At 71.5% G+C, this 115,343-nt stretch carries 92 protein-coding genes, 2 tRNA genes and 1 riboswitch (2 of these 95 only partly in view); of the genes, 54 read left to right on the top strand and 40 right to left on the bottom strand.

The genetic code is table 11. The features are described 5' to 3' along the window. The 4 genes from JJJ15_RS07665 to JJJ15_RS07680 form a co-directional block, all read left to right on the top strand. Window positions 1-65, top strand: partial view of a murein hydrolase transporter LrgB gene (locus tag JJJ15_RS07665; protein WP_129591556.1) — the final stretch only. Its footprint begins 715 nt before the window's first position; only the last 65 of its 780 coding nucleotides appear in the window; the start codon falls outside the window, past its left edge; the stop codon is at window positions 63-65. A 206-nt stretch (window positions 66-271) separates the two neighbouring features. After that, window positions 272-1,144, top strand: a complete 873-nt coding sequence (locus JJJ15_RS07670) for an ATP-binding cassette domain-containing protein (protein WP_106110134.1) — start codon at window positions 272-274, stop codon at window positions 1,142-1,144. After that, window positions 1,141-1,527 (top strand): superoxide dismutase, encoded by a 387-nt coding sequence (locus tag JJJ15_RS07675; protein ID WP_200510344.1) that lies wholly within the window; start codon window positions 1,141-1,143, stop codon window positions 1,525-1,527. The genes JJJ15_RS07670 and JJJ15_RS07675 overlap by 4 nt, the downstream gene beginning before the upstream one ends. 647 nt (window positions 1,528-2,174) lie before the next feature. Beyond that, window positions 2,175-3,614: a GuaB1 family IMP dehydrogenase-related protein gene (locus JJJ15_RS07680; protein ID WP_200510345.1), complete on the top strand. Its 1,440-nt coding sequence runs from the start codon at window positions 2,175-2,177 to the stop codon at window positions 3,612-3,614. Between the two features lie 113 nt (window positions 3,615-3,727). Here the strand turns inward: JJJ15_RS07680 and JJJ15_RS07685 are convergent, their stop codons facing one another. Then, the gene (locus tag JJJ15_RS07685; RefSeq protein ID WP_129591557.1) at window positions 3,728-4,417 is read right to left on the bottom strand and encodes a hypothetical protein; all 690 of its coding nucleotides are present in this window, start codon (window positions 4,415-4,417) and stop codon (window positions 3,728-3,730) included. A gap of 1,001 nt (window positions 4,418-5,418) precedes the next feature. Here JJJ15_RS07685 and JJJ15_RS07690 point away from each other — a divergent pair. Both JJJ15_RS07690 and JJJ15_RS07695 read left to right on the top strand, forming a co-directional pair. Continuing rightward, window positions 5,419-6,240: a shikimate 5-dehydrogenase gene (locus JJJ15_RS07690; protein ID WP_106110136.1), complete on the top strand. Its 822-nt coding sequence runs from the start codon at window positions 5,419-5,421 to the stop codon at window positions 6,238-6,240. Window positions 6,241-6,332: 92 nt separating this feature from the next. Next, the gene (locus JJJ15_RS07695; RefSeq protein ID WP_200510346.1) at window positions 6,333-7,205 is read left to right on the top strand and encodes a hypothetical protein; all 873 of its coding nucleotides are present in this window, start codon (window positions 6,333-6,335) and stop codon (window positions 7,203-7,205) included. A 139-nt stretch (window positions 7,206-7,344) separates the two neighbouring features. Here the strand turns inward: JJJ15_RS07695 and JJJ15_RS07700 are convergent, their stop codons facing one another. The 12 genes from JJJ15_RS07700 to JJJ15_RS07755 all read right to left on the bottom strand — a co-directional run bounded on the left by JJJ15_RS07700 (window position 7,345) and on the right by JJJ15_RS07755 (window position 21,873). Next, on the bottom strand, window positions 7,345-7,713 hold the full coding sequence (locus JJJ15_RS07700) for a hypothetical protein (RefSeq protein WP_200510347.1): 369 nt from the start codon (window positions 7,711-7,713) through the stop codon (window positions 7,345-7,347). A gap of 468 nt (window positions 7,714-8,181) precedes the next feature. Next, window positions 8,182-9,435, bottom strand: coding sequence for a phosphatase PAP2 family protein (locus JJJ15_RS07705; RefSeq protein ID WP_200510348.1), 1,254 nt, complete (start codon window positions 9,433-9,435; stop codon window positions 8,182-8,184). Between the two features lie 113 nt (window positions 9,436-9,548). Then, window positions 9,549-10,961 (bottom strand): sugar transferase, encoded by a 1,413-nt coding sequence (locus JJJ15_RS07710; protein ID WP_106110140.1) that lies wholly within the window; start codon window positions 10,959-10,961, stop codon window positions 9,549-9,551. After that, on the bottom strand, window positions 10,962-12,095 hold the full coding sequence (locus JJJ15_RS07715) for a glycosyltransferase (RefSeq protein WP_106110141.1): 1,134 nt from the start codon (window positions 12,093-12,095) through the stop codon (window positions 10,962-10,964). Continuing rightward, window positions 12,092-13,141 carry a glycosyltransferase family 4 protein gene (locus tag JJJ15_RS07720; protein ID WP_200510349.1) on the bottom strand — a complete coding sequence of 350 codons (1,050 nt, stop codon included), beginning with the start codon at window positions 13,139-13,141 and terminating at the stop codon, window positions 12,092-12,094. The genes JJJ15_RS07715 and JJJ15_RS07720 overlap by 4 nt, the downstream gene beginning before the upstream one ends. Next, entirely contained in the window at window positions 13,138-14,361 is a 1,224-nt protein-coding gene (locus JJJ15_RS07725; protein WP_200510350.1) for an O-antigen ligase family protein, read from the bottom strand. Before JJJ15_RS07725 ends, JJJ15_RS07720 begins: the two co-directional genes overlap by 4 nt. Beyond that, the gene (locus JJJ15_RS07730; protein ID WP_246742257.1) at window positions 14,358-15,479 is read right to left on the bottom strand and encodes a glycosyltransferase family 4 protein; all 1,122 of its coding nucleotides are present in this window, start codon (window positions 15,477-15,479) and stop codon (window positions 14,358-14,360) included. The genes JJJ15_RS07725 and JJJ15_RS07730 overlap by 4 nt, the downstream gene beginning before the upstream one ends. A 5-nt stretch (window positions 15,480-15,484) precedes the next feature. Then, on the bottom strand, window positions 15,485-17,743 hold the full coding sequence (locus JJJ15_RS07735) for an N-acetylneuraminate synthase family protein (protein WP_200510352.1): 2,259 nt from the start codon (window positions 17,741-17,743) through the stop codon (window positions 15,485-15,487). Window positions 17,744-17,749: 6 nt separating this feature from the next. After that, window positions 17,750-18,445 carry an acylneuraminate cytidylyltransferase family protein gene (locus tag JJJ15_RS13475; protein WP_200510353.1) on the bottom strand — a complete coding sequence of 232 codons (696 nt, stop codon included), beginning with the start codon at window positions 18,443-18,445 and terminating at the stop codon, window positions 17,750-17,752. A 25-nt stretch (window positions 18,446-18,470) separates the two neighbouring features. Then, window positions 18,471-19,613, bottom strand: coding sequence for a hypothetical protein (locus JJJ15_RS07745; protein ID WP_200510354.1), 1,143 nt, complete (start codon window positions 19,611-19,613; stop codon window positions 18,471-18,473). Then, window positions 19,610-20,620, bottom strand: a complete 1,011-nt coding sequence (locus JJJ15_RS07750; RefSeq protein ID WP_200510355.1) for a glycosyltransferase — start codon at window positions 20,618-20,620, stop codon at window positions 19,610-19,612. Before JJJ15_RS07750 ends, JJJ15_RS07745 begins: the two co-directional genes overlap by 4 nt. 290 nt (window positions 20,621-20,910) lie before the next feature. Continuing rightward, the gene (locus JJJ15_RS07755) at window positions 20,911-21,873 is read right to left on the bottom strand and encodes a glycosyltransferase (RefSeq protein WP_200510356.1); all 963 of its coding nucleotides are present in this window, start codon (window positions 21,871-21,873) and stop codon (window positions 20,911-20,913) included. 105 nt (window positions 21,874-21,978) lie between these two features. On the opposite strand from JJJ15_RS07755, the gene JJJ15_RS07760 reads away from it, so the two are divergent. Next, window positions 21,979-22,947: a glycosyltransferase family 2 protein gene (locus tag JJJ15_RS07760; RefSeq protein ID WP_200510357.1), complete on the top strand. Its 969-nt coding sequence runs from the start codon at window positions 21,979-21,981 to the stop codon at window positions 22,945-22,947. Between the two features lie 81 nt (window positions 22,948-23,028). Here the strand turns inward: JJJ15_RS07760 and JJJ15_RS07765 are convergent, their stop codons facing one another. Beyond that, window positions 23,029-23,892, bottom strand: coding sequence for an alpha-1,2-fucosyltransferase (locus tag JJJ15_RS07765; protein ID WP_200510358.1), 864 nt, complete (start codon window positions 23,890-23,892; stop codon window positions 23,029-23,031). 316 nt (window positions 23,893-24,208) lie between these two features. Between JJJ15_RS07765 and JJJ15_RS07770 the strand changes: the two genes are divergently transcribed. Both JJJ15_RS07770 and JJJ15_RS07775 read left to right on the top strand, forming a co-directional pair. After that, window positions 24,209-26,209: an ABC transporter ATP-binding protein gene (locus tag JJJ15_RS07770; protein ID WP_200510359.1), complete on the top strand. Its 2,001-nt coding sequence runs from the start codon at window positions 24,209-24,211 to the stop codon at window positions 26,207-26,209. Window positions 26,210-26,232: 23 nt separating this feature from the next. Then, window positions 26,233-27,216 (top strand): glycosyltransferase family 2 protein, encoded by a 984-nt coding sequence (locus JJJ15_RS07775; protein ID WP_106110153.1) that lies wholly within the window; start codon window positions 26,233-26,235, stop codon window positions 27,214-27,216. Between the two features lie 366 nt (window positions 27,217-27,582). On the opposite strand, the gene JJJ15_RS07780 is transcribed toward JJJ15_RS07775, so the two are convergent. Next, on the bottom strand, window positions 27,583-28,182 hold the full coding sequence (locus tag JJJ15_RS07780) for a hypothetical protein (RefSeq protein ID WP_200510360.1): 600 nt from the start codon (window positions 28,180-28,182) through the stop codon (window positions 27,583-27,585). Window positions 28,183-28,533: 351 nt separating this feature from the next. Between JJJ15_RS07780 and JJJ15_RS07785 the strand changes: the two genes are divergently transcribed. Next, window positions 28,534-29,259, top strand: coding sequence for a glutamine amidotransferase (locus tag JJJ15_RS07785; RefSeq protein WP_200510361.1), 726 nt, complete (start codon window positions 28,534-28,536; stop codon window positions 29,257-29,259). A 174-nt stretch (window positions 29,260-29,433) separates the two neighbouring features. After that, a complete protein-coding gene (gene topA, locus JJJ15_RS07790) occupies window positions 29,434-32,508 on the top strand; it encodes a type I DNA topoisomerase (protein WP_200510362.1) in 3,075 nt (1,024 codons plus the stop codon). A 282-nt stretch (window positions 32,509-32,790) separates the two neighbouring features. Here the strand turns inward: topA and JJJ15_RS07795 are convergent, their stop codons facing one another. Then, window positions 32,791-33,561 (bottom strand): DUF364 domain-containing protein, encoded by a 771-nt coding sequence (locus tag JJJ15_RS07795; RefSeq protein WP_200510363.1) that lies wholly within the window; start codon window positions 33,559-33,561, stop codon window positions 32,791-32,793. Between the two features lie 1,118 nt (window positions 33,562-34,679). Here JJJ15_RS07795 and JJJ15_RS07800 point away from each other — a divergent pair. The 3 genes from JJJ15_RS07800 to JJJ15_RS07815 all read left to right on the top strand — a co-directional run bounded on the left by JJJ15_RS07800 (window position 34,680) and on the right by JJJ15_RS07815 (window position 38,056). Beyond that, window positions 34,680-36,209: a hypothetical protein gene (locus tag JJJ15_RS07800; protein ID WP_200510364.1), complete on the top strand. Its 1,530-nt coding sequence runs from the start codon at window positions 34,680-34,682 to the stop codon at window positions 36,207-36,209. 742 nt (window positions 36,210-36,951) lie between these two features. Next, window positions 36,952-37,413, top strand: coding sequence for a hypothetical protein (locus JJJ15_RS07810; RefSeq protein ID WP_200510366.1), 462 nt, complete (start codon window positions 36,952-36,954; stop codon window positions 37,411-37,413). A gap of 94 nt (window positions 37,414-37,507) precedes the next feature. Further along, window positions 37,508-38,056, top strand: a complete 549-nt coding sequence (locus JJJ15_RS07815) for a hypothetical protein (protein WP_200510367.1) — start codon at window positions 37,508-37,510, stop codon at window positions 38,054-38,056. 73 nt (window positions 38,057-38,129) lie between these two features. Here the strand turns inward: JJJ15_RS07815 and JJJ15_RS07820 are convergent, their stop codons facing one another. From JJJ15_RS07820 to JJJ15_RS07840, 5 genes are all read right to left on the bottom strand, one after another. Further along, entirely contained in the window at window positions 38,130-38,609 is a 480-nt protein-coding gene (locus JJJ15_RS07820) for a hypothetical protein (protein WP_200510368.1), read from the bottom strand. A 168-nt stretch (window positions 38,610-38,777) separates the two neighbouring features. Continuing rightward, on the bottom strand, window positions 38,778-39,212 hold the full coding sequence (locus JJJ15_RS07825) for a hypothetical protein (protein ID WP_200510369.1): 435 nt from the start codon (window positions 39,210-39,212) through the stop codon (window positions 38,778-38,780). A 205-nt stretch (window positions 39,213-39,417) separates the two neighbouring features. Beyond that, a complete protein-coding gene (locus JJJ15_RS07830; RefSeq protein WP_200510370.1) occupies window positions 39,418-39,885 on the bottom strand; it encodes a hypothetical protein in 468 nt (155 codons plus the stop codon). Window positions 39,886-39,970: 85 nt separating this feature from the next. Then, on the bottom strand, window positions 39,971-41,296 hold the full coding sequence (locus JJJ15_RS07835; RefSeq protein ID WP_200510371.1) for a C2 family cysteine protease: 1,326 nt from the start codon (window positions 41,294-41,296) through the stop codon (window positions 39,971-39,973). Continuing rightward, the gene (locus JJJ15_RS07840; RefSeq protein WP_200510372.1) at window positions 41,293-41,739 is read right to left on the bottom strand and encodes a hypothetical protein; all 447 of its coding nucleotides are present in this window, start codon (window positions 41,737-41,739) and stop codon (window positions 41,293-41,295) included. Before JJJ15_RS07840 ends, JJJ15_RS07835 begins: the two co-directional genes overlap by 4 nt. Before the next feature lie 473 nt (window positions 41,740-42,212). On the opposite strand from JJJ15_RS07840, the gene JJJ15_RS07845 reads away from it, so the two are divergent. Continuing rightward, on the top strand, window positions 42,213-46,817 hold the full coding sequence (locus JJJ15_RS07845) for a DNA helicase (protein WP_200510373.1): 4,605 nt from the start codon (window positions 42,213-42,215) through the stop codon (window positions 46,815-46,817). Window positions 46,818-47,058: 241 nt separating this feature from the next. After that, entirely contained in the window at window positions 47,059-47,370 is a 312-nt protein-coding gene (locus JJJ15_RS13115) for a hypothetical protein (RefSeq protein WP_246741970.1), read from the top strand. Window positions 47,371-48,165: 795 nt separating this feature from the next. Here the strand turns inward: JJJ15_RS13115 and mscL are convergent. The 3 genes from mscL to JJJ15_RS07865 all read right to left on the bottom strand — a co-directional run bounded on the left by mscL (window position 48,166) and on the right by JJJ15_RS07865 (window position 50,484). Further along, complete coding sequence (gene mscL / locus JJJ15_RS07855; protein ID WP_200510374.1) at window positions 48,166-48,552, bottom strand: large conductance mechanosensitive channel protein MscL; 387 nt, start codon at window positions 48,550-48,552, stop codon at window positions 48,166-48,168. 106 nt (window positions 48,553-48,658) lie between these two features. Further along, complete coding sequence (cpaB, locus tag JJJ15_RS07860) at window positions 48,659-49,414, bottom strand: Flp pilus assembly protein CpaB (RefSeq protein WP_246741971.1); 756 nt, start codon at window positions 49,412-49,414, stop codon at window positions 48,659-48,661. A 422-nt stretch (window positions 49,415-49,836) separates the two neighbouring features. Next, window positions 49,837-50,484, bottom strand: coding sequence for a 5-formyltetrahydrofolate cyclo-ligase (locus JJJ15_RS07865; protein ID WP_106110170.1), 648 nt, complete (start codon window positions 50,482-50,484; stop codon window positions 49,837-49,839). 195 nt (window positions 50,485-50,679) lie between these two features. On the opposite strand from JJJ15_RS07865, the gene glp reads away from it, so the two are divergent. From glp to JJJ15_RS07880, 3 genes are all read left to right on the top strand, one after another. Further along, window positions 50,680-51,891: a gephyrin-like molybdotransferase Glp gene (gene glp, locus JJJ15_RS07870; protein WP_106110171.1), complete on the top strand. Its 1,212-nt coding sequence runs from the start codon at window positions 50,680-50,682 to the stop codon at window positions 51,889-51,891. Between the two features lie 256 nt (window positions 51,892-52,147). Further along, a complete protein-coding gene (locus JJJ15_RS07875; protein ID WP_200510375.1) occupies window positions 52,148-53,749 on the top strand; it encodes a hypothetical protein in 1,602 nt (533 codons plus the stop codon). Window positions 53,750-53,929: 180 nt separating this feature from the next. Further along, window positions 53,930-54,002: transfer RNA gene (locus tag JJJ15_RS07880), tRNA-Ala, on the top strand. Window positions 54,003-54,362: 360 nt separating this feature from the next. Here JJJ15_RS07880 and JJJ15_RS07885 read toward each other — a convergent pair. From JJJ15_RS07885 to JJJ15_RS07905, 5 genes are all read right to left on the bottom strand, one after another. Next, entirely contained in the window at window positions 54,363-55,961 is a 1,599-nt protein-coding gene (locus tag JJJ15_RS07885) for a HAMP domain-containing sensor histidine kinase (RefSeq protein ID WP_200511993.1), read from the bottom strand. Between the two features lie 251 nt (window positions 55,962-56,212). Continuing rightward, window positions 56,213-56,947 carry a response regulator transcription factor gene (locus JJJ15_RS07890; protein ID WP_106110805.1) on the bottom strand — a complete coding sequence of 245 codons (735 nt, stop codon included), beginning with the start codon at window positions 56,945-56,947 and terminating at the stop codon, window positions 56,213-56,215. 44 nt (window positions 56,948-56,991) lie between these two features. Further along, window positions 56,992-57,729, bottom strand: a complete 738-nt coding sequence (locus tag JJJ15_RS07895; protein ID WP_106110173.1) for a hypothetical protein — start codon at window positions 57,727-57,729, stop codon at window positions 56,992-56,994. A 50-nt stretch (window positions 57,730-57,779) separates the two neighbouring features. Further along, entirely contained in the window at window positions 57,780-58,118 is a 339-nt protein-coding gene (locus tag JJJ15_RS07900) for a DUF4190 domain-containing protein (protein ID WP_200510376.1), read from the bottom strand. Beyond that, entirely contained in the window at window positions 58,115-58,792 is a 678-nt protein-coding gene (locus JJJ15_RS07905) for a uracil-DNA glycosylase (RefSeq protein ID WP_106110175.1), read from the bottom strand. The genes JJJ15_RS07900 and JJJ15_RS07905 overlap by 4 nt, the downstream gene beginning before the upstream one ends. A 60-nt stretch (window positions 58,793-58,852) precedes the next feature. Here JJJ15_RS07905 and JJJ15_RS07910 point away from each other — a divergent pair, with 60 nt between their 5' ends. The 3 genes from JJJ15_RS07910 (at window position 58,853) to groL (ending at window position 63,158) form a co-directional block, all read left to right on the top strand. Next, on the top strand, window positions 58,853-59,485 hold the full coding sequence (locus tag JJJ15_RS07910; RefSeq protein WP_106110176.1) for a LytR C-terminal domain-containing protein: 633 nt from the start codon (window positions 58,853-58,855) through the stop codon (window positions 59,483-59,485). Between the two features lie 176 nt (window positions 59,486-59,661). After that, on the top strand, window positions 59,662-61,110 hold the full coding sequence (locus tag JJJ15_RS07915) for a glycoside hydrolase family 15 (protein WP_200510377.1): 1,449 nt from the start codon (window positions 59,662-59,664) through the stop codon (window positions 61,108-61,110). A gap of 425 nt (window positions 61,111-61,535) precedes the next feature. Continuing rightward, a complete protein-coding gene (groL, locus tag JJJ15_RS07920) occupies window positions 61,536-63,158 on the top strand; it encodes a chaperonin GroEL (protein ID WP_106110178.1) in 1,623 nt (540 codons plus the stop codon). A gap of 322 nt (window positions 63,159-63,480) precedes the next feature. Here the strand turns inward: groL and JJJ15_RS07925 are convergent, their stop codons facing one another. From JJJ15_RS07925 to JJJ15_RS13480, 6 genes are all read right to left on the bottom strand, one after another. Beyond that, window positions 63,481-63,774 carry a WXG100 family type VII secretion target gene (locus tag JJJ15_RS07925; RefSeq protein WP_106110179.1) on the bottom strand — a complete coding sequence of 98 codons (294 nt, stop codon included), beginning with the start codon at window positions 63,772-63,774 and terminating at the stop codon, window positions 63,481-63,483. Between the two features lie 167 nt (window positions 63,775-63,941). Beyond that, window positions 63,942-65,195, bottom strand: a complete 1,254-nt coding sequence (locus JJJ15_RS07930; protein WP_200510378.1) for a hypothetical protein — start codon at window positions 65,193-65,195, stop codon at window positions 63,942-63,944. 270 nt (window positions 65,196-65,465) lie between these two features. Continuing rightward, window positions 65,466-67,289 (bottom strand): HAMP domain-containing sensor histidine kinase, encoded by a 1,824-nt coding sequence (locus JJJ15_RS07935; RefSeq protein WP_200510379.1) that lies wholly within the window; start codon window positions 67,287-67,289, stop codon window positions 65,466-65,468. Continuing rightward, entirely contained in the window at window positions 67,289-68,029 is a 741-nt protein-coding gene (locus JJJ15_RS07940; protein ID WP_106110806.1) for a response regulator transcription factor, read from the bottom strand. Before JJJ15_RS07940 ends, JJJ15_RS07935 begins: the two co-directional genes overlap by 1 nt. 303 nt (window positions 68,030-68,332) lie before the next feature. After that, window positions 68,333-68,932, bottom strand: coding sequence for an NYN domain-containing protein (locus JJJ15_RS07945; protein WP_106110182.1), 600 nt, complete (start codon window positions 68,930-68,932; stop codon window positions 68,333-68,335). 49 nt (window positions 68,933-68,981) lie between these two features. Then, a complete protein-coding gene (locus tag JJJ15_RS13480; protein ID WP_106110183.1) occupies window positions 68,982-69,950 on the bottom strand; it encodes a type 1 glutamine amidotransferase in 969 nt (322 codons plus the stop codon). Window positions 69,951-70,304: 354 nt separating this feature from the next. Here JJJ15_RS13480 and JJJ15_RS07955 point away from each other — a divergent pair, with 354 nt between their 5' ends. From JJJ15_RS07955 to JJJ15_RS07985, 7 genes are all read left to right on the top strand, one after another. After that, the gene (locus tag JJJ15_RS07955; RefSeq protein ID WP_200510380.1) at window positions 70,305-71,663 is read left to right on the top strand and encodes a hypothetical protein; all 1,359 of its coding nucleotides are present in this window, start codon (window positions 70,305-70,307) and stop codon (window positions 71,661-71,663) included. A 151-nt stretch (window positions 71,664-71,814) separates the two neighbouring features. Next, window positions 71,815-74,028, top strand: a complete 2,214-nt coding sequence (locus JJJ15_RS07960; protein WP_246741972.1) for a TPM domain-containing protein — start codon at window positions 71,815-71,817, stop codon at window positions 74,026-74,028. 142 nt (window positions 74,029-74,170) lie between these two features. Further along, window positions 74,171-75,010, top strand: a complete 840-nt coding sequence (locus JJJ15_RS07965) for a PspA/IM30 family protein (RefSeq protein ID WP_200510381.1) — start codon at window positions 74,171-74,173, stop codon at window positions 75,008-75,010. A 403-nt stretch (window positions 75,011-75,413) separates the two neighbouring features. Beyond that, window positions 75,414-76,367, top strand: coding sequence for a hypothetical protein (locus JJJ15_RS07970; RefSeq protein WP_129591570.1), 954 nt, complete (start codon window positions 75,414-75,416; stop codon window positions 76,365-76,367). A gap of 408 nt (window positions 76,368-76,775) precedes the next feature. Next, the gene (locus JJJ15_RS07975) at window positions 76,776-77,036 is read left to right on the top strand and encodes a hypothetical protein (RefSeq protein WP_200510382.1); all 261 of its coding nucleotides are present in this window, start codon (window positions 76,776-76,778) and stop codon (window positions 77,034-77,036) included. 215 nt (window positions 77,037-77,251) lie between these two features. Beyond that, a complete protein-coding gene (locus JJJ15_RS07980; protein ID WP_106110187.1) occupies window positions 77,252-77,725 on the top strand; it encodes a hypothetical protein in 474 nt (157 codons plus the stop codon). Continuing rightward, window positions 77,722-78,483: a hypothetical protein gene (locus JJJ15_RS07985; RefSeq protein WP_106110188.1), complete on the top strand. Its 762-nt coding sequence runs from the start codon at window positions 77,722-77,724 to the stop codon at window positions 78,481-78,483. Before JJJ15_RS07980 ends, JJJ15_RS07985 begins: the two co-directional genes overlap by 4 nt. Window positions 78,484-79,032: 549 nt before the next feature. Here the strand turns inward: JJJ15_RS07985 and JJJ15_RS07990 are convergent. Continuing rightward, the gene (locus JJJ15_RS07990; RefSeq protein ID WP_200510383.1) at window positions 79,033-80,739 is read right to left on the bottom strand and encodes a DNA repair helicase XPB; all 1,707 of its coding nucleotides are present in this window, start codon (window positions 80,737-80,739) and stop codon (window positions 79,033-79,035) included. Between the two features lie 631 nt (window positions 80,740-81,370). Between JJJ15_RS07990 and JJJ15_RS07995 the strand changes: the two genes are divergently transcribed. The 22 genes from JJJ15_RS07995 (at window position 81,371) to JJJ15_RS08100 (ending at window position 106,467) form a co-directional block, all read left to right on the top strand. Further along, on the top strand, window positions 81,371-83,635 hold the full coding sequence (locus JJJ15_RS07995) for a helicase-associated domain-containing protein (protein ID WP_246741973.1): 2,265 nt from the start codon (window positions 81,371-81,373) through the stop codon (window positions 83,633-83,635). A gap of 196 nt (window positions 83,636-83,831) precedes the next feature. Next, window positions 83,832-85,604: a DUF3027 domain-containing protein gene (locus JJJ15_RS08000; RefSeq protein ID WP_200511996.1), complete on the top strand. Its 1,773-nt coding sequence runs from the start codon at window positions 83,832-83,834 to the stop codon at window positions 85,602-85,604. A gap of 286 nt (window positions 85,605-85,890) precedes the next feature. Beyond that, the gene (locus JJJ15_RS08005) at window positions 85,891-87,363 is read left to right on the top strand and encodes an NCS2 family permease (protein ID WP_246742258.1); all 1,473 of its coding nucleotides are present in this window, start codon (window positions 85,891-85,893) and stop codon (window positions 87,361-87,363) included. 450 nt (window positions 87,364-87,813) lie between these two features. Next, window positions 87,814-89,121, top strand: a complete 1,308-nt coding sequence (locus JJJ15_RS08010; protein WP_106110192.1) for an MFS transporter — start codon at window positions 87,814-87,816, stop codon at window positions 89,119-89,121. Further along, complete coding sequence (locus tag JJJ15_RS08015; protein WP_106110193.1) at window positions 89,118-89,795, top strand: metal-dependent transcriptional regulator; 678 nt, start codon at window positions 89,118-89,120, stop codon at window positions 89,793-89,795. The genes JJJ15_RS08010 and JJJ15_RS08015 overlap by 4 nt, the downstream gene beginning before the upstream one ends. Window positions 89,796-89,988: 193 nt before the next feature. Further along, window positions 89,989-90,154, top strand: a riboswitch (cyclic di-AMP (ydaO/yuaA leader). Then, complete coding sequence (locus JJJ15_RS08020) at window positions 90,153-90,947, top strand: C40 family peptidase (protein WP_106110194.1); 795 nt, start codon at window positions 90,153-90,155, stop codon at window positions 90,945-90,947. (Overlaps the previous riboswitch by 2 nt.) A 173-nt stretch (window positions 90,948-91,120) precedes the next feature. After that, entirely contained in the window at window positions 91,121-92,056 is a 936-nt protein-coding gene (locus tag JJJ15_RS08025; RefSeq protein ID WP_200510385.1) for a universal stress protein, read from the top strand. A gap of 45 nt (window positions 92,057-92,101) precedes the next feature. Next, window positions 92,102-92,174 (top strand) — tRNA-Arg (locus JJJ15_RS08030). 87 nt (window positions 92,175-92,261) lie between these two features. Next, complete coding sequence (locus tag JJJ15_RS08035) at window positions 92,262-92,999, top strand: phosphoglyceromutase (protein WP_200510386.1); 738 nt, start codon at window positions 92,262-92,264, stop codon at window positions 92,997-92,999. A 319-nt stretch (window positions 93,000-93,318) separates the two neighbouring features. Further along, the gene (gene eno / locus JJJ15_RS08040) at window positions 93,319-94,605 is read left to right on the top strand and encodes a phosphopyruvate hydratase (RefSeq protein ID WP_200510387.1); all 1,287 of its coding nucleotides are present in this window, start codon (window positions 93,319-93,321) and stop codon (window positions 94,603-94,605) included. A 430-nt stretch (window positions 94,606-95,035) separates the two neighbouring features. Continuing rightward, entirely contained in the window at window positions 95,036-96,001 is a 966-nt protein-coding gene (locus JJJ15_RS08045; RefSeq protein ID WP_200510388.1) for a glycosyltransferase, read from the top strand. A gap of 39 nt (window positions 96,002-96,040) precedes the next feature. Next, a complete protein-coding gene (locus JJJ15_RS08050) occupies window positions 96,041-96,661 on the top strand; it encodes a PIG-L family deacetylase (protein ID WP_106110199.1) in 621 nt (206 codons plus the stop codon). Next, window positions 96,658-97,305, top strand: coding sequence for a WbqC family protein (locus tag JJJ15_RS08055; RefSeq protein ID WP_106110200.1), 648 nt, complete (start codon window positions 96,658-96,660; stop codon window positions 97,303-97,305). Before JJJ15_RS08050 ends, JJJ15_RS08055 begins: the two co-directional genes overlap by 4 nt. 3 nt (window positions 97,306-97,308) lie before the next feature. After that, window positions 97,309-98,799, top strand: a complete 1,491-nt coding sequence (locus JJJ15_RS08060) for a hypothetical protein (protein WP_200510389.1) — start codon at window positions 97,309-97,311, stop codon at window positions 98,797-98,799. A 108-nt stretch (window positions 98,800-98,907) separates the two neighbouring features. Next, complete coding sequence (locus JJJ15_RS08065) at window positions 98,908-99,744, top strand: septum formation initiator family protein (protein ID WP_200510390.1); 837 nt, start codon at window positions 98,908-98,910, stop codon at window positions 99,742-99,744. Next, a complete protein-coding gene (locus JJJ15_RS08070) occupies window positions 99,741-100,277 on the top strand; it encodes a DUF501 domain-containing protein (RefSeq protein ID WP_200510391.1) in 537 nt (178 codons plus the stop codon). The genes JJJ15_RS08065 and JJJ15_RS08070 overlap by 4 nt, the downstream gene beginning before the upstream one ends. A gap of 79 nt (window positions 100,278-100,356) precedes the next feature. Next, a complete protein-coding gene (locus tag JJJ15_RS08075) occupies window positions 100,357-101,310 on the top strand; it encodes an exopolyphosphatase (protein ID WP_200510392.1) in 954 nt (317 codons plus the stop codon). A gap of 16 nt (window positions 101,311-101,326) precedes the next feature. Further along, on the top strand, window positions 101,327-102,640 hold the full coding sequence (locus tag JJJ15_RS08080; RefSeq protein WP_246741974.1) for a type I 3-dehydroquinate dehydratase: 1,314 nt from the start codon (window positions 101,327-101,329) through the stop codon (window positions 102,638-102,640). Beyond that, window positions 102,637-103,533: a nucleotidyltransferase family protein gene (locus JJJ15_RS08085; protein WP_200510393.1), complete on the top strand. Its 897-nt coding sequence runs from the start codon at window positions 102,637-102,639 to the stop codon at window positions 103,531-103,533. The genes JJJ15_RS08080 and JJJ15_RS08085 overlap by 4 nt, the downstream gene beginning before the upstream one ends. After that, window positions 103,530-103,808: a PqqD family protein gene (locus tag JJJ15_RS08090; RefSeq protein WP_200510394.1), complete on the top strand. Its 279-nt coding sequence runs from the start codon at window positions 103,530-103,532 to the stop codon at window positions 103,806-103,808. Before JJJ15_RS08085 ends, JJJ15_RS08090 begins: the two co-directional genes overlap by 4 nt. Further along, entirely contained in the window at window positions 103,805-104,539 is a 735-nt protein-coding gene (locus JJJ15_RS08095) for a hypothetical protein (RefSeq protein WP_200510395.1), read from the top strand. Before JJJ15_RS08090 ends, JJJ15_RS08095 begins: the two co-directional genes overlap by 4 nt. A gap of 113 nt (window positions 104,540-104,652) precedes the next feature. Next, a complete protein-coding gene (locus tag JJJ15_RS08100) occupies window positions 104,653-106,467 on the top strand; it encodes a polysaccharide biosynthesis tyrosine autokinase (protein WP_200510396.1) in 1,815 nt (604 codons plus the stop codon). Window positions 106,468-107,144: 677 nt separating this feature from the next. Here the strand turns inward: JJJ15_RS08100 and JJJ15_RS08105 are convergent. Beyond that, entirely contained in the window at window positions 107,145-108,320 is a 1,176-nt protein-coding gene (locus JJJ15_RS08105; protein WP_246741975.1) for an LCP family protein, read from the bottom strand. Between the two features lie 294 nt (window positions 108,321-108,614). Between JJJ15_RS08105 and JJJ15_RS08110 the strand changes: the two genes are divergently transcribed. From JJJ15_RS08110 to pth, 3 genes are all read left to right on the top strand, one after another. Next, complete coding sequence (locus JJJ15_RS08110; protein WP_200510397.1) at window positions 108,615-109,736, top strand: hypothetical protein; 1,122 nt, start codon at window positions 108,615-108,617, stop codon at window positions 109,734-109,736. 908 nt (window positions 109,737-110,644) lie between these two features. Next, window positions 110,645-111,238 (top strand): 50S ribosomal protein L25/general stress protein Ctc, encoded by a 594-nt coding sequence (locus JJJ15_RS08115; RefSeq protein ID WP_200510398.1) that lies wholly within the window; start codon window positions 110,645-110,647, stop codon window positions 111,236-111,238. A gap of 193 nt (window positions 111,239-111,431) precedes the next feature. Further along, window positions 111,432-112,025, top strand: coding sequence for an aminoacyl-tRNA hydrolase (gene pth / locus JJJ15_RS08120; protein WP_200510399.1), 594 nt, complete (start codon window positions 111,432-111,434; stop codon window positions 112,023-112,025). 323 nt (window positions 112,026-112,348) lie between these two features. On the opposite strand, the gene JJJ15_RS08125 is transcribed toward pth, so the two are convergent. The 3 genes from JJJ15_RS08125 to JJJ15_RS08135 form a co-directional block, all read right to left on the bottom strand. Further along, window positions 112,349-113,068, bottom strand: coding sequence for a response regulator transcription factor (locus JJJ15_RS08125; protein WP_281433016.1), 720 nt, complete (start codon window positions 113,066-113,068; stop codon window positions 112,349-112,351). Next, window positions 113,050-114,888: a histidine kinase gene (locus JJJ15_RS13485; RefSeq protein WP_281433017.1), complete on the bottom strand. Its 1,839-nt coding sequence runs from the start codon at window positions 114,886-114,888 to the stop codon at window positions 113,050-113,052. Before JJJ15_RS13485 ends, JJJ15_RS08125 begins: the two co-directional genes overlap by 19 nt. Window positions 114,889-115,281: 393 nt before the next feature. Then, on the bottom strand, window positions 115,282-115,343 hold the final stretch of the coding sequence (locus JJJ15_RS08135; protein WP_200510400.1) for an ABC transporter permease subunit. It continues 760 nt past the right edge of the window; the window shows 62 of its 822 coding nt (coding positions 761-822); its start codon lies off the right edge, out of view; the stop codon is at window positions 115,282-115,284.

The raw sequence follows: 115,343 nt of genomic DNA on the forward strand, positions 1-115,343 counted from the left end.
AGCTCGCCCTGGTCCTTACCTGCCTGGTGGTCGGCTCGCGGCTGGCCGGGCGCTCACGCCGCTGAGGGACCCGGGGCCAGGGGTCCGAGGGCCAGGGTCCGGACGGCCCTGACCTCCTCCACCAGACGCGGCCGGAGGGCCCCGGAGCCAGGGGCCCGGCCCGGTCCACTACCACCATCTTGTCTGAGAGCGACCCGGGTGAGGGCCCAGGCCCGGCTGGGGCTCCGGACCCGCCCACCAGACCACACGAGCAACTGAGAGGAAGCCTTTCGTGTACATCTCCATCAGCCACGTCACCAAGGACTTCCGGGGGAGGCCGGCAGCCCTGGACGACGTCACCATTGACCTGCCCACCGGGATGATCGGGCTGCTCGGATCCAACGGCGCCGGCAAGACCACGCTTATGCGCATTCTGTGCGGCATTATCCAGCCCACCCGCGGCTCAGTGCACATTGACGGCCAGGACCTGGCCGACCCCGCGGGTCGCCGGGCGGTCAAGCGGGTGCTCGGCTACCTCCCGCAGCATATTGAGCCCTACCCCAGCCTCACGCCCCTGGAGTTCCTCGACTACGTGGGCGTCCTCAAGGGGCTGGACAGCCGGGCCGAGCGCCGTCGGCAGGCCGGCGAGCTGGTGGCCCGGGTGGGCCTGGCCGAGGTCAGGGACCGGCGCATTGGCGGGTTCTCGGGCGGGATGCGCCGTCGGGTGGGGATAGCCCAGGCCCTCATGGGCGATCCCCGGCTGGTGGTCGTCGATGAGCCCACGGCCGGCCTCGACCCGGAGGAGCGCATGCGATTCCGCTCCCTCCTGGCGGGGCTGGGCGCGGACCGCACCGTGGTCCTGTCCACGCACATCCTCGACGACGTGGCCCAGACCTGTCCCTACGTCTTCGTGCTGGGGCACGGGCGCACCCGGTACGACGGGCCGACCAGCGGCCTCATTGACGTCGCCCGGGGACGGACCTGGCTGACCGGCCCGCTGGGCACCATGCCGTCGGGCGACCTGGTGGTGGTCAACGCGACATCCACCCCCGAGGGCACCCGCTACCGGCTCGTCTCCGACGTCCCGCCCGACGGCGCGCAGCCGGTCGAGCCCAGCCTCGAGGACGGCTACATGGCCCTGACAGTCAACAAGGAGAGATCATGATCAGCAGACCAGCACGAACCCGGATCGCCCTCGGCGTCGGGGGGATCGTCATTGTCAGCGGCGTACTGGGGTGCATGCACATGCGCTCCCAGCAGTACCCCGCCAGCGGACCCACCTTCAGCGTCACCCCGACCTCCAACCCCGCCCCGGTCACGGCCGCCGACTTCGGCCACACCTGGACCCTGAACGTGGACCGCGGCACCATTGGCTGCACCAAGGACGCCGACGGTGACCCCACCCTGTTCTTTACCGCCCCGGACGGGACCGAGTACGCGCTCAACGGCGTCACCGGGAACAAGGACCGCCCGGACATTGAGGACATTGCCAACGGCTCCGTGGGGCCGCTGCGCTCCTTCGCCTTCGGCGTCTGCGACGTCCCGTAACAGGCGTCTCGTAATGGGTGTCCTGTGACGGGACGCCTGCGAGTGGTGGACGGGCTGGGGCCGCGGCGTCCCGGACGGTCGGCGTCCGAAACGCCGCGGCGGCCGCCTCCTGGGTGCCGGTGAGTCAGTGTGAGGGCGGGTGCGAGTCGGTGTGAACCGCTGGTGAGCTGGCGTAGGGCGGGCGTGAGCGTGAGGTAGGTATGACGGAGCCCGTGGCTCGGTCTCTGCACCGAGCCACGGGCTCTGCGTCCATGAGGTCCTCGACCCTGGTTCCCATGTCAGGGGAGGGGTCCTCCTTCGCCAGAGCGACTGCTTGGGCTCCCTGGGACCCTCGCACGTCTCGGTCCTGGCCGGTCAGCGGGTTCCCCAACCCTCACGACCAGTTCCGTCCGGTGGTGATTCATATGTAACTCCCCTCTCCTGAAAGGAGACCCCGTAATCATCTGTGAACTTGCTGGGAAATACGAAAGCAGCTGGCGGCGGTACGCGGACACACTGAATTGTGACGTAGAGCACTCTACATGACCCTGGGGCGGAGCCGTCGCAGCACCCGCCCGTGCCCCTGACGGGCGTGCCACGGGGCAGCAGGGCCCAGGTGGTCGGTGAGCATGCCCCCTGGCGGGCGCTGCCGCGGGTACCCTGCCATGGTGCAGTTTCTCAACGAGCCCACCTTCGACCTCACCTACGACGACGTGTTCATGGTGCCTTCCCGCTCCGGCGTGGGCTCACGCATGGACGTGGACCTGACCACGGACGACGCCACCGGCACCACCATCCCCGTGGTCGTGGCCAATATGACCGCCGTGGCCGGCAAGCGCATGGCCGAGACCGTGGCGCGCCGCGGCGGCCTGGCCGTCATCCCCCAGGACATCCCGGTCGACGTCGTCATTGACACCGTGGCCCAGGTCAAGGCCTCCCACCTGGTCTACGACACCCCTGTGACCGTCAAGCCCCACCACACCTGCGGCTACGCCATGGGGCTGATCCCCAAGCGGTCCCACGGCGCCGCCATCGTGGTGGACCCCGACTCCGGGCGGCCGGTGGGCGTGGTGGACCTGGGTGACGTCTCCGGCGTTGATCGCTTCACCCAGGTCCGCTCGGTCATGTCCACCGAGCTCCTGACCCTCCCCGAGGGCGTTGACGCCCGTGAGGCCTTCAACCGGCTCAGGGCCGCCCGTCGTCGCCTGGCCCCTGTCGTGGACGCCGAGGGCCGGCTCGTGGGTCTGCTGACCCGTGCCGGGGCGGTGCGCGCCACGATCTACCACCCCGCTCTGGACGCCTCGGGCCGCCTGCGTGTGGGGGCCGCCGTCGGCATGAACGGTGACCCCGCCGCGCGGGCCGCCGACCTCGTGACCGCGGGCGTGGACGTCATTGTGGTGGACACCGCCCACGGTCACCAGGACCGCATGATGCGCGCGGTCTCGGCCGTGCGCGCCGCCCTGGGGCCGGACGTGCCGGTGGTCGCCGGGAACGTGGTCACGGCCGCGGGGGTGCGCGACCTGGTCGAGGCGGGCGCCTCGATCGTGAAGGTGGGGGTGGGGCCGGGCGCCATGTGCACCACCCGCATGGCCACCGGCGTGGGGCGGCCCCAGTTCTCCGCCGTCCTGGAGTGCGCCACCGAGGCGGCCAGGCTGGGGGCGCACGTGTGGGCCGACGGCGGGGTGCGCCACCCGCGCGACGTCGCCCTGGCCCTGGCCGCGGGGGCCTCCAACGTCATGATCGGCTCCTGGTTCGCCGGCACCCACGAGTCCCCCGGGGACCTGCAGACCGACGCCGACGGCCGCCCCTACAAGGAGTCCTTCGGGATGGCCTCCACCCGGGCGGTCATGGGGCGCACGGAGGGTGAGCAGGCCTTTGACCGCGCCCGCAAGGCCCTGTTCGAGGAGGGGATCAGCGGGGGGCGCATGTACCTGGACCCGCGGCGTCCGGGCGTGGAGGACCTCATTGACCAGATTGTCGCGGGGGTGCGCTCCTCCTTCACCTACGCGGGGGCCGACTCCATCCCGGTCTTCCGCCAGCGGGCGGTGGTGGGGGTGCAGTCGGCCTCGGGCTACCGCGAGGGCGCGCCGGTGCCGGTGAGCTGGTAGGAGCCCCTGGGGCTGGTGGGGCCAGCTGGTAGGGCTGGTGAGCTGGTAGGAGCCCCTGAGGCCGGGGCGGGCGGCTTGGGGCTGGCCGGAGCCGGGGTTGCCTGGGGCCGGCCTTAGGCGGCCCAGACAATGCCCTTGAGGAAGTCCTTGAACTCGTCCTCGCTCAGGGTCGGCTGGGCGGTCTTGCCCATGGCCAGGGCGGCCACGAGGAAGGTCTGCCCGTTGTGGGTGACGACGGCGCCCCGCTCGGCAATGTACCCGCTGCCGTCAGGTAGGGCAGATGCGCCCGCGTAGGTCTGCGCGGTCTCACCGTCAATGGTCGCCTCTCCCGTGGTGGTGAAGACGTCGGTGCTCAGCTCGTACCTGGCCGCCTCCTGCGCGATGGCTTCCGCGGCGGTGGTGATCGTGCTCTCCAGGAGGATGGTGTACCCGGTGACGGACTCGACGGAATCGAAGGCCTCACGGTCGGTAACGGTCGCAAATGACAGGCGGTCGGTCTTTGTGTTCGATGCGTAGGAGCAGCCTGCGGGGATGTGGGTGACTGTGAGGAGCTGGGCGACCTGGTTGTCCGCCGGGGCGTCGTAGGCCGCGGTAGGGGGAGCTGCGGGGGTGGTCGGGGGCGCGCTCGTCGTGGTGGCGCCGGGGCCCGTGGTCTCGGAGGTCGTGGTCTCGGAGGCTGTGGTCTCGGAGGCCGTGGTCGCGCCTGAGGGCGTGCTCGTGGTCGTGTCCGAGGAGCAGGCGAGAAGGGAGGTGGCAAGCAGTAGTGCCGAGCCGGCAGTGGCAATGAGACGACGGGTATTCATAAGGGGACCTTTCTGGTGGGTGGGTTGTCCAAGGACCTGTGGAACACGGTGTCTGCGCAGGTCAGGATTGGTTGATGTGGCTCATGGTTCTAGGGTGCACCTCACATCCTAGCGAATGGCGGGGTCGCTATCCATGGTTTGCCTGGGGCCTTCCTGACTGGTGTCTTGCGGTGCTGCTGGGGCTGGCGCCGCGCGGTGCTGCTGGGGGGCTGGTCGCGTGGACGAGAGCCAGGCAGAGTGACCCTCTCCCTGCCCGGGGCCCAGTCGCCGCGACCGCGTTGCTGGTGTTTGTGGCGGAGTGACTCTCTCCCTGCCCGGGGTCCAGGCTGACAGGGCGGCGGCTACCGTGGGAGCGTTGTGTGGCCCTCTCCCTGCCCGGGGCCCAGGACTCCTGGCCGTGCGGGCGAGGGGGTGTACGGGAACGTTTTGTGCAGGGCGGAACATTTTGTGCACAGGGTGACGTTTTGCGCAGAAGGTAACCAATCCAGGTCGCTTTCTGTGCAATCGGTTACCCTGTGCACAAAATGTTTCCCTAGATACCTTTCCGGTGCCGGCTTTGGACGAGACCATGCGGGAAAGTGGCGGTCAGACGGGGTGTCCCGCACCACGGCGGTGGTGACGAAGTCATGAACTCGGCTGGCTTCAAGCCCGCGGGCACCCGGCCGACGCCTGCCCGGCTAGCCGGGCGCTCTCCGGTCCCGGCAGGGCCCCGCACGCTGGCTAATGTGCGCTGTTGAGTTCGTGGCGGACGTCCCCCGCACGCCCCTACCTGGTCGGGGTGTTGCGACTCCGGTCCCGGCTGCCCCCGGTCGTTCCGGTACGGCGACGGCCGGTGTCCTGGGGTCCTTCGGGCCGGTCCCGGGCCCTGCCCAAGGCCTCGTCCGTCCCTGCCGACCCGCCGTCGTCCGAGGCCGTGGGCGCCGCCTGCCCGGAACCTGTAGCGCTGGCCCGCCCGGGATCTCTGGCCCACCCGGGCAGCGTGCCTGTGAGAGAATAGTGTCATGCGTGATATCTCCAAGGACACTCGCCTGTGTATCTCCCTCTCGGCCCGCCCCACCAATATCGGTACCCGTTTCCACAACCACCTCTATGAGGTCCTGGGGCTCGACTTCGTCTACAAGGCGTTCACCACGACTGACATTGTCGCGGCCATCGGGGGCGTGCGTGCCCTGGGTATTCGTGGCTGCGGCGTGTCCATGCCCTGGAAGGAGGACGTTATTGCGCTCGTGGACGAGATGACGCCGTCGGCCAGCGCCATTAGCTCGGTGAATACGATCGTCAATGACGACGGGCGCCTCGTGGCCTACAACACCGACTTTATTGCCATCCGCACCCTGCTGGACACCCACCAGGTGGCACGCACCTCCTGCGCGGTGCTCGGTGCGGGCGGTATGGCCAAGGCCTGCGTGGCGGCCCTGACCGACGCCGGGTTCGGCCCGGGGACGGTGGTGGCCCGCAACCCGGTCACCGGCCCGGCCCTGGCTGAGCGGTACGGATGGTCCTGGACGGCCTCACCTGCGGATCTGTCTGACGACGAGGTGGGGCTTGTGCTCAACGCCACCCCGGTGGGGATGGCCGGGGGTCCGGCTGAGCACGACCTGCCTGTGGGGGAGGAGCTGGTGGAGGCTGCCGGGACGGTGTTCGACGTCGTGGCCTTCCCGGCGTGCACGCCCCTGATCAGGGCTGCCCAGGCGGCCGGGAAGCCGGTGGTGCGCGGTTCGGAGGTCATTGCCCTCCAGGCCGCCGAGCAGTTCGCCCTCTACACCGGTATCCGTCCCACCCCTGAGCAGGTGGAGGAGGCCTCCCGCGTCTCACGCGCCTAGGATGTCGCTGTCGTCCTGCCGACGCCGTTCCCCATATTCTGTGTGGGAAGATAAGACGGATAGTCTTTGCTCAACCAGAACCAGGAGGGGCCGTGGCATCGTTTGAGGACGTACTCGGCAGTGACAACAAGCTGGCCAAACGGCTGGCGTCGACGAGCTGGCCCGACAGCCGCGCCAAGGCGGACCGGCTGCTGCCACTGGTCACGGCGGCGAACACGGACCTGGTCCGTGACGCGGTGCAGGCGGCGCGGGATGAGGAGATATCCTGGCGGGGGTGGCACCTGGGAAACCCCCTGGCGAACGCCCTGGTAATGCTGGTGTACGCGGCCGGTGACGGCGACAAGGAGGCCGCTGCGACCCTGCTCCAGGTGGCGAAGCGGCTACGCGATAAGCCGGTGCTGCTCGAGCATCGCTCGGCCTTCTGGGAGCTATTCGGCATGTTCCGGGATATTCCTGCCGGAGACGATGCCTTTGAGACTCTTGACGCGGTCTACCGGGGCCTGCCCCCTACCCCGGCCGCTCAGTGGGCTGCCGAGATCGGGTTGGCGGCGCCTACCGACTGTCGCTGGTACCTTCAGGTCGTCGTCACCTCGCGTGAGGCCCCGACCGTGGACGTCGACGTCAGGGTGCGCTGGTCGCCGGACCTGGTCTCTGAGTTCCACGAGGCGCGGATGGCGAAGGAGTTCTGGTCAGGAGGTGACGAGGTCCGGCTCTACGGGCCGCGGGTCCCGGTTGCCGGGCCGCTTTCGTACCAGCTCCCCCTCAGCGATGAGGGTGTCAACCGCACCCTGACCGGTGCCATTGACCCGGCCCCGGCTGATATCCGTGACCTGCCCCGGATCCTGAGGACGGTAGAGGAGCAGAACGGGATCACCTTTGACCGGGCCAAGGCCCAGGTGTCCGGGGCGAAGCGCCCAATGCGCCCGATCAAGCCGGTACGGGCCTGGCTGCGGGCGAACGCCTAGCTGCTGAGCCGGTACCGTTATCGTGGTCTTACCACCACTTGACTTCCTTGTCGTAATCAATGAGAACGCCTGTTATTATCGCTACCGCGGCGACCTGGTCGTCTTCCCGGAGAACCATCTGACGCCCCTTGTGTCTGCGCTATTCTCGCCTGGGATCCCTGACCTTGGTGACGAGGACGTCGGTGATCATCGCGACAGCGACGATATAGTGACCTTCTCGGAGGACCAGCTGCCGTCCCTTCCACAGACAGGGCAGGACGGCCTCCCGTGCGATGTAGTCCACCTTGACCTTCCAGACGGTGATTGAGATGAGCTCGATCGGCTCGATCAATATGGACACCGTGAACTCAGGAAACTCCTTGTGGCCGGGATGGCGGGTCATGTTCTCCTCAGGGAATTCGCAGATCGTGGCGTAGGGCCACGAGGGAGGGCCGTTAGGCCGTCCCCCAGCCGGAGGAGAAATCCATTCTACCATCGCCAAGGCCATGGGGCTGTCGATCGGCATCATCGGCCGGACTCCTTAACTTGTGGTTATGGTCCCCGGATTCTTGTTCCGCCCATTACTTGATTCAGTAGGTCAGGCCGCTCTCCTTCTTCTGCGTAGTAGGCGGGTCCTACTCCGTCAAATTTAGTTCTACTTTCCCTGAACAGCCTGCTTATCATTGACGAAGGTGCGGTTGTCTCGCGAGTAAGTCCTTCTCCGTGACTCAACAGAACCCCCCAGGATTCTGCGTCCTCGACAATAGTGGCAAATCATTTTCCTCCCAGGCTGTTGCCGCCTACGGGCCACACGCCGGTCTCGGCAATGATATCAAATTCGGTACCATTGACGTTCCTGAACGATGAGATTCGAGGCCCGGGGACTGGTGGCGCGGGTGGTAAGGGTACAGCGGGAGCTCCGGCAAAGTGCTGGCACGGCGGTGAGATGGCGACGTTGTCGACCTCCTGCGGCGTTAAAGAAGCCCGCTCAGGACGCTCAGGAGGCGTCGCGCGGGTTGGGCGGCCTCGGGGCGGGCACCCCCAGGCCAGGCAGATCCAGGACCAGCAGGGCACTGACCACCACCAGACCCGCCCCCGCGCACCCCAGGCTCACCAGGGGGCCGGGCGCTGGCACGGACAGCAGGCTGGTGGACAGCAGCGGCGCCCCCAGGGCCAGGACGGCCACCGCGTACGCCCAGGCCCGCAGCCTCCCCAGGGCGGCGGGACGCCAGGGGAGCCTTACGGGTCGGGGCGGGGTCTGGTTGCCGGAGAGCCGAGGGAGTCCGGGTCGGGGCGGGGCCGCCTGGTTGCGGGGCTGCCGGGTCTCCTGGGACCCCGTGCTGGCAGCAGCCTGAGATTCCCGGGGCCCCGTGCTGGCAGCAGCCCTGGTCCGGGGCCCTGCAGCGGCCTGGGATGCCAGGGCCCCCGCTTGACCCGGCTGGCCTGGCTGGCCCAGCCCCGCCCCGTCCGGCCGCTCCGCCCGGCCCGCCCGGCCCGGCCCCGCTTGACCCGCCCGCACCGCCCAGCCCAGGAGCGTCTCGAGCAGGCCGCACACGCACAGGGCGGCCACGACGTCGGGCAGGACGTGGGCGCGCGAGACCACCACCGCGCCCGCCGCGCCCGCCAGGACCGCCGTCTCCGCCACGCGCAGCCACCTCCAGCGGGGCAGCACCAGCGCCCAGGCCAGTACCAGCGACGCCGCCACCGTGGCGTGGCCCGAGGGCATGGAGTTGCTCGGCGGGTAGACCCCGTAGGCAGGTCGGGGCAGGATGTGGACCAGGACCTCGGTGACGGCAATGGGTGCGCACAGGAGCACGACCACGCCCAGCAGCACCGACCACCGTCTCCGCACGGCCGCCACCACCACCCCGACCAGCAGGCAGCCTGCCGCGCAGGCCACCACCGGTGCCGGGACCAGGACCTCCATGACCCGCGCGGCCGCCGCGCCCAGCCAGCCGGGGGCGCTCAGCGTGGCCCCCATGACCAGGCCGCCAGCCAGCTGCCCGGGGCGGGTCAGGACGAACACCACCCAGGTCGCCAGCAGGGCGAGCCCCCACCCCCGGGCGCGTCCCGCCCACGTCGTCCGCCCGACGCGCCAGCCCCCGGCGACCTGCTCGTCGCTCCGATCCGCAGCGGGTGCCCCGTTAAGGGCCGGGCCGGGCGTTCCTGCCGCATCGTGGGCCCTGCCCGTCCCGTCCCGCTCGGCCTGCCCGGGGCCGAGCTGACCGTGGGAGCCAGACCGGCCGGGCAAGCCGGGGCGTCCGGGCAGGTCCGGCGCGCCCGCTCCAGCCGCCCCGACAGCCTCAGCCGCCCCAGTCGCCCCGACTGCCCCGTGCGCCCCGTCCGTGTCCTGCGGGACCACGCTCAGTACGCCCCCCGGGAGGCCACGACGGCGTGGATGGTGCGGGCCAGGATGGCCAGGTCCTGGAGCGGGGACCAGTTGTCGATGTAGTACAGGTCCAGGCGCACCGTCTCCTCCCAGGACAGGTTGGAGCGCCCCGAGACCTGCCACAGGCCCGTGAGCCCGGGTCGGACCCGCAGCCGGCGCATCTCCTCCTCGGAGTAGCGCTCCACCTCCCGGGGCAGGGGCGGGCGCGGCCCGATCAGGCTCATGTCCCCCTTGATAATGTTGATCAGCTGGGGGAGCTCGTCAATGGAGTAGCGGCGGATGAGGCCGCCTACCCGCGTGACCCGGGGATCCTTCTTGAGCTTGAACATGACGGTGTTGGTGGTGTTACCGCCCTGGAGCTCCTTGAGGCGGCTCTCGGCGTCGAGCACCATGGAGCGGAACTTCAGCATGGTGAACGTCCTGCCGTCGCGTCCCACCCGGGTCTGGCGGAACAGGACCGGGCCGCGGTCGGTCAGGTACACCGCCACCGCGGTGATCAGCAGCACGGGTGAGGTGGCCACCAGCCCTATGACGGAGGCCAGGACGTCGAACACCCGCTTGCTGCTGGACAGGGCCCGCCCGGTGTGCGGCTCCTCCACGTAGACAATGGGCAGGCCGGCCACCGGGCGGGTGCGTATCCGGTCGGCCGCGACGTCGGCCAGGGAGGGCACGACGGCGAGCTGGGTGTGGTGCCCCTCGAACTGCCACACGTAGCGGCGGAAGTCCGTGGAGGAGGGCACCGCCCCGGCGGCGAACAGGACCAGGTCCACCCGGTTGTCGCGGGCCACGGAGAAGAGCCTGTCGGTGTGGTCCAGGGGCCCGGTGTGGGCCTGGCCCGGGCTGGGCTGGGGCAGCATGACCGTGGCCACCGGGTGCAGCCCCAGCCACGTCACCCGTCCCAGCAGGACCCGCAGCTCGGCCACCTGCTCGGGGGAGCCCACCAGCAGGACCCGGTAGAGGCCGTGCCCGTGGCGGTAGAACAGGTGCAGCAGGCGGCGTACCACCAGGCGCTCCGCCAGCAGCAGGGGGACGCCTATGACGAACAGCAGGATGAAGAAGGCCCGCGACAGGGGCGTGCGGGTCAGGAACAGGGTGGCCGCCATCCCCGCCAGCACCATGAGCGAGGCGTTGAGGACCCGACGGTAGGGCACCGTGCCCGCGCCGTACTCCCGGCTGTCGTAGCCGCCCCGGGCCGCGATCGCCGCCACCCACAGCGCCGTGGCCAGGGGCATGATCTGGAGCAGCAGCTGGTTGAGGGTGGCCGGGTCGTTCAGGCGCCCCAGGGACGCCCGCAGGTGGTAGGCCAGCAGGAAGGTCTGCATAATGACGCAGCTGTCCAGCACGAAGACGGCCAGCCGCAGCAAGCGGTCGAAGCGCCTCCTGCTCATCTAGGCCTCCGGGGAGGCAGGACGCAGCAGGGAGATCTCGTCACGGAGCGCCTGGGCGAAGCGGGACTCGCTGAAGGCGGCCCCGTGGGTGGTAATCGCCTCCCGGTCCCAGGACACGCGCTGGCCGCGGTGGACGGCGTCGGCAATGGCCGACGGCGTGGGCTCGGAGAAGAACAGGCCGGTGTCCCCGTCGCGCACCGTGTCCAGGTAGCCGCCCCCGCGCAGGGCCAGGACCGGCTTGCCGAAGGAGTAGGCCTCCAGGGGGGTCAGCCCGAAGTCCTCGAAGGAGGGCGCCAGCAGGGCCGTGGCGTGGGCGTAGGCCCACCGCATCTGGGAGTCCTCCAGCCCCTCCAGGAACCGGACGTTGGGCGGGGCCGTGCCCACCAGGTGGTCCTTGAGGGGGCCGCGCCCGATGACCACGAGCCGCTCGTCCTCCAGGGCCGCGAAGGCCCCCAGGGCGGCGTCAATGTTCTTGTAGGGCATGAGCCGGGAGACCAGGAGGTGGTAGCCGGACGCGGCCCAGTCCTCGACCTGGGGTACCGCCTGCTGCCCGGCCAGGGGGTCCATCCCCCCGGGCGGGAAGAGGATGCGCGCCTCGATGCCGTAGGCCCGGGCGATCCGCTCGGCCACGATGGTGGAGTTGGCCAGGTAGCGGTCAGCCCTCCGGGCCGCCCGGCGGTCCCAGCGCAGCAGCCCCGGACGCAGGGCGCCCAGGACCAGGGCCTGGGGGCTCAGGCGTGAGCCCTGTCCCAGGTACTGGCGGCGCAGGTAGAGGAACCGGGCCGGGGAGTGGCAGTACACCAGGGTCCGTCCCGTGGTGCGGAAGCCGTGCGCCCACCCCGTGGAGGACACCAGGGTGACCTCGGCGTCCACGCGCATGGCGCTGGCGGCGGGCGCCAGCAGGGGCAGGGCCGCCCGGTGGTTGCGACGCAGGGGGCCCACGTGGTTGAGGGGGCTGACGCGCACGTCGGCGTCGACGAACTCCGGGAAGGTCCCCTCAGGGTGGTAGAGGGTGGTGTAGATCGGGGCCTGTGGGAAGGCCCGGTGCATGGCCAGGACGACGCGCTCGGCCCCGCCGCGCACTGTGAGGTAGTCGTGGGCGATCGCCAGGGGGACCCGTGACGGCGTGCTCATGCCTGCTCCTTGAGGGCCACAGGGAGGATGTCGGTCAGGAGGAAGCGCAGGTGGCGCCGTCCGGCCTGCGCGGAGAAGTGCTGCTCCCAGCGTCGGCGGGACTCGGCCGCGACGGCGCGGCGGGTCTGCTCGGGGGCGGCCAGGGCCGCGGAGACCACCTGGGCCAGGTGGGAGGCCGAGCCCGACCGGGCGGTCCACGGGTAGCGCTCCCCGGCGACCTCGGGCAGGGCACCGGCGTCGGAGACCACGAAGGGCACGCCCGCGCTCATGGCCTCGGCGGCCGTCAGCCCGAAGGACTCGGCCCGCACCGAGGGCAGGACCGCCAGGTCGACGGCGGAGAAGAAGTCCTCCCGCCTGGCCCAGCCCACCCGGTCCACCAGGTGGGACACCGGGGCCAGGGCCGCCTCGACGACCTGCTGCTCGCGGTCGCCCACGAAGCGGGGCTCACCGGCCAGCAGCAGGCGGAAGCGCCCGGGGTCCGCGGCGTCGAGCTCGGCCAGGGCCCGGGCCAGGACCACGACGCCCTTGTCCGGGCTGGGCCGTCCCAGGAAGCCCAGGACCACGTGCTCCGGGTCCAGGACGTGGGGCTCCACCCGGATGTCGTCGGTCCAGTTGGGCAGGATCTGGGCGTCGGGGAAACGGGTCTGGGTGGAGCGCGAGGGCACCAGCGTCACCAGGGCCCCGTAGCCGGCCAGGCGCCCGGCCACCACGTGCGCCACCGAGGGCGCCTGGTGGAGGTGGACCACCCGGTCACGGTGCCCGGCGGTGGCCAGGGCGGGGACGTGCCCGTTGCACCACAGGACGCCCTGGCGCCGGCTGGCGTCCCAGCGCCGCAGCCCGCGCATGTACTCCCGTCGCCCCGAGGCCAGGATGGCGGTGGTGGGGAAGCCCTGGCGGGCGGCCTCGGCGCCCACGCCGTCCTCCGCGGCCGGGGCCACCACGCTGACCGTATGCCCCAGGTCACGTAGGGCGTGGCCGATAGCCAGGAGCATGACCTCACCCCCGCCGGTCTGGGCGTTGTTGGCGGCCATGGTGAAGTGGGTCATACGGCTGCCCTCCTTCCCTGGGAGACGGGGACCAGGCTGGTCGGTGCGGGGATCTGGCGCGTGCGGCCCGGCGGGTCGTCTGCCTGCCCGTCCCGGGGCGCCCCGGCCCACCACAGGGCCGCCCCCAGGGCCACGGCCACCGGGAAGTCCAGGAACACGTTGCCCAGGTTGAGGGCGCAGATGAGAGGCACCAGCAGGGCGGCCTCCAGCACCTTGTTGCGTATCCCCGAGGCCGGCCGGGCGAGCCTGAGGGCGACGACGAGCATGGTGGCCAGCATGAGGGTGAACAGGATCCAGCCCCCCTCGGCCCGCAGCAGCAGGTAGCTGGAGTGGAAGAAGAAGCTCTGCTGCTCCAGCTGGATGGTCAGCGTGCCCGGGCCGTGGCCGGTGAGGGGGTTGGAGGACACGATCTGCTGCTCCAGGGGGTAGATGAGCTCCCGCAGGTTGTCCGAGCCCTGCCGGTCGGCGAAGACGCCCTGGTTCTTCATGGACTCCGCGACCGTGGTGACCTGGGTGAACAGGACCGCCGTGATGGAGCCCTTGACGGCCACGGGCACGCGCGGGGGCATGAGGATCCACAGGGCGGCCATCCCGGCGGCCAGGAAGGTCGTGCGCGAGAAGGTGCCGACGATCCCCACGGCGGTGGCCAGGCCCACCACCAGGCGCCTGCCCCGGCGGGTCTCCAGGCCCAGGTAGACCAGGCCCAGGGTGATGAGCACGTACCCCGCCCCGTTGGGGTCCCCCAGGCTGCCCGTCATGCGCCCGGGGTAGTCCGAGCCGAAGGTGGCGTAGCCGTAGACGGTGCCGATCACCAGGCCCACGCCAATGCCCGAGGCCGCGGCCACGACGTCGATGCGCCCGCAGGCCATGAACAGGATGACCGCGCAGTACAGGACCATGTGGCCGATACGGAACGGGGGGATCTGGTGGTTGATGACGCCCGACAGCAGGAACCACCCGCCCAGGGCCGTCACCAGCAGCGCCGGTGCGCCAATGCGCGACCAGCCGCGCTCGGCCCGGCGGGCCAGGGACAGCAGCACCAGCGGGATCGCCGCGACCTCCCCGATGGTGGTCCCCAGCCCCGGGAACTCGAAGTCGTTGTTGGTGATACAGACGAACAGCAGGAAGTCGGGGATCCGCCCCGAGCGGCTCAGGCGCGCGGGCAGGCCGACCACCGGCTCGGTCAGGTCGGCCCAGGCGGCGCTCGTGGCCCCCCTCACGCCTGCCACCTCCCGCTCCAGGCGTCCCGGTAGACGTCCACCACGGCGGCGGCCGTCTCGGCCCGGCTCGGCCAGCCCGCGGGCAGGTGGGGGCGCTCGTCCAGGCTCGTGCCCTGGGTGTGCAGGGCGGCGGCGACCCGCCGGACGTCGTCGGCCTCCACCAGGCAGCGAACGGGCAGGATCTCGGGGTTGCCGCCCACCGGGGTGGCCACCACCCCCAGCCCGGCGGCCAGGGCGTCCAGCAGGGCGTAGGAGCAGTTCTCCCACACCGAGAGCTGGGCCAGGACGTCGTGGCCGGCCAGGGCGGTGGCGGCGTCCAGGTAGCCGGGGAAGGTCACGGCCTCCTCCAGGCCCAGGGAGCGCGCCGCCCGGCGCAGGGCCGCCTCCTGGGGGCCGGTGCCGGCCACGGTGAGCGTGGCCCGCGGGTGGTCACGGTGCAGCACGGAGAAGCCGGCCAGCAGCTCGGTGACCCGCTTCTCGGGGGCCAGGCGGGCCAGGGACAGGACGCGCAGGCCCGGTACGCGCCCCGGTACGCGCGCGTCGGGCCCCGGGGCGTCCACCCCGTTGGGGACCACCACCACGGGACGGCGGGGGTGCCAGGTGTCCCGCACGGCCTGGGCGGTGGCCCGGGAGACCGCGATGAGGGCGTCGTAGCGTCGGCACCGCGCGGCGTGCGCGGCCGCCATGAGACGGCTGACCGCCCGCCCCCGCGCTCCCGTGCCGTGGTAGACGGCGTCGTGGCCCGGGGCGGCGATACCGTGCTCGGTGGACACCAGGCGCACCGGCCAGGTGGGTGGCACCGCCAGGGCCGCCACCAGGTCGGCGTAGGCCAGGTGGGTGTGGACCACCGCCGGGCGCAGGGTCGCCACCGCGTGGCGCAGGGCGGCCACGGAGGCCGCCAGACCGTGCTCCGGGCCGAGGTCCTCCACCAGGACCCCCGCCCCCGCCCGGCGCAGGCGCTCGGCCAGCGGCCCGGGGGGGCAGAGCACCACCAGGCGGGTGCGGGGCAGCCCGACGGCGGCCACGTCCAGCACGTGGCGGGCCACCCCGCCCAGGTCCGCCACGGGTACCACCCACAGGGCCGTAGGCGCCCCCCCGGGCACGCCCCGGTAGGACATCCCCCTCACAGGTACGCCTCCAGACGGTCCAGCGCCACCCAGAAGCCCTCACCGTTGTTCACGTGTCCCATCCAGATCTCCGGGATGAAGGAGACCCCGGGGGCCAGGCGGTCCAGCTGGCCGGCCAGCTCGGGCCAGTCCACGTCCCCCTCCCCGATCTGGACGCCCTCGCCGTCCACGCCCTTGCCGTCCACCACGTGCAGGTGGGCGGCCAGGGGAGCGAGGATCTCGGTGTACTCGCGCAGGGGGCGGTGGGCGTAGTTGGCCGAGAGCATGGAGTGGGAGATGTCGTAGGTGATCTGCAGGCCGCTGCGCCGGGAGAAGTCGCGCAGCGCCTCGGGGGCCATGAACAGGTTGTGGTACTGCTGCCCGCCCAGCAGCCAGGGGAAGGGCGGCAGCGTCTGGGGGGCCAGACGCACCCCGGAGTGGTCCACCCGCTCCAGGCCCTCGATAATGCGGTCGTACATGGCCGGGATCCTCTCGGCCGGGGCCGGGCCCTCCTTGGTGAAGCCGCCCAGGGTGGCGATAAAGACCGGGTCCTGCTCCTGGCGGAAGTAGGGCCGCAGGGAGCGGGCGATGTCAATGGTGCGTTGGAGCTCGCGGATGGAGCGCTCCCAGACGGCGTCGTCGAAGGAGGCCAGGTCCAGTATGAAGTCACCGCTGAACAGGTCCGGCAGGTGACAGGTGTAGCCCATGGGCAGGGGGGTCTGCCGGTAGTCCGCGAAGACCTCCTCCACGTCCTCCTCCAGGTCCTTGTAGGAGTAGTGGAACTCCAGGAAGTCCGGCTGGGCGCCCGCGTCCAGGATGGCCTGGAAGTCGTGGTAGCGCACCGGCACCCCCCAGGGGCGGCGGAAGGAGTAGGGGCGGGGGCGGGCCGGGTGGTCGGAGACGTCACCAGGGTAGAAGAAGTCCCCCGCGGCGATGTCGCGGCTGGCGACCCGGCCCACGAGCTGGGGGCGGGCGTTGGGCTGCAGCCCGCGGCCCGGGGACTTGACCTCCACGTCCTGCTCGGTAATGCGCTGGCCCTTGACCAGGGGGCGGGCCGCCACCAGGGACTTGGCCAGGTTGGCGCGGTTCATGAACTCCCCGGGCTGGACGGTGCGCGGCCTGGTGGATCCCAGGGCGGCCTCCACCTCGCGGATCTGGCGGACCATGGTGGCCATCTCCCCGGGCAGGAGCGAGACCTTGTGATCGTTGCCCTCCAGGGAGCGGTCGACCGTGAAGTGCTTCTCGATAATGCTGGCGCCCAGGGCGACGGCGGCCAGGGGCACGTGGTAGCCCCGCTCGTGGCCCGAGTAGCCCACCGGGCAGTCCCCGATCTCCGCCAGGCGCCGCATGTAGCGCAGGTTGAGGTCCTTGAAGGGCGCCGGGTAGGCGGACTGGCACTGGAGCAGCGCGTAGGGGGCGCCGTAGCGGTGGATGAGGGAGACCGACTCCTGGATCTCCGCCTCGGTGCTCATGCCCGTGGACACCACCAGGGGCAGGCCCTCGCGGGCGGCGGCGCGCAGCAGGTCGTGGTTGGTCAGGTCCGCCGAGGCGATCTTGATCCCGTCCACCCCGTACTCCAGGAGCACGTCCAGGCTGGGCAGGTCCCAGGGGGTGCACATGACGTCGATGCCGCGCTCGCGGCAGTGGTCGAAGACCCTGACCATGGAGTCGGCCGGCAGGGAGAAGCGGGTGAGCAGGTCCAGGGTGTACTGGGCGCCCAGGTCCTCCCCGGCGGTAATGGTCCCGGCCGCGCCGCGGTAGAGGGCGTCCAGGTCCCGCAGCTGGAACTTCACGCAGTCCGCCCCGGCCTCCACGGCCAGGTCCACCAGGCGCAGGGCCAGGTCCACCTGCCCCTGGTGGTTGTTGCCGATCTCGGCGATGACCATGGTCGGCTCGTCCGGGCCCACCCGGTGGGTGCCGATGGTGAAGGAGTCGTTGCCGGGCCAGGCCACCGCCACCACGCGCCCGCGCTCGTCCAGGACCGGGACCAGGGTGACGCCGTCGCGGAAGAGCCAGTCGATCTCGTCAATGAGAGTGCCCTCGGTCACAGACCGGGGGGAGTGGTTGGCCACCGTCGAGGCGGGGACCTCCAGGTCGGTGTGGCCGGCGGCCAGGTAGCGGCGTACGTCGCCGTCGGTCAGGGAGCCGGTCAGGGTGCCGTGCTCGTCCACCAGGAAGATGGTGCGCGACTTGTTGGCGGTGATCTTGGCCAGGGCCCCCAGGAGCGGGTCCTCGGCGAAGACGATGTAGGGGGTGAAGGAGCGCTCAATGCTCATCGGCTCTCACATGCCTTCCTGCTGCATCTGGGCCAGGGTCCTGCCCGCCAGGGCCAGGTCCAGGGGGCCGTCAATGTCCACGCCCTCGACCTCGTCCATGACGAACAGCCCGATGCGCCCGCCGATACGGTTGTTCCGCTGCCGGTACACCCAGGGCCGGGTGACGTAGAGGGAGCCGGTCTCCCGGTAGCGCATCTGGTCGGCGGTCAGCTCCTGGCGGCGGGGGCGGTGGTCGACGTCGAAGTCCGCCGTCGGGCCGTGCCCGTCACGGGCCGTCCACCACAGGAAGGGCGTCTGGGGGACGACGCCGACCAGGGAGTCCACGCCGGTGTCCCGGGCCTGGGCCACGGCCCGGGCGATGGTGCCCGGGCGGCGTACCGGGCTGGTGGCCTGGAGCAGGACCACGTGCTCGGGCTCGTAGCCCTGGGCGGCCAGGACGTCCATGGCGTGGAGGATGACCGGCTCGGTGGGCGTGGTGTCCTGGGCCAGCTCGACGGGGCGGTCGATGACCTCGGCCCCGGCCCCGGCCGCGACCCGGGCGAGCTCGGGGTCCTCGGTGGAGACGACCACCCGGGCGCCGTCCACGGCCAGGGCCTGCTCGATGGTCCACACCACCAGGGGCTTGCCGCCGACGTCGCGGAGGTTCTTGCGAGGGACGCCTTTGGAGCCTCCACGGACGGGGACGACGATGAGCGTGCTCATGGGATCCTTCAATCTGCCGGTGCGTTCAGTGGCGTGTGAGAGCCAGGGCGACGGTCCGGGCGGGTTCCTGCCCGGTGGCGGGTGGCGGGGGGGTGGGGGACGCGCCCCAGGGAGACATGCTATAGCGGGCGTGGAGGGCGCTGAGCCAGTCCGGCGCCCCCGGGGCGTGGACCCACGCCGCCAGGCCCCGTGCCGCCGCCTCCAGCACGCCGGTGGAGAAGACCGACACCACGGGAGAGCGGGTCTCCACCAGGGGGGTCCCGGAGCGGTCGATGGTAATGCCCTCCCGCTCCCAGGCCGCGTGCGTCCAGCGCGACAGGCGGTCCCTCTCTGCGGGGTGGGGCCGGTAGAGGGCGCCCGTGGCCCGGCAGAAGTCGTGGCTGGTAGCGGTCATGTAGGCCCGGCCCAGCTCGACGCCGTGGAGCTGGCCCAGGAAGGTCGGCGCGGCGTCGGACCCGGCGTTGGCAGGGGGCTCCTGGGCGGCGCGCCACAGCAGCTGGGAGGCCACCACCTCGTGGCTGACGTCACGGCGGCCCGAGGCCCAGAAGGCGGCGTCGGCCTCGCTCCAGGCCAGCAGGTGCGCGCCCACCGGCAGCGGGGCCATAAAGGGGGTCAGGATCCCGTGCTGGACCACCACGAACCGGGCCCCGTGGGACTGGGCCCACCGGTAGGCGCCCGCGCCCAGGGGCAGGTAGTGGCCCACGGCCAGGACGTCGGTGACGCTGTCGAGGCGCTCGGCCACGCCGGCCGCGCTCAGGGGCACCACGTCCCAGCCCGGGGCGGGGCGGGCCCCGGCGCCCCCGGCGCCGTCGGACCCGTCCAGGAGCGCCAGCACCTCGGGCGGGCAGACCACCACGACGTCGCGCAGGTGGGCCAGGGGGGCGATGAGGGCCGCCTGCTGGGAGGAGGTGGGGGCGTCCACCACCACGGCCACGCGCGGCGCCCCGCCCCGGCTGGCAATGACCGCCTCCGGCCCCCCGGCCCCGCCGTGCAGCACGCGGCCCGAGGCCGCGGCCACGGCGGCCCGGGCCCGGCGCAGGCGGTGGTGGGAGCCCTCCCAGGCGCGCCAGGGCGCCAGGCGCTGGGGGAAGAGCAGGCGGTCGGCGGGGGCCTGCGGGGCCGGGGCGTGGCCCACCAGGAGGGGGACGGCCAGGTCGGTCAGTGTCATGCCCACAGCGCCTCCAGCTCGGCGGCCCGGTGGTCGATGGTGTGCTCGGCCAGGGTGCGGCGCCGGCCCGCCTCGCGCACGCCCTGGGCCCAGGCGGTGTCCGTGGCGGCCCGGCGGCACAGGTCCACCAGCTCCTCGGGGGAGTGGAAGACCAGGACCTCCCTGCCCGGCTCGTAGAGGTCGGCGACGTCGTCGCGGTCAATGAGCTCCAGCCCGCCGACGCCGGGGATCTCGTAGGTGCGCATGGTGAAGCCGTCCTGGCGGTCGTGGATATTGAGGCTGGCCACCGCGCCCGCCTGGATCCCGTAGGCCACCTGGCGGGGTACGTCCCGGTGGGAGGGGACCGGCGGGCGCCGGGCCAGCCAGGTGCGCGCCAGGTCCACCGGGTGGTGGGAGAAGGAGCGTCCGTAGGCCCGCACCGCCACCCCGGAGCGGTCCAGGTGGGCCAGCAGGGCGCCGCGCTGGCCGTAGTTGGCGCCGATGAACACCACCTCGTCGCTGGACCGGGGACGGTAGGGCAGGTGGGAGTCGTAGCCGTCGCGTACGTGGACGACGTGGGCGCCGCGCGCGGCCAGGGCGGCCGTGTCATGGGCGGAGTAGGAGGCCACCGGCCCGTGGGCCATGACCGCCTCGTAGCTGGTGCTCATCCGCTCGATCTCGTCGTAGACGAGGGTGACGGGGCGGGCCCCGACGTCGGCCACCGCCTCCCAGAAGTCCTCCTGCAGGACGTCGCCGCGGATGACCAGCACCCGCTCGGGGCGGCTGGAGCGCACCGCCCGGGCCGCCCGGGCGCTGACCTGGCGGGCCCAGCGCGCCCGCCCGTCCCCGCCCAGCCGGTCCACCAGCTCCACGCGGGCCTTGTGGCCCAGCCGGGCCAGGACGCCGCCCAGCTCGTCGTAGCGCAGGGTGCGGGTGGGGTGCCCCAGGCGCCGGAACGCGCCCTCATAGGCCTGCCAGTACCCGTGGAAGGACGGGGAGACAATGAGGAGGTGCGGGCTTGACGGCATCACATCATCGTAACGGGTCCCCGGGCCTCCTATGAACAGGCTGTGGACCCCGGCGACCCCTTCCGCGCTGGTGGAGGGCCCGGCGCTGACCAGGTTGGGGGGCATGTGAGGCCCCCGGCCGGACCAGGAGGAGGCGGAGCAAGACCGCTATGCGTATTATAACACATGGATATGGTGTAGATCTCTCGCGGGATAAAGGCGATATCCTGTTCGTATCGTGACATTCTGTGCGCGGAGACGTGTTCCGTGCAAGGCGGGGGTATTCACGCACAAGGTCGTGCCTGTGGGCCCTACCGGCGGGCCGGAGCACGGTTGGCCGCCGGGACCCACCGCTCGGGGTGGGTCAGGAGGTGGTACTCCTCACGGGCCACCTCCACCGGGCGCACCGGTGAGCCCGCCAGGCGGCGGGCCGTGTTCCACACCAGGTTGACCGCGGTGGCGGCCGCCAGCCCGGCCTGGAGCCGCCGCGCACCGGCCCGCCCCTCCCACTTGCGCGCGTACCGCAGCCTGCCGTCCACCAGCCAGCCCCGGCGCCGTTCCGGGGCCGAGGAGGCACCCCCCTCGTGCCCCACCGACAGGCCGCCGAGCAGCACCGAGGGGACGCACAGCTCCCTCAGGCGCCGCTGGAGGTCCACCTCCTCGCAGTTCATGTAGAAGGACTCGTCCAGGCCGCCCACCGCGCGCCAGACGGCGGCAGGCACCAGCATGAGGGCCCCGATGACCCAGTCCACCGCGGTGTCCCGCCCCGAGGCCGTGCGCGTGTCGTGCCCCACCGCCTCGTGCAGGGCCGGCAGGTGGCGCCAGCGGGCCAGGGGGACCAGCCACTCGGTGACCTGGTGGGCGGTGGTGGGGAAGTGGCGGCCCGGCCAGGAGGTCCGTCCTCCCGGGGTCAGCACGTCACAGGACACCAGCGCCGGCATCCAGGGGGCCGCGGCCGCCACCAGGCGGTCCAGCAGGTCCGGGGCGACCTCCAGGTCGGAGTTGAGCACCAGCAGCAGCTCCCCGGTGGCGGCGGCCGCGCCGGAGTTCACGGCGGCCGCGAAGCCCCCGTTGCGCTCGCGGCGCACCACCCGCACGCCCTCGGTGGCGGGGAAGGGGGTGGGGGAGTGGTCATCGGAGACAATGACCTCGTGCAGGTGGGGGGAGGCGCTGGCGCGCAGCGAGGTGACCAGGTCCTGCGCGGGGCCGGGATCCCCGTAGAAGGGGATGACGACGCTGACGGTCGGTGCGGTCCTCGTGCGGTGCTCAGGCATTGCCGCATCGTATCGTGGAGGCGGCCTCCCGCCGCGGCAGCGCCCGGCACGGGCTGACCGGCCCCGCGGCGGCCGAAAGAGCAGGATGGAGCAGGAGGACGAGTGATGGAGCCCCGACCCGTGAGACGTCGGCTGAGTGCCAGGGCCCAGGTCGGCCAGTTCAACTGGTACCGCAGGCAGGTGGCCGAGACGCGGATGCGCCCGGAGATGCGCCAGGTGGCGCGCGGTATGCGCCTGCCCCGCCTGCGCCTACGCCGTCGCGTCACCGGATCCGTGTGGGCGGTCACTATGGTGCGTGATGAGAAGGACATCCTGCCGACCGTGGTCACCCACCTGCTGGACCAGGGGGTGGACCACGTCCTGGTCGCCGACAACCTCTCCCAGGACGGGACCTACGAGTACCTGCGCGACCTGGCCCGCCGGGACCCCCGGGTGCACGTGGGGCGCGACACCACGGTCGCCTACTACCAGAGCGCCAAGATGTCCTACCTGGCCCGGGCCGCCTGGCGCGCGGGTGCCGACTGGGTGGTCCCCTTTGACGCCGACGAGCTGTGGTTCGCCCGTGAGGGGTCGCTGACTCACTACCTGAGGGGTCTGGACGCCGACGTCGTGGGCGCGGACTGGTACGACATGGTCCTCCTGGACGATGGGCCGGTCGGTCCCACCTCCTCCTTCCTCCTGGACACCACCCCCAACCCCCTGGGCAAGGTCGCCTTCCGCTCCCACCCCCTGGCCCTGCTGGAGATCGGCAACCACGGCGTGGCCCGCGTGGGCACCTGGGCCCAGGACGGCCTGGCCGTGGCCCACGCCCGCTACCGCTCCCAGGAGCAGGTGGCCCGTAAGTTCCGCCAGGGGGCGCAGGCCCTGGCCGCCACTGGCCTGGACTCGCACTACGGGGGGCACTGGCGCCAGGGGGCGCAGGCCTCCGACGAGGAGCTGGCGCGCATGTGGGAGGGGATGCGCCGTGGTGAGCCCGAGCCGCGCGTCCACTGGTTCGCCACCGGGCCCATGGTGCGTGTCCGGCCGGTGTCCTGGTCCTGCTGGGAGCTGGAGGCGGCCGCGCCCCGGTCCTGACCGGCGCGTCTACCCAGGCAGGCGCTCCTGGCGTCACGCGCCCCGGCCCCACGCGCGTGCCCGGGTCTCTAGCGCCCGTACCTACCTCGCGTCGGCCTCGGGCGCGGGCGCCGGGGGCTGCCAGCCTCCCGGGACGTCGCGCACGTAGCTCCAGGCGGGGTCGTGGAACCAGGGCTCCCGCTGCCCGAAGGCACGCTGGTGGAAGTAGGGGGCGACGACGTCGGCGGGGTCGGTGCCCAGGACCGTGGCCAGGTAGCCGCCCCAGTAGGAGAAGGTGGAGTTGGCCAGGACCAGGCGCCGTGAGACGGCCAGGGCGGCGATGTCGTCGAACATGTTCGTGCCGGGACGGGTGAAGGAGGCCGAGGTGACCCCGGCCTCGTCCAGGGTGGGTGCGAGGTTGGCCTGGCACCAGGGCAGGTCGTCGGAGACCACCTGGACGTGGCCCAGGGGGGCCCGGGCGGCCTGGAGGGCGAGCGCGGCGGCCACGTAGGGCACGATCCGTATCCCGAACTCCGCCTCGTGCACCGTGCCGTAGTAGTCCCCGCGGCGGACGTTGACCGTCAGCGTCCCCGGCGTGACCACCTCGCGCGCCGCGGCCAGGCGGTCGGTGAAGGACGGGGAGGACAGCAGCCGGGCGCGGGTGAAGTCGGTCAGGTCGGTGCGGGTGAAGTCGGAGTCGAAGCCCGCCCCCAGGCGGGCTATCCGGCGGTCGGTGACGTGCATGCGCCCGGGCAGGCACAGCTCGGCCAGAGCAGGGAACTCGGCGACCCACGGCGCCTGGCTGGGCACCACCTGGACGTAGGTCTGGGGGTTGGCCCGCCGCAGCGTGTGGGCCAGCATCCACAGGTACAGGTGGTTGCCGCCGTTGGTGGCCGCGTGGGCGTAGAGGACGTCGCGCGGCCCCCGGCGCACCAGACGGCGCAGCCGCCCCCGCAGATCGCTCATGTGGTCCCTCCCTACCGTGTACCGCTCCCGGCGCGCCCGGGGCGCTCGTGGGTCTGACGGTGGCATCCTTTCACAGCGGCCGGGTCCCCGGAGGTGCCCAGCCCCAGCTGTCTGGTCACCGGAGGTGCGTCCCACTGCGGGACCGCCCGGACGTCGTCGGACCTGGCGCCTCAGACCTGGGGCGTCGGACCTGGCGCGCCCTGGCCCTTGCCCCCGCGCCCGCTGTGACCTATTCCTGTCGCGGCGTCGGTAACCCAGCCGATACTCTTCACCCCGGACCACACAGGGCCGCGACGGCGGCCGGGAAAGGAGCGTCGTGAGGACACTCGGGGCGTACCGCCACTACATGGGGGTGCTCTTCAGGCGCGGTGAGCGCTGGCGCCTGGCCGTCTCGGTGGCGGGCAGTATCGGGATCGCCCTGCTTGACACGCTGTCGGTCCTGCTCGTCTCGCCCCTGATCCAGGCCATGGGCGACAGCTGGCGGCAGGGCACCGCCGGGACCGTGGCCCGGATGCTGGGGCTGACCACCCAGACGAGCCTGGTCGCCTCCCTGCTGGCCATGGTCATCGGCGGCTTCGTCCTCAAGGACCTGGCGGCCGTCGCCTTCAACTGGTGGTCCCTGGGGTTCACCGCGAGCGTGCGCACCAGGGCCCAGGTGGAGATGACCGAGTACTACATGCGTCTGCCCTACTACCACCACGCCCACCTGGGCCTGGCGGTGATCCTGCGCAAGACCATGGTGACGGTGGCCCAGGCCTACGGCGCCTTTGCCAACTCGGTCATCGGGATATTCGTCCAGATATTCTCGGTGGCCCTCATGGTGACGGCGCTGCTGGTCTCCTCCCCGCTGATCACCCTGACCCTCCTGGCGTTCCTGGGGGTCGCCGGGGTCGTCTTCCTGCGGATTATTAAGCCGGTCAACCAGCGGCTGGGGCGTGAGCAGGTCGAGCTCAGTGAGAAGAGCTACGGCCTGGCGATCGACGCCTTCGGTGCCATTAAGGAGACCCAGCTGCGCAACTCCTACGAGTACTTTATGCGCAGCATGACCGGGCCCATCCGTCGGGGCGCGCAGATCGAGCGGGTGTCGGGGTTCGTCTCCGCCCTGCCCAAGCAGACCATGGAGATCCTGTTCATGCTGGGGCTGGGGGTCGTCTTCGCGGTCTCCGCGGGCGACGGGGTGTCCTCGGACATGCTCGCCACCATTGCCCTCCTGGTGGCGGCGGCCTTCCGCCTGCTGCCCACGGTGGCCGGGCTCATGGGCTCCGTCGCCAATATCCGCCACGCCGAGGCCGGTACCAGGGAGTACGTGGAGTCCAGGCTCGCCTCCCTGCGCCCGGGGGCGGTGCCCGCGCCCGTGTCCAACGAGGGCGTGGTCCCCATGGCGCTGACCAGCGAGCTGGTGGTCGACGGCGTCCACTTCTCCTACTCCCCCCAGGGCCCCGAGATCCTCACCGGTATCAACCTGCGTGTTCCCGTCGGCAGCACGGTGGCGTTCGTCGGCTCCTCGGGCGCGGGAAAGTCCACGCTCCTGGATGTCATTATGGGGCTCCAGACCCCCACCCAGGGTCGTCTGCTGGCCGACGGCGTCGACGTGTCCACGAATATGCTGGGGTGGCAGCGCAATATCGGCGTGGTCCCCCAGGAGGTGTTCCTCACCGGTCGTACCATCGCGGAGAACGTGGCCTTTGACGAGGAGATGGAGGATATTGACGAGCAGCGGGTGCTGCGGGCCCTGAAGCGGGCCGATATCCTGGACTTCGTCCAGGACCAGCCCGAGGGTATCTGGTCCCGTTTCGGTGAGGGGGGGCGACGCCTGTCCGGCGGCCAGCGCCAGCGGGTGGGGATCGCCCGGGCACTGTACCGCGAGCCCAGGATCCTGGTCCTGGACGAGGCCACCAGCGCCCTGGACAATGAGACTGAGGCCCGCATTGCCAGCACTATTGCCGAGCTGGGTGATGACATTACCGTCATTATCGTGGCCCACCGCCTGTCCACGGTGAAGGACGCCGACATGATCGCCTTCCTGGCCGACGGGCGGGTGGACGCCGTCGGCACCTTTGCCGAGCTCCTGGAGATCTCCGAGGGGTTCAGGACCCTGGCCGAGCTGGGCGACCTGGGCCAGACGGTGTCCGCCGCCCGGCAGGCCGCCGGTCAGGTTGCGCAGGGCCCGGCCGCACAGGGGGTTACCAAGAGTCCGGCTGCCGCCGGTCAGGCCGTGAGCCCGGTTGCCGTGAGCCCGGCGCCCGTCCAGGCGGACGCCCCTAGCGGGGCGGCACCGGTAGACTCCGACACGGTTCCTGCCACGACGCAGGCCTGAGCTTGAGGAAGAGGGAGAAACGGATGGGGTCAGGGCAGGACACGGGGCGCGCAGACGACCAGAAGGCGCCCGAGGTCAGCGTGGTCATCCCGGCCCGTAACGCCCAGGGGATGATCAAGGACCAGCTGGAGGCGCTTACGCTCCAGCAGACCGACCGGCCCTTTGAGGTCATTGTGGTGGTCAACGGCTGTACGGACCGCACCGAGGAGGAGGCCCGCTCCTTCTCCGGGCGCCTGAACCTGCGCGTCATCCACTCCGAGCCCGGCTACTCCAGCTCACGCAACGCCGGTGCGCTGGCCGCCCGCTCCCACGTCGTGCTCTTCTGCGACGCCGACGACGCCGCCACCCCCACCTGGGTGGAGGCCCTGTCCTCCGCCGTCGAGAGGCGTCACGGGATCGTGGGAGGGTTCTTCGGCTACAGGCGCTTCAACACCCCCGGCGCGTGCCGGGCCTACGGGTTCGACCCCGCCTCCCCCGACGGCCCGGAGGCGCTCATGGGGGAGGACGAGTTCAAGGACGCCCGCTCGGTCTCCGGGGGGAACTTCGGGGTGTGGCGGGAGGACTACCTGCGTGTGGGGGGTCTGGACAACTCCTACCGCGGCGGCCTGGAGGAGACGGACTTCTGCCACCGCGCCCGTCAGCAGGGGATCCCCGTCGTCTTCTGCCAGGACGCGCGCATTGAGGTGCGCCTGCGCTCGGTGGCCTCACGCGCCTTCTGGCAGCAGCGGGGCTACGCCGTCAACAAGATCCTGTTCGTCGCCCGCACCGACCGCGAGAAGGGCCCCTTCGCCCACGACGTGCCCCGCAAGTTCAACGTCTCCTTCAAGTGGTCCCTCAAGGCGCTGGCGCGCAGCGGTGCCGCCGCACTGGCCTACCCGGTGGCGGACCCGGGGCGGCGCATAAAGATCCTTCACGACCTGGGCGGACACCTGGGGAGCGTGGAGGGGCACCTGAAGTACCGGGTCCTGGGACGCGTCCCACCTCGTCGGCTCCTGCGTCGGCGCTGAGGCCGGGTGCCGGGCTCGGACCCTGCTGAGGACAGGCGCGTTCAGTTCCCGGGACACTGACCCCTGGGTCCGCACGGATTGGTCGTACGGAATGGTTTGTGGCGCAGAGTTGCACATTCATCTTGGGGGCGCTGGCGGTATTCCAACGGTTTCCCGGTCTGGGAGGCGGCCGGGACAAGGATGAATGTGCAACGGCGTCCTCGTTGCACATTCATCCCTGTTTTTGGGCCCTGTCCGGTTAGCGGATCCGCGTGATTCCGCCGGTTTTTGATCTGCCGACACCCACCCTGAGACGTCCGCGTCCTGCTCCTACGGCCGGGGGCCTGTGCGCGGTCCGGGCAGGTGCCTGGTCCTGATGCGTCTCCGTCACGCGGTTCCCAGGAGCGTGGTGAGCTCGTTGGCGAAGGAGACGATCTCCTCCTGAGTCACCTTGGTGCTGTCCGCAGTCGCCTGGACCAGGCCGTCCTCGGTCTTGAGGAAGCAGACGATCGAGTTCTTGGAGGTAGAGGGGGTGCCGCACTTGCCGGTACCCGCGGGGACGGCGTCGCTCAGATCCGCCACGCGCTGGTCGTAGACGGAGGAGGTACGGAACTCCACCCCCATCTTGCGTCCCGCGCTGCTGTAGGTGTGGATACTGCTGTCGCTCTGCTTGTCGAGGGTCCAGCCGTTGACCTCCTGGGGGAAGTCGCGACCGTTCATAGCCGCGATGACGGTGCCCTCGGCAGCGGGAGTGGCCGTGGAGGCCGCCGGCTTGGAGCTGGTGGAGGCGGACGGCGCCGAGGAGGCGGGGCGTGACGGCGTCGGACTGGCAGCGGGGGCGGCGCTTGCTGTGACCGTAGGGGCCGGGGAGGAGTCTGGAGAGGAGGGGGAGGGGCTGGTGGTGGTCTCGCCTGAGGAGCCGCAGGCGGCCAGGGGCAGAGCCAGGGCTGAGACGGCGAGAAAAGTAGTGAACCTAGGAGTACGCATGTGTATAAGTATATAGGAGGTGACTGATAATGTGGGGATGCGTAGTGCCTGGGCGATTCGTGCGCTCTAGTGGGATGTATACCGCACTCTTGGTCGGGTGAGGGCCTAAGGGCGGTCGGGCGAGGGCCCGAGGCGTCAGAGCGCGGTCCCGCTACCAGCACTGGCGGCCGCGGGCTCGGGCGGATGAGGTAACGGGCCTCGCGCCAGAGCAGTCGGTGGCTGTCCCACAGGGCGCAGAAAGGGAGGTATTGGCCGCGCCCACCCCCTCGGAGCCACCGGGAGGAACCCTCGCCTCCGGAAGGGTGTGCGGGCGCCACGCCACCCGTTCGGGGCCACCGGTAGCCTGGGCGTGTGAGACCCTTCCTCCTCCTGGCGACCCGCGCCGACGACGAACCCGCAGACGCCGAGTACGAGGCTTTCCTGCTGCGTACCGGCCTGGACGCCTCTGACCTCGTCCGCTGTCGGCTGGAGGCCGGGCCCATGCCCCGCATCGACCTGGAGGACTACTCGGGGATCCTGGTAGGCGGCTCGCCGTTCAACACCACCACGGTGCACAAGTCGGCGACCCAGCAGCGTGTGGAGGCCGAGTTCGACGCCCTCCTGGACCGTGTGGTGGCTGAGGACTTCCCCTTCCTGGGCGCCTGCTACGGGATCGGTACCCTGGCCCGCCACCAGGGCGCCCACATTGACTCGACCTACGCCGAGGAGGTGGACGCGCCTGAGATCACGCTCACCCCCCAGGGCCTGGCCGACCCGCTCTGTGCCGGGATGGCCCCCGCCTTCCGCGCCTTCGTGGCCCACAATGACGCCATTACCGTGGCGCCACCCCACATGGTGGTCCTGGCCACCAGCCCCAGCTGCCCGGTGCAGATGATGCGTGTCAAGGACAACCTCTACGCCACCCAGTTCCACCCTGAGCTCGACGGCGAGTTCTTCGCCCACCGTCAGGGGTTCTACGCCGACCACGGCTACTTCGACCCCGAGGCGCTGCCCGAGATCCAGGCCTGGACCCGGGCCCAGGACGTCTCCGGCTCCTGGCACGTGCTGCGCAACTTCGTGGAGCGCTACGCCCGTTAGGCCCCGTCACCCCGCCGGCCGTGCCCGGGATCCGCCGCCACGCGCCCCTCGGTCTCGGGCACGGGCTCTGGGTGTCGTGTCCGGGCGTGCGTTACAGTCAAGCCGTCCGTGCCCCGCCCGACGGCCCCGACGGCGGAGCGGGGGCGCACCCAGGACGTTCCCAGGAGGGTTACCGTGTCCCACAAGCTTGTCATCGTCGAGTCCCCCAACAAGGTCCGCTCGATCGCCGGCTACCTGGGGGACGACTACGAGGTCGCCGCCTCCGTGGGGCACATCCGCGACCTCGCCCAGCCCTCCGAGCTGCCTGCGGACATGAAGAAGGGTCCCTACGGCAGGTTCGCCGTGGACGTGGAGGACGGGTTCGTCCCCTACTACGTGGTCAACCCCGACAAGCGCAAGACCGTCGCCGCCCTGCGTAAGGCTCTCAAGGGTGCCGACGAGCTCTACCTGGCCACCGACGACGACCGTGAGGGAGAGGCCATTGCCTGGCACCTTCTCCAGGTCCTCAAGCCCAAGGTCCCCGTCAAGCGCATGACCTTCACGGAGATCACCCGCGAGGCCGTCACCCGGGCCCTAGCCAACACCCGCGACCTGGACACCCACCGCGTGGACGCCCAGGAGACCCGCCGCATCCTGGACCGGCTCGTGGGCTACGAGGTCTCCCCGGTCCTGTGGCGCAAGATCCGTGCCGGGCTGTCCGCCGGGCGCGTCCAGTCCGTGGCCACCCGCCTGGTGGTCGAGCGCGAGCGCGAGCGCATGGCCTTCACCTCCGCGGGCTACTGGGGCGTGGAGGCCCGCCTGTCCGCCCACCAGGGTGCCGGGACCACGGGCGCCGCGCCCGGGGCCGACGTCGGACCCGGGACTGCGTCTGGGGCCGCGCCCGCGCCCGGGGCTGTGCCGGGCGCCCCCGAGACGGAGGACTCCGCCTTCACCGCCCGCCTGAGCGCCCTGGACGGTCACCGGGTGGCCACCGGACGCGACTTTGACGACACCGGCCAGCTGCGTCCCGCGGCCCGCAGGGCCGGGACGGTCCACCTGCACCAGGACGCCGCCGTCGCCGTCGCCGAGGCCGTGCGCCGCTCCACCCCCCGCGTGGCCGAGGTGGAGGACAAGCCCTACAAGCGTCGTCCGGCCGCCCCCTTCACCACCTCCACCCTCCAGCAGGAGGCGTCCCGCAAGCTGCGTATGAACCCGCGCGAGACCATGCGTGTGGCGCAGGGCCTGTACGAGAACGGCTTTATCACCTACATGCGCACCGACTCCACGGTCCTGTCCTCCCAGGCGGTGGCGGCGGCCCGCGCCCAGGTGGCCGAGCTCTACGGGGCCGAGTACGTGCCCGCCCGCCCCCGCGTCTACGCCACCCGGGCCAAGGGCGCCCAGGAGGCGCACGAGGCCATCCGCCCTGCCGGGGACCACTTCCGCACCCCCGCCCAGGTCGCCAACGAGCTCAGCGGCGCCCAGTTCCGCCTCTACGAGCTCATCTGGAAGCGCACCGTGGCCTCCCAGATGGCCGACGCCGTCGGCTCCACCGCCACCGTGCGTGTGGAGGTGCCCCTGGCCGGTGCCAAGGGCACCAGGAGCGACGGCGGACTGACCTTCACCACCGCCTCCTTCACGGCGTCGGGCACGGTCATTACCTTCCGTGGCTTCCTGGCCGCCTACGAGGAGGGGCGCGACGCCGAGCGCTACGAGTCGGAGTCGGGCGGCAGGACCGGCACCAAGGGCGGCAGGGACGTGCGCCTGCCGGCAATGAGCGTGGGCCAGGAGCTGACCGCCCTGGGCAGCCAGGCGGCCGGTCACGAGACCACTCCGCCGCCGCGCTACACCGAGGCCTCCCTGGTCAAGGCCCTGGAGGAGCGGGAGATCGGTCGGCCCTCGACCTACGCGGCCACCATGTCCACCATCTCCGACCGCGGTTACGTGGACCACCGCGGCCAGGCCCTGGTACCCACCTGGCTGGCCTTCGCGGTGACCCGCCTGCTGGAGGAGAACTTCGCCGAGCTGGTCGACTACGACTTCACCGCCTCCATGGAGGCCGACCTGGACCGTATTGCCGCTGGCCAGGAGGACCGGGTGGGGTGGCTCACCCGTTTCTACTACGGGGAGGGCGCCGGCGACGCCGCTGCGGGCGCCAGCCCGGCCGGGGCTGCGGGCGCCGGGGGTAATGCCGCTGCGGGCGCTGACGCCGCCCCGGCCGGGTCCGGGAAGGGCCCCGGCACGGGTCCTGTCCACGGTGCGGAGCAGGGGCTGAGGTCCATGGTGGACAACCTCGGTGAGATCGATGCGCGGGCTGTGAACTCCATTGAGATCGGTGAGGGCATGACCCTGCGCGTGGGCCGCTACGGTCCCTACCTGGAGGACGCCGAGGGCAGGCGCGCCAACGTGCCCGCCGACGTCGCCCCCGACGAGCTGACCGTGGACAGGGCGCGTGAGCTCCTTGCCCGCGCTGCTGACGACGGGCGCGAGCTCGGTGTGGACCCGGCCACCGGGCACATGATTATCGCCAAGGACGGGCGCTACGGCCCCTACGTCACCGAGGTCCTGCCCGAGGAGGAGGCCCCGGAGGCCTCCGGGGCGGCGCCCGAGACGGCCGAGGGCGCTGGCGGGGCTGAGACCGCCGGGGCGACGTCGGGCGGCAGGACGACCAGGGCGAGGACGACGCGGGCCAGGACCAAGAAGCCCAAGCCGCGCACGGCGAGCCTGCTGAAGTCCATGGACCTGGGTACCGTCACCCTGGAGCAGGCCCTGGACCTGCTCAGCCTGCCGCGGGTGGTGGGCCAGGACGCCGAGGGCGTGGACATTACCGCCCAGAACGGCCGTTACGGCCCCTACCTCAAGAAGGGCACGGACTCACGTTCCCTGGAGAGCGAGGAGGAGATCTTCACGGTCACCCTGGAGCAGGCCCTGGAGCTCTTCGCCCAGCCCAAGCGTCGCCGGGGCCAGGCGGCGCCGCGCGGACCGCTGCGTGAGCTGGGGGAGGACCCGGCTACCGGCAGGCCCGTGGTCATTAAGGACGGGCGGTTCGGCCCCTACTTCACTGACGGGGAGACGAACGTGACCTTGCGCCGGGGCGACGACCCCGCCACCGTCACCCCTGAGCGGGCCTACGAGCTGCTCGCGGAGAAGCGCGCCAAGGGGCCTGTCAAGAAGCGCACGACCCGTAGGACGTCGGCTAAGAAGACTACTAAGAAGACTGCTTCGTCGGGGACGTCCACCAAGAAGGCGTCCACTAAGAAGGCCTCCTCATAGCCCCCTCCCGCGAGAACGGTACTTGTTTGCCGTGAGAACGGTACTTGTTTGCCGCGCCGGGAGAATGTGCTCGTGCGGCCGGGTAGTGGCGTGGGTGGTTAAGCGTGCTGTGTGCCTGGGCGTCCGCGCGGCTGGCGTCGGTCGATCGTGTGCTGGGCGTGGGCGACCAGGCACTCGCGTGGACGGTTGGTGCTCGCTCTCGTCGGCGAGCTCGGCCCAGGCGGCGACCAGGCGCACGCGTGGACGGTTGGGTGCGGCGCCCGGTGGGGCACCGTGGTGGTCCTACGCGGTGCGGTGCTGGTGCATGCGCGTGCCCGGGCCTATCTGGCCGGTGGGGGACAGGGAGGCAATGACCTCGGCCCGGCCCACCTCGGGGTCCGGGACGTACCCGGTCACGGTGTCCACCCCCAGCTCCAGCAGGAGCGGGTGCATGGGCGTGGACGGACCCACGAGTACCGTGTGCGCCCCACCGCCCACCGCCAGGTCGATCAGGCGGGGAGCTGACTTGTTGACAAAGCTCGACGATGAGATGAACACGTAGTCGGCCTGGGGCAGCAGGTACTCGCAGGCCGTGTCCGGGTAGTCGCCCGGCTCGGGGTAGCGCTCCAGGATCTGCAGGTCGGCGGCCTTGTGCAGGGCGGCACGGGCAAAGGGGAAGTGTCCGATAATCGCGACGACCCGCCCGGTGACGGCGTCGGCGTAAGGGTCGAAGACCTGACGCCAGGTCAGTCCCGCGCCGGTGGGGACGAAGCCGTTCCGGGCGGCGACCTCGGCCCGGGAGTACCAGGAGTTGATCGCGGCCTGCCCGACGCTCGCCTCGGCCAGGTTCCAGCTGCGTACCAGGGCGGCGACGTCGCGGATAGGACGGCCCGCGTCCGGGGTGCCGACGGAGATTGCCGGGCGGCTGGTGTCCTTCATGGACCAGGCTGAGCCGACGCCGTCGGCGGAGTTGACGACCCGGGTCCACCGGGTGCCGCGGTCGGAGAGGACGACGGTCACGTCCTGGGGCAGGTCGTCAATGAGGGCGTCGTAGACGTCCCAGGGGCTGGACATGAGCGGGCTCCTTGTGTGGTCGGCAGCTTCTGGCCTTCGTTGGGTAAGGCGGACCTTACTGTATTCGCGTGGCAGTGGGGCGCGGACACGCTGGTCCCCGCCTACGGCAGCGGGTCTTTAAGGGGCTCGCTCAACGCTGACACAGACGATTGATCCCGCTCAACAACAAGGCGGGTGGCCCTGAGTGACGCGCCGGGGGTGCGGACGGCGCGCCAGAGGTGCGTGGGGTTGGAGGGCCGCCTGGGGGCTCGCCCGACGCCCACGAGCAGCAGGCGGGGACACCCTGAGCAGCAGGCATGAGGGCAGGGACGGGAGCGCTCAAGGCTGCTGGCGGCCTCGGCGAGCCTGAGCAGGCAGGTGTGGGCAGGGGGTGGGAATCTCGCAGGACGGGTACCGGACCGTCACGCCGGAGCAGGCAGGTGAGGGCAGGGAGGTGGGAGCCTGGCCAGCTCGCTCCCCGGCAGGAGACCGGCGTGGCATAGGCGGCGTCAGGAGACGGAGCCGTATGCTGTAGTGCACCCCATGTACCTCCCTTGCAGAACTGAGAATAGGTTATGACTGACATCTCCAATTTTTCTCCCCAGCAGGCCGCTGACCCTCAGACGTCCATGCAGGACATGGCACGGATTGCTGCTGAGCGACCTGACCTGTGGGTGTCTCTCGCGGCAAACCCGTCTCTCTACCCGGATCTGAGGGAGTGGCTGGGGAAGGTTGACGACCCGGCGGTCAAGGAGGCCCTCAGGGCCTCGGAGCAGCAGGCCTCGCCCGTCCCGGCTCCTGCCGCCGTGGACGCGCCCCCACCACCCCCGCCGCCCCCGGCGTCGGCACCGTCCCCACCGCCTCCGGCGTCGGCACCCGGTTCGGCCTCCGCTCCTGTCGCAGCTGACGCGGTCCACGCCCTCACGCCTGCGCCAGCGACCCCGTCACCCGCTACGGGTGCGCCGCTGGGACCGGAGCTGGCTGGCACGGTGGCTCCTGCGCCGTCTCCGTCGGCTGCGGCGATGGCGCCCACCGCTGTGGTCTCGCCGCAGCCGTCCGTCGCGGCGGGGCCTGCCCCGGCCCCAACCGGTGGAAGGCGACGTCGGCGTGGGTGGGTTATCGCTGCCGTACTCGTTCTTGTGCTCGCGGTCTCAGGCAGCGCGTTCGCCATCTACTCCTACTTCTTCCAGCGTGGGGCCTCCTCCCCGGATGGGGTCATGGACTCCATTGCGGAGGCGATCCCGGGCAAGGACATCCTCTCCCTGGGCAAGATGATCTCGCCGGAGGAGATCGATACCGTCACGAAGTCCGCTGACGTGATTAAGGACGGCGGTTCCGGGTCGGGTGAGAGGAGCTCCAAGGGGGATCCTGGGAGCCTCTTCTCTGAGGACGCGGTCGACAGCTACCTGGAGTCGGTTACCGTCAGCTCCTCGGAGATGCGGTACTCCGTTGACCAGAAGTCGGATGACCTGGCTATCGCCACCATATCCTCCTGGCGTCTTAACGCCAGGGTTGACCAGAGCCTGGCGGGCACGCTGCGCACGCGCTACGAGTCGGCAAAGGGCTCCAGCCTGAACCGGAAGGAGAAGGACTTCTTTGACGACCTTGACTTCTCGGACGCCACCTACAACGACGACGTCTCGAGGGACTTCTTCTCGGGTGATATCCCGCTTGAGCTGGTCCTGGTCCGGGAGGACGGGCGCTGGTACGTCTCCCCTATGATGACCTGGGCCCAGTGGGAGTACCAGAAGGCGGCGTCCAGGGATGACGACGTCAAGACCCCCGACTACCGGGCCGATTTTGAGGCCGAGGGGGCGCATTCACCTGAGGAGGCGGTCAGGAACCTGACCCAGTCGGTCCTCGACGCCCGTCGTCCCAGTGATCTGTTCGATAAGGACGTGACCGGTCTGCTCTCTTTGCCGGAACGTCGCCTGGCCAGGGTGTACGGGCCTGTCACGGTCGGTGACGACCGTAAGTACTCGTCGCGTCTCTCGGAGCACGCGCAGATTGACTGGGACCTGAGCTCAACTGATATCGGAGACGGCCGGGCCGTGGTGCGCCCCGGGAAGTCAAGGATCACCGTGTTCCCCGGTGAGGAGAACAAGGAGTTCACCCTGTCATTCGACGGCGACACCATGAACGTGAAGACCTCCGCCTCCAGGGACAACACGGCGTCGGTCAATATTTCACGACAGCTCGCTAATCCCGAACGGCTCGGGGTGGTGGTGGAGAACAGGCACGGAGGCTGGCACGTGTCCACCTCCGGGACAATTGTCAACGTCTTCAGCCTGCAGCCCTCGGAGCGTGCTCTCGACGACCTCTCCAGAATCCTGGAGGACGCGGGGATGAGTCCCAAGGACGCCAGCGACCTCGCTGACGCGGTCACCAGGTCCAGCGCCGTTGCCACCCCGGTCCTCGTGGCTGCCGATATTATTGGGCAGCTCAAGGACGTGGAGTGGCGTGGTCACAGCTACTCGGATCGTGATTCCGGTTCCACGGGCGGTAGCTACTACTACGGACAGTGCTCCCGGGGGGATATGGTGGCCTGCGACCTCCTCTATGCTACGGCCTCTAGCGATGAGAGGTCCTACGGTCGGTCCTGCGGGGGAAGGAACTACTCCCTGAAATACGGCGGGCAGTGTGAGGCGCTATACGGAAAGCACTACTGAGCCCACCACCGTCCTTCTGCCGGACTCGGCGTTCCCCGGTCGCTTAGGTGCCGTCGTCAGGCTTGGCCGCGAACGTCGAGTCCGGCAGGTGAGGGCGGAAGGCCGCCTCGGGGAGCGGACGACGCCCACGAGCAGCAGGCAGGTGAGGGCGGGCACATAATGTTAGTATGTTCCACGTGTCATTAACGACTTGTTGGAGGTGGTACGGGTGACGCAGGACGGATGGCCCAGGGCGTGGGCCGCACAGGAGCGCCTGGAGCGTGGAGCTGAGCGGTTACGCAGCGCATCCGGGCAGGCCGAGGACGAGGCGGCTCGGGTCTCTGGCCTGACCACACGCCTGAAGGAGGTGAGTGGGAGTGGCTGGACGCCTGACCGCGCTGTGGTCGTGACGGTGGACGTGGCTGGTCGGCTGACCGGTCTGGAGCTGGGGTCCCGGGCGTACCTCATGGATCCGCCTGCTCTGGCTGACGTTATTCTCAGGTGCGTGAGCCAGGCCCAGGACGAGGTGGCGGAGGAGGTCTCGCAGATAGCGTCCCGGACCTGGGGAGAGGACTCTCAGCTGACCCGCCAGATAGTCCGGGCAGTGTCCGTCCGCCCGGCCGACGCCGCCCGGGAACGGGAGAATTACAGGAGGAGCCCACGACGTGAGCGTCTTGGAATGTTTGACCCTGACGGCATTATTCGCCTGAGACGGTAGGTGATTCGCGTGTCTGGTGGGCGTCGTGGGTTGTCGCGTCTGGTGGTGGTGCTTCTTGTCGTGGTGGGTCTGGTGGGTGCGGGGGCGGGTTACCTGTGGTGGGTACGCCCACCGGTGCGCCGCGCCCCCCTGCCCCCAGAGATAGAGAAGGGTGAGGACCTGGTACTGGGACCGTCGATCCGGCTTGAGTTCATGTCGACCGGCGATCTCGACTTCTCCTCTCTTGGCACCCAGCGGCACGAGTGGGTCGCCTTCGTCACCTGGGCCACCAAGGACCCCACCACCAGCAGCAGGAACATAGAGCTGCGTCTGGGCCAGCCCGTCCACGTCCAGGGACTGGGAACCCTCACCCTGACCTGGGTCAGACCCGCCCCACCACCATGGGACCTGTCCGACGGCTCAGGCCCACGCCTAGGAGTAAACCTCAACCCCGACCCAGGCGTTATCAGGTGCACAGGTAAGAACCGGTACTGCTTCACCAGACCCGCCCAGGAAGCTGACGGGTAGGCGTATGCAATGAGTTGAGGGTTGCCTGTGTTGACGGTGTCCTGCACGTCCGAGAGAAGGTCTGGTGGTTTACATGGTTAAACAACGTCATGGCGTGGTTCGTTCTGGCCTGGTCCTCCTAGTGGTCGTAATCCTGGGCTGCTCGGTGGTGGGTTGGAGGATGTGGCAGGCGCAGCGGCAGCGCGAGGCTCACTCGATTCAGTGGCCCACCGTCAACAGCGTCGCCCTGCCCCCGGACGTGGAGGCAGGACAGACAATAAGCCTCGGCGGGACCGCCACCAACTTCACCAGGACAAAGGCCGGAGAACTCTACGTGGGAAGCTGCCGGATAGAGAACCGCCAGTGGGTGGTGACCCTGGACTGGGAGCTCCACGACGCCGACGACGAGCATCCCACACTCCACCTGGGCGAGAGCGCGCACCTCACCGGACTGGGCACCATCACCCTCCTCAGCGTCACCCTACCATCACCAGCCCCACCAGACGACTTCCGCTTCCCATGGGAACCCCCTCCACTAATACAAATTAGTGGAAGCTATATTATGGCCAACCTCACCCTCGACCCTGGAGTCGTCCTGTGCACAGTGGGCGACAACCTCTGCAACGAGTCGACCCAGCAGCCTACCACAACCCCCACACCCTAACTCAGACAGGCACCTATTAAACATGGATCGGATACCGACATGAGCAAAAAGACTGCTCTTTGGTCCACGTAGGCTACAGCAGTACGATTCCGGGTTCGAGCTCGAGGTTGAAGATAGCTTTCATGTAGTCGTTCCAGGGGGTCTCCTCCCACGGGAAGGTGAATACTGGTCTTGGTCTTACTGCCGTAAGCGTGATCGTTCCGAGCCCCTCAAGGTAGACGCTCTCCCCCAGACGCAGCTCCTTCTCCTCGTCGGCACCGCCGTCAGTACGCAGCCACTTAACACCCACCACCCACTCACGATTCTCAATGCGCGCCGCCCGGTACTCCAGGTAACCATAGTTAGTCCGCTCCGGAGGTATGCCCGGGCCCAGGGTCAGCGTCTCACCCTCCTCAATACCCGGGGGCAGGGGAACCCATTCAGTAGAAGGACGCTGCCACCATACATACAGCAGACGCCCACCCAGCACCGAGCAGCCTAGGGCTACCAGGGCGACCAGGACCAGCACACTACGGGACGCCTTGTGCCCGTGACGCCTGGGTCCGTGAGACATCTTCCTTCGCGACAGCTTAATCATGACCACCAGTGCCTGTACTTTGGGTGCTTCGGAGGTCTCTCGCCTATAGTGGTTCGAGTGAAGTACCTCCCGCGGTCAGAACGCTTAGTCCTTATGGGCCCGCCTTCTGGTGCGGGCGTGTCCGCATGGATTGACATTCTGCGCCTACTCATTGCAGTCGTCGGTGTACGCGCACCTGATAACGCCTGGGTCGGGGTTGAGGTTTACTCCTAGGCGTGGGCCTGAGCCGTCGGACAGGTCCCATGGTGGTGGGGCGGGTCTGACCCAGGTCAGGGTGAGGGTTCCCAGTCCCTGGACGTGGACGGGCTGGCCCAGACGCAGCTCTATGTTCCTGCTGCTGGTGGTGGGGTCCTTGGTGGCCCAGGTGACGAAGGCGACCCACTCGTGCCGCTGGGTGCCAAGAGAGGAGAAGTCGAGATCGCCGGTCGACATGAACTCAAGCCGGATCGACGGTCCCAGTACCAGGTCCTCACCCTTCTCTATCTCTGGGGGCAGGGGGGCGCGGCGCACCGGTGGGCGTACCCACCACAGGTAACCCGCCCCCGCACCCACCAGACCCACCACGACAAGAAGCACCACCACCAGACGCGACAACCCACGACGCCCACCAGGCACGGGTCCTGGTCCTCCTTGTCTTAGTGCGGGGTCGTGTGGGGTACCAGTCCTGTTCATGTCGTCTTCCTGGGGATGGTCCTGTCCTTGAGCGCTTGCGGGGGCCTAACTCTCTCGGAGCCTGGTAGCGCATCCTGATAGTTGTGACAGCACAGGATAACGCCTGCCTGAGTTAAGGTGTGGGGGTGGCGGTAGGCTGCTGAGTCGACTCGTTGCAGTCGTTGGCGTACATGCACATGGTGACGCCTGGGTCGGGGTTGAGGTTTACTCCTAGGCGTGGGCCTGAGCCGTCGGACAGGTCCCAGGGTGGTGGGGCGGGCCTGACCCAGGTCAGGGTGAGGGTTCCCAGTCCCTGGACGTGGACGGGCTGGCCCAGACGCAGCTCTATGTTCCTGCTGCTGGTGGTGGGGTCCTTGGTGGCCCAGGTGACGAAGGCGACCCACTCGTGCCGCTGGGTGCCAAGGGAAAAGAAGCTGAGGGTACCGGTGGAAGTGCCCGCGGGTGGTATCGGGGGGCTGAGGAGCAGGTCCTCACCCTTCTCTATCCCTGGGGGCAGGGGGGCGCGGCGCACCGGTGGGCGCACCCACCACAGGTAACCCGCCCCCGCACCCACCAGACCCACCACGACAAGAAGCACCACCACCAGACGCGACAACCCACGACGCCCACCAGACACGGCTCCATCTCCTCTCGCTTACAACACGGCCTCACAGGATTGACGGCGCCTATGAGATCTGACCAATATGGGTCTCATTAAAGTATGTCTGGTAGTCGTTTCGTGTGATCCGGATTTTACCTCCGTGAATACGGTCTCCGGACGAGTCTTTGTTTTCGCCCCATGGATTGTATAAAGTGACGTACTGGTCATCAATGTCGATGACGGCATACGTATGCCCATCTACGATCTGGTACCTCCCCTCGGCGTCGGTGTCGTCTACATTCCCGTCACCATTTGTGTCGACCCTCGCAGTGATGGTCTTGCCGCCATCGCTCGAGGCGGTGACCGGCTGATGACTATCAACCGCCTCCTCGATCTGCTTCCACTGGCCGTCGGTGTACTTGTCGTCGTCCCACCACGGCCATCCCAGGAACCCTGAGCCCCCGAAGGTGTTGAGATTCTTTGCCTTTTTCCCTGACAGGTCCTGCATCGCGTCCTCTGAGTGTCCGTCAGGAAGGTCGTCGTTCCCTATGAGCTTCCCGTAGGCGCGCTCGTACACGTTGAAAAGATCAGGGGTGCCACTGCCGTTCCCCTCGGTGTAGTAGTCGTTGACCTCGATCTCCTTCTTCTCCCCGTCCTTGTAGAAAGTCACAATGAAGGCCTTTTTGCTCTCGTCCCACCTGACGTTGTCGCGCAGCATCTTGCGGCCCGCGTCGGTCCAGGCGTAGGCCGCCAGGGAGGCCAGGAAGTAGCAGTCACCGATCCGGCCCTGATCAACTCCTGGTAGTTCCTGAGTACCATTTATCTGCGCCCGGATCCTCGCTATATCTGATTTCTTCAGCGGAGCTCGCGCGCAGGTGTGATCATCTTCGTCGCACTCAGTATCATCACTTGAGCTCGACCTGCTCGCACTACTTATGCCACTGGTGCTGAGTGCTGCGGCGGCGGTGCTGGCGGCGTGGGTGACCTCTGTCTGGATGGTGGCGGCCGCCTTGGCGATGGTGGTCAGGGCGGCCATGGCGGCCAGGGCCTTGACGGGGTCGCCCAGGGCGTCCAGGAGGAGGCTGGAGGCCTGGGCGCGCAAGGTGGCAGCGGCGTCCTGGGCCGCCCGGAGGACGCCAGCGTAGGACTCCAGCACCCCGGCGCCCCCCTGGTAGGTGGTCTGGAGGGATCCCAGATCGGTCTCGAGACCGCCGGTGCTCTCCTGGAAGGCGGAGGCGGCCTCGCCCTGCCAGGAGGGCGTACCGGCCGCGGCCTGGCCCACCAGGCCTGCCGCACCACCCACACGCCCCCCGGCTTGCCGCCAGGAGTCGGCCACCTCCAGCACCCCGCCTGGACTACCCAGGATCTCAGGAACCAGGCCTCCCGCCAGATCCCACGCACTCGTGCTCATCGCAACCCCTCCACGTCAGGCTCGGCCGGCTGGTCACCACGCAGGCGCTTGGCCAGGCGCTGGTATATCTCCTCCCGGGTCTGGGGGCTGGGCCCCTGCTGACGGTAAGGCGAGTCCGCACCCCAGCCGATCCCGGGGGCCACGGTCCCCAGACCCCCGGCCAGGGCGCCGACCTGCGTCTCTACCTCCTGGTCGGCCCGCGCGTAGTCGGCCGCCGCGGCCCCCAGCGCCTCGGCGGTCTGCTCGGCCCGGGCCGCGTGCCCACGCACCACGTCCTCGAGCTCCAGGCAGAAGGCCTGCGCCGCACTGGCCAGGACCGGACTGCCGAACGTGGCCTCACTGCCGGTGCTCGGCACGTACGCCACGCCTTCCAGGGAGTCGGCGGCCTCGAACGCCAGGGACCGCGCCCTCGTCAGCTCGCCGAGCACGACCTCCAGGGACACCGCACACCTCCACGCACACGCCTGTCTTTAGGATCCTCATTGTGAGAACTGCCACTACCCTAGTCCGGGTCATGTACAGGCAACAGCCCCCGTCCCAGTATCCGGACGCCTTCGCCCCGTCCCAGAGCCATAACCCGTATTAACCAAGGACTAACGGCCTACTAGCCTACGTCTGTACCGCCCCTGTCCCCACCGGGTGCCACGAGGCGGCGGCCAGGTGGACCGGTCGTCCCCCGTATTGTTCCTGTCCCCACCGGGTGCCATGGTGTGCCGGGCGCGGGCCAGCGGCACCTGGGCCACTGCCCCCGCCTCCCACTAGCCCCCACTAGGCGGAGCCCCGAACAGCGCCAGGGCGAGCCTGGTGTGCTCCTCAGTGCCCCCGCCAGGCGGAGCCCCCGCCGTCGTGTCTCCCCGGGGCGGAAACCGGCCGCGCCTGTCCGGTTTGGGCGAGGGCGGCCGGTACGTTATGTGGCATGACGCCCTTGCTCTCCTTCTTCGGCCGCTTTCGGCGCCGCTCGGCGGATCGCGCACCCGTCCACGAGCCAGCCGTCTCCTGGGCCGCCGACCCGGAGAGCCCGGACGTCCCCGTCGAGCCGCGTGAGCCGTCCCCCGCCGAGGTCACGCCGGCCCACGGCGTCCCGGCCCCTCCGCCGCCCGTCATGCCCCCCCTGGGGGATCCCGTGCGTCTGGCCCGCGTGGACGCGGCCCTGACCTCGTGGCGCAGCGAGCTGGTGGACCTGGGGGGCGTCGCCAGCCTGGACGACATTACCGTCATCGACGGCGTCGTGGACCTCACCGCGGCCCACCCCTCCGGCCTGGCCCAGCTCTACGCGGGCCGACCCACCCACCTGACCAACCTCATCCGTGAGCACTCCGCCCTGAGCGTGGCCCGCCAGTGCCTGCGCGAGGTCGCCTCCCGCACCGAGAGCCTGGCCCGGCAGTTCGGCGTCGCCCCCGTCTATCTGGCCATTGGCGTGGCCACCTGGAACGAGACCGTCACCCGCCCCAAGGACGAGGACGACGCCGAGAACGGTGACCAGGACCCCGAGGACAAGAAGCCCGGACTGACCCCTCTGGAACGCACCACCCCCGTACGCTCCACCAGGACCGTCAACGCCCCCGTCCTGCTGCGGCCCGTGCGCCTGACCGGCCCCAACGCGGAGGCCGCCATCACCCTGGAGCCCACCATTGAGGTCAACCCCGTCCTCGTGCGCGCCCTGCGCCGCTACGGCGCCGCGGAGAACGTGGAGGCCATCGCCCGGGCCTCCCTGTCCCGGGAGGGCTTCACCCCCCGCTCGGCCCTGGCCCGTATCGGTGCGCTGGGACGTGAGTACCTGCCTGCCTTCGACGTCCACGAGCGCCTGGTCATGGGGGCCTTCGTCCACCCCGGGCAGGCCCTGGTAGAGGACTTCGACGCCGTGGAGGAGCGCGCCCGCGCCTCCGCCCTGGTAGCTGCCCTGGCCGGTGACGAGCAGGCCCGTGCCGCCCTGGACGTGACGCTGCCCGAGCCGGTGCGCACCGACCGCGCCCCCAGCGCCGAGCGCGGTATCGGCGACCTCGACCCCGCCCAGCTCGACGCCGTCGAGGCCGTCAGCTCGGGCGCCTCCCTCCTGCTCGACGCACCCCCCGGCTCCGACGTCGCCGACACCCTGGCCGCCATCCTGGCCGACGCCGCCGCCTCCGGGCGCACCGTGCTGCACGTGCCCGCCTCCAACGCCGATGGGCACGCCGTGGCCCAGGTCCTGCGCGAGGCCGGGCTGGGGAGCATGGTCGCCGACCTCACCGAGGACCCCGACTGGCGCCGTCACGCCGCCGAGACGGTCCGCACCGCCCTGGGGGTGCAGGTCCCCGACCTGGACACCGAGTCCATTAGCCTCCAGCGCCAGCGCCTGGTGGCCGTGCGCAGGCGCCTGGGCCGCTACATCGAGGCCCTCCACCGGGAGCGCGACCCGTGGGGCGTGTCCGCCTACGACGCCCTCCAGGAGCTCGCCGAGCTCACCAGCGGCCGCGCCCGGGCCCGCACCACCGCCCGGATCGCCCCCGAGCACATGGGCCGCATAGGCGCCGAGGACCTGGACCGGGCCATCTGGCTGCTGCACCGTGCCCACGCCCTGGGGATCCTCAGCCCCCGGCTCTCCGCCTCGGCCTGGCGGAGCCTGGACGTCACGGACATTGACGAGGTCACCGACACCCTGGCCCGCCTGGCCCGCCTGGCCGAGGAGCTCCTGCCCACTCTCACCGAGCAGGTGCGGTCCGTCAGCGACTTCACCGGCCTGAAGCCCGCCGCCACCCTGAGCCAGTGGGACGAGCAGATGGAGGTGCTCGACGGCGTGCGTGAGTCCCTGGACGTCTTCCTGCCCGAGGTCTTCGAGCGCTCGGCCGCGGACCTGGTCATCGCCACCGCCACCCGCCGGTGGCGTGAGGAGCGCTCCATCGAGATGAAGCGCTCCACCCGGCGCCGCTTCATCAAGCAGGCCAAGGACCTGGTACGCCCGGGTCGCAATGTCAGCGACCTGCACGGTGAGCTGGTCAAGGTGCAGCGGCGGCGGGAGACCTGGCGCCGATACGACCCCGACAACGGCTGGCCGCGCCTGCCCCGGGGCCTGGACGACATGCAGCGCACCGCCGTGGAGACCAACGAGGTCGTGGCCGCCCTCCAGCCCGTCCTGGGGCGCGCCGAGGACGCCCCGGTCCTGGTCGACATGCCCCTGGACCAGCTGACCGAGCGTGTACGCACCCTCCTGGACGACGCCGCCAGCGCCGAGAGGATGCCCGAGGCCAACCAGGTCCTGGACGAGCTCACCGAGCTGGGGCTGGGGCCCCTGGTCAAGGACCTGGCCGCCCGGGAGGTGCCCGACAGCCGTATCGAGGACGAGCTCACCTACTGCTGGTGGATCTCCATCCTGTCCTACGCCCTGCGCCAGGACCCGGACATGGGGGGCCTGGACGCCGACGCGCTGACCGCCCTGGCCGCCTCCCTGCGTCGGCTCGACACCGCCCAGTCCGCCTCACTGGCCGGGCCGGTCCTGGCCGCCTACGCCTCCCGGGTGCGTGCCAGCGTCGACGCCGACAAGGACACCGCCCGCGCCCTCTACCTGGCCCTGTGCCGGGAGGACAAGCTGCCCCTGCGTGACATCCTGCGGGTCTTCCCCCTGGCCCTGACCGCCACCCCGGTGTGGATCGTGCCGCCCACCCTCGTGCCGCAGGTCTTCACCCCCGACGCCGTGGTGGACCTGGCGGTCCTGGACGCCTCCGCGCAGATGCCCGTGGCCCAGGTCCTGCCGGCCTTCGTCCGCGCCGAGCAGGTGCTGGTGGTCGGCGACCCGCGCCGGGACACCTTCGGCCTGGCCGCCGAGCTCGGCTCCCTCCTGCCACGGGTGACCCTGCCCCTGGGACGTCACGCGCTGGACGCGGAGATCGCCGTCTTCCTGGCCGCCAACGGCTACGACAACGTCATTGACGCCGTCCCCGCCCCGCCGGGCGCCTGGCAGCTCAGCCTGGACCTGGTCGAGGGACGCGGCATGCCCGCCCCGGGCCAGGCCGCCGTGGAGTCCGTCCCCGCCGAGGTGGAGCGGGTGGTGGACCTGGTCATTGAGCACGCCCTGACCACCCCTGAGCGCAGCCTGGCGGTCATCGCCCTCAACGCCCGGCACGCCGAGGAGGTCCAGCGGGCCATTAACGCGGCCACCACCGGATCGCCCTCCCTGGAGGCGTTCTTCTCGGAGGACGTCGGTGAGCCCTTCGCGGTGGTGGACCTGACCCAGGTGCGCTCCCTGCGCCGGGACAACGTCATCCTCTCGGTGGGCTACGCCAAGACGCCCCACGGGCGCACCATCCACTCCTTCGGCGCGGTCTCCACGCACGGGGGCATGGTGGGGCTGGTGGAGGCCCTGGCCGTCTCCCGGGGCACCACCCAGGTGGTCTCCTGCCTGGCCGCCGAGGACATTGACCCCAACCGCCTCCAGGCGGCCGGGCCGCGCCTGCTGCGCCAGGTCCTGGCGCGTGCGGGCGGGGAGCCGGCCCAGAGCGTGGCCGAGTCCACGGCCCCCGACCGCCTCCTGGTGGACCTGGCCGAGCACCTGTGGCGCAAGGGCCTGACGGTGGTGCCGCGCTACGGGGTGCGCGGGGGGGTGCGCATCCCCCTGGCGATCGGGCACCCTGACTGCCCCGGCGAGCTGCTGGTGGCGGTCCTCACTGACGACGCCGCCTACGTGGCCGAGCCGAGCCTGCGCCGTCGTGACCGCCACTGGGTGGAGCGCCTGGAGAGGCGTGGCTGGCACGTCTACATGGCCTACTCCGCGGGGGTGTTCGTGGATCCTGAGCGTGAGGCCCAGGCGGTGGAGAGCATTGTGCTGGACATCCTCACCCAGCGGCAGGCCGTCCGGGAGGGGCGGGTCCACCAGGTCGTGCCCGTGCGCGTGGAGGACGTGCCCGAGGTCCTGGAGGGGGTGCCCCAGGGGCAGTCGGTGACCGAGCCTGACGGCGCCCTGCACGGTGCCGAGGGGGTCCTTATCGCGGGGAGCTCCCTGGGTGCTGGTAGCGCGTCGAGCCCGGGGGGCTGGGGTGCGGGCAGCACACCAGGCCCTGGTAGCGCGTCAGACCTGAGGGGCCGGGGTGCGGAAGGCGTGCCGGGTGGTGGAGGTGAGCCTGCAGGCAGCGCTGCTGGTAGCGCGTCGAGTGCCGAGGCCGCGGGGATCCAGTGGCGTGGGACAGGGGCGTCGGGTGCGTCCGCGACGTCAACGATCTTTGGCAGGTCGGCGGTCTCGGCCGTCTCGGGGGTGTCCGCGACCTCGGCCGTCTCGGGGGCCTCAGCCGTGTCCGCGGTCTCGGCGGCGTCGGCGGCGTCGGACCTGGAGACCGTGCGTGAGCGCGGACCGCGGCCGCGCTTCGCCCAGGGGCTCCCCCTGCAGCACTACTCCGACGACGCGCTTGACGAGCTCATGGCCTGGATCCGTTCCGACGGCGTCCAGCGTGAGGACTTTGAGGAGGTTGAGGAGCTGCGGGTCACCCTGGGGCTGCAACGCCGCGGCTCCGCGGTCGACAACATCCTGAAAGGCGTGGTGCGGCGTGGCCGCTGAGCCCGGGGGAGAGGCGGACGCGGCAGGTGGTGACCGGGGGTGCGCCCGCCCTTCCCCTGGGGCGGGGGTCCCGGGGTTGGTGGTCGGTGCACCCGCGACAGGACCGAGTCCTGCCCCTGGGGCGGGGCCAGGTGGGCTCGGCCGCTGGACCGGGGCGGCTGCTCCTGAGGTGGGAGGGCCCGTTGCTGCCCGGTCCGCCGACTCCGAGTCCGCCCCTGGCTGGACGGGTGAGGTGGCTGGCGTGGCGGGGGCAGACCGGCCTGGTGTGGCCGGTGGCCTGGCACCGGGCCCGGTGCCCGCAGGCGGTGCCAGTGGTACTGGTGGTACTGCTGGTGGGCGTGCGCGGCGTCGCGTGGTGGCGCTCTGCGCTGCCGACCTGGCGCGGATCGCACGCGGTGAGCTGCCGGCCCAGCAGGCTGAGGAGGAGCGCCGCCGGAGTGTGGACGCCCTGACGGATGCGTGCGGGCGGAGCGGTCCCCTGGGCCGTACCGGCACGACGGGGGACGCTAATGACGCCCGGCTCCTGGCCGAGGTCCCACCCCACTGGCAGTAACCCGGGGGACGGAGCCAAAAACAGGTCACGACGGCCACGCCCCCGCTCCTGCCTCACTCCACCTCGGCCCCTTCTCCTCCCACCTCGGCTCCGCTCCCACCTCGGCTCCGCTCCTGCCTTGGGCGTGCTGCTCGACCGACGTCATCGGCCGGGGAGGACGGGCGGCTCGGCTCCTGCCTTGCAGGCCGCTTAACCGCACCATTCCTGGGCTGGTTCGTGCCGAGAGCAGGGATCTATGCGCGGCCTGCGTAGTGTGGGGCGACTGTTCTGTCGCAATCTGAGGATCAGAGCCGACCCCACCCCGCCCCCGTCTTTATGCGCTCAATGTCCACGCAGGTCAGGGGCCTGGGCTCTGGTACGGCCAGGAGTGCCCTCCGCCCTGATCCTCAGATTGCGACACGCACAGGAGCACAGAGCGGCGGACGGCTGGTAGGACATCCAGAGTATTGCGTAACCTGCCTAGGTTTACGCCAGGAGACACGTGCCCCTATCAGAGGACGCGACGGGCCTCCCGGACCCACCCGTTCTCACGACGAACAAGTACCGTTCTCGCGAGCAACAAGTACCGTTCTCGCGACGAATAAGTACCGTTCTCACGGAGGGAGGGGTGTGGTTGGCCTAGGGGTGGGCGGGTGCTCGTGGCCCTGCTGCCCCGTTATATGACGAGGGGTCGGCTCTACTGAGCCGACCCCTCGTGCGTCGTAGGCCAGTACCGAGGCCGTTGACCGGGCTGGCGGCGAGGTCGCGCCAAACCCTCGCGTAGTCCAGTGCCGCTGCGGGCGGCCCTTGGCGTCCTCAGCCCCGCCGGGTGGCGAGCAGGTCGCGGATCTCGGTGAGGAGCTCGGCCTCGGTGGGCTTGGCGGGAGCGGCCTCCTCCTCCTTCTTGCGGGTGGCGGCGAGCTTGTTCATGGGAACCACCACGAAGAAGTACACGGCGGCCGCCACGATCAGGAAGTTGATAATGGAGGTGGCAATGGTGCCCGGCTGGATGTAGTCCGAGCCCCGGATCTTGAACTGTGCCACGGAGTCAAAGTTCGGGGAGCCCACGAGGGCGCCGATAATGTTCAGGATGAACTTGGTGACGCTGTCGACGATCGGCTTGAAGGCGTTACCGATAATAACGGCGACGGCGAGCTCGATCACGTTGCCCTGGGAGATGAACTCCTTGAAGCCCTTGAGCATGGAGGGAGGTACCTTTCGACGGGGCGCTGCCGGGCACGTACGTGCTCCGGGACACCATTGACGTGTGAAGACAGCAGTGCGTGAGGCGCTGCACTGCCTGACGGCGTCACGGGCTCAGCACGATGCCGAGCGCTCCATGTGTAGCCGCGCTAACGACCACGCTAGCGCTATTCCCGGAAACAGCAAGTGTTACATATGTAACATTCTTATTACCTGACCACAGGCCCGGCTCCTCCGGGACCTCGACCTGGAGCACCCTGGCGCCTGTGCAGAGTACTGCCGACGACTGCGTGTCAGCCTCGTCGGCCTGCCGGGAGGAGCTCGTTGTGTTCTCCCCGATGACGTCTACCCGGCTCCCGGGCTGGGCCAGGGCCGCGCCGATATCCACCGGAATCTGGACCACCCGTTCACTGGGGGCCAGCCCTGCAGCGAGCTGACCGCTCACCAGCGAGGGCGTCAGGATCGTGCCTGCCGGGAGGGCCACGGCCGCCCGCGACCCCGCGACCTCCGGCCCGGCCAGCTCCCCGGAGGGCAGCGCCTCCTCTGGTAGCGAACGCTCCTCCAGATCCTGTTCGGTAATGAGCGTCCCGGCCACGACGTCGTGCTCCAGGACCCAGACGATACGCCCCTGCACCGGCTGCGGGCGCAGCACGGACAGGGTCACCAGGACGGCCCCGGCCACGCAGGTGGCGACCACCAGGTGCCTCCAGCGCCAGAGCACGGTGGAGGGCCGGGGCCGACGGCGTCGGGTAGCCGGTTGCGGGACGTCAGGGAGCTGGTGACGTCGGGAGACGGGCTGCGGGGCGTCGGGCCGGCCCCGGGAGGGGGGCCGTGGGCGGGAGGAGCGTCGTCGCAGGAACATGCCTCCAGCGTGGGTTGAGACGGCCCCCTCAGGCCAGCGGGGGCGCCGGGCCCTGTGGACAAAGAGTTTTCCACAGGCCCGGACCACCGGATGACGCCGCGAGATTCCGCGGAAAGTACCTCAGGCGCCTGGGAGCCTCCTTATTTCCGGGGGGTGCGGGGCAGGTCACGGAAAGTACCTCAGGCGCCTGGGAGCCTCCTGCTGACGGCAGCCGCGTGGCCCGCCCTTCGGGATGCCCGAGCGCTGCGCGAGCGCGTCCGCCCCGACCGCGTCACCCGCGGCGTCGCGGTGCCCTCGTGACGCCCGCTCCAGCCGCGCCGCCAGGGCCTCCTTACCGGCCTACTGGCGGCAGCCGCGTGGCCCGCCGACCGCGTCACCCGCCCTCGGCCGCGCCGCCAGGCCTCGCCCCGTGGCCCCGGCGGCTACCGGCCGGAGAAGGCGGATCCCTGGAGGAGGAACCACTCGGTGGGGGTGATGACGGCGTCCACGGGCACGTCGTGAGGCTCTGTCGGCAGGGGCCTGGTGACGAGCTCGTCGCCGTAGACCAGGGCGAACACCGGTGCCTGGGGGCGGCGCAGCGGCAGCACGCGGTCGTACCACCCACCGCCCTGCCCCAGGCGCCGACCCGCCCGGTCCACCGCCAGCGCCGGGACGAGCACGGCCTCGACCTGCCCGATCTCCTCGGGCGGCAGCGGCTGCCCGCTCGGCTCCGGCGGACGCCCCGGAGCGCGCTCGGCCAGGTCGTCGCTGCCGGCGAAGTACCTCCACGAGCGCGACAGGCGCGGTCCCAGCACCGGCAGGAGCACACGCACCCCCTGTGATCGCAGCTCCTCCAGGAGCAGGCGGGTGCAGGGCTCGTAGCCCACCGACACGTAGGCGGCCACCGCGCCCATGCCCGCGACCGCCTGGAGGGCGTGCTCGGTCAGGGCCTCGCAGGTGGGGTCGTGGTGGCCGACAGGGTGGCGGTGACGGTGACGCCGCTGCTCACGCAGGGTGACCCGGAGCGCGTCCTTCGCGTCGCTGACCTCCAGGAAGGCGACGTCGGGAAGGACGGGGGCAGGGGTGCTCATGGGGGCAATCCTCCCAGGCCCCGAGCGGGGCGCCGGCAGGCACAGAGGTTCTGCGCTTGCGGCGAAGCCCCCTGGTCGCGGGCGTCCTGACGCGGTAGCGCCCCCGGGCTGAGACCGCTGCGAGACCTTCCGGGCCGGTGGGGACGGTAGGCTCGCGCTGGTAACCGGACACACGCCGGAACGTGAGGACACCTGATGATAACCGTCGCCAAGCACCTGGCCGCCTGCCTTGAGATCGCCCACGCCGCCGCACCGCTGGACGTGGTCCTTCCCGACGCCGTCGGCTGCGTCCTGGCTGAGGACGTGGTGGCCGACATGGACCTGCCGGTGGCGGATCTCGCAGGGTGCGACGGCTACGCCGTCACCGCCGCCGAGGTGGCCGGGGCCGGCTCAGGCGGTTCCGTCCGCCTGGACGTCATGGACGCCGTGCGTGCGGGGGACGCCCGCGCCATGCGGCTGGTGCGTGGTGCCTGCGTCCTGATCGACTCCGGTGCGCCCATGCCCCGGGGGGCCGACGCCGTCGTGTCCTGGAGGGACACCGACCGGGGCACCTCGCAGGTGGTGGTGCGCCGCGCCGTGGTGGCCGGGCAGAACGTGCGCCGCCGGGCCGAGGAGGTCGAGGCCGGGGTCAAGGTCCTCACCGAGGGGAGCCGCGTCTCCGCCCGGCAGGTCGGGCTGCTGGCCGGCCTGGGCCGCCACCGGGTCAAGGTCCACCCCGCACCCCGTGTGGTGATTGTCTCCATTGGCGACGAGCTGGTGGAGCCGGGTAACCGGTGCGGGCTCGGCGAGGTCTACGACGCCAACGGCCACGCCCTGGCGTCGGCGGTGACCGAGGCCGGGGGGCAGGCCTTCCGGGTGGCGGCGGTCCCCGACGAGGTGCGTCCCCTGACGGAGACCATTGAGGACCAGCTCGTGCGCGCTGACGTCCTGATCACCACCGGGGGGATGTCCCTGGGGCAGGGGGACACGGTCAAGGACGTCCTGGCCCCGCTGGGCTCGGTGCGGTTCGACGCCGTCGCCATGAGCCCCGGCCACCAGTTCGGCCTGGGCACGGTGCGTGACACCCCGATCTTCTGCCTACCGGGCGACCCGGTGAGCGCCCAGATCGCCTTCGAGACCTTTGTGCGTCCTGTCCTGCGGCAGATCGGGGGCTGGTCCACGCTCCACCGCCTGAGCCTGCCGGCCACGGTCACCCACGGCTGGGACTCCCCGGTGGGCAGGCGCGAGTTCGTCCCGGTCCACCTGACGGGCTCGCCCGCCCAGGGCTACCGGGCCGAGCCGACCAGCGAGCCGGGGCGCACCAGCCTGCTGGGCCTGGCCTGGGCGAACGCGATCGCCGTGGTGCCCGAGGACACGGGGCTGGTCGCGGCCGGGAGCTCCCTGCACTGCCTCCTCCTGGAGTCGTGAGGTGCGCGGTGTGGGGTGCGTGGCGCCGCGACGCTCTTGTAGGACCTTGGACCTGTTTTCTGCGGTCCGCCCAGGTCGGGCAGGGGGAGCACGAGGTGGGGCTCCTGTGACTGCCGAGGACCCCAGGAACCGTGTGACTGCTGAGGAATCTGTGGTCCGCGACGTGTCCAATATCCTGGTCGGGTGGGACCGCGAGCTGTTCAACACGCCAGGTCGCCTACGTCCCCGCCGCCTGTCGGGCGAATACCGTTGAGGTGTGGGGATGGAGATCTGGGCGCTGGTCGCACTCGTTGTCATCCTTGCCGTGTACCTCCTGCCGTACCTGGTCGGACGCCGTGAGGTGATGGGGCAGTCCAATTCCGAGGACCGCTACTCCGCGGAGCTGCGGGTCCTGGAGACCAGCGACGAGCCCTCCGCCGCTGACGAGGCCTGTACTCGCAGCGGTCATGCCACGATCTTTCGCCGCCCACCGGAGGTCAGAGCCATGAACAGACCCACCGTGAGGAACGTCCGCTCCGTGAGGACCGAACGTGAGCTGGCACAGGCCAGGCGCGCCCGCAACGAGGCCCGCGAGGCCCGTCGCGCGGCCGCCGGTCGCCGCGCCGCCGTCTTCGCGGTCCTGGTGGCGGTCTCCGCGAGCCTGTGGATCGTGGGCCTGGCGACCCCGGTGCCCTGGTGGCCCGCCCTCATCCCGACCGCGCTGCTGGGCGTCTCCCTCATGGCGGGACGTCGGGCGGCCATTGCCGCGGCCGCTGCCGAGGGCCGTGAGCGGCGTCGTATCGCCGCCCTGGAGCGTGAGCTCCTCCTGCTCACCGGCAGGCACCCGGAGGGTGACGAGGCGGCCGACGACGAGGGCGGCCTGACCGCGGCCGACCGGGGGCGCCCGACTGGCGTGCCCGGCGCCTCCCGCAGGACCGCTCCTCACCGCGACCAGGGCGGCTCCCGTCCCGAGCGGCCCGTCCAAGACCAGAGGACCGCGCCGTCGGCGGGCCCCGTGGGAGGCCCCATCCTGCGTCCGGTGCCTGCTCCCGGGCCGGTCGGCAGGCCGGATCCGGTCGCGGGCCCGACTGGTCGGCCGGTGTTCGTCCCCGTGGACTCCGTCGAGGAGACGGAGGGGCCCGTGGCGGCAGGCCTGGAGGCGGACCTCGTGCCGGGGCCGGACGGCCCCGAGGCCAGGCCGGTGGCGGAGTCCCTGGCCGGGTCCCGGCCTGGCGGGGACGCCGTGGACCTCCCGCTCTCCCCGACGTCGCCCGCCTCCGTGGAGCCGGCCGCCCAGGACGAGCCGGACGCCCAGGAGGAGGGGGGCCCCGCCGCTGGCCCCGCCCAGCCCCCCGCGCCGCCTGCTGGCGGGCCCGAGACGGTTCGCCCCGAGACGACGGGCCCGGACCTGACCCGGCTCCCGGGCGTCGTCAGCCCGACGTCGGGCAGGCCGGTCACGGCCAGGCCGGCTGTGGGCCGGTTCAGCGCCAGCAGGCCCGCGCCCGAGCCCGTCGGGTACGACGGGCCGTTCCTGCCCTCCATGCCGCCGCTGACCGGTGACGACCCCGACGCGGCGCTGACCGGGGAGGACCCCGGTGCCGCACTGGCCGCCCGGGCCAGGCGGATGCCCGCCCCGGCCACGCCGCCCCAGGGCTGGCGTCCGGTGCACGTCCCGGCCCCCACCTACACACTCGCCGCGCGCGCCCCGCGTCGCATGATCGAGGACCTCGACACCGGCGAGCACGAGGTCGTCGCCTCCCCGGTCCGGCCGGTCAACGCCCAGGTGCCCGTCCCGCCCGAGGAGGAGCTGGAGGAGCGCGAGTTCCACCCCATCGACCTGGAGGCCGTCCTCAGGCGCCGTCGCGCCGCCGGGGAGTAGGGCAGCGCTCCGCTGGCCCGGCCCAGCCCGCCCTCCTGCTGGCTGGCCCCTGGCACGGCCGCTGGCCCCGGCACGGCTGGGGCGCGCAGCCGTGAGCCCAGGATCCGGGTAGGTGGGGCGGGTCACGGGGCGGCGACTTGCCGGAGGCGGGAGGGCAGGTGCTACCATCTCTGCGTACCCGGGGCTATGGCGCAGCTGGTAGCGCGTCTCGTTCGCAATGAGAAGGTCGGGGGTTCGAGTCCCCCTAGCTCCACCCAGTAGGTCCGCGTACTGTCGCGGCACCTGTGCCCTGAGCTTCTCTCCTACGTCCCTGACGCCCCACAGCCGGGTCCTTCCTGAGAGCCGGAAGCGGAAGAGCTCCTCTGGTTCCCCCGCGCCCTCGGCACGGAAGTACCCCTCGATCCTCTCCCTGGCGTCCCTGGACAAATTCGCGACTTACCCATTTCAGTGGGCTCACTGGCACTATCCAGGGCACAGGACCTCTGTCAGCCGACGGGGGTGTGAACTGTCCTGCCGCCCTGCCAGCGGCCCGCGCGCCGGGCGGGTCCTTCCCGGTCGGCGCGCTCGGCGACGAACTGGCGGCCCGCGCGCCGGGGTGCCGGGGTGCCGGGCCTCAGGAGCCCGGTGCCGTGGGCAGGGTGATCGTGAAGGTGGTGCCGTGCCCCTCTCCCGGCTCGCGCACGGAGTCCACGGTCAGGCTCCCCCCGTGGGAGGTGACGATCGCCAGGGCGATGGACATGCCCAGGCCCGTCGACCCCGTGCGCCGCTCCCGGGAGGAGTCGCCCCGGGCGAAGCGCTCAAAGAGCCGCTCACGCACCGCTGGGTCGATCCCGGGCCCGTCGTCGGCCACCGTGAGGACCAGGGAGCCACCACGCCGCTCCAGGCGGGTGACCACGCGCGTCCCGGCGGGGGTGTGGACGCGGGCGTTGGCCAGCAGGTTGACCAGCACCTGACGCAGCCTCGCCTCGTCACCGGCCACCAGGGGCGGGTCGGTGTCAAAGTCCGGCTCGGAGCCGTCCTCACCCTCAGGATCCAGCACGGCCAGGTCGATCTCCCACAGGTGGTCCGGTCCGGCCGCCCGCGCGTCCTCCACCGTGTCCAGGACGACGCCCACCAGGTCCACCTCGTCGTGGGCCAGCTCCCGCCCGGCGTCGAGCTGCGCCAGCAGGAGGAGGTCCTCCACCAGGGCGGTCATGCGCACGGACTCGGAGTGCACCCGCGCCAGGGCGCGCATCGCCTCCTGGGGCAGGTCGGCGTCGGCCCCCTGGCGCGCGATGAGCTCGGTGTAGCCGCGGATCGAGGCCAGGGGGGTGCGCAGCTCGTGGGAGGCGTCGGCGACGAACTGGCGTACCTGCGTCTCGGAGCGCTGCCGGGCGGCCAGGGCCTCCTCCACGTGGTCCAGCAGGGTGTTGAGGGCTCCCCCCACCTGCCCCACCTCCGGGGAGGAGACCAGGTCACAGGGGGTCACCCGCTCGGCGATACGCACGTCGCCCGAGCGCAGCTGGAGGCGGGCGACCCTGCGGGCCGTAGAGGCCACCCGCCCCAGGGGCACCAGCGAGCGGTGTACCATGACGGAGCCCAGGACGACGGCGATGACCGCGCCCACCAGGGCCATGACCGCCTCGACGGCGAGCTGGTGGCCGATGAGCGCGTTGTCGGCGGCCATGGACAGGCCGGTGACGACGGTGTCGCCGGTGACCTCGTCGGTGCTCACCAGGACCCGGTACTCCCCCAGGGAGCCGACGCTGACGGTGACCGGGGCGGCGGCCGGGGCCAGGCCCAGCAGTATGGCCTGAGTCTCCTCCGGGAGCGTGCAGTAGTTGCCGGAGGGGTCAATGTACCCCCCGAACCGTGACCGTCCGTCCGCGGTGCGCACCAGGGTCAGGGTCCCGGCGGACTGGCCCGGGGCGTCCAGGCCGGGTGGTACCCGTGGGGCGGTGGTGTCTGCGGGTGCCGAGGGCGGGGCGGTGGCGCCCTGGGGATCCCCCGAGGAGCTCGGGGACCCGGCCTGCGGGTCCGACTTGGCGGCGGACTTCCTGGCGGCCTTGCGGTCGGTACCGCCGTCGGACTGGTCCAGCGTCAGGTGCCTCTTGGAGGCGGCGCGCTGGGAGGCCTGGACCACCTGCTCGTCCAGGCGCTCCAGGAGCGCGTGGCGCAGGGTGAGGGTGGAGAAGGTGCTGATGGCGGCGGCCATGAGCAGGACGACCGCCATGACCGCGGCGGCCAGGCGGGTACGCAGCCGCCACCGGCTGGGTCGCCAGCGTCCGGGCCCGGGGGCCCCGCGCTCCGGCCCAGGGGTCTCGGCCGGTTCAGGGGAGGGGGCGGTGGGCGGCGTCCGGGCGGCCTGGGTGCCCGCGGCAGGCGGCGCGCCTGAGACGTGCGCGGCGCCCGTGGTGCCCCTGGCCTGCGAGGCGTCCGCGGCGGCGTCGCCACGGTGAGTCGGCGAGGTCACGGCGGGGCGGCTCAGGCGGGCTTCTGGACGGGCTTGAGGACGTAGCCCACCCCGCGCATGGTGTGGATCATGGGCTCGCGCCCCCGGTCGATCTTGCGGCGCAGGTAGGAGATGTAGAGCTCGACGATATTGGCCTGCCCGCCGAAGTCGTAGTTCCACACCCGGTCCAGGATCTGCGCCTTGGACAGGACCCGGCGCGGGTTGCGCATGAGGAAGCGCAGCAGCTCGAACTCCGTGGCGGTCAGGTGGATCTCGTCCCGGCCCCGCCACACCTCGTGGGAGTCCTCGTCCATGCGCAGGTCGCCGACCTCCAGCAGGCTCGCGCGCTGGTCGCTGGTGGCGCCGGCACGGCGCAGGAGGGCGCGTAGACGGGCCACGACCTCCTCCAGGGAGAAGGGCTTGGTGACGTAGTCGTCCCCGCCCGCCGTCAGCCCGGCCACCCGGTCCTCGACGGCGTCCTTGGCCGTCAGGAAGAGCACCGGCACGTTCGGGTCGCGCCCGTGAATGCGCCGCATGACCTCCAGGCCGTCGAAGTCGGGCAGCATCATGTCCAGGACGACGACGTCGGGCCGGGTCTCCTGGGCGGCCTTGACGGCGCCGATGCCGGTGCCCGCGGTGGTGACCTCCCAGCCCTCGTAACGCAGTGCCGAGGCGAGGAGGTCGGCGAGCATCTGCTCGTCATCCACCACCAGGACGCGCAGTGGTGAGCCGTCGGGGCGGGTGAGGGTGTCAGAGGGAGTAGTCATGCCCTTCATCAAACACGTGAGAACTGTGTGGATTCTGTGTGACCTCAGTCACGAGTAAAGTGTTCCACGAAGTTGCGGATAATGCGTCCGGCCTGGTGGCAGGCCCCGGAGCGGGCCTCGGCAATGACGTCGTCCACCGTGCCGGGGTCCCCGTAGCCCGCGTCGGCGTAGACCCCTACCCGCTGGGCGAAGCGCTCGGCGTCGAGCTCGGGGTTGAACTGCGTGCCGTAGACAGCCCGGCCCACCCGGATCATCTGGACCGGGCAGTCCGGGGAGCCTGCTAGCAGCGTGGCGTGCGCCGGGACCTCGGGGGCCCCCTCGTGGTGGCCTACCAGGACCGTAAAGGTCTCCGGCAGGCCGGCCAGCAGCGGGTCCTGCCGCCCGTCGGCGGTCAGGTACACCTCCGCCACCCCCAGGTCCTCGGCGAACTCGGGGGAGGTGGGGGTCCCCAGGTAGTCCGAGAGCACCTCCAGCCCGAAGCCGGTGGCGAGTACCGGCACCCCCTCCTTGAGGGCGACCGCCAGCAGGTCGCGGACCTGCTCCTCCACCCGCAGCTGGGTGCGCGTCTTGGAGCCCCGGGGGGTGGACACGTCGTAGGGGCTGCCGCCGATGAAGACCCCCGAGACGTCCTCGGCGTGGAAGGAGTCCAGGAAGTCGATCTCGTCCAGGTGCACGTGGTGGAGGTCCCCACCGGTCAGGCCGCCCTGGAGCCGGAAGGACTCGCACTCGGCCTGGGCGGCCTCGACCTCGGGCCGGGTGGACACCATAATGAAGGGAAGCACAGTGCGTACCCTACGAGAGATGGCCGCCAGGTGACGAGGCTGACTCTCCCCTAGGGCAGCGAGATGAGGAGCATCACCCAGATCCAGGCCACCGTGGACACCCCGCCCACGACGACGCCGGCCCACGCCTGGGTGGTCCCGGTGGCGTAGGAGGAGCGCAGGCGTCTCAGCGCCGCCAGGCCCAGGCCCGCGCCGAGCGCGCCGGCTCCCGGGATCCAGCACAGCAGGGTCGTCGCCAGGGCCGCCAGGGCCAGCGGGTCCAGTCTCTGCCTGGGCGCCTGGTAGCCGGGGGCGGAGAAGATCTCGTAGGGGTCGAGCACCTCGGTCCCGGGGAACACGATGCGCTCAGGGACCGGCCGGATCGGCGGGGCGGCCCCCGGGGCGCTCACGGCAGCCGCCAGTCCACCGGCGTCGCCCCCTGGCTCACCAGGATCTCGTTGGCCCGGGAGAAGGGCCGGGAGCCGAAGAAGCCCCGTGAGGCGCTCAGCGGCGAGGGGTGGGGGGAGGCGATGACCGGCGTCGAGCCCAGCATCGGGGTCAGGGACTGGGCGGGGCGGCCCCACAGGATCGCCACCAGCGGCCCGCCGCGCTCCACGAGCGCCTCAATGGCCCGCTGCGTCACCTTCTCCCAGCCCCAGCCCTTGTGGGAGGCCGGTGCCCCGGGCCGCACGGTGAGGACCCGGTTGAGCAGCATGACGCCCTGACGCGACCAGGGGGTCAGGTCCCCCGAGGTGGGGCGCTCCACCCCCAGGTCGGAGACGAGCTCGGTGAAGATGTTCTCCAGGCTGCGCGGCGGGCGTACGCCGGGGGCGACCGAGAAGCTCAGCCCCATGGCGTGGCCCGGGGTGGGGTAGGGGTCCTGCCCCACGATGAGGACCTTGACCTGGTCCATGGGGTAGGTGAAGGCGCGTAGGACGTCGGTCCCGGCGGGCAGGTAGCCGTCACCGTTAGCTACCTCGTCGCGCAGGCGGTCCCCGATCTCGTGGATCGTGGGTTCCACGCTGGCCAGGGCGGCGGCCCATGAGGGGTCGATGAGCTGGGTAAGAGGCTGAGCGGGGTTCACGGCACGAGCCTAGTGCGTCTGTCGCCACGAGGAGGGCTGCCGCCCGGTATCGTCCTCCTCGTGAGCAACTACAGCTACCCCCAGGACGAGTTCGACGTCGCCGAGGACGAGCGGGTCCCTGTCGGTGTCCACCGGGCCTCCGTCCCCGCGTGGCGCAGCTGGCTACCACTTCTCATTATCCTCGTCGTGGTGCCTGCCCTGGCGTGGGGGGCGGTCAAGCTCCTGGGCACCGCGGACAGCAAGAGCACGTCCGCCTCCACCGCCAGCGCGAAGACGGAGGCCGGCGGGACACCGGCCGCCCAGGGCGGTGGGGGCACGGCGGGGAGCACGGGCTCTGCCGAGCAGACCGCCGCGCCCACGCAGGCCACGCCGGGGTCGACGCCGACCCCCACCCGGGCGTCCAACGCGGACCTGACCACGGGCATCACCGTCTACAACGGCACCACCACCAACGGGCTCGCGGGCCGCACCGGCTCCCGCCTGGAGAACGCCGGGTACACGGGCGTGTCCGTCCCCGACGGCTCCTACCAGAAGGACAGCCCGGAGGCCACGACCGTCTACTACCGCCCGGAGAGCGCCGCGACCGCCCGCGCCGTGGCCAGCCTTCTGGGCATTAGCAACCTGGTGGAGTCCCCCGAGGAGGCCCAGTCCAACCCCATTGTGGTCATCCTGCGCTCCGACTTCTCGGAGTGAGGCGACTGCCGACGGATCCGGGGTCGCGGCCAGCCGGTCCCCAGGCTCCCGGGCGGGGACCTGAGGGCCAGCCGCCCGACCCGGGCCGGGCGGCCCGCCTGAGGGGCAGCGGGACAGGTAGTTCGCGAACAGCGAACCAAGGGCCTGTCGGCGGGCTACCCAGCCGTCGGCGCCTGGTGCGCTGGGGTGTCGGCGCGGCCCTGCTGGTCGGCGGGGGCGCCCTCGGCCGGCGGGCCACCTACCGGGCGGCGCCCACGCTCCTGTCCGACGGCGTCGCGCTGGGGGCGGACGGGACCGTGGAGGTGCTCCCTGCCGGCGCCGGGGCGGTCTACGTCCCCGGCACCCGCCTGCCCGCCCAGGCGCTGGGGACGGCCGCCGGCGCCGGGACGCCGGCCGGGCACGAGGCCCTGGCCCACGCCGCCCTGGCCCGCCGCGCGGGAGCCCGCCTGGCCGCCGGGCGCTGGGCCGAGCTGGCCGACGGCGCCCTGTGCGACCTGCTGGCGCTGACCGGCCCCACCCTGGCCTGGCCGGACGCGTCCCGCCCGGCCACCGTCTTCCCTGCTGGCGCCGTCGTGGCCGCCCCGGTGGGCTACTGGCGCTACACCTGGCCCCGCGACGCCTCCTTCGGGGCCGTGGCCCTGGGCGCCGTCGGGCTGGGGGACGAGGCGTTGGCGGTCCTGGACCACCTGGCCGCCCTCCAGCTACCTGACGGCTCCTTCGCCGCCCGCTACACGCACAGCGGCCAGGTCCCCGACGCCCGCCCCGCCCAGACCGACGGCGTCGGCTGGTTCCTATGGGCCGCCGGGTGCCTGGCGGGCGGCACCCTCGCGCCCCAGGGCGTGCCCACCGGCGCACCCCAGGGCGCCTCTGCTGTCGGCGCCCAGTCCGGGGCCGCCACCCTGCCCGGGCCTACCAGCCAGCCCGGGTCCGCCGCCAGGTCCGGGGCTGGCGCCCAGTCCGGGTCTACCACCCCGGGCTGGGGCGGGCGCCTGGTGACCGCCCTGGGGCGGGCCGCGGCCTGCCTCATGACCCGTACCGCCACGCCCAGCCACCTACCCGCCGCCAGCCCGGACTACTGGGAGGTGCGTGAGCGCACCCTCACCCTGGGCACGGCCGCGCCGGTCCTCATGGGCCTGGAGGCCGCCCACGCCCTGGCCCGGGCGGGCCTGGACCTGGGCCTGGAGGCCTCGGCGCTGGGGGAGCGGTGCTCCCGGGTACGCCAGGCGGTGGTGCGCAACTACGGGCCGACCTGGGGGCGCTACCCGCGTACCGACGCCGTCGACGCCGCGATCGCGCTGGTCGGCCCGCCTTTTATGGAGGCCCTTCCGGGGGTGGGGGCGGTGCGGGCCACGGCCAGGGCGCGTCTGGGCCGACACTCCGGTGGCCTGGCCCCGGGATCCTCCTGGCGTGACGACGGCGTCTCCTGGACCCCCGAGACCGCCCTAATGGCCCTGTCCGCGCGCGGCTGGGGCTGGCAGGGGGAGACCGAGGAGCTCCTGGCCTGGCTGGAGGCCCACCGCACCGCCAGCGGGGCCCTGCCTGAGAAGGTGCGTCCCGACGGCGCCCCGGCCGGGCCCGCACCCCTGGCCTGGACCGACGCCCTGGTCCTCCTGGCCACCTGCTGAGCCCCTGCGGCGGCCCGCCCGGGCCTGGCCCCGGACCAGGGGCGTGCCGCCCTGGATAGGCTGGGCCCGGGCCGGAGGCGCGCCGCCCTGGACGGACGCTTCGTGAGATCTTCCCCCGGGGTGCGCAGGTCCACGACCGGCCCTGGCCCGCCCGGTGGTGACGTCGGCCACCGGGACCGGGGGCCGTGCGGCAGAGAAATCGGCCGTCGGCAAACACACGTGTGACGGGGACCTGCGCGTCTTGCACTCGCAGGTCGAGAGTGCCAGCATTGCGGTTAGCACTCAGGGCCGTCGAGTGACAGCCCCGGGTGATCACACCCTGGCCGGGAGGTGAGGGACGACGTCGGCACGTGACCTGAACGGGCCGACCCGCCCCGTCCGTCGCGGGCGCCAACCGGTCGCCACCACATCGTGGAGGAAACTCAATGTCCAAGATCATCGCCTTCGACGAGGAGGCCCGCCGTGGCATGGAGCGCGGCCTGAACACCCTCGCCGACACCGTCAAGGTCACCCTGGGCCCCAAGGGCCGTAACGTCGTCCTTGACAAGAAGTGGGGCGCCCCCACTATCACCAACGACGGCGTGACCATCGCCAAGGAGATCGAGCTCGAGGAGCCCTTCGAGAAGATCGGCGCCGAGCTGGTCAAGGAGGTCGCCAAGAAGACCGACGACGTCGCCGGTGACGGTACCACCACCGCCACCGTGCTGGCCCAGGCCCTGGTCCGTGAGGGCCTGCGCAACGTGGCCGCCGGCGCCAACCCCATCGCCCTGCGTCGCGGCATCGACAAGGCCGTGACCGCCGTCGTCGCCCGCCTGCTGGCTGACGCCAAGGAGGTCGAGACCAAGGACGAGATCGCGGCCACCGCCTCCATCTCCGCCGCGGACGAGGAGATCGGCGCCAAGATCGCCGAGGCCCTGGAGAAGGTCGGCCACGAGGGCGTCATCACCGTCGAGGAGTCCAACACCTTCGGCCTGGAGCTCGAGGTCACCGAGGGCATGCGCTTCGACAAGGGCTTTATCTCCCCCTACTTCGTCACCGACGCCGACCGCCAGGAGGCCGTCCTGGAGGACGTCTACATCCTGCTGGTGGAGTCCAAGATCTCCAACGTCAAGGACCTGCTGCCCCTGCTGGAGAAGGTCATGCAGACCGGCAAGCCCCTGGCGATCATCGCCGAGGACGTCGAGGCCGAGGCCCTGGCCACCCTGGTGGTCAACCGCATCCGCGGCACCTTCAAGTCCGTGGCCGTCAAGGCCCCCGGCTTCGGTGACCGTCGCAAGGCGATGCTCCAGGACATGGCCATCCTCACCGGTGGCACCGTCATCTCCGAGACCGTGGGCCTGAAGCTGGAGAACGCCACCCTGGAGGACCTGGGCCAGGCCCGCAAGGTCGTCGTCACCAAGGACGAGACCACCATTGTCGAGGGCGCCGGGGACAAGGACGCCATTGAGGCCCGCGTGAGCCAGATCCGCGCCGAGATCGAGAAGTCCGACTCCGACTACGACAAGGAGAAGCTCTCCGAGCGCCTGGCCAAGCTGGCCGGCGGCGTGGCCGTCCTGAAGTCCGGTGCCGCCACCGAGGTGGAGCTCAAGGAGCGCAAGCACCGCATTGAGGACGCCGTGCGCAACGCCAAGGCCGCCGTCGAGGAGGGCATTGTCGCCGGTGGCGGCGTCTCCCTGCTCCAGGCCGCCGAGGCCCTGGACGCCCTGGAGCTGGAGGGCGACGAGGCCACTGGCGCCGCCATCGTGCGGGTCGCCCTGGAGTCCCCGCTCAAGCAGATCGCCGTCAACGCCGGCCTGGAGGGCGGCGTCGTGGTCGAGCGCGTCCGCAACCTGCCTGCCGGTGAGGGCCTGAACGCCGCCACCGGTGAGTACGGCAACCTCCTGGCCGCTGGCATCGCCGACCCGGTCAAGGTCACCCGCTCCGCCCTGCAGAACGCGGCCTCCATCGCCGGCCTGTTCCTGACCACCGAGGCCGTCGTGGCCGACAAGCCCGAGCCCCCGGCCGCCCCGGCCGGTGGCGGCGGCGACGACATGGGCGGCATGTACTGAGCCGACCAGTCGCCCGGGCGGCTCCGGCGAGCCCGGGTAGCCTCTCCGGGGCCGCGGGCGTGAGCCGGGCCACTGGAGTCAGGTAGAGCGGCGGGCCCTCGCCCTCCCCACGGGGGGGGCGGGCGGCCCGCCGTCGCTCTGCGGGCCTCCCGGGCGCAGTTGCCTGGGCGCAGTGGCCGCCTGGGGCCCGGTTGCCTGGGCGCTGGGGCGCGGCTGTCTGGGGGAGCCGGGCACCGCCTGGGAAGGCCGCGCTGGGCCCGGGCGGCCGGGCCCTGGCCGGGCTCAGGGGGCCTACCGCCCGGGGCCTGCTCCTTGCCCCGGGCTACGCCAGGCCGAAGCGCGAGGTGTTGGAGGTCTCGGCGTCGTCATAGGACAGGGCGGCCTTGTCCAGGGCCTGGGAGATGGCGTCGAGGGAGGACTGGACCTGGATCTGGGTCAGGTGCCAGTTGGCGGCGCAGGAGGCCATGGAGGCGGAGGCGCCGCCGGTCCAGGAGGCCTGGAGGGTGGCGATGTCGGCGTTCATGGCGTCCACCTCCGTCTGGATGGTGGAGATACGGGTCCTGGTGCGGGTCGCGGTGTCCGTGACGGCCTGGGTGTCGACTGCGAAGACAGGCATGGGCGGGAGCCTTTCCGTGCGGGGGGGCGGACGCCCCACTGGCTGGGACCGCCGTGGTCGGCGGCTCCAACCACCGTAGGCAGGAGGCTGACCCGGGTGCGCTTGCACCCTCTGGACCTGTGGAGAACTCGTCAGACGTCCGTGTCTGTGTGCTGAGCGACCCGGCCCTACAGGCGGCTGGCGCCGTCCTGGACGACAGGCGCGGTAACGGGGGACATCTCCCCGGTCCGCGCCTCGCGCTCCACCCTGGCCCGCTGTCGGCGCTCCTCGACCTGCTGGGCCAGGCGGGCCCGTGCCGCCTCGGCCATGGAGCGGCGGTCCTGGCCCGCCTCCGCCGCCTGGGCGGGAGAGGACGCGGAGGCGGTGCGCCGCCCGCCCAGCAGCCGGTCAATGTCTGCCGCGCAGGACTCCATGGTGGTGGCGTGGTCATCGTGCTGGAGCCGGTTGTACGCCCTCCTGGCCTCGGGGCGGCGTCGCGGGGCCTCCGCGACGGCTGAGGGGGCCCGCCCGCCCGGGGGCGGGACGACGGGGATGCCGCCGCTCAGGGTCGTGGCGCTGGCTGCGGAGACGGGGGAGAGGGGGGAGACGGGGGAGAAGGCTGAGAAGGTGGTTGCGGGGGCGTAGGAGGTTGACGGCGTCGTGCTCACGGGCGAGGCGACCTCAGTGGTGCCGGGGACCTGGTTCCACACCCGGGTGGCCACCTTGGAGGCCTCCTCGATGGAGGCGCCTGAGCGCAGCGCCTCCAGCTTGGCCGCGAGCATACGTCGCTCGCCCGCGAGGTTCTCGCGGGCGGCCTCCTCCCAGCGCGCTCCCAGGGGGGAGGAGAAGAGCCGGTCGCGGCTGAGCAGGCGGCTGACGATCTCCAGGCGGGCCTCCAGGTAGTCCTGGATGGGGACGTGCCGGTACTCCTCGCGCACCGCGATCCGGTACTTCTTGTACAGCTGGGGCTCCACGGCCAGGGTGCCCAGGTCGGCGTCGTTGAGCGCCATCGCGTCAATGTCGTTGGCGGGCAGGTTGTGCCGCTTGAGGTTGAGGATGAGGGCGCAGACCCGGTCGACCGTGGCGGGGGGCAGGCCGAGATCCTGAAGGTCACGGGCGGCGTAGGCGGCGGAGGCTACCTCGTCCTCCCCGCCGTTGCGCTTGTAGGTCTCCTCCCGGGTGGAGGAGAAGACGTAGCCGTGGTACCAGGCGGCCACACGCATGACGTCCGGGTTGTGGGTCGCGTCAGCGAGCTCGTCCACCCGGGCCAGCATGTCGATGACGTGCTTGAGGTTGTGGAAGTGACGGTCGGGAGTGCTCCACTCCTCGATGAGGCGCTCACCAGCAGCGCGAACGTCATCCTGGGGCGCGGTGGCGCCCAGGGCCTTGACGCTGCGGATGTAGGCGGGCAGCAGCCACTGCGGTGCGTCGATGACGCCCATGACAAAGCCTCCGCGTCAGAAGGGATGAAACGAATGTCATCGTAGGCCGCGGCGGGGGCAAAGTCGATCACACCTGGGGAGCCTCAGCCCACGGTGTGAGGAAAGCCCCTGGTCACAACATAAATATCGGCTAGGTCACGGCGAGTCGCCGCGTGTCACGTTGAGGTCGCGACGGCCCGCCCCGCGCGTGCTGCTCCGGGGGGTGCCCGCGGCGCCCGGCCGTCCTGCCAGGGCCCTGGTCGGCACCAGCGGTCCGGGCCCCGGACCGCCCTAGCCCTCGGCCAGGGGCAGCTCCAGGTGGACCGTCGCCCCGCCCCCGGGGGTCTGGTCCATCCGCACGAACCCTCCGTGCCGCTCGACGATCGCCGCCACAATGGCCAGGCCCAGCCCCGACCCCCCGGTCTCACGGTTGCGGGAGGTGTCCGCACGGTAGAAGCGCTGGAATATCTTCGCGGCCTCCGCCGGGGGCACACCGGGACCGTGGTCGCGGACCTCGACGACGGCGTAGCCCTTCATGAGCGCCGCGGTCGCCGCGGAGGCGCCTGCGGCCCGGGCGGCCCCGGTGGCGACGCCGTTACCGGGGGTCCTCACGCCGCCGGTCCCGTTGCCGGGTGCCCCGACGTCCCGGGCCCCGCCGGTGCGACCGGCCCGGCCGTTACCCCGGCGCGCCCCCGCCTCGGGCGTCTGGACGCCGGGGGTGAGATCCTGGCCGGCGGGGGCGTGGGTGACGGTCCCCACGGCGATCTCCACCGACGACCCGGCCGGGGTATGACGCACCACGTTGCCCAGGAGGTTGGTGACGACCTGGGCCAGGCGGTCCCGGTCCCCGGTGACCACCACGGGGACGGGGTCGGCGTCGGGGTCGGTCAGGGAGACCAGGGAGCAGTCCCGGTCGGGGGCCAGGACCATCATGTCGGTCAGGGCCCCGGCGCACACCGTGGTCAGGTCCACCGGTGCCATGGTCATCTCGCGGCCCTCGTCCATACGGGCGAGCTGGAGGAGGTCGTCCACCAGGCGCCCCATGCGGTTGGCCTCGGACTCAATGCGTCCCATGACCTCCCTGGTCCGCTCGGCGGGCACCCCGCCCATGCGGTAGAGCTCGCCGTAGCCGCGGATGGCCGCCAGGGGGGTGCGCAGCTCGTGGGAGGCGTCCGAGACGAAGCGGGTCATGCGCTCCTGGGCCACGACCTGCACGGAGAAGGCGCGCTCGTTCTGGGCCAGCATGGTGTTCAGGGCCCGCTGGAGGCTGCCGACCTCGGTGGTGGTGGGCTCGGTGGCGGGCACGCGGGCGGACAGGTCGCCGCTAGCGATGCGCCCGGCCACGCCCTCGATCTGACGCAGGGACCGCAGGGAGCGGTTGACCAGGTAGGCCGCGGCCAGGGCGCCGGTGAGGATGACGGCGACGTCGGTCAGCAGCACGATCGCCCGGACCTGCTCCACCGTCTCCATCATGTTGCTCAGGGGCAGGCCGATGGCGATGACGCCCACCACCTGGTTGTCGCTGCTGGTAATGAGCATGGTGATGACCCGCCAGGTGCGTTTGGGCAGGTTGGAGTCCACCGTGCGGATAATGGCCTCGCCGTCGGCGGTGGTGGCGTTCTCCAGGGACAGGCCCGTCACCCGGGGGACGCCGAAGGTCTCCGCGGTCTCGGGGTTAATGGTCTGCCCGCTCTCGCCGTTGAGGTAGAGAGCCTCCACGTAGTAGGTGGTGGGCATGGAGTTGGAGGAGCCGGCGCGGATCTGGGCCAGGCCCTGGGTGCCGATGGTCTTGGCGGTGGCCTGGAGCTGCTCGTCGACCTGGTTCAGCAGGTGGGAGTGGAGCAGGGAGGTGACGGCCAGGGAGGACACCAGCAGGGCCACCGTCAGCAGGCCCGTGGTCATGAGGGTCAGGCGCGCCCGCAGGGGCTGGGCGTGCCAGACACGTCGTGCGGCCGTGACCGGGTGAAAACGCCCCCGACGGCGTGGCCGGTGGTTCACTGAGCGTGTCGAGGGGCGGCGGGAGCCGGGCCCCCCGTTGGCGCCGGGGGCGGCCGTCCGGACCCGGGCCGGGCGGGCGGGGCCGCCGCGCCGGGCCTGGGTCCGCGGGCTGACCATCACGAGCCCTTGGGCTCACGGAGCATGTAGCCCACGCCGCGTCTGGTCTGGATGAGGGGGGTGACGGGCTTGCCGTCGCGCCCCTCGATCTGGTCCACCTTGCGACGCAGGTAGGAGATGTAGGACTCCACGATAGCGGCGTCGCCGTTCCAGTCGTACTCCCAGACGTGGTCCAGGATCTGGGCCTTGGAGACCACGCGCCCGGCGTTGAGCATGAGGTAGCGCAGGAGCTTGAACTCGGTGGGGGACAGGTCCACCTCCACGCCCGCCCGGTGCACCTCGTGGGCGTCCTCGTCCAGGATGAGGTCCGCCACCTTCAGGATGCCGTCGTCCTCCCCCTCCACGGCGCGGGTGCGGCGCAGGATGGCGCGGATCCGGGCGACGACCTCCTCCAGGCCGAAGGGCTTGGTGACGTAGTCGTCCCCGCCCACGGTCAGGCCCTGGACCTTGTCCGCCATGTCGTCGCGGGCGGTCAGGAAGAGGATGGGGGTGGTGACGTCGCGCTCGCGCAGGCGACGGGCCACCGTGAAGCCGTCCATGTCCGGGAGCATGACGTCCAGGACAATGAGGTCCGGCTCGGCGCCCTCGGCCTGCGCGGCCTTGAGGGCGCCGTTGCCGTCAGCGGCGGTGACCACCTCGAATCCGGCGAAGCGCAGGGAGGAGGCGAGGAGGTCACGGATGTTCGGCTCGTCGTCCACGACGAGGAGCCGGGCCTCGGGAGCAGGGGTGGCAGCGTCCATGCCCGGCATCTTCCCGAGTTATGCTGTGTGTTACCTGAATGTACGCTGGAGTGGCGACGGCGGTGTTCGCCCTCGGGGGAAGCTGGGCGACGTCGCCCGGTGGTCTGGCGGAGGGGGCGTGAGCAGGACGAGCCCTGGTCTCGGGCGTCCGTGCGCGGGCACCCTGGTGCCACCGGTGCCACCCGGGGCTGCCCAGGTGGGCCACCCGAGGCCGCCCAGGGGCCGTGCCGGGCTGTGCGCGTTGACGGCCCGCGTGGCCCACAGGTCTGGTGCGTCGACGTGGGGCCGACGCACCAGGACCCTTCAGATAAAGGCCAGGGGGTCGTACTCCTCCAGCGGGATAATGCGCACCCGCGGCAGCGGGATGGTAAAGGCGTGGACCTTGGTCTCCAGGTCGTAGATGGTCAGGCCCTTGGACTCCAGGGCGGCCAGCTGGGCGTTGAGGAACTCGCGGAAGGCCAGGACCCCCACGCTGGAGCCGGCGGCAAGGAGGCGCTCCACCTGGGGGATGTAGTCCCCGTCGTGGCTGCCCAGGAGCACGAGGGCCTGCTCGCCCTCCTCCGCCCGCTGGGCCAGGGCGTCCAGCGTGCGCTGGATACCGATGTCGACGACCTTCTCGTCGTGGCTGCCGCTGCCCGCCAGGGGGATCGGCCGGTAGTCCATGGCCAGGAGGGCCTGGACGAACCCCATGGGCATGTGTCCGCTCGTGGCGTTAAGGAAGAAAAGTGCGCGCGTGTCGTCACCCTCGCCACCAGCGGCGGAGTCCGACAGGTTGTCGCAGAAGCTGAGCACGCGGTCCCAGCGGGGGCGCTCCTCGGGCTCAGGTCGGCGGCCCAGGACGCTCATGCCCAGGGTCGCATCAATGTTCTCGCCGTCGACGAGAAGGTAGGTGGCGGTATTCATAGGACCATGTTACGGGAGGATCACATGTGCCTCTGACGCGGTGTCAGGCTCAGGCGTGCGGTGTCCGCCGGGAGCGGGCGCTACGCACCAGGACCCGTGCCAGGGCCCGGCCGAAGGCCTGGACGGCGGGATCCACCGCCTCGGCCTGCTCACGGGCCAGGCGGCCGGTGGCGACGGCCTCCCGGAGCGACTCGGGGTCCGGGGCCTGGGCGGGGGCGTCCGGCCAGGCGGGGGCGACACCGGTCAGGTCCGCGGCCTGCTCACGGGCCAGGTGCGGGGGCAGGCCGCGCTCGGTCAGGGCGTCACGGGTGCGCCAGTACCCCACCCGGACGGGGTCGGACTCGGGGTGGTGCTGGAAGGCCAGGAGGCGGCCCGCCCGCCAGGTGTGCACCGGGGAGCGCTCGGAGGAGGCCAGGAGGACGGCCTGCTCGGGCAGGCGGGTGACGGCGTCGCCGTGGGAGACGATAACGGGCAGTGTGCCGTTGCGGCTGCTCGGGCCCGCGGCGCGCAGGCCCTCGGTGACCATCTCGGCGAACAGCGGGTCCTGCCTCCCGGCCCGGGTGACCTGCAGGTCCACGACGCCGGTCTCCGCGTGGTCGGGTGCGGGCACGGCGGTGGTGCCGCCCAGGGCCTCGGCGGCGATCTGGGCCCCCAGGCAGATGGCCACGGCGGGGACGCGCTCGGTGACGACCTGGGCCAGGAGCTCACGCAGCGGCACGATCCAGGGGTGGTCGTCCTCGCTGTGGGCGCTCATGGCGCCCCCCAGCACCACCAGGGCGCCGTCGATCTCCTCCAGGGCGGGGACGGGGTCGCCCGCACCGGGGCGGACCATGCGGATGGTGGCGCCCTCGGCGAGCAGCCACTGCCTCAGGCGCCCGAGCGGCGCCAGGGCCTCGGGCTCAATGACGGTAATGACCGGTGCGCCGGGGACGGCACCCGGCGTGGGCGCGCCATCCGCGGGCTGTCCGGCGCCGGGGGCCGGTACGGCGTCCTGCGGGGGTGTGTCGGGGTAGGTCATGGGGCCAATTGGAGAGGCAGGTGCGCAGGGTGCGCAAGTTGTAGGTGCCAGCAGGCCGGGCCCGAGGGCGTGGCACCAGCAGGACGGGCCCGGGGGCGTGGCCCCGCCGTGCTGTCGGGCCAGCCGGTGCCGGGCCCGGTGCCGCGCCCTGCCTCGGTGCCCTGAGCCCACGACGGCAGGCCGGGCCCGGGTCGGGCGACGCGGTGGGTGGTGTCGCGCGCCCGGTCCCCGCGGGTCCCAGCCCGGACCGTGTGGCGACGCGCACGAAAAAGGGTTGCCAACCACCGCTCTCGCGCTCAGGATGGTGCTGTGGACAGCAAACGCCTCCCCACGCCTCCCCGACACCCTGACACCATGTCCCCCGGCCCTCCTCTCACCACCGGTGTCCTGACGGTCCTGGCCCTCCTGCCCGCCGCCCCCGCCCACGCCGTGGGTGAGGCCGGCGCCGCACGCTACTCCGCCCGCACGGTCCTCCTGTGGGTGGGAGCCGTGGCCCTCGTCGTCGTGCTGGTCCTCCTGGTCTCCAGGTACCTGGCCCGACGCCGCTTCCTGGCCCAGCTCGACGCCCGCCAGGCCTATGCCGCCACCGTCCTGGCCCAGACCGACAGGGCCGTGCAGCTCCAGCTCGGGAAACTGGGCCGGGCCCCCTGGCCCGACCAGGGGTCCCGGGAGCGCGCCGCGGAGCTGGGGCGCGCCGCGCAGGCGGTCAGCGAGGGGCTCCAGGCCTACCGCGACCTCCAGGGCGCTGGCGGCCGGGTCGCCTACCGCCAGGAGAGGATCCGCCGCATGGAGGACGCGGTCGCCGTCGCCAAGAAGATCCTGTCCTACCAGGGGCCCGCGGCGCACGTGCGCCAGGCCCGCGGGCGCACGGCCGGTGACCTGGACGAGGTCTGCCAGGACATCCTCCAGCTGCGCCGGGAGGTCCAGGCCAGGCTCGCGGAGCTTGAGGGGCCCAGCGACCTCCCGGCGTCCGTCGTCGCCACCGCCCAGGAGGACCTGGCCCAGGCCGGCAGCCTCCTGGACCAGGCCGGGCAGGACGCGGACAAGGGGCAGCAGGCCGCCCGCGCCCGCGACCAGGTGGAGGCGGGGTGCCGCCTGACCCAGGCCCGCAGGACCCTGGTCCGGGCCCACCAGCTGGTCGACGGCGTCACGCAGGCCAGGCAGCAGGCGGTGCAGACCCTCGCCCTGGTGGACAGGCGGGTGACCTCCCTGCGCTCCGACATCGCCTACGCCGAGCGCCCGAGCGTCACGGCCAACCTCGATCCCGCGGACCTGGGCCAGGCGCTCGCGGCCGCCAGGGCGGCGATCGACCGGGCCGCGAGCACGGATCCTCAGGAGGAGCCCCAGGACGTGCTTGAGGACCTGCAGGGAGCCCAGAGGCGGTTGTCGGCCGTCCTGGGCCCCGCCCGTGAGAGCGAGAGGCGAATGGTGCGGGCCCGCGGCCGCCTGCACCAGGAGACGGCCAGGCTGGACCGGGAGCTGGACGCCGTCTTCTCCCGGATGTCCCACAGCGGCCGGTTCATGAGCGCCAGGGCGCGCAAGGGTGCCGCCGAGCTGCGGGACCTGCGGGAGCAGGTCAGGCAGGCCGCGTGCTGGGACCCGGTCGGTGCGCTGGAGATCGTCCGGTACGCCTCCGAGCAGGTGCCCCACGTCCGGGCGTGCGTAGACCACGACCTGAGGGCCTCGCGCCCCAGCTACTGGAGAGCCGGCTAGCTCGTCGGCACCAGTCCGGGCCCGCGCTGGGCCCGGGCCAGCTCTGAGCCAGGGCCGTCAGCCGGGGTCAGGGCGCCCGTTGCGGGGCGCAGGCGGCGCGCCGGTGGCGAAATGGCTTGCCACCAGCGGTCCCGACTCCGAGGATGTACCCGTGGACATCATTCGGCCCACCGCACTTCCCCATGCCGCCCGCCTCGCTGCCTCCGGCCTCCTCCTGACTGCCCTGGTCGTGCCCTCCGCCGCGCTCGCGACGTCGGCCCCTCCCGCCGCGGACCCCGGCCAGGCCCTTGCCGCCCCCGGCAGGGCCCCGGGCACGCTCCCCCTGGGCCCCCAGGGGCTGACCTCCACCACCCTGAGCAAGTCCGTCACCGACGACGCCAAGCTCCTGGACAACTCCGACGCCGAGGCCGCGGTGGCCAAGGTGAAGGAGGAGACCGGCCTGCACCTGTGGGTGGTCACCATTGCCGACTCCTCCCGCAAGGCGGCGGAGTTTGCCGAGTCCGCCTGGAAGGCGACCGGACTGGGCGCCTCGGACGTGATCCTGGTCATTAACGTGCCTGACAGTGGCTCGAACTCCTTCCTGTTCCGGGCGGATCCCTCCGGCGTGCTGAGCCAGGGCGACCAGGTCTCCATTGCCGACTCCCTGAAGCCCTACCTGAAGAAGAAGGACTTCAACAAGGCCGTCGCCGCCCTCCCCTCCCTGATCAAGACGCGGGTGGCGGGCGCGGGGACCACCGGGGACCGGGGCGCCACGAGGAGTACGTCCGCGGGCTCGGGCGCCCTCAGCACCAGTTCGACGGACTCGGGCCCGGGCGTGGGCACCGCACTACTTGCAGGAGGGGCTGTGGCAGGAGCAGGGGGCTGGTGGATCCTGAGGCGGCGTCGTCAGAAGGAAGACCCCGCCGCCGTCACCGGCGCCCCCACGCCGAAGAGCATTGAGCAGCTCCAGACCCAGGCCGTGGACGCCCTGGTGGCCGCCGACGACGCCGTGCGGGCTGCCGACGAGGAGCTGTCCTACGCGCAGGCCCAGTTCGGCCTGGCCGCCACGGACGCCTTCTCCGCCGCCCTGGGGACGGCGCGTGAGCACGTGACCGCCTCCTTCGAGATCCGCAAGGTCCTGGAGGACGACGTCCCCGAGACCCCCCGGCAGCAGTGGGAGATGTACTCCGAGATCCTCTCCCGCTCCCAGGCGGCCGTGGCCGCTATCCGCGAGCAGGAGAAGGCCTTCAACGAGCGACGGGGCCTGGAGGCCAACCTCCCGGCCTCCATTGCCGAGACCACCCAGCGCGCTGACGAGACCGAGCAGGCCATCCTCCAGGCCGACATCCTCCTGACCACCCTGCGCGCCACCTACCCCGACAGCGCCCTGACCTCGGTGGCGGCCGCCCCCAGGCAGGCGCAGCGCCTCCTGGAGGCCGGGCGGACCGCCCTGGACCAGGCGCAGGCCTCCGTGGACGCCGGGCAGCAGGGCACCGCCGTGGAGCAGGTGCGCATTGCCCAGGGCGCGATCGCCCAGGCCGGTACCCTGTCCACGCAGGTCACCGGTGCCCGTGAGCGCCTGGAGCGTGCCGCCTCCGACCTGACGGCCGCGATCGGCTCCCTGTCCTCTGACCTCGTGGACGCCCGGCGCCTGTCCAGCATTATCCCGGCCGCGACCCTCGACCCGCTGGTGGCCGACGCCGAGGCCGCTATCGCCGCAGGTCGTGCGGCCTCCGGTATGAACGCGACGGGGGACCCCCTGGCGGCCCTGGACCACCTGACCCGGGCCGAGGCGGCCATTGACGCGGCCCTCGCCCCGGCGCGCGAGCGCGAGGAGAACGACTCCCGGGCCCGCACGGCCCTGGGCTCGCGCCTGTCCCGCCTGAACTCCCAGGTCGACGCCGTCACCTCCTACATCACCACCAACCGGGGGGTGGTGGGGCCCGCGGCCCGCACGGCCCTGTCCGAGGCGTCCCGGCACGCGGCGGCCGCCACGCAGGTGCAGGCCGACGACCCCGCCGCGGCCCTGGCCGAGGTCGAGACCGGTGAGCCCCTGGCGGCCCAGGCCCAGACCCTGGCCGAGTCCGACGTGCGCAACAGCAGCTACGGGTCCGGCGGCTACCGCTCAGGCGGCAGGTTCCTGGGCGGCGGTGGCGGTGGCCTCGACCTGGGCTCCCTGGTCCTGGGAGGGCTCCTGCTGGGCGGCCTGGGCGGTGGACACCACGAGCACCACCATCACCACTGGGACGACGACGGCCCCGGCTTCGGTGGCTTCGGCGGTGGCGGCTTCGGTGGCTTCGGCGGCGGTGGTGACGACTTCGGTGGCGGCGGAGGAGGTTTTGACTTCGGGGGCGGGGACTTCGGCGGCGGTGGTGACGACTTCTGACCCGCCGGGCACCGACCGGCTCGCTCCTGGTACCCCTCTCCGGCCCGCGGTGCCAGGCGCCTGACCGTACTCGTGAGAACCTACCTACCAGGGGTGACGTCCTCGGGCCGACCCCGCACCGATCCACACCGAAAGGCAGACCATGGCTGAGAAGCAGTCGATCCTGGGACGTATCTCCCAGCTCACCCGCGCCAACATTAACGCGCTCCTGGACCGGGCGGAGGATCCTGAGAAGATGCTCAACCAGCTGGTCCGCGACTACACCGCCTCGATCGCCGAGGCGCGCGACGCCGTCGCCCAGACCATTGGCAACCTGCGCCTGGCGGAGAAGGACCACGCCGCCGACGTGGCCGAGGCCCGGGACTGGGGCAACAAGGCCCTGGCGGCCTCGCGCAAGGGTGACGAGATGCGTATGCGCGGGGACACCGCGGGCGCGGACAAGTGGGACGCGCTGGCCAAGATCGCCCTGACCAAGCAGATTACGGCGGAGAACCAGGCCAAGGCCGCCGAGCCCATGATCACCTCCCAGCGCCAGGTCGTCGAGCAGCTCAAGACGGGCCTCCAGCAGATGGAGGTCAAGCTCGGTGAGCTGAAGTCCAAGCGCGACCAGCTGATCGCCCGCCAGAAGACCGCCCAGGCCCAGGTCAAGGTCCAGGGGGCGATCCGCTCCATCAACGTCCTGGACCCCACCAGCGAGCTGTCCCGCTACGAGGACCAGGTGCGGCGGGTCGAGGCCCAGGCCATGGGCCAGATGGAGCTGGCGGGCTCCTCCCTAGAGTCCCAGTTCGCCGAGCTGGAGGCCTCCTCCACCCAGATGGAGGCGGAGGCCCGTCTGGCTGCCCTCAAGGCCGGGCCCGCCGAGCTGCCCTCCAGCCCCTCCCCGACGGCGCAGATCACGGACGGGGACGACGCCGTCGAGGCGGCCTTCGCCGCCCTCAAGCGCAAGCAGGCCACCCCGGCGGAGGACACCTCCTCCTACTGAGCACTCCTTACTGAGCACTCTCCTACTGGGCGCTGAGCGTCCCCGGGCGGCTCCTGCCCGCGGTCCCGACGGCGCCTTAGCTGGTGGGATGGCTTGTGGGGCTGCCGGTGAGAGTTCACCGGCAGCCCCACAAGCGGCGTCTCCGCGGTGCTGTCGTATCTTGACGGGGCGAAGAGCCAGATCAGCGGCAAGAGCATTGGCAGCCCCACGGGCTGCAGCTGGTCGGTGACTGCCGCCGCTTACGTCTGAGGCAGCCGATGAGGCCCTGAAGGAGCTCAATAACATTGTTCACGACTGCCAGGATCTGATCGCGGACCTGAAGAAGTACAAGACCGCCCTGGGCAACCTCGCCGGTGACCTGAGGAGTGTCAAGTCCCGCCTGGATGGTATCCGTGAGAAGGCAGTGGCCGCGAGACTGGATATCGAGGACGAGAAGATTATGGAGCCAAAACCTCCTACGGTTATTGAGCTCGGTCCGGCTATGGGCAAGCTAAAGGATCCGACTGTTCCTTTCCCGTTCATCCTGAGTCGGAACACTATGACAGAGGCTGAGCGTGCCCAGACTCGGGTCGATGCGTACAATGGCCTGGTGGTTGAGGCCAGGGAGGCGAGGGATCGGGAGGCCGCCGCACGTCAGGAGTTTACGGACGCCTGTGCAGGGATCAGGAAGGAGAATCCGATTACGAAGACAATCGGCGACTTCCTCGCTCCGTCTCTCGGGCTTGATCCCAAGAGCCTCATGCGCACCGCAGGCTGGGGTATTAGCCGTCTGAAGAACGTGTCGAACTTGGTGACCGGCGCCGCCCTGAGGTCCAGTGGTGCGGGCCTGGGACGTGTCACTGGATACGCCCAGAAGTGGTTGCCCTATCGTGCAGACACAAGTCGCTGGTCTGGGAAGCTCTTTGCCGGTGCACTCAAGCACTGGTCGCCGCATCCCGCCGAGGCAGTGGGTACGAAGGCGGGTAAGGTCGCGACAACACTGCAGTCCTCTAGGGTTACTACCACACTTAAGTGGGCCGGGCGTTCGGGCAATGCCCTCTCGTTCGTTGTCAACGCCTACGATCAATGGGAGAAAGATTCTCATAACCCGGCCATAGGTGAAAATGAAAAAATTGCACGTGCAACTGCGAGCGGAGCTGCCAACTTTGCTGTTTCATACCTCGCGGCTACTGGTGGCGCTAAAACTGGAGCAGCTATTGGTGCTTGCATGGGTGGACCGCTGGGCGCGGCAGTCGGCGGTATTGTTGGCGGTGTTGTTGGCGGAGTCCTTGCGTCAGGGGTGGCGGCATCTGTCGGTAAGGCGGCAGCCAAATTTGTTAGCGGCCTGGGGAAAAGCTTGGGAAAGCTGTTTGGGTGATGGCAATGTGTCGAGCGTTTAATGACCGAAGTGTGCCGGTAGGTTTGGTCGTCTCGAATTAACTTCCATGAGGCGGAGCAGGAGTTTGGTATGTCGGATCATCTCTGGGACGGGATCTACCTCATTGTGGGCGGTATTATCCTGTTGTGGATCTGGTGGATGGAGATGTTCTCTGACTCGTGGGTCGCGGATCTGTGCCGAGGCATGGCGGATGGGGGAGGGAAGAACACGGTTGCGCTTTTTGAGCCAGCGGTAGGTGTGGCGGTCCTGACTTGTGGTGGCATGATCTTTCTGGAAAATATGGGGTGGAATTATGAGTCCTTGCCCGTGATGCTGTTGGGCTGCTTAATGCTTCTGTCTCTAATGGCCTGCGGCTTTGCCCTTATCCCCATCCCTCTGCCAGCGCCTATGTACCCGGAGTGGCAGAAGAAGAGGCGGCGTCTTCTGGCTGAGGGGCGTGAGGAGCGGGAGGTCTGGGCGGCTCCTGCCGGCAGGCGCTCGAGGTGGGGGCTCCGTCAGGGGCGGCACGTCCGTGGGGTGCAGTACGACGTGGAGAGCTCTCCCTCCCAGGGCTACCGGGGCAGGCACGTCCGCACCCCCGGCCGGTACCCCGACGTCGCCCCCGCGCCGGTGGACGAGGACCACGCCCCACCTGCGGGCACCCGGTGACTCCCGGTGCCCGCAGGATGCGACCACCCAGCGGCAGCCCACGCATGACACCCGACAGTGACTCCCGGTGCCCGCAGGACGCTCGGGCGGCACGATGACTCCCCCGCGTCCGTCCCGTGAAGGGCGACACAAAGAGGTGCCGTCGTAATGAGGGGCTCGCGTCCCCGCACCCTGTGGTAATATCACCGTTATCATCGGCTGAGGAGGCCACACCCATGCGGGATAGTATTACCGTCCACCTGGCGCCGGGCTGGCAGGAGCTCAGCGCCGCCGATTTCGCCCCGGCCTTCGCCGACGTAGCGGGGGACGCCGTCCGCTATATTGCCGCCATCCCCCCGGAACGGGTCGGCTACGCCGCCAATCTCGTCGTGGTCAGGGTACCCGTGGGCCCCGACCAGGATCCTGAGCAGGAGCTCATGGAGTCCGCCCGGGCCATGGTGGAGAGCATTCCTGGTATGCGTCTCATCGAGGACGTCCCCACGGACTTTGACCTGTACATGTCCCGGGTTCGCGCCGGAGTATACATTCTGGACGAGGACGCCCTGACGGTGCTCCAGGTCGCCTGGCTGGACATGGAGACCCAGGGCACCAGCCTGTGGACGGCCACCTTCACCTGCCGGACCCGGGACTTCAGCACGTTCCTTGCCCAGTACTATGAGATGGCCCAGAGCCTGGAGGTCACCGAATGAGCTCCTTCGACATCGACCGCGGTGTCATGATACTCACCCCCGAGCAGTGGGACGTCCTGGGGCGCATGGTGTCAAACCATATTGCGCAGCGCCCCACCCCGCAGGACGCCGCCGACGCCGGACTCGCTGACCTCGGGATAACTGGCCCCAAGGGCCCCGTGACAGCCGTCCGCGAGATCCTCTCAGGATTCGTCAACGCGCGCGCCCGCTACTCCAGCCGCCGTCTTGACCCGCGTGACGAGATGCCGGTCCGTGACATTACCTTCTGGCTTGAGCACCGTTGCACCGTGGAACGCTACGACACCGACGGAATCCACATCTACTCCTGTGACGCCGTCGAGGTACCCCACATTGTCCTGGCCAACGACCACCTCCACCCTCGCCCTATGCTCGACGACGGGCCGGACTCCGTCTTTGACACCCTCGCCTCCGCCATGAAGCTCGCTGACGCCGAGGCCGCCGTCGATATTATGCACCTCATTGGATCCCAGGGACCCAAGGAGTCCGGATTCGTCCGTGACGCCCTGGAGGACCGCTGGAGCATTGTCATGCGCATGCGCGAGGAACGCGGCCCCGAGGGATTTGACGCCCCGACCGGGCAGATGACCCTGGGAACGTCCAACATGCTCTACGCGATCGAGGACGACGGGGGCCCCACCGTGAACCCCCGCGGTCCCGCCAGTAAGATCAGCCTGGTACCCGTCCTCGGTATCCAGGTCTGGGCCGCAGTCAGTCAGTGGATCTGGACCGGGAGGTAGACGGCACGGCCGTCTCCGGGTGTACTGAGACGACCACCTGGGCGCACTCCCAGGTGAACTCGGGACCACAGTCCGCCGCCGTGTCCTCTACGGCCGGAACCCTGGTCGCGGATATCGCGGTTATGCACGGCATCAACAGCACGGGCACCTGATTCTGTCGCAATCTGAGGATCAGAGCCGGTCCCACCCCAGCCTCACCTTTGTACACTCAATATCCACGCAGGTCAGGGGCTTGGGTCCCGACGCGGCCAGGAGTGCCCACCGCTCTGATCCTCAGATTGCGACACGCACAGGGTTCCGGGGTCGCAGACAGTCAAGAAACTACCAGGAACGTTGCATAACCAGCCCGGATTCGTGCCAGGTGACCGCGATAGGCGCCCCGTGCCCCGCGGGCAGGTCCTGCTCGCGCCATGACAACCGGCTGCCCGGGGGGCCCGGGTATTCTCCGTAAACACGATAAGGGCCAGCCCGACCGGCACGGCTGCCCGGGGGCCGGGGGATACGGCCCCACCCGGTGTCAGCCCGCGTGGGCGCGCCTACCCTGTCCGCTCACAGGTCCTCCGCGTCCACGATCTGGTAGGAGTAGCCCTGCTCGGCCAGGAAACGCTGGCGGTGCGCCGCGAACTCCTGGTCCACCGTGTCCCTGGCCACCACCGTGTAGAAGTGCGCCTGACGCCCGTCCTCCTTAGGGCGCACGATTCTCCCCAGACGTTGCGCCTCCTCCTGACGGGAACCAAAAGCGCCCGACACCTGCACCGCCACGCTCGCCCCCGGCAGGTCGATACTGAAGTTCGCCACCTTGGAGACCACGAGGACCATGACCTCACCGGAGCGGAAGGCGTCATAAAGGCGCTGACGCTCACGCACCGGCGTCGTCCCCGTGATAACCGGGGCACCCAGGTGCTCCGCCAGCTCCTCCAGCTGGTCCACGTAGGAGCCGATCACCAGTGTGGACTCACCCGCGTGGCGCGCCAGGATCCGGTCCACTACCGCGACCTTCCCGGGTGCCGAGGCCGCCAGGCGGTAGCGCTCGTCATTGTCCGCCGTCGCGTAGGCCATACGCTCACCGGCGCCCAGGGTCAGGCGCACCTCCGTGCACACCGCCGGGGCAATCCACCCCTGGTTCTCCAAATCCTTCCAAGGGGCGTCGTAGCGCTTGGGGCCGATCAAGGAGAAGACCTCGTCCTCGCGCCCGTCCTCACGCACCAGGGTCGCCGTCAGGCCCAGGCGGCGGCGCGCCTGGAGGTCGGCGGTCATACGGAAGACCGGGGCCGGGAGCAGGTGGACCTCGTCGTAGACAATCAGCCCCCAGTCGTGGGACTCCAGCAGGTCCAGGTGCGGGTAGACGCCCTTGCGCCTGGTGGTCAGCACCTGGTAGGTGGCGATTGTCACAGGTCGGACCTCCTTGCGGGCCCCCGAGTACTCCCCGATCTCGTCCCCGGTGAGGGTGGTGAAGCGGGTCAGCTCCTCCTTCCACTGCCGGGCCGAGACCGCGTTGGTCACCAGGACGAGGGTCGTCGTCGAGGAGCGCGCCATGGCCGCCGCCCCCACCAGGGTCTTCCCGGCCCCACAGGGCAGGACCACGACGCCGGAGCCCCCCGACCAGAAGCTCTCCACCGCCTGCCTCTGGTAGGGGCGCAGCGTGAAGGCCCCCGGCTCGCCCGCCGCCACACCCTCCGGCGAGTCCCTCAGGGCGATGGGGTGGGCCTCGCCGTCCACGTAGCCGGCCAGGTCCTCCGCGGGCCAGCCCAGCTTAATGAGCACCTGCTTGAGGTGGCCGCGCTCGGAGGGGTGTACCACGACGTCGGCCTCACCCAGGGACGCCCCCAGCAGGCCCGTGGTGCGCCGCGAGCGCATGACCTCCTTGAGGACCGCCACGTCGCTGGCGTGCAGGACCAGCCCGTGCGCCGGGTCCGTGACCAGGGTCAGGCGCCCGTAGCGGTCCATGGTCTCGGCGATCTCGGTGAGCAGGGCGTGCGGCACCGGGAAGCGCGAGTAGGTGATGAGGGTGTGGACCACTGTCTCGGCGTCCAGTCCCGCGGCGCGCGCGTTCCACAGGGCCAGGGGGGTGATCCGGTAGGTGTGCACGTGCTCGGGTGCCCGCTCCAGCTCGGCGAAGGGGGCGATGGCGCGGCGGGCGTCGTCGGCGGCGGGGTGGGCGACCTCCAGCAGGACCGTCTTGTCGCTCTGGACAATGAGCGGGCCGTCAGGGGGTGTCTGGGCGGACGGGGTGGATGCGGGGTCAGGACCGGGCATGGCCGGAGTATGGCACCGGGTGGAGCGCAGGGGCAGGGGTCAGTCCCTGCCTCGGGAGGGTCCGTCGTGTCGTGGAAGGAGTGGGTCGCCATGTGGATGACTGTCTATTGTGGGTGAATAATTTTTTCTTGTTTAAAGATGTTTTGTTCGCGATAATGGGAGTTGGTCTGCGCTCAGAGGTGGGTGAGGGTCTCGTACGGCGCCCGGCCTGGGGCTAATGAGGCCCTCGGAGATTTTTGTGTCCGTCGGGCCGGGCGGGCTTGGGGCCGGGCGGGCTCGGGGCTGGGGCCTTTTGGTGGCGGTCACGGTCGGGGTGACCTGCTCGAGTCCTGGCGGGATCGAGGCCGGGGGCGCCTGGTACGGGGTATGGCTGGGTATTACCGGTGGGAGCCCTGGCGGCCCTGGGGCGGCCCTGATGCGGGGCCCGGGTGCACCAGGGGCAGGTTCGATAGGGCAGGTTCGATTGCCTGGGGCACCTCCAGGCTGAAATGAGTGGGGCCAGGGTGCGCCAGGGGTAGGTGGCCAAGCGCGCGGACAGGGCGGGCGGCAGCGGGTGGGGCCCGGGTGTGCCAGGGCAGGTTTTCCCAGCCGCCCCTAGGGATCTGCGGTGAGTGGGCGTACAGTGACGAAGGTGAGTCGTCAGCAGGACGTTCGCATCCCACCTACCGCCGCCGACGTGGAGAGCGTCGCGGCGGCCCTTATGGCGCGCTCTGACCGCGAGGTCGCGGCCTTCCTGGCTGCGCGCCCCGACCTCGTCTCCCCTCCCTCACCCTCCTTCACGGCCCTGGCTGCCCGCGCGGTCGGGCGGTCCAGCGTCGAGGCGGCGCTCACCCAGTGCGACGCCCCCGCCCTTGCCGTCGCCCAGTGCCTGGTGCGTGACGCGCTTACCGGGCCCGGTGAGAGCGCGCAGGACGGCGGTCTCGAGGCGGGCGCCTCCCAGGGCGGTAGTCCTGAGGCGGCGGCGCCTGCCGCCGGTGCGGACGGATCCGGCAGGGACGCGGGCACTGACGCCGTCGTACCTGACGCCGGAGCCCGCACCGGGGCCGACGGCGCTGCCGAGCCCGGTGAGGGCGCGCAGGGCGATGGGCCCGAGCCCGGCGCCCCCCAGGACGGCGGTCCTGGGGCGGGTGCGGACCGCCTCGTGCGTCGTCTGGCCGGGGAGCTGGACGCGGACGTCGTCACCGAGCGCCTGGCCTTTCTGGAGCGCCTGGCCCTGACCGTGGCCGGACACCCCGTGACCGGCCTGGTGGAGGCTGCCGGCGACGGCGACCTCCTGCCCGCGGACGTGTCCCTGCGTGCCCCGCAGGCTGCCGGGCTCGACGTCCTGGACGCCGCCACGGTGTCCGCCGAGGCCTGCCGCCACGCGGAGGAGGTGGTCCGCCTCGTGTCCGTGCTGCTGGAGGAGTGGGGTCGTCAGGGCGCGCCGATCCTGCGCACCGGGGGAGTGGGGGTGCGTGGCCTGAACCGTAGCGCCGAGGCCCTGCACGTCTCCCCGACCCAGGCGGCCACCGTCATCGAGCTCACCGCCGGGGCCGGGCTGCTGGGCCTGGACCGGGACGGGAGCGCCTGGATCCCCTCGCGTGAGGACCCGGCCTGGAGCGGGGACCCCCTGCCTGAGCGCTGGGCGGCCCTGGTGGTGGCCTGGGCCGGTAGCGACCGTGCGCCCTGGCTCGTGGGGCGGCGCGGACCGGACAACACCCTACGCGCCGTCCTGCACCCTGAGACCGCCGCCCCGTGGGTGAGTGCGCTGCGCCACCGGCTCCTGCGCCTGCTGCTCAGCCTGCCCGAGGGGACGGCCCTGACCGCCGACTTCGCCTACGCCACCCTGTCCACCTCCCGGCCCCGGCGTCGTCCCGAGCCTGCGGCGGTGGAGGCGCTCCTGGCCCAGGCCGAGCTGCTGGGCCTCACCGGCTCGGGGGCCCTGAGCGCGGGCGGACGGGTCCTGGCCCGCGCCCTGGCCGGGCAGGTGGAGGACGAGGAGGAGCTGCTGGGCTCCCTGGCCCGCGCCCTGGCGGCCGACCTGCCCACGCCGGTGGGGGTGCTGCTGGTCCAGTCCGACCTCACCGCCGTCGTGCCCGGTCGCCCCACGCCCGAGCTCGCCGACCTCCTGGAGCGCTGCACCCGGGTGGAGTCACGCGGCGGGGCCCTGACCGTGCGCTTTACGGCGGAGTCGGTCCGCGCCGCCCTGGACGCTGGTGAGCTGCCCGACCGGCTCCTGGAGCGCCTGGCCCGCTTCAGCCCCGGCCCCCTGCCCAGTACGCTGACCTCCCTCGTCCACGACGCCGCCCGGCACCACGGGGCGGTACGGGTCCGGGCCGTGGTCTCGGTCCTGCGGGCGCCTGACCCGGCCGTGACCGCCGGGCTCCTGGCGGACAGGCGCCTGTCCGACCTGGGGCTGAGTGAGCTCGCCCCCGGGGTGCTTGCTGCCAGCGCCCCGGTCGGGCAGGTCCTGCGAGAGCTGCGGGCCGCTGGCCTGGCCCCGGTCCCGGAGGACGCCGACGGCGAGCTGGTCCTGGGGCAGCAGGTGGAGGCACATGGTCCCCGCCCCGAGCCGGAGCGCCTGGAGGCGGTGCCCGTGAGACGCCGTCGTCCGGCTGCCCGCGACCTCATGGTCCTGGTGGGGCGCATGAGGAAGGGGGAGGAGGCCTGGCGGGCGGCGGGCGGCGGGGCGCACACCGCCACCGACCCGGTGCACGCCCTGGCCGTCATGCGCCAGGCGCGGGCCACCCGCACCCCCGTGCTCCTGCGCCTGGCGGGGACCGACGGCGCCGTCCAGGAGCGGCGTGTGCGGGTCCTGGAGGTCGAGCCGGGGCGGGTGCGCCTGGCGGACCTGCGGCGTCAGACCGAGCTGACGGTCGGGGTCCACCGTATTGTCTCCGTCACCCCCGCCTCCTGACCGGCGCCCGCGCCCCGGTGCCGGCCGTGTCCTGGCCTGCCGGCGGACCAGTGCCCCGCACCTCTTGCCGCGGGCGTGAGGCTGAGCCGCCCGGGCCCCGGAGCACGCAGACCCCTTGCCGCGGGCGTGTCTGACCGCGGTGTCCTCCGGGTTACCCGGGCAGGTCTGCCTGTGCCCCTACACTGGGGGCGTGACTATGAAGACGGCTCACTCCGAGGTGGCTCAGGCCATGGGTACGGTCAACGACCCTGCTACCGCAGGTGTCGCGCGGCCCGGCTCCCTGCCCACTAAGGCCCAGCGCACTGCCGCGGCCCGGGACCGTACCCTGACCTCCCCCACCGCTATCGAGATGGCCCGCTCCGTCCTGGCCGACCTGACCATTCCGGAGGCCGTGGGCCCCTACACCGCTGCGCGCAGCGAAGGTGAGCGCCTGGTCACACACCTCTTCGAGACCACCATGGCCGGCTACCGCGGGTGGCGCTGGGCGGTCACCGTGAGCCGCCCGCCCCGCTCACGCACCGCCACGGTCTGCGAGGTCGGCCTCCTGCCCGGTGAGGAGGCGCTGCTCGCCCCCGCCTGGGTGCCCTGGGCAGACCGCCTGCGGCCCGGGGACGTGGGGCGCTCCGACCGTCTGCCGCGCCGCGAGACCGACGAGCGCCTGGAGCCGGGCTGGGAGGCCACCGGTGAGGAGGGGGACGCGGCGGCCCTGGACGAGCTCGACCTCGGCCGGGCCCGCGTGCTCAGCCCCGCTGGCAGGAGCCGCGCCGCCCAGCGCTGGTACGACGGCGAGGCCGGCCCGGGCGCCGACGGCGTCCGCCAGGCTGACGCCACCTGCGGCACCTGCGGCTTCCTCATGCGTATGCCCGGCTCCATGCGGGGGCTGTTCGGGGTCTGCGCCAATGAGTGGGCCCCCGACGACGGTCGGGTGGTCTCCCTGGACCACGGCTGCGGCGCCCACTCCGAGACCGACCTGCCCGACCAGGGGCCCGAGTGGCCCGTCACCCCCGCCCGGGTGGACGAGGCCGACCTGGAGGTCCTGGGTACTGACGGGCGCCTCCTGCGCGAGGGCGCCTCCCAGGCCTCCCAGGACGGTGAGGGCTCGGCCCCACAGGACGCCCAGGAGGCCCAGGCGTCCGACGCCGGGGGCTCGGCCCCACAGGAGGCCCAGGACGGTGAGAGCCCGGCCCCACAGGAAGCCCGGGAGGCCCGGGACGGGAGTACGCAGCAGGCCGGGTCCGCCAGGAGGGGCAGGGCCAGGGCGTCGCGTAGGGTCCGTACTCCACGTACTCGCGCCTCCCGTGCCCCTCAGGACCAGGACGCCCCGGCTGAGGCTCCCGCGCCCCAGGACGCCGGGCCGGGCCTCGGGGCCGGTGGGCCTGAGACGCCCACTGAGCCGAACCAGACCACTGAACCAGACCGAACCGCTGGGCCAGACCAGACTCCTGAGCCGGAACAGGCCACTGAACCGGACGGGACTACTGGGGCCCCGCAGGCCGGGGCCCTGGGGGGTCAGGCCCCGGACGCTAAGGCCTTGCAGGGCGGCCCGGCCCCGCAGGGGGCCGAGGGGTCCCAGGACGTGGCTGAGGGACCGGCGGCGACACCCCAGGCGGAGGCGCGTCGGGTGACGACTTCCCAGGCGGCACCTCAGGCGGAGGCGCGCCAGGACCCTGCCGGCCAGCCCGACGGGGATGACGGGGCCCGGTCGCGTCCCGCCCGCCCGCGACGCTCTCGTAAGGCGAGCCCCGCCGTCGAGCAGCTGGTGGAGGTCCTGGGACAGGCGCCCGGCCGGGAGGGAGCAGGGCCGGACACGGACCCGGAGCGCCGGGCCGCCTCCGCCCGTGACGCCGTCGCCGACCTCACGGCGGACCTGGGCCCGGATCTGACTGCCGACCTGCACCTGGACCTGGCTCCTGAGCACGCGGCCACCGCCCTGGCGGACCTGGAGGCCGCTCTGGCCGCCCGCACCTGATGTAGGCGGCGCCGGGTGCCGCGGGACCCGGCGGCCCTGCCACAAGGCGCCCACGGGCAGGGCGCCCCGTCAGCCCCGAGCTCACCACCGAGCGCTTTTCCCAGGGGCGCCCACGGGCAGGCCGCCCCCGCGCCTCACAGCGGCCGGGGACAGCGCCTGGACGGCGCGGGGAGCGCCCGCACCCCGGTGAGATGGCTGAGAGGAAAGGATGAGATGCCGCTTACCCCGGTCTCTGCCACAATAGGGACACGTGAGAACTTCCTCCTCCCAGAGCACGCAGGAGACGGTGCCCCAGGGCTCGCGCACCCCTCCCCTCCATCCCCTGGACCGTTTCTTCCACATCACTGAGCGCGGCTCGAGCATTGACCGTGAGGTGCGTGGCGGACTCGTCACCTTCTTCACGATGTCCTACATCCTGGTCCTCAACCCCATTATCCTCGGCTCCGCCTTCGCGGGCCCCGACGCCGGTGCTGGCGACCTGGACGCCGCCAAGGCCCAGATCGCGGCCGCGACCGCCCTCATTGCCGGGGTCATGACGCTCCTCATGGGCGTGGTGGCCAACTACCCGCTGGCCATGGCCGCGGGACTGGGCATTAACGCCATGGTGGCCTACACCATTGTGGGTACCAACGGCATGACCTTCGCCGACGCCATGGGCCTGATCGTCATTGAGGGCGTCATTATCCTGGTCCTGGTCCTCACGGGGTTCCGTGAGGCCGTCTTCCGCGCCGTCCCGGTGCACCTGCGCACCGCCATCAGCGTGGGCATCGGCCTGTTCATCGCCCTGATCGGGCTGGTGGACGCCAAGGTGGTGCGCGCCGGGGGCACGCCCCTGGAGCTGGGCCTGGGCGGCTCGCTGCAGGGCTGGCCGGTGTTGGTCTTCCTGTTCGGCCTGTTCTTCACGATCGTCCTGTACATCCGCAGGGTGCGCGGCTCGATCCTCATTGGCATCGTCACCTCCACCGTCCTGGCGGTGGTCATTGAGGCGGTCCTCCACCTGGGTGCCTTCAACGACGACGCCAGTCGCGGCACGCTCAACCCCACCGGCTGGGCGCTGAGCGTGCCCGCGCTGTCCGACAACCCCGTGGCCGTGCCCGACCTGTCCAGCCTGGGGCACTTCTCCCTGCTGGGATCCTTTGAGAGGATGGGGACGGTCTCCGTGGTCCTCCTGGTCTTCTCCCTCATGCTGGCCGACTTCTTCGACACCATGGGCACCATGGTGGCCATTGGCGCCGAGGGCGACCTGCTCGACGAGGACGGCAACCCGCCGCGTACCCGTGAGATCCTCGTGGTGGACTCCGTGGGCGCCATCGCCGGCGGCCTGGGCGGGGTCTCCTCCAACACCTCCTACGTGGAGTCCGCGGCGGGAGTGGGCGAGGGCGCGCGTACGGGCCTGGCCAACGTGGTCACCGGCGTGCTGTTCCTGCTGTCGGTCTTCCTGTCCCCGGTGGTGGCCATGGTGCCCTACGAGGCCGCCACCCCTGCCCTGGTCATTGTGGGCTTCCTCATGATGACCCAGGTCGCCGAGATTGACTGGAAGCGTCCCGAACTGGGTGTCCCGGCCTTTATGACCATTATAATGATGCCCTTCTCCTACTCCATTACCAACGGTATTGGGGCAGGGTTCGTGACCTACGTCGTGGTGCAGGTGTCGCGAGGCAAGGCCCGCAGCGTCCACCCGCTTATGTGGTTCACCGCCGCGCTCTTCGTGGTCTACTTCACCCTGACTCCCATTAAGGAGATCCTGGGCGTGAGCTGAGCCGGGGCCGCCCCGCCTGCGTCCCCTCCTGCGAGAGTGAGCGGGAGGGAGGAGGCGGGCTGCGCGAGGGGTGCCTGTACCGGACGGATCCGGCGGCCACCTTGCGCAGGAGCGGCCTCGCCATGGCGTGCCCGGCCGCACCGGAGCGCTGCCGGCGGCCGCCCCGGCAGGCGGGCGTGCCAGCGGCCCCGGCGTCGCCCAGCCTCAGGCTGAGGGAGCCGCCCCGCGCAGGGGCGACGTGCCTGAGGCCCCAGGAGCGACGGCCAGGGGCGACGCCGCCGTTCTCACGGCAAACAAGTACCGTTCTCGCGACGAACAAGTACCGTTCTCGCGAGCAATAAGTACCGTTCTCGCGGGGAGGACGGGGCGGGAGAGGGGCGTGAGGGCGCCCCGCGTGGCTTGCGGCAGGCGTACGCTGGTGCGGTTACCGACCGACACGCCGAGCCCGCCATGCGCACCTTTGACTCCCTGAGAATCCGCAACTACCGCATCTGGTTCTTCGCCGCCCTGGTGACCAACACCGGCACGTGGATGCAGCGCGTGGCCCAGGACTGGCTGGTCCTGCGCATCCTCACCGACGACTCCGCCAGCGCCACCGGCATGACCACGGCGCTGCAGTTCCTGCCCGCCCTGCTGCTGTCCGCCCACGCCGGCCTGGTCGCCGACCGCCTGGACCAGCGCAGGCTGCTCATGGTGACCCAGGCCTTCATGGGGGTGGTCTCGGCGGTCCTGGCCGCCGACGTCCTCATGGGACGGGCCGCCCTGTGGCACGTCTACCTGGCGGCCTTCCTCACCGGGGTGGGCAGCGCCTACGACGCCCCCGCCCGCCAGATCTTCGTGGTCCGCATGGTCCCGACCGACCACCTGGCCAACGCGGTGGGGCTGAACTCCGCCTCCTTCAACGCCGCCCGGCTCCTGGGGCCCGCGGCCGCCGGGATGGTGACCGCCGCCGTCGGCCCCGGCCTGGTCTTCGCCGTCAACGCCGCCACCTTCCTGGCCCCGACGGCGGCCCTGGCGCTCATGCGCGTGGGGGAGCTCTACGAGGTGGCCCGCGCCCCGCGGGCCCACGGGCAGGTGCGCGAGGGCCTGAGCTACGTACGCCACCGCACGGACCTGCTGGTCATGATCGGGGTCATTACGGTGGTCTCAATGTTCACCCTCAACTACCAGGTGACCATGGCGGCCATGGTGCGCAGCGTCTTCGCCCTGGAGTCCGACGCCTACGGCACGGTCTCCTCGGTGTTCGCCGTCGGGAGCCTGGGCGGGGCCCTGTGGGCGGCCCGGCGCAGCCAGCCGCAGGTGCGCACGGTGGTGTGGGCGGCCCTCTTCCTGGGGGCCTCCACCCTCCTCATGGCCCTGGCCCCGGGCTACCTGCTGTTCACCCTCGCCACCGTGCCGGTGGGGCTGTGCACCCTGACGCTGCTCACGGCTGCCAACCAGACCATCCAGCTCACCGCGGCGCCGCAGGTGCGCGGACGGGTGATGAGCATCTACATGATGTGCCTCCTGGGGTCCACGCCGGTGGGCTCCCCGCTCATCGGGTGGGTCTCGGACACCTGGGGTCCGCGCGCCGCCCTCCTCCTCGGCGGTGTGGCAGCCGTTACCATTGCGGTGGTCGCGGGCACGTGGGCCCGACGCCGCGGGAGCGCCTCCCCGGCTCGTTATGCCCCAGACCCGTTCCCGACCGCCAGCGGACCCCGCGAGCGTGCCGCCCACGCCGAGGGAGACGACCTCGATCCGAAGGAGAACCGGCCGTGAGTGAACTCATTGACACCACCGAAATGTACCTGAAGGCCGTCTACGAGCTGGAGGAGGACGGGATTACGCCGTTGCGCGCCCGCATAGTCGAGCGCCTGGACCACTCCGGTCCCACGGTCTCCCAGACGGTGTCCCGTATGGAGCGCGACGGCCTCATCCACGTCGCCGAGGACCGCTCCCTGAAGCTGACCTACGAGGGGCGGCGCCACGCCACGGAGGTGATTCGCAAGCACCGGCTTGCGGAAAGGGTGCTCCTGGACATTATCGGACTGGACCGCCGGCTCATCCACGACGAGGCCTGTCGCTGGGAGCACGTCATGAGCGAGAAGGTCGAGGACCACCTGTTCGCCCTCCTGGGGGAGATCGAGTCCGACCCCTTCGGCAACCCCGTGCCCCCGTCCGGGATCGTCTACCCGTCCCCGGCGCCCGACGAGATCTGCGCCGAGAGCCTGGCCGGCGATATTGACGAGGTCATTGACGCCGTCGTGGCCCGGGTGGGGGAGCCGGTCCAGGCCAGCCACCAGCTCCTGGTGGACATGGAGGACGCCGGCATCGTGCCGAAGGCGCAGGTGCAGGTGATGGCGGTCTACCGGGGGGTGCGCGTGGAGGGGCCCGGGGGCGACGCCGTCGTCCTGCCCCGTGACCTGGCACGACACCTGTTTTTGAGGCGATAATCACACAAGTCCTCGTGACCCTTGTCCCTGGCGCCCTCGGTACCGCCTGACGCGCCGTGAGCCCTGTGTGTAATACCACAGGAGGGTGGAGGGGGTATTGAGGTGCACCGACCGGGGTCTGCTGGTTAGAGTAGCGAACGCAGTCGGTTTCCAGGCTGCGACGAGGGACGTGATGCCTAGTCCTGTCGGCACGTGTTCTCGTCACCCTGACTCTTCAATCCGGCAGGTCCGGGGGACCCAACTTCCGGCCAGGTGGCCCACAAGGCTGCTTGGTCTTGGGGTGAAGCCCGCGACAGCGGGCCGAGCGTCTCCAGCTCGAACCCGACAGCTCACCTCGGCGGCTACCAAGGAGAAACTATGACGACTCGACCTGTGGCCCGCCACCGCAAGGCAAAGCGACCGATGGCGGCGCTTTCCGGGGTTGCTCCGACCGCACGCCGCGGTCTGAGCGTCGCCGCCGCCTCCGGCCTGGCCCTGACCGTCCTCGCCCAGGGCGCGGCCGTGGCCGCTGGCAGCACCGAGGTCGGTGAGTCAGCCGGCTCCCTCGGTGCAGGGGCGCTGACCACGGACGCCCGTGCGGCGGTCACCAACAACCCTGAGATCTCCGTCGCCTCTGACGCGACCTGGACCGCGGAGGGGGCCGCCCAGGCCACCGCCGAGGCTCCTGCCCCCGCTCCCGCCCCCGCGGTCGAGGAGGCCGCCCCGGCGGCCGAGACGACGACTACCGCTGCCACCACCACGACCGAGGCCTCTGCCCCCACGACCACCCCGGCGGCGGCCGAGGAGGACACGACCCCTGCCCCCGCCCCCGCCCTGGCTGCCGGGAACTCCTCCGTGGCCGCCATCGCCATGCAGTACGTGGGCGCCGCCTACGTCTACGGTGCCGGCGGCCCGGGTGCCTTCGACTGCTCCGGCCTGGTCCAGTACGTGTACTCCCAGATCGGCGTCAGCCTGCCCCACTCCTCCTCGGCGATCCGCGGCATGGGGACCCCGGTCTCGGCCGCCTCCGCCCAGCCCGGCGACGTCATGTGGTGGCCCGGTCACGTGGCCATCTACGTGGGTGACGGCATGATGGTCTCCGCCGAGAGCGAGGGCGTGGGCGTGCGCTACATGCCCGTCCGCGGTGGCGCGACCTTCCTGCGGATGGTCTGACCTGCGGCTTTAGATCCTGCGGGCTCCAGCTCGACAACTGCTTTCGCTGAGAGGGAGGGCACTCGTCCAGGCGGTGGGTGCCCTCCCCCGTGTCTGTATAGTGTTTTGCACCACAGGCGAACGCGGGGTCCTGGCCCGCACCGCCCCACGCTCACAGAAAGGGGCACGAAACTATGACAGACGACAAGGTGGTCCTCGTCGGGGTTGACGGGTCACCGGAGTCCTTCGGGGCCGTGGACTGGGCCGTGGCCCGGGCCGCACTCAAGGGGTGGCGGGTCCACCTCCTATGCGCCTACTCCCTGCCCTCGTTCACCACGGCCTCCCTGGACGGCGGCTACGCCGTCCTGGACGACACCGCCATCCGCTCCGGCGCCCAGGCGGTGCTCGACGAGGCCGTGGCCCGGGCCCGGGACAAGGACGTGCGGGTGACCAGCTCCCTGGAGACCGGGGACCCGGCCGGGGTCCTGGTGGACCTGTCCAAGCAGTCCGTCCTGACCGTCGTGGGCACCCGAGGCGGCGGAGGCTTCGCCGACCGGCTGCTGGGCACCGTCTCCTCCGCCCTGCCCGCCCACTCCCACTGCCCCACCGTGGTGGTGCCCCGGCACACCGAGGGGGCTGAGTTCACCCCGGTACGACGCATTGTGGTGGGCGTGGACGGCTCCTCCTCCGCCCGCAAGGCCCTGGCCTGGGCCGTGGAGGAGGCAGAGGCCTGGGACGCCGAGGTCACCGCCATCGCCGCCGTCCCCATGGCCACCGGGGCGGGGGTGCTGGCCTGGCTGCCAGCCACCGTGGACCGCGAGCAGGTCCTGGCCGACGTGCGCAGCGGCCTGGACCGGGCGATCGCCGAGGCCCTGGACGGCCACCCCGGGGTCACCGTGCGGCGCCACGCCCTGGACGGCAACGCCGCCGAGCTCCTGGCGGAGTTCTCCACCGCCGTGGACCTGGTGGTGGTGGGCTCACGTGGACGGGGCGGGTTCTCCGGCCTCCTGCTGGGCTCCACCAGCCAGGGTGTCCTGTCTCACGCCTCCTGCCCGGTGCTGGTCGTTCCCGACCGTTCCAAGGGTGAGGAGCGGGCACGGCGCACGTCCACGCCGTGGGGGCGCGCCTGAGTGGGAACGGGGCCCAGGCCCTGCTAGGCTGGGCCCCACAGCACAGCCCTCGTAGCTCAGGGGATAGAGCACCGCTCTCCTAAAGCGGGTGTCGGACGTTCGAATCGTCTCGGGGGCACGACGCCGGTGGGGCTCCCGGGGTCCGCAAGGATCTCGGGCCCCATAGGCCTCGCGTAGAAGTGATCCACCTGGCACAATGAGGCCCATGGCATACACCCTCGTGCTGCTCCGCCACGGCGAGAGCGACTGGAACGCAAAGAACCTCTTTACCGGCTGGGTCGACGTCCCCCTGTCCGACAAGGGCTGCGCAGAGGCCGTCCACGGCGGCGAGCTGCTCAAGGAGGCAGGAGTCCTGCCCGAGAAGCTCTTCACCTCGATGCTGCGCCGGGCCATTATGACCGCCAACCTCTCCCTGGACGCCGCCGACCGGCACTGGATCCCGGTCGAGCGCAGCTGGCGCCTCAACGAGCGCCACTACGGGGCGCTCCAGGGCAAGAACAAGAAGGAGATCCGTGAGGAGTACGGGGAGGAGCAGTTCATGCTCTGGCGCCGCTCCTACGACGTACCGCCGCCGGCCATCGAGCTGGGCAGCGAGTTCTCCCAGGACACCGACCCCCGCTACGCCGGGGAGCCCATCCCCGTCACCGAGTGCCTCAAGGACGTCCTGGAGCGCCTCCTGCCCTACTGGGAGGGCACCATCGTCCCGGCCATCAAGACCGGCCAGGTCATTATGATCGCCGCGCACGGCAACTCCCTGCGCGCCATCGTCAAGCACCTGGACGACATCTCCGACGCCGACATCGCCGGCGTCAACATCCCCACCGGCATCCCGCTGGTCTACGAGCTCGACGAGGAGACCCTCAAGCCGCTCAAGAAGGGCGGACGCTACCTGGACCCCGAGGCCGAGGCCAAGATCGCCGCGGTGGCCAACCAGGGCAAGTGACCTCCTGACCACGCGACGGCGTCCGGGACCTGCGCGGGCAGCTCCCGGACGCTGTCCACGCCCCCACCGTTCCGGTGGGGCAGCAGGCGGCGCCATTGCGCCCTCAGGCCGCGGCGCGCAGGCCGCACGGCGGGCGCCCGGGGGCTGGCGCGCCCCCGGGGACCAGAGCGTCCCCGGCGCGGGTACGGGGCGCGTCTGGGGCGGGCGCCAAGATCGCCCCCGGTGAACTCTTGACAGCGGGACCTCAGCCCCCTGCGAGGTAGGCCACGTCAACGGTAGGCTGACCCTGCAATTGGTCAATCTCACCTAGGAGCACCAAGTGGCCCTCATCGAGACAGTTCACGCCCGCGAGATCCTGGACTCCCGTGGCAACCCGACCCTTGAGGTCGAGATCCTCCTGGAGGACGGCACCATTGCCCGTGCCGCCGTCCCCTCCGGTGCCTCCACCGGTGCCTTCGAGGCCGTCGAGCTGCGCGACGGCGACAAGGGCCGTTACGACGGCAAGGGTGTGGAGAAGGCCGTTGACAACGTCAACGACATTATCGCCCCCGAGGTCATCGGCTTCGAGGCCTCCGACCAGCGCGGCCTCGACCGCCTCATGATCGACCTCGACGGCACCCCCAACAAGGGCAAGCTGGGCGCCAACGCCATCCTGGGCGTCTCCCTGGCCGCCGCCAAGGCCTCCGCCAAGTCCGCTGGCCTGGAGCTCTTCCAGTACATCGGCGGCCCTAACGCCCACGTCCTGCCCGTGCCCATGATGAACATCATGAACGGCGGTGCCCACGCCGACTCCGACGTGGACATCCAGGAGTTCATGATCGCCCCCATCGGCGCCCCCACCTTCCGTGAGGCCCTGCGCTGGGGCGCCGAGGTCTACCACTCCCTCAAGAAGGTCGTCAAGGAGCGGGGCCTGTCCACCGGCCTGGGCGACGAGGGCGGCTTCGCCCCCAACCTCGACTCCAACCGCGAGGCCCTGGAGCTCATTGTCGAGGCGATCGAGAAGGCCGGCTACAAGCCCGGCCACGACGTCGCCCTGGCCATGGACGTGGCCTCCAGCGAGTTCTTCGACAACGAGACCAAGACCTACCTGTTCGAGGGCGAGGCCCGCGACAACGACTACATGGTCGCCTACTACGAGCAGCTCATCAGGGACTTCCCGATCGTCTCCATCGAGGACCCGCTCTCCGAGGACGAGTGGGAGCACTGGAAGCGCCTGACCGAGGAGATCGGCGACAGGGTCCAGATCGTCGGTGACGACTTCTTCGTGACCAACCCCGAGCGCCTCGCCAAGGGCATCGCCATGAGCGCCGCCAACGCCCTGCTGGTCAAGGTCAACCAGATCGGCTCCCTGACCGAGACCCTGGAGGCCGTGGAGATGGCCCACCGCGCTGGCTACAAGACCATGACCTCCCACCGCTCCGGCGAGACCGAGGACGTCACCATCGCCGACCTGGCCGTGGCCACCAACTCCGGCCAGATCAAGACCGGCGCCCCCGCCCGTGGCGAGCGCGTCAACAAGTACAACCAGCTCCTGCGCATCGAGGAGTCCCTGGGCGACGACGCCGTCTACGCCGGCGCCAAGGCCTTCCCCCGCTTCAAGGCCTGAGGCGGTCCGTCCCCCAGGGGCCTGCGCCCCCGGAGGACGCGGGTAGGGCCGCCCACCTTGGTGGTGCGGCCGTTGCCCTCCCGGAATGCGTCCCTGGACGCGGGTAGGGCTGCCAGCCGGGGACTGCTCCTCAGGCTGGCCTTCCACCGGTGGGGCCGGGGCACTTGCCCTGGCCCCACCAGCGTCAGCGCAGGGTGGCGGGAGCGGAGCCGGTGCGAGGAACCGGGCGCAGGGTTGGCGCAGGGAGGGAGCCAGCGGCCCCACCGGCCCCGCAGACGCACGGGCGGGCTGACGGGTCCGCCCACGCTGGTAGCGGCCCCACCGGCGGTGCCGGAGCCTGGTGTCGGTCACCACCGGGCCCGCCCACGGCACGCCACCGGCCCCCATGTAGACTTACCCCTGGCAGGCCTGGTCAGGTACCGTGCGCCGCATGCCCGAGCCCCAGGAGGTCCCCGCCTTGACACCGAGCGCGTCCGTCATCGTCCCCAGCTACCGGGGCGAGGTCAGGCTACCGGTCCTGCTGGGCGGGCTCGCGCAGCAGGACACCACGGACTTCGAGGTCGTCGTCGTCATCGACGGCGAGGTCGACGCCTCGGCCGCCGTCCTGGCCGGCCTGGGGGAGTCCACCGGACTGGACCTGGACGTCATCGTCTTCCCCCGCAACCGGGGGCGCGTGGCCGCCCTCAACGCGGGGCACGCCGCCGCCCGCGGGGAGGTCCTCATACGCTGCGACGACGACCTGCTGCCCGCGCCCGACTTCGTCAGCGGGCACGTGGCCCGCCACGCCCACCACGGGCCGCGCGGCGTGGTCGCCCTGGCCAACGACGTCATGCCCGACTCCCCCTACGCGCGCGCCTACGGGGTGCGGTCCATGGACCACCTCATCGCCTCGGCCTACGCGGGGGACATTGAGCCCTGGCGCCTGTGGTCGGCCAACTGCTCCCTGACCCGGGGCACCTGGGAGCAGGTGGGGGAGTACTCCCAGGAGTACGCCCACTACGGCATGGAGGACACCGACTACGGCTACCGGCTCCACCAGGCCGGGATCCCGCTGGTCATCGCCCCCGAGCTGCAGGTGGCCCACCTGGGCGCCCCGACGTCCACCCACGACCGGGTCATGCGCGCCTTCCACTCCGGGGCCTCCCGGCGCACCTTCGAGGCCCGGCACGGCTCGGCCCTGTCACTCCCGTCGGCGGGCACGGGCCCCTGGGGGCGCCTGGTGGACGGGCTCTCCCGGGCCGGGGACGAGTCCCGCTACGAGCGGGCCACCCGTGCCGTGGACCGCCTCCTGCCCTACGTGCCCCGGTACGTGGCCGAGAAGCTCGTGGCCCTGTGCGTGGAGTCCGCCTCCCTGGCCGGCTACCGGCACGCCCAGGACGTCACCGCCAGCTTCTAGCCCGCCTTCCACCCCCACTACCGAGTGTTAAGGAAACCGATGAAGCGTCTTGTGATATCCCCGCACATGGATGACGAGTCCATGGGCTGCGGCGGCCTCCTGGCCAAGTACGGCCCGGAGTGCCTGGTCCTCAATGTGGCGGGCTCGGGCCAGGTGCGCGAGCGTGAGCACGCCGCCGCCATGGAGATCCTGGGCGTGACCAACGTGCGTAACCTGGACTACCCCGACGGCTACGTCCACGACCACATGGCGCGGCTGGTGGCCGACGTCGACGCCGTCATGGCTGAGCACCACCCCGAGGAGGTCTACCTTCCCTACCCCTCCCTGCACCAGGACCACATCGCCGCCTACGAGGCCGGGATGCGCTCCTGCCGCATGTCCATGAGCCACCTGCACTGGTACCCGCCCATGGTCTACGTCTACGACGTCGCCGTCTACGACCTCTCCCTCTACCCCACCGACCTGCGCTGGAACGTGTTCGAGGAGCTCACCGCCGCCCAGGCCGAGGCCAAGGAGCGGGCCTGCCAGTGCTACGTCTCCGAGACCCCGGAGGGCCCCCACCCCCTGACCTCCATTAAGCAGATCGCCGCCGCGGTGGGCCGCACCCACCAGATGGACTACGCCGAGCAGTACGCCCTCGTCAGGGAGATCCGCCGATGACCACCGTCGCCATCCACCAGCCAGACCTCCTGCCCTACTCCGGCTTCTGGTACAAGATGATCCACAGCGACGTCTTCATCCTGGCCGTGCACGACCAGTTCCAGAAGCACGGCTACCAGCGCCGGGTGACTATGCGCGGGCGCTGGGCCTCCCACATCCTGGAGGGCAAGCCCGCCCTCATCCCGATCGAGGACGTGGTGGTCCGCGAGGGCTGGCAGCGCCACCTCACCAACGTCATCCGGGGGCGGTACTCGGCCGCGCGCTACTTTAAGACCCGCGGGCGCGAGCTGTGCGAGCGCATTGAGGCCGCCCAGGGCAGGAGCCTGGACGAGGTCAACACCGCCATGATCGAGATCGTGCGTGACATGCTGGGGATCACCACCCCCCTGGTCACCACGCCCCCGCCCCAGGGCCACAACGTGGCCCGCCTCATTGAGCAGGTCTCCATGGTCGACGGCGACGTCTACCTCTCCGGCTCCGGCGGCCTGGCCTACATGGGCCCGGACGCCCCCCAGGTGTTCCGTGAGCACGGTATCGAGCTGACCTGGTCCCGCCACGAGCACCTTACCGGCGACTCGGTGGTCACCCTCCTGCTGGACGAGGAGGACCCCATGCCCGCCATCCTCCACGAGCACGAGGGGTAGTGGGTGCGGACCACGTCCACGGCCTCCGGGCGGTCGGGCAACGCCGTCCCCGGGAGGCGGGACCAGCGTCCCGTGCCCCGTCGGCGTCCTGACGCGCCCCACCGCCGTCCCGCGCCCCGTACCGGTGGCGTCTGGAGGGGGCCGCTCGCCCCGGCGGCCTGGCCGTCCCTGACCGGGCGGCAGCGGCTGACCTACCTGGCGGTCCTCCTGGTCGGGACCATCTGGCTCATGGTGCCGCGGCTCTACGGCGCGTTCACCGCCCACGTCCACAAGGAGGACGGGGAGATCTTCCTCCACGGCTCGCTCACCGGCGCCAGCCTGCTGGAGCGCTACACCGGCTACCTCCACGTGGTCCCCCGGCTGATCAGCGACGCCTGCGCGCAGGGACCCGCTGAGGCCTACCCGGTGTGCGTGGCCTCCGCGAGCGCGTCACTCAGGCTCCTGCTGGCCCTGCTGGTGATCGTGGTCGTCACGCCCTGCACCCGAGCGTGGTGGGCCCCGCTGGCGTGCGGCGCCCTGGCCCTGTTCGGCGGGGTCGGCCAGCAGGAGGTGCTGGGCAACCTCACCAACCTGCGGTGGTTCCTCGTGGTCGGCGCCACCTTCGCGCTGCTGGGGGCCCTCAGGCGGCCGGGGCACGTCCTGCTGGGGGTCCTCTTCGTCACCGGGGCGGCCCTGACCGACCCGCTGGCCTTCGCCCTGGCCCCGGTCGCCCTGTGGCGGCTGGCGGCCCTGAGCGGCCGCCAGCGCCTGGTGCCCGCAGCCATGCTGCTGGCTCTGATGCTCCACGGCGCCCTCATTGACACCACGGCCCGCTCCTCCTCGCTCCTGGACTCCCTGCGGGACGACCCCACGGGGCTGGCCGGGACGGTCGTGGTCCGGGGGCCCGCCGAGGCGGCCCTGGGCGAGTCCGTCAGCCAGGCCCTCACCAACCTCCTGGGGACGGGGGTGTTCTCGGTGCTCGTGCTCGTCGGCTACGCCCTGGTGCTCCTGGTGCTCCTGCCCGGCGCCCCGGCGCAGACCCGGTGGCTGGTGGCCCTCCTCCTGGCGGCCGGTACCGCGTTCCTGGCCGCGACGGTCAACTTCGCCGACCTCTCCACCATCCTGCCGTCCCAGGGCCTGGCCAACGCCTCCCGGTACGCCCTCATCCCCTCCCTGACCATAGGACCCGCCCTGGTCCTCCTGGCCGATCGGGCGGGGCCGGCGCGCCTGGCGCGTGCGGTCTCGGGCGGCCTGGTGCTGGTCATGGCCCTGGGGTGCGTGGCGGACTCCCGGGGGGACGAGTGGGCCACCCACGGGCCCTCCTGGCCGGACACGCTCACCCAGGCCCGCCGGACCTGCCAGGAGGAGGGCGTGACGACCGTGACCGTCCCGCTGACCCCCCAGGGGGTGCCCACGCCCTGGACGGCTGTCCTCACGTGCCAGTGGGTCCAGGGGCACCAGGACGCCGCGGGGTCGGCGGCGCCGGACCCCGGCCAGTACCCGACGCACCCGTGACCTACGCCATAGGTCCTGGTGCCCTGGGCGGGCCCAGGGCCACGACGTGAGCGACCCGCCGTCCCCGGTGGACGCCCTCGTACCCGGCTCTCAGGCAGGATCGGGGCCATGAGACAGCGCCGACCCGCCCCTGCCCGACCTCGGTCAGTCGCACCCCGGGGGAGGGAGGACGCCGCCGACCCCGCACCCGACGCCCCCCGGGCCGGTACGCCCCGGCCGGCGGCCCGCCCCGCCCCTGGCGAGCGGGCGACGGCGTCGCCGGAGCAGGAGCCGGGTGAGCGCCCCGGAGCATCGTCCGCCGCCCGGAACGTGCGCCTGGCCGGTGACGGGGGGCTGTCGCGTACGACCAAGACGGTGATTATGGGCATTACCCTCGTCTTCGCTGGCGTCGTCATGTTCCGCACCGTCACCGCCTACCTCTACCAGCGCGCCCAGTACGACCTGGTGGTCTCCCAGGTCGCCTCCGCCCAGGCCACCGCCACCGCCCTGGAGTCCGAGCTCGCCCAGTGGCAGGACGACGCCTATGTCAAGGCCCAGGCCCGTGAGCGCCTGTCCTACGTCATGCCGGGGGAGACGAGCTACGTCGTCGTGGGCGCCGACAGCGTGACCAGGCCCCCGGGCCAGGGCGGCGTGGACTCCCAGGAGACCGCCGTGCCCTGGTACGAGGTCCTGCGCCAGTCGGCCGTGGTCGCCGGGGAGGTCACGCCCCAGAAGCCTGCCCAGCCCTCCGAGCCGGCCCGCCAGGGGTGGACCACGCAGGTCCCGGTGGTCCCCACCGCCGACCCCAGCAGCTCACCGGCCTCCAGCGGCCCCCAGCCGGGGACGCCCGCCCAGGACGGCCCCGAGCCGGCCGCCCCCGACCCCCAGGACGGGGACCGGTCGGACGGCGGGGCAGGGCGCGCCCCCGCCACCAGGGCCCCCCAGGGGCAGGACGACGTCCCGTGACCCCCGGCACCGTGGGGCCCCCGGTCCCCGACCCGGACTCCCAGGAGGTCACCCCCCAGGACCTGGCGGCCCTGGAGGAGCAGCTCGGGCGCGTCCCGCGCGGCGTGGTGGGCGTCGCCGCCCGCTGCGTGTGCGGCCGCCCGGTGGTGGCACGCACCGCCCCCCGCCTGCCTGACGGCTCCCCCTTCCCCACGACCTACTACCTCACCCACCCGGCGGCCGTGCGGGGCTGCTCCACCCTGGAGGCCGAGCACCTCATGGAGGAGTACAACGCCCGCCTGGGCGCCGACCCGTCCCTGGCCGCCGCCTACGCCGCGGCCCACGAGGACTACCTGGCCCGCAGGGCCGTCCTGGGCAGGCCCGAGGAGATCGAGGGGGTCAGCGCGGGCGGCATGCCCACCCGCGTCAAGTGCCTCCACGCGCTGCTGGGCCACTCCCTGGCGGTGGGGCCCGGCGTCAACCCTGTCGGTGACCTCACCCTGGCGGCGCTGGCCGCCCGGGGCCTGTGGGAGGCCACCCGCTGCTACTGCTGATACTGTCGGACTGTCTGGCGGGTACGGGGGACGCCGCGGCCTGCCGTACACCCGCACCGCGGAACCACTGGAGGACACCATGACCCGCGTCGCTGCCATTGACTGCGGTACCAACACGATCCGGCTGCTGGTCGCCGACCTCGTCCGCACCGGGCAGGCCGTGACCCTGAGCGACGTCACCCGCAGCGGGCGGATCGTCCGGCTCGGGGTGGGCGTGGACCGCACCGGGTACCTGGACCAGGCCGCCCTGGAGCGCACCCTGGAGGCCACGGCGGACTTCGCCCGGGTGGTGGGGGAGCTGGGGGCGGAGCGCGTGCGCTTTATCGCCACGTCCGCCACTCGCGACGCGCGCAACCGGGAGGACTTCACCGCCGGGGTGCGCCGGGTCCTGGGGGTGGAGCCCGAGGTCGTCAGCGGTCAGGAGGAGGCCGAGCTCGCCTACCTCGGTTCCCTGGTGGGCGCCGACCCCGCCCCCGCCGGCTCCGCGCGCCTCGTGGTGGACCTGGGGGGCGGCTCCACCGAGCTCGTCCTGGGCCGACGCCGCCCCGAGGCCCTCCACTCCATGCAGACCGGCTCGGTGAGGATCACGGAGCGCTACCTGGCCGAGGGCGTCACCCCCCAGGCGGAGGCGGCCGCCCGAGCCGACGTGCGCGCCCGCATCCAGGAGGCGGTCGGGGACGTCGACCTGGGGGCCACCGGGGCCCTGGTGGGCCTGGCCGGCACCATTACCACGGTCACCGCCCACGCCCTGGGCCTGGACGCCTTTGACGCCGGCGCCATCGCCGCCGCCCGCCTGGACGTGGAGGCGGTCCTGGCCTCCTGCGACGCCCTGGTGCACTCCACGCCCGCCCAGCGTGAGGCCATGGGCTTCCTCGCCCCCGGGCGCCGTGACGTCATTGCCGCCGGGGCCCTGGTGTGGAGCGAGGTCGTGGCACGGGTGGTGGCCGACACCGCCCGCACCGACCACCCGGTGACGGTGGTCTCCACCTCCGTCCACGACATCCTTGACGGTATCGCCCTGTCACAGATCTAAGGAGTCCAGGAAGACCATGAGCCGTGAGCCCCTGCCCGCCGCGCGCGGGAACGACGAGCCCGACCGGGGCGCCGCGAGCCCGCTGGGTGGCGCCGTGAGCCTGCTGGGTTATACGTCCGAGCCCGTTGCGAGCCCGTTGGACAGCGCCTCCGTCAACACCGTGAGCCCGCCGGACCGCACGTCGGAGTCTGCTGGGAGCTCACCGGGTGGTGTCTCCTCCCCCGCCGGGGGCCCGCTGGGTGGCGCCTCCGGCTCCGCCGTGAGCCCGCCGGAGGACTGCGACCCTGACGAGGGCCGTCCGATGGTGCGCGTCCGCCGGTGGGGCGGGGTGCTCGTCGGCGGTGAGGTCCCCCTCCTGGCCGTCTCCACCACCGCCCCCACCCTCGCCGGCTGCCTGGACCAGGTGCTGGCCGCCCGGCGGGCCGGGGCCGACGTCGTCGAGCTGCGGGGGGACCTGCTCCAGGAGGTCCAGGAGGCCGGCGGTGGTGACCCCCGTCTCCTGGCCCGTCTCCTGGCCCGGGCCGCCGACGCCGTCGTGCGGGCGCTGGAGGACGCCGACGCTGGTGCCGCGGCGAGCCCGGTGCCAGGTGCCGTGGTTGGTTCGGTGCCAGGTGCCGCGCCGGGGGCCGCCGAGGAGGCGGAGGGGCGGGTGACGCGCCCCGGGGTCCTGGTGACCCTGAGGACCCGCTCCCAGGGCGGGGGCCTTGACCTGGACCGTAGCGGCTACCGCGCGGTCCTGGGCGCCCTGGCGGAGGGCTACCTGGAGGGGGCCGGGCTGCGCCGCCCCGACGCCGTCGACGTCGAGGCCTACTGCGCCGGCCTGTACGTCCCGGGAGGGCGCGACCTGGAGGAGGCCAGGGCCGACCTGCGTCTCCTGGCGGGCCTGGTCCACCGCGCCGGCCTGGACGTGGTCGCCTCCTGCCACGACCTCTCCGGCACCCCCGAGGAGGACGAGACCATGGACCTGCTGATCGACATGCAGGACGACGGCGCCGACGTGGTCAAGCTGGCCGCCACCCCCCACGACGCCGTCGACGTGGCCCGGCTCCTGAACGCCACCGCCTGCGCCCGGGAGATCCTGAGCGTGCCCCTGGTCACCATGTCCATGGGGGAGCAGGGGGCCGTGACCCGGGTCGCCGGGGGCGTGTTCGGCTCGGCCCTCACGTTCGTCCTGGTGCCCGGGCCCGACGGCTCCTGGACTCCCTCGGCCCCCGGTCAGCTGCCCATTGAGTCGGTCCGGGCGGTCCACGAGGTGCTGGGCCTGCACCGGGGGGCGGGCGCGGGTTACGAGGTGGCTGCGGGGCCTCGTGGGCATACCATGTGCCCATGACTACGCTGACGAGCCAGGGGCCCGCGACGCGAGGCGTCCCCGTCGGTGTGCGCACGCACCTGGCCCACGCCGCGCTCCAGGTGATCGCCCAGGAGGCCCGTGTCCAGGTCCTCCACGTCAAGGGCCCCGCGGTCGACCCCAGCCTGGGGCGCCCCCTGCGCTCGGCCACCGACGCCGACGTCGTCGTCCGGCCCACGCAGGTGGCCCGCTACGTGGAGGCCCTGGCGGACCACGGCTGGGAGCACGTCACCAGCTTCGCCACCGGCTCGGTCTTTGAGCACGCCGCGACCTTCTACCACCCCTCCTGGGGCTACGCCGACGTCCACCGGGTCTTCCCGGGCATGACCGCCACCCAGGCCTTCGCCGTGCTGTGGGCGGACCGGCGCCTGCAGGCGGTCGCCGGTCTGCCCTGCCCGGTCCCCTCCCTGACCGCCCAGCGCCTCCTGCTGCTCCTGCACGTGGCCCGCAACGGGTCCGGGAGCCTCGACCCGGACTACGAGCGCGCCTGGGTGCGGGCCGACGCCGCCGAGCGCGCCCGTATCCGGCGGCTCGCCGTGTCCGTGGGGGCCCAGGTGGGGCTGGCCGCCGCCCTGGGCGAGCTCGACCGCTACGCCGCCGACCCCGCGCACGACCTCTGGTTCGTCCTGGCCCACGGGGGCACCTCCCGCCTGGAGGAGTGGCGTGCCCGCTTCCGCGCCGCCCCGGGGCCGGCCGCCAAGACCAGGGTCGTGGCCCGCTCCCTGCTGGTCAACACCGACCACCTGGCCATGCGCCTGGGCAGGCGCCCCTCGCACGGGGAGGTGGCCGCCGAGTTCGCCGGGCGCCTGACCCGGGCCGTCGGTGAGGCCCGCACGTTCCTGCACCGTACCGACCACGAGAGGAGGCAGACATGAGCTACCGGCTCCCCGAGCGCCTGGCCTGGGTGGACGACGCCCCCGGCGGTGAGGACGCGAACGTCTACCTTGCCCACGTACCTGACGGCCAGCCCCTGGTCCTGAGCGGTTCCGCCCGCTCCATCTGGCTGGTCGCCCAGGAGTCCCAGGACGCCCAGGAGGTGGCCGCCGTGCTGGCCGACGCCGTGGGCCTCCCGGCCTCGCGCATCGCCCCCGAGGTGAGCGCCTTCCTGGACGAGCTGGTCACCGACGGCCTGCTGGAGGAGGTCCCGTGAGCGCGTCCTCCGGGCGGCGCGCCTCCCGCGGACACGCCCGTCGTGAGCGGCTCGACATCCACGCCGGTGGCGGCGTCTTCGGGGACACGGCGCCCAGCAGCCGGGGCAACCGGCCCCGACGCCTCCTGCGCCACCTGGTCCCCACGGGCGGCTCCGCCCCCCGGCGCCACGGCGGGGCACCCCGGGTGCTCATGGTGTGCACCGCCAATATCTCCCGCAGCCCCTACGCCGAGATGCGGCTGCGCCAGCTGCTGGGCTCCGGTGAGACCTGGGCGGTCACCAGCGCCGGGGTCCCCGGCCTGGTGGACCAGCCCATGGAGCCCGCCATGTCCGCCCAGGCCCGCGAGCGGGGGGTGAGCCCCGAGGAGGTCGCCGCCCACCGCTCCCAGCCCGTGGACCAGCGGATCCTGGACCGCAGCGCGCTCATTATCTGCATGGCGGTCGAGCACCGGCGCCGGCTCGTGGAGGACTACCCTGAGGTCACCGGCCGCTGCTTCACCCTGGGGCAGCTGGTGGAGGCCGTCCAGGGCCTGGAGCCGCCCGGCGGCGGGCGACGGGCCCGCAGGGTATCGGCCTCCGTCCTGGTGTCCGCCCTGGGGGCGCGGTGCCCCGCGCCCGACGAGTCCGCCGACGTGCCCGACCCCTTCCGACGGGGGACGGAGTTCGCCGCCGGGGTCGCCCAGCGCATTGACGCGGACTTGATCACGCTTGTCCCGTTCCTCCTGCGGTAGGGGCCACGGCGTTGGTAGCGTGACCTCGGGGTAGGCCGTCACGGGTCCCCCGGCCCCAGTGCAGACCAGGAAGGGAAGCTGCCCTCGTGACCATTCAGGACTTTCTGAGGTTGATGAAGGTCAACGCGGTCTTTATTATCTGTTGCGTCGTCGTAGGGGGGCTCCTGGGCTTCGGGTACGCCAAGACCCAGCCCAAGCTCTACCAGAGCTCCGCACAGGCCACGATCGTCATCGCCGGCACGGACGCCTGGAGCGCCAACTCCGTGGCCCAGCAGAAGGCGGGCGTGTTCGCCAAGCTCGCCGGCTCGGCGGCCGTGGCCCAGTCCGTGTCCCAGTCCCTGGGTCTGCAGGATCTCGGCGGCTCCCTCACCGGCGCGGCCGAGCCGTCCTCCCCGATCGTCACCATTACGGCGGTCTCCTCGGACCCGAGCCGGGCACGGGACCTGGCCAACGCCGCCATCCCCGCCCTGGGCAGCTACATCGCCTCCCTGGAGGCCATTGGCTCCGGGCAGAGCCCGTCGCCTGCTGACGCCCAGCCCCCAGCAGCCGGCTCCGACCAGCCCTCCACGCCGTCCCCCGCTGACGAGCAGCCTGCCGCCCCTGAGCCCGCCACCCCCGAGCCCAGGCAGGAGGAGCCCAGGGGCGGTAACCAGGACGAGGGCGCGAACCCGGGCACCGGTGAGAGGCGCTCCACCCCCGGCCGCGGTAACGGCACCGGTGAGGAGAAGGAGGACGCAGCCGCCGACGCCCAGGCGCGCGTCGTGCCCGCCGTGGCCGGTACCGGGGCGAGCCTCGTGCCCGCCGTGGCCGGCGCGCCGCAGGCCGCCGTCGGGCAGGCCGGTATTGGGCAGGCCGGGCAGGCCGCTCCCGCGGCTCCCGCCACCGCCGCCCCGACCGACGAGACCTACAACAGCCAGACCCGCCTGGTCGCCCTGGAGCCCGCCCAGCTGCCCGGGGCCCCCTTCTCCCCCGACACCACCAAGCTCGCCGGCATGGGGGGCGCTGGCGGCCTGGCCCTGGGACTCGCCGTCGCCTTCCTGCGCCGTGCCCTGGACAACAAGATCCGCCACAACTCCGACATTGAGGACATCCTCCAGTCCTCGGTCCTGGCCGTGGTGCCCCGCTCCACCGACCTGAGCGCCAAGGGGCGCAGGAACGTGGACGGCCTGGGCCAGGCCGCCGAGGCCATCCGCCTGCTGCGCACCAACCTGCGCTTCGTGGACGTGGACAACCCGCCGCGCGCCATTGTCATGACCTCCGCCAACCCCGGGGAGGGCAAGTCCACCATCTCGGCGGTCCTGGCGCAGATGCTCGCCGCCTCCGGGCAGCGCACCATCCTGGTGGACACCGACCTGCGCAAGCCCGTGGTCCACCGCATCTTCGACATTGACGGCTCAGTGGGCCTGACCCAGGTCCTGGCCGGGGACGTGCCCGTGTCCGACGTCGCCCAGTTCGTCAAGGGCCACCCCCACCTCAGGGTCATCCCCGCCGGGCGGATCCCGCCCAACCCCTCCGAGCTCCTGGGCTCCCAGCGCATGAAGGCCCTGCTGGACAGGCTCTCCCAGGAGGCGGTCGTGCTCCTGGACGCCCCCCCGCTCCTGCCGGTGACCGACGCCGCGCTCCTGTCGGCCCTGGCCGACGGCGCCATCCTCACCTTCGAGGTCGGGGGCACCTACAAGGAGCAGGCGCGCCTGACGGGCAAGATCCTGGGGCAGGTTGACGCCCGGCTGCTGGGGGTGGTGCTCAACCGCGCCTCGCGCCGGTCCATGGGCTCGGTCTACTACGGCTACGGCTACGGCAGCTACGGGCACCACTACTACTACGGCGAGCGGCCACGGGGCTGGCGCCGTCTGCTGCCGGGAGGCCGTCGGCACACACGCCACCAGGAGCCCGCCGAGACCCAGGAGCACGTCCCAGCCGCCTCCTGACCGCCCCCGGTCCTCCTGCCCGGCCCCTCCTGCCCCGGCCGCCTCGCGAGAACGGTACTTATTGCTCGCGAGAACGGTACTTGTTCGTCGTGAGAACGGTACTTATTGCTCGTGAGAACGGGGGCATGACCGGGGTGGCCGGGTAGCCGGTTCACGTGACGGCATGAGGCTCTGGGCTGGTCCTGCCCGGGGCCGGGCCCACTATCCGCTCGGGTGGGTCCCGGGCCCTGGCACGCTGGGGGGAGCGCCGTGGCCAGTCTTCGAGGGCCCGTTGAGCGGCTCCGGGGCCCTGGCGTGGTGGGGAGTATCCCGTGGCGTTACCCGTCCTGCGAGCTCTCCGTAGCCGGGGCCCTGGTGCGGTAGGGAGCACCCGCCGCCTGGGAGCTCCGAGACAATACTCCGTCCGGAGCCCTGGTGTGGCAGGGAGCGTCTTTCTCGCTCGTCCTGGGCTCCTCAGGCTGGGACGCGCACAGGACCGGAGCAGCAGCGACCGAGGTCACTTTAGGAGACCATGTAGGCAGCGCATCCCGGCTTCCTGTGCCGGAGGACGCCGTCGCCCTGAAGCGGGCCTCCCGTTCTCACGAGCAATAAGTACCGTTCTCGCGGCGAACAAGTACCGTTCTCGCGAGGAACAAGTACCGTTCTCGCGAAAGAGGAGGCGGGGGCAGGGCGGGCGGTCAGTTCACCACCCCTCCCAGCACATTGAGCTTGTCGGGATGCTCGGCCACGTACTGGCTGATCGAGTCCGTCTGGAAGGCCCGGGACACCTCGGCCAGGGTGACGGCGTCGAGCAGCACGATCGACTGCCCGTCAGCACTGGTGGAGATGCCCTGGACGGGGGCCTGGAAGAAGTTCACGTTGCTGCTGCGTATCCCGGTCATGGAGCTGGCCAGGTCGATCATGGCCGAGGTGGTCAGGGCGTCGTCCACGGCCACCGTCTTGGTCACCGTCTCAACGAGCCCAGCCAGCTTCACGGGATCCGTGAGCGTCCCGCCGTCGACCGCGGCCTTGAGGATGGAGCGCATCCAGTTCTGCTGGCGCTTAATACGACCGAAGTCCCCGTCCGGCAGGGTGTAGCGCTCCCGGGCGTAGACAAGGGCCTGCTCGCCGGTGAGCCTGTGGGCCCCGGGGGCCAGGACGTTGTCCGAGCTCGCGGCGTCCTGCCTGCCGGTGAGGTCCAGGGGCTGGGTCAGGGTGATATCGACCCCGCCCAGCTCGTCGGTCAGGGTCTTGAAGGACTCAAAATTCGCAATGGCGAAGTGGTCGATATGGATCCCGGTGACGTTCTCCACCGTCCGGATCAGCAGCGTGGGGCCTCCCCAGGAGTAGGCGGCGTTGATCTTGGCCCGCGAGTCGTGGTCCACGACGTCGTTGGCCGGGATCGTCACCCAGGAGTCGCGCGGGATGGACATAACGTTGACCCTCTTCCGGTCCCCGCTGATCTGCATGACCATAATCGTGTCGGTGCGCTGGGCACCCACCTCCCACTGGGAGGGATCCTTGGAGTCGATCCGGGAGTCCGAGCCCAGGACCAGGAAGGTGACGGGCTGGCCGGCCGCGCCGGTGGCGTAGGGAGGGCGACTCCCCAGGCCCGCGAAGGGGTCGCCCAGGTGCTCGATGCCGCCCAGGAGGCTGCGGATGAACAGGACCAGCCCGATCCCGGTCCCCGCAATGAGCGCCAGGAGCACCAGCAGCACCGTGGCCGCCTTGTGCCGGACCACCCAGGGGCGGCGCCTGTGGTGGTGGTGCCTGGCCGAGATCTCCTTGCGCTGGGGCGGGGGGCCCTCGAACAGGGGGGCGGAGTGCTCCAGGCGGTCCATGAACAGCTCGTTGGAGGCGTCGTCCAGGGGCACCTCGGCGGTTCGCCGGGTCCTCCGATCGGCTCTGCGAGGGTGACGATCGGAGGAAGGCCGGTCGGCGGAGGCGGGACTGCCGTGTGGGCCCTCGCCGGAGGGGCCGTGGTCCGAAGGACGGACGTGAGAGGGACAATCGGAGGATGAGTCAGACACGGATGACCTCTCGAAGGGCTTGATGCGGCGGACGATGACGCTGGGCCGACGGTGGCCCGGGAGACAGGCCGCAGCGCGGCGGCCTACGCGTCACGCTATCATCACCGTGTTCGCACCCCCGACCCTGAGGGAGCTCTTGTGCTTCTCACACTCATGGGGCAGACCGTTGACCTAGACCTCTCCCAGCTCCCGCTGCCGGTCGCCCAGAGGCTTGAGGACGCGTGGCTGCCCTGCGCCACGACGGCGTCGGACAGGGACCCTGCCCCCGCCCCGTTCTCAGTCACGGTCCTGCCGCCCTCGGCTGCAGCCAGCGCCCGGCCCCACGACCTGGTCCTGCACACCCTGGAGAGGGACGTGACCTACTACGTCTCCCAGCACCTGACCCGGTGGCTCATTAGCAAGGCGGCTGGTGACTACCTCATGCTCCACGCCGCGGGCCTGCGCGCCCCCGACGGGCGCGTGGTGGGCGTCATTGCGCCCTCGGGGACAGGCAAGACCACCTTCTGCTCGGTCCTGGGGAACCGGTTCGGCTACGTGACCGACGAGACCCTCGTCATTACCCCGGGGACCCTGGACGTCATCCCCTACCCCAAGCCCCTGTCCGTCGTCGGACCCGAGGCGAGGCGCACCAAGGTGGACCACTCCCCGTCGGCCCTCGGCCTGGAGGCCGTCACCTCGCCCACGCCCCTGGGCGCCCTGGTCCTGGCCGAGCGGGTCAGGAGCGGCAACACCCTGGTGCCCATGAGGCTGGAGGAGATCATGGAGCCGGTCATCGCCCAGACCTCCTCCCTGTTCGCCCTGCCCTCCCCCCTCCTGACCCTGGCCCAGGCCCTGACCCTGGCGGGCGGGCCCTGGCGTCTGAACTTCTCCAGCCAGGAGGAGTGTGCCTCCCTCCTGGCCGGCCTGCCCGCCTGCGAGGCGGCTCCTGCCTCCTTCACCCACGTGCCGGGGGCCGGTGACGCCCACACCGCGCTCAGCGGCCAGGACTGCGGCCCGCTCGCGGAGGGGGACCGCTTTGTGCGCACCACCTGGACCGACGCCGTGGTCACTGAGGACGCCGTGGTGCTCCTCTACGGGCGGCTGCCCGTGACGCTGGGGGGCGCGGGTGCCGTCATCTGGCTCGCCTGCCAGGAGCCGACGGGCATGGAGGTGATCCACCGCGCCGTCGTGGAGCGGCTGGGGGGCCACCCGCGTGCCCGGCTGCTGGTGGAGGAGGCTCTCATATCACTCATTGTCGGCGGCGTCATCCGCCTGTGCTGAGGTGGGGCGGGCCCCGGCCGACCGCGGCGCCCGCCCGACCCTCCGCCCCTCTCCGCCCGCCCCTCTCCGTGAGAACGGTACTTATTGCTCGCGAGAACGGTACTTGTTCGTCGCGAGAACGGTACTTGTTTCCCGTGAAACCGGTACTTGTTTGTCGTGAGAACGGTACTTATTGCTCGTGAGAACGGGGTGCTCACAGCAGGCTCCCAGGAATGTCCCGGCCTACGCGGACGCCCGGCTCTTCGGACCCGCTCCCGGTTCTCCACACCACTGCACCGGCCGTCCCACAAGCCTCACCACCCGCCCGGGACCTGCCCCGGTCGCCGGAGTGTAGGCCCGGCCGTGTCCCCGTCCTCGCGCCGGACCTGCCCCGGTCACCGGAGACGTACCCTAGATGCCCTTCCAGGGTACGTTCTCGGCACACGGGGCACGTCTCCGGCGAACGCAGTCAGATCCCGACGCGAACCAGGTAGGGCAGGCGTCAGAGCTGGCCGGGAGGTTGTGGCCGGGAGGTTGCTGGCCCCGCGCGTCTGCGTCGGTCAGGACACAGGTGCGGCAGGTGCACCGGCGCACCCCCGTTCTCACGACGAACAAGTACCGTTCTCACGACGAACAAGTACCGTTCTCACGACGAACAAGTACCGTTCTCACGAGCAATAAGTACCGTTCTCACGACGAACAAGTACCGTTCTCGCGGAGAGAGGGGCGGGCGGGGTGGCCGGGCTCACCGCGCCTGTGAGGTCCTGGGACGACGTCGTCCCGTAGGATCGCGGTAATGCCCCGGCGAGGGACACGCGCGTGCGTGCATCCGTGATCGACGTGGTGGTGCCTCAGGGTGCTGCGCGTCCTCGCGCCCCGCCGGACCACCGACCCGCGGGGCCCTCCCCGCGCCGACCCGAGGAGAACTCGTGGCTGACAACGCCATTAAGCTCACCGCCACCAACCGCACCCGCCTGGGCAAGGGCGCCTCCCGCCAGGCCCGCCGTGACGGGCAGGTCCCCGCCGTCGTCTACGGCCACGGCGCTGAGCCCCGTCACCTGCTGCTGGACGAGCACGCCACCCGCATGGCCCTGCGCGGTAACGAGAACGCCCTCATTGAGCTGTCCGTGGAGGGCCAGCCCCTTCTGGTGCTGACCAAGGAGGTCCAGCGCCACCCCATCCGCCCCGGCGTGCAGCACGTGGACTTCCTCCTGGTCAACCGCAACGAGCGCGTCGAGGTCGAGGTGCCGGTGACCGTCGTCGGTGAGGCCGTGCCCTCCACCATGCACATTATCGAGCTCGCCCACGTGCTCCTGTCCGCCCCGGTGACCAGCATCCCCGAGACCATTGAGGTAGACGTCACCGGCGTGCAGGCCGGTACCGCCATCCGTGTCGCGGACCTTACCCTGCCCCAGGGCGTGGAGGCGGTCACGGAGGCCGAGACCGACATTGTCAATATCACCGAGGACAACACCGTCGTCGAGGAGACCGAGGCCCCCGCCGACGCTGCCGAGGCCCAGTGAGGGCCTACCCCGACACCACCTGCCCGGGCGACGCCGTCGCGGCGGGTACGTGCCCAGGCGGGGCGGGCGCCTGCCGGTACGCCGGTTACACCAGGCGCACCAGCCACATTAAGTGCGCCAGCCACGCCGGGCAGACCCGAAGGCCCGGGCAGACCCGCTGTAGCCCAGTTGGTCCCCACCCCGGGGTCCTGCCGTGAGCGCGCCCTGGCTCGTCGTGGGCCTGGGCAACCCTGAGCCCCGGTACGCCCGCAACCGCCACAATATCGGCCGTATGGTCATCGACCTGCTGGTGGGGCGTACCGGGGCCACCCTGTCACGGCACAGGACCCGCGCCCGGGTGGCCGAGGTCCGGCTGGGGCTCCTGCCCGGTGGGGCGCCCGGGCCGCGCGCGGTCCTGGCGGAGCCCACCGCGTTCATGAACGTCTCCGGGGGGCCGGTCAGGGCCCTGACGCAGTTCTACGGCCTGGGGGCTGAGCGCCTGCTCGTCATCCACGACGACCTCGACCTGCCCGAGCACACCCTGCGTCTCAAGCGCGGTGGCGGTGAGGGCGGTCACAACGGGCTGCGTTCGGTCTCCCAGGCCCTGGGGACACGCGACTACGCCCGCCTGCGGGTGGGGATCGGGCGCCCGCCGGGACGACAGGACGTGGCCGACTTCGTGCTCACCGACCTGCCGCCCCGGTCCCGGGCCCAGTGGGGCGTCACCCTGGAGCAGGCGGCCGACGCCGTCCAGGCCGTGGTGCTTGAGGGGCTTGAGCGGGCCCAGGCCGTCCTGCACGCCCCCTGACGTGCCGGGCACAGGTGCCCAGGAACCGGACGTGGGTACTCTCGGAAGAGGCGGGCGCCCAGGAACCGGGCACAGGCGCTCGGGAGCCAGACACAGGCGCCCAGGAACCGGACGTGGGTACTCCGGGAGAGGCTGGCCCCGTCAAGCCCGGGGAACCCCGGGCAAGGGCCGGACGTGGGCGCCCGGGAGAGGCGGACCGCCGGGCAACCGCCACGGGCGCTGTCCTGGTGACGGCGGCGAGTCGTCCAGGAGGGGCCGGGACGGGCAACCGCCACAGGCGCTGTCCGGCGGTCCGCGGCGAGTCGGAAAGGGCTGACGCCAGGCTAGGACATGAGCCCCGTCTCGTAGGCCACGACGACGGCCTGGACCCGGTCGCGCACCTCCAGCTTGGCCAGCACGTTCCCCACGTGGGTCTTGACCGTCGTGGCGGAGACCACCAGGTGGGTGGCGATCTCCGCGTTGGACAGGCCCTGCGCCATGAGCACCAGGATCTCCCCCTCCCGGGGGGTCAGGGAGGCGATCCGGGGGTCCGGGGCGCTCTGGGCCCCGCCGTCGGAGGGGAGCTGCCCGGCGAACATCTCCAGCATGCGCCGGGTGATGCGCGGGGAGACCACGGCCTCACCGCCCGCCACCGTGCGCACCGCCTCGGCGAGCTCGGCGGGGCGGGTGTCCTTGAGCAGGAACCCGCTGGCCCCCGCGCGCAGCCCGGCGAAGGCGTACTCGTCCAGGTCGAAGGTGGTCAGGATGAGGATCCGCGTGCCCGGGCACTGGGCGGTGATCGCCGCGGTGGCGTCGATCCCGTTCATGCCCGGCATGCGCACGTCCATGAGGATGACGTCGGGGCGCAGGGCGCGCGCCTGGGCCAGGGCGGCGTGGCCGTCGGCGGCCTCGCCCACCACCTCAATGCCCTCCTCGGCATCGAGCACCATGCGGAAGCCCATGCGCATGAGGGCCTGGTCGTCGGCCAGGACCACGCGCACCGGCCTGCCGTCGGCCGGTGCCGTGGCGGCGTCGTGGGACTGGGTCAGTGGGGTATCTGCCACGAGGGGCTCCCTTCGTCGTTCTCTTCCCAGCGCAGCACCGCCCGGACCTGCCACCCGGTCCGGGTGGGTCCGGCCTGGACGGTCCCACCGTAGACGGCCGCCCGCTCCCGCATGCCGATCAGGCCCTTGCCGCTGCCGTGCACGGGGCGGCTTCCCGGGGCGGACAGGTTCTCCACCGTGAGCACGACCGTCCCCGTGTGCCGCTCCACACGTACGGTGACCCGGGGTGTGGTGGGGGCGTAGCGCAGGATGTTGGTGAGCGACTCCTGCGCGATCCGGTACAGCGTGAGCTGGAGCCCCTTGTCCCCTGGCAGGGCCCGGCCCTCCCAGGTGTAGTCCACGGGGACGCCCGCGACCTGGAACCGCCTAATGAGCACGGGCAGGTCCGACTGCTCCGGCGCGGGGGACAGGGGGGTGTCACCGGTGGAGGGGTCCACGTCGGTGGCTTGGGTACGTAGGTGGGCCACGGCCTGGCTGGGCTCGACCGGAGGCACCGTCCCGGGCGGGGCGAACTCCGGCAGGGGCACCGCCCGCGTCTCGGGCTCCCGGGGGGCTGGGACGGGCAGGGGGCGGTCGGGCCCGGGGCTGCCCGACGCCGGGGTGGTGGTCCCGGCAGGGACGCCGGTGGGGCCGGGCAGGGGGCCGTCGTGGGCGCCGGGGCCAGTGGCCTGGAGGGTCCTCCCGGGGACGGCGGCCTGGCTGCCGGGACCATTGTGGGCGCCGGTCGGGCTGAGCCCGCTCGGGGACCCGGTGGCCTCGCCCACGGGGCCGGACGACGCGGCACTGAGCACGGTGGTGCCGATCTGGGCCCTGGTGGTCTTGCCCGCGGGTCCGGGCGTGCAGGGACCGGCCGGGGCGAGGGTGGTGCCAGCGGCCTCGGCCGCCACGGGCCCGGGGAAGGTCCCGGCCGCCGCGGGATGTCCTGACGGCGCGGAGGTGGCGCCGGGGTCGTCACGCAGCACCCCCACCAGGCGGCGCGTGTCCGCCAGGGCGCTGCGGCCGGTCTCGGCCAGCATCCCCAGGGCCTCCTTGGCCATCTCCGGGTTGCGGTCAATGGTGGCGGCGACGCCGTCGGCCATGGTGATCATGACGGCCAGGGAGTGGGCGACGACGTCGTGCATCTCCCGGGCGATCCGGCTGCGCTCGTTGGCGGCCGCCAGGAGCGCCGTCTGCTCGCGCTCCAGCGAGGCGCGCGCGGAGCGGGCCTCCACCTCTGCCAGCCGCTGCCTCTGGGAGCGGGCGTTGAGCCCCACGAGCACGCCGATCATATTGACGAGTGCCAGCGCCATGAGGGTCATGGCGGACTCGACGAACGTGTAGCGCTCCAGGACTATCTGGGGGACCTGGACTGCGAGCGTAGAGGCGACCCACGCCAGCCACGCCCACCGGGTTCTGACCCTCACGGTGAGGGTCCCCAGCATTAGCGGCACGCCTATGAGCAGGGTGAGCATGAGCATACTCGAGACGTAGAGGAGCGCGCTCTTCTCCGGGTCCAGGACCAGCACTGTCAGGATCTCGGTGACGGGCATGACCAGGATGACTACTGCCCAGGTGGCCAGGGGACGGGCGCGCCGCAGCGCCAGAGCGGTCCCGGCGGTCGTCTGGGCCAGGGCGAGGATGACCAGGCCGGGTACGCCAATGGCCTGGAACGCCGCGGGGTTCTGGGCCTGGAGGACGGTGGACAGTGAGCCGAGGAGGAATATGAAGAGGGCCAGGCCTGAGTCCGCCGCCCGGGGGTGGGAGCGCAGCCACCTGCCCACGGGGCCGGGGAGGACGGGGGCGGCGACCGGGGTCTCGAGGGCGGGGTCAGCGGGGGTCATCGGGACCAGTGTTTCACGTGCCGACGTCGTGGCGCAGAGCGGAGGGGGCCACGCTGCCGTGGGACCTGGTGGCGCGTCCCCCGGCCCCACGACGCCCGGCCTCACGGCCCTCGGCGTCGTGGGGCCCGGCTGGTCCCCGGCTGGCGGACCCACCGGGACGGGGTACACAGGCGCGCGGTTGTCCGGGGCGTAGGCGTCCCCGGGGCGGCCGGGCGCCGGTGCGGAGGCTGCCATAAGGGCGGCACGCACGGCTCCCAGCGGTAGGACGTCCGGGGCCTGTCGCTGGGAGCCGGTCATGGTCACCTCCGGGGTCGGTGGGTCCTGTGCCAGCTGGTCCAGAGGTACATTGCCTCCGGGGCCAGCTGGCCAGCAGGGCGGCGGGGTGGCGGGGGCTCAGGCGTCCCGCTTGGAGAAGGTGATCCACCCCGCCAGCAGGGGCACGACGGCCCAGATCA

It is taken from the genome of Actinomyces sp. HMT897, assembly GCF_016626125.1.
In the GTDB taxonomy this organism is placed as follows: domain Bacteria; phylum Actinomycetota; class Actinomycetes; order Actinomycetales; family Actinomycetaceae; genus Actinomyces.

Bases quoted from the DNA above. Each gene is read 5' to 3' on its own strand.
- JJJ15_RS07760 (WP_200510357.1), top strand. From the start codon at position 21,979: ATGGAGCCCCGACCCGTGAGACGTCGGCTGAGTGCCAGGGCCCAGGTC.
- JJJ15_RS07925 (WP_106110179.1), bottom strand. From the start codon at position 63,774: ATGCCTGTCTTCGCAGTCGACACCCAGGCCGTCACGGACACCGCGACC.
- JJJ15_RS07975 (WP_200510382.1), top strand. From the start codon at position 76,776: ATGTACCCGGAGTGGCAGAAGAAGAGGCGGCGTCTTCTGGCTGAGGGG.
- JJJ15_RS07935 (WP_200510379.1), bottom strand. From the start codon at position 67,289: ATGGTCAGCCCGCGGACCCAGGCCCGGCGCGGCGGCCCCGCCCGCCCG.
- groL (WP_106110178.1), top strand. From the start codon at position 61,536: ATGTCCAAGATCATCGCCTTCGACGAGGAGGCCCGCCGTGGCATGGAG.
- JJJ15_RS07730 (WP_246742257.1), bottom strand. From the start codon at position 15,479: ATGTCCTACCGGGGCGTGCCCGGGGGGGCGCCTACGGCCCTGTGGGTG.
- JJJ15_RS08010 (WP_106110192.1), top strand. From the start codon at position 87,814: ATGCGCACCTTTGACTCCCTGAGAATCCGCAACTACCGCATCTGGTTC.
- JJJ15_RS08100 (WP_200510396.1), top strand. From the start codon at position 104,653: ATGAAGGTCAACGCGGTCTTTATTATCTGTTGCGTCGTCGTAGGGGGG.
- JJJ15_RS07690 (WP_106110136.1), top strand. From the start codon at position 5,419: ATGCGTGATATCTCCAAGGACACTCGCCTGTGTATCTCCCTCTCGGCC.
- JJJ15_RS08090 (WP_200510394.1), top strand. From the start codon at position 103,530: ATGAGCTACCGGCTCCCCGAGCGCCTGGCCTGGGTGGACGACGCCCCC.
- JJJ15_RS07775 (WP_106110153.1), top strand. From the start codon at position 26,233: ATGGGGTCAGGGCAGGACACGGGGCGCGCAGACGACCAGAAGGCGCCC.
- JJJ15_RS07780 (WP_200510360.1), bottom strand. From the start codon at position 28,182: ATGCGTACTCCTAGGTTCACTACTTTTCTCGCCGTCTCAGCCCTGGCT.
- JJJ15_RS07700 (WP_200510347.1), bottom strand. From the start codon at position 7,713: ATGATGCCGATCGACAGCCCCATGGCCTTGGCGATGGTAGAATGGATT.
- mscL (WP_200510374.1), bottom strand. From the start codon at position 48,552: ATGCTCAAGGGCTTCAAGGAGTTCATCTCCCAGGGCAACGTGATCGAG.
- JJJ15_RS07685 (WP_129591557.1), bottom strand. From the start codon at position 4,417: ATGAATACCCGTCGTCTCATTGCCACTGCCGGCTCGGCACTACTGCTT.
- JJJ15_RS13475 (WP_200510353.1), bottom strand. From the start codon at position 18,445: ATGAGCACGCTCATCGTCGTCCCCGTCCGTGGAGGCTCCAAAGGCGTC.
- JJJ15_RS07715 (WP_106110141.1), bottom strand. From the start codon at position 12,095: ATGAGCACGCCGTCACGGGTCCCCCTGGCGATCGCCCACGACTACCTC.
- JJJ15_RS08080 (WP_246741974.1), top strand. From the start codon at position 101,327: ATGAGCCGTGAGCCCCTGCCCGCCGCGCGCGGGAACGACGAGCCCGAC.
- JJJ15_RS07885 (WP_200511993.1), bottom strand. From the start codon at position 55,961: ATGGCGGTCGTCCTGCTCATGGCCGCCGCCATCAGCACCTTCTCCACC.
- JJJ15_RS08035 (WP_200510386.1), top strand. From the start codon at position 92,262: ATGGCATACACCCTCGTGCTGCTCCGCCACGGCGAGAGCGACTGGAAC.
- JJJ15_RS07755 (WP_200510356.1), bottom strand. From the start codon at position 21,873: ATGCCTGAGCACCGCACGAGGACCGCACCGACCGTCAGCGTCGTCATC.
- JJJ15_RS08055 (WP_106110200.1), top strand. From the start codon at position 96,658: ATGACCACCGTCGCCATCCACCAGCCAGACCTCCTGCCCTACTCCGGC.
- JJJ15_RS07835 (WP_200510371.1), bottom strand. From the start codon at position 41,296: ATGAGCACGAGTGCGTGGGATCTGGCGGGAGGCCTGGTTCCTGAGATC.
- JJJ15_RS07945 (WP_106110182.1), bottom strand. From the start codon at position 68,932: ATGAATACCGCCACCTACCTTCTCGTCGACGGCGAGAACATTGATGCG.
- JJJ15_RS08020 (WP_106110194.1), top strand. From the start codon at position 90,153: ATGACGACTCGACCTGTGGCCCGCCACCGCAAGGCAAAGCGACCGATG.
- JJJ15_RS07735 (WP_200510352.1), bottom strand. From the start codon at position 17,743: ATGAGCATTGAGCGCTCCTTCACCCCCTACATCGTCTTCGCCGAGGAC.
- JJJ15_RS07750 (WP_200510355.1), bottom strand. From the start codon at position 20,620: ATGCCGTCAAGCCCGCACCTCCTCATTGTCTCCCCGTCCTTCCACGGG.
- JJJ15_RS08000 (WP_200511996.1), top strand. From the start codon at position 83,832: ATGAAGACGGCTCACTCCGAGGTGGCTCAGGCCATGGGTACGGTCAAC.
- JJJ15_RS07990 (WP_200510383.1), bottom strand. From the start codon at position 80,739: ATGCCCGGTCCTGACCCCGCATCCACCCCGTCCGCCCAGACACCCCCT.
- JJJ15_RS07985 (WP_106110188.1), top strand. From the start codon at position 77,722: ATGAGCTCCTTCGACATCGACCGCGGTGTCATGATACTCACCCCCGAG.
- glp (WP_106110171.1), top strand. From the start codon at position 50,680: ATGATAACCGTCGCCAAGCACCTGGCCGCCTGCCTTGAGATCGCCCAC.
- JJJ15_RS07710 (WP_106110140.1), bottom strand. From the start codon at position 10,961: ATGAGCAGGAGGCGCTTCGACCGCTTGCTGCGGCTGGCCGTCTTCGTG.
- JJJ15_RS07795 (WP_200510363.1), bottom strand. From the start codon at position 33,561: ATGTCCAGCCCCTGGGACGTCTACGACGCCCTCATTGACGACCTGCCC.
- JJJ15_RS08075 (WP_200510392.1), top strand. From the start codon at position 100,357: ATGACCCGCGTCGCTGCCATTGACTGCGGTACCAACACGATCCGGCTG.
- JJJ15_RS07765 (WP_200510358.1), bottom strand. From the start codon at position 23,892: ATGAGCGATCTGCGGGGGCGGCTGCGCCGTCTGGTGCGCCGGGGGCCG.
- JJJ15_RS08050 (WP_106110199.1), top strand. From the start codon at position 96,041: ATGAAGCGTCTTGTGATATCCCCGCACATGGATGACGAGTCCATGGGC.
- JJJ15_RS07675 (WP_200510344.1), top strand. From the start codon at position 1,141: ATGATCAGCAGACCAGCACGAACCCGGATCGCCCTCGGCGTCGGGGGG.
- JJJ15_RS13480 (WP_106110183.1), bottom strand. From the start codon at position 69,950: ATGACCTACCCCGACACACCCCCGCAGGACGCCGTACCGGCCCCCGGC.
- JJJ15_RS08085 (WP_200510393.1), top strand. From the start codon at position 102,637: ATGACTACGCTGACGAGCCAGGGGCCCGCGACGCGAGGCGTCCCCGTC.
- JJJ15_RS07820 (WP_200510368.1), bottom strand. From the start codon at position 38,609: ATGTCTCACGGACCCAGGCGTCACGGGCACAAGGCGTCCCGTAGTGTG.
- JJJ15_RS08025 (WP_200510385.1), top strand. From the start codon at position 91,121: ATGACAGACGACAAGGTGGTCCTCGTCGGGGTTGACGGGTCACCGGAG.
- cpaB (WP_246741971.1), bottom strand. From the start codon at position 49,414: ATGTTCCTGCGACGACGCTCCTCCCGCCCACGGCCCCCCTCCCGGGGC.
- JJJ15_RS07980 (WP_106110187.1), top strand. From the start codon at position 77,252: ATGCGGGATAGTATTACCGTCCACCTGGCGCCGGGCTGGCAGGAGCTC.
- JJJ15_RS07955 (WP_200510380.1), top strand. From the start codon at position 70,305: ATGTCCCCCGGCCCTCCTCTCACCACCGGTGTCCTGACGGTCCTGGCC.
- JJJ15_RS07865 (WP_106110170.1), bottom strand. From the start codon at position 50,484: ATGAGCACCCCTGCCCCCGTCCTTCCCGACGTCGCCTTCCTGGAGGTC.
- JJJ15_RS08045 (WP_200510388.1), top strand. From the start codon at position 95,036: ATGCCCGAGCCCCAGGAGGTCCCCGCCTTGACACCGAGCGCGTCCGTC.
- JJJ15_RS13485 (WP_281433017.1), bottom strand. From the start codon at position 114,888: ATGACCCCCGCTGACCCCGCCCTCGAGACCCCGGTCGCCGCCCCCGTC.
- JJJ15_RS07845 (WP_200510373.1), top strand. From the start codon at position 42,213: ATGACGCCCTTGCTCTCCTTCTTCGGCCGCTTTCGGCGCCGCTCGGCG.
- JJJ15_RS07965 (WP_200510381.1), top strand. From the start codon at position 74,171: ATGGCTGAGAAGCAGTCGATCCTGGGACGTATCTCCCAGCTCACCCGC.
- JJJ15_RS07930 (WP_200510378.1), bottom strand. From the start codon at position 65,195: ATGGGCGTCATCGACGCACCGCAGTGGCTGCTGCCCGCCTACATCCGC.
- JJJ15_RS08065 (WP_200510390.1), top strand. From the start codon at position 98,908: ATGAGACAGCGCCGACCCGCCCCTGCCCGACCTCGGTCAGTCGCACCC.
- JJJ15_RS07890 (WP_106110805.1), bottom strand. From the start codon at position 56,947: ATGACTACTCCCTCTGACACCCTCACCCGCCCCGACGGCTCACCACTG.
- JJJ15_RS07745 (WP_200510354.1), bottom strand. From the start codon at position 19,613: ATGACACTGACCGACCTGGCCGTCCCCCTCCTGGTGGGCCACGCCCCG.
- JJJ15_RS07940 (WP_106110806.1), bottom strand. From the start codon at position 68,029: ATGGACGCTGCCACCCCTGCTCCCGAGGCCCGGCTCCTCGTCGTGGAC.
- JJJ15_RS07720 (WP_200510349.1), bottom strand. From the start codon at position 13,141: ATGACCCACTTCACCATGGCCGCCAACAACGCCCAGACCGGCGGGGGT.